This window comes from Maribacter polysiphoniae (genome assembly GCF_003148665.1).
In the GTDB taxonomy this organism is placed as follows: domain Bacteria; phylum Bacteroidota; class Bacteroidia; order Flavobacteriales; family Flavobacteriaceae; genus Maribacter_A; species Maribacter_A polysiphoniae.
Map to the genome: position 1 here is coordinate 173,015 of NZ_QGGQ01000003.1, position 115,343 is coordinate 288,357.

General features: G+C 41.6%; 126 protein-coding genes, 1 other RNA gene and 1 pseudogene (2 of these 128 running past the window's edge). 88 read left to right on the forward strand and 40 right to left on the reverse strand.

Going from position 1 to position 115,343, the window contains the following annotated elements:
- The 3 genes from LX92_RS08240 to LX92_RS08250 form a co-directional block, all read left to right on the forward strand.
- Positions 1-119 carry the final stretch of a glycoside hydrolase family 31 protein gene (locus LX92_RS08240; protein ID WP_109649827.1) on the forward strand. Its footprint begins 2,281 nt before the window's first position, so only the last 119 of its 2,400 coding nucleotides appear in the window; its start codon lies beyond the left edge, outside the window; it ends in the stop codon at positions 117-119.
- Positions 120-157: 38 nt separating this feature from the next.
- Positions 158-967 (forward strand): M48 family metallopeptidase, encoded by an 810-nt coding sequence (locus LX92_RS08245; protein WP_109649828.1) that lies wholly within the window; start codon positions 158-160, stop codon positions 965-967.
- 72 nt (positions 968-1,039) lie between these two features.
- Complete coding sequence (locus LX92_RS08250; protein WP_109649829.1) at positions 1,040-2,398, forward strand: MFS transporter; 1,359 nt, start codon at positions 1,040-1,042, stop codon at positions 2,396-2,398.
- 38 nt (positions 2,399-2,436) lie between these two features.
- Here the strand turns inward: LX92_RS08250 and LX92_RS08255 are convergent, their stop codons facing one another.
- Genes LX92_RS08255 through LX92_RS08270 form a run of 4 tightly spaced genes read right to left on the reverse strand, consistent with a single transcriptional unit; the run spans position 2,437 to position 5,374 of the window.
- On the reverse strand, positions 2,437-3,162 hold the full coding sequence (locus tag LX92_RS08255) for a head GIN domain-containing protein (RefSeq protein ID WP_109649830.1): 726 nt from the start codon (positions 3,160-3,162) through the stop codon (positions 2,437-2,439).
- Positions 3,163-3,190: 28 nt separating this feature from the next.
- On the reverse strand, positions 3,191-4,279 hold the full coding sequence (locus LX92_RS08260; RefSeq protein ID WP_109649831.1) for a hypothetical protein: 1,089 nt from the start codon (positions 4,277-4,279) through the stop codon (positions 3,191-3,193).
- On the reverse strand, positions 4,260-4,820 hold the full coding sequence (locus LX92_RS08265; RefSeq protein ID WP_109649832.1) for a hypothetical protein: 561 nt from the start codon (positions 4,818-4,820) through the stop codon (positions 4,260-4,262). The genes LX92_RS08260 and LX92_RS08265 overlap by 20 nt, the downstream gene beginning before the upstream one ends.
- A complete protein-coding gene (locus LX92_RS08270; protein ID WP_109649833.1) occupies positions 4,820-5,374 on the reverse strand; it encodes an RNA polymerase sigma factor in 555 nt (184 codons plus the stop codon). The genes LX92_RS08265 and LX92_RS08270 overlap by 1 nt, the downstream gene beginning before the upstream one ends.
- A 217-nt stretch (positions 5,375-5,591) precedes the next feature.
- On the opposite strand from LX92_RS08270, the gene lon reads away from it, so the two are divergent.
- Positions 5,592-8,042 carry an endopeptidase La gene (lon, locus tag LX92_RS08275; RefSeq protein ID WP_109649834.1) on the forward strand — a complete coding sequence of 817 codons (2,451 nt, stop codon included), beginning with the start codon at positions 5,592-5,594 and terminating at the stop codon, positions 8,040-8,042.
- A gap of 38 nt (positions 8,043-8,080) precedes the next feature.
- The gene (gene cmk / locus LX92_RS08280) at positions 8,081-8,788 is read left to right on the forward strand and encodes a (d)CMP kinase (protein ID WP_109649835.1); all 708 of its coding nucleotides are present in this window, start codon (positions 8,081-8,083) and stop codon (positions 8,786-8,788) included.
- 32 nt (positions 8,789-8,820) lie between these two features.
- On the opposite strand, the gene LX92_RS08285 is transcribed toward cmk, so the two are convergent.
- Positions 8,821-9,201: a LysM peptidoglycan-binding domain-containing protein gene (locus LX92_RS08285; RefSeq protein ID WP_109649836.1), complete on the reverse strand. Its 381-nt coding sequence runs from the start codon at positions 9,199-9,201 to the stop codon at positions 8,821-8,823.
- 263 nt (positions 9,202-9,464) lie between these two features.
- Between LX92_RS08285 and rpsA the strand changes: the two genes are divergently transcribed.
- From rpsA to LX92_RS08335, 10 genes are all read left to right on the forward strand, one after another.
- Positions 9,465-11,303 (forward strand): 30S ribosomal protein S1, encoded by a 1,839-nt coding sequence (rpsA, locus tag LX92_RS08290; protein ID WP_109649837.1) that lies wholly within the window; start codon positions 9,465-9,467, stop codon positions 11,301-11,303.
- A gap of 143 nt (positions 11,304-11,446) precedes the next feature.
- Positions 11,447-11,986: a bifunctional pyr operon transcriptional regulator/uracil phosphoribosyltransferase PyrR gene (gene pyrR, locus LX92_RS08295; RefSeq protein ID WP_109649838.1), complete on the forward strand. Its 540-nt coding sequence runs from the start codon at positions 11,447-11,449 to the stop codon at positions 11,984-11,986.
- A gap of 3 nt (positions 11,987-11,989) precedes the next feature.
- Positions 11,990-12,916 (forward strand): aspartate carbamoyltransferase catalytic subunit, encoded by a 927-nt coding sequence (locus LX92_RS08300; RefSeq protein WP_109649839.1) that lies wholly within the window; start codon positions 11,990-11,992, stop codon positions 12,914-12,916.
- A gap of 5 nt (positions 12,917-12,921) precedes the next feature.
- Entirely contained in the window at positions 12,922-13,254 is a 333-nt protein-coding gene (locus LX92_RS08305; protein WP_109649840.1) for a ribonuclease Z, read from the forward strand.
- Positions 13,255-13,328: 74 nt separating this feature from the next.
- Positions 13,329-14,234 carry a ribonuclease Z gene (locus tag LX92_RS08310; protein WP_109649841.1) on the forward strand — a complete coding sequence of 302 codons (906 nt, stop codon included), beginning with the start codon at positions 13,329-13,331 and terminating at the stop codon, positions 14,232-14,234.
- Between the two features lie 55 nt (positions 14,235-14,289).
- Positions 14,290-14,793, forward strand: a complete 504-nt coding sequence (locus LX92_RS08315; protein WP_146197816.1) for a hypothetical protein — start codon at positions 14,290-14,292, stop codon at positions 14,791-14,793.
- Positions 14,794-14,931: 138 nt separating this feature from the next.
- Positions 14,932-15,579 carry a pyridoxamine 5'-phosphate oxidase gene (gene pdxH, locus LX92_RS08320; protein WP_109649843.1) on the forward strand — a complete coding sequence of 216 codons (648 nt, stop codon included), beginning with the start codon at positions 14,932-14,934 and terminating at the stop codon, positions 15,577-15,579.
- A gap of 81 nt (positions 15,580-15,660) precedes the next feature.
- Positions 15,661-16,146, forward strand: a complete 486-nt coding sequence (locus LX92_RS08325) for a SixA phosphatase family protein (RefSeq protein WP_109649844.1) — start codon at positions 15,661-15,663, stop codon at positions 16,144-16,146.
- Positions 16,146-18,224, forward strand: coding sequence for a polyphosphate kinase 1 (gene ppk1 / locus LX92_RS08330; RefSeq protein WP_109649845.1), 2,079 nt, complete (start codon positions 16,146-16,148; stop codon positions 18,222-18,224). Before LX92_RS08325 ends, ppk1 begins: the two co-directional genes overlap by 1 nt.
- A gap of 11 nt (positions 18,225-18,235) precedes the next feature.
- On the forward strand, positions 18,236-19,126 hold the full coding sequence (locus LX92_RS08335; RefSeq protein WP_109649846.1) for a Ppx/GppA phosphatase family protein: 891 nt from the start codon (positions 18,236-18,238) through the stop codon (positions 19,124-19,126).
- Between the two features lie 23 nt (positions 19,127-19,149).
- On the opposite strand, the gene miaE is transcribed toward LX92_RS08335, so the two are convergent.
- Complete coding sequence (gene miaE / locus LX92_RS08340) at positions 19,150-19,731, reverse strand: tRNA-(ms[2]io[6]A)-hydroxylase (RefSeq protein WP_109649847.1); 582 nt, start codon at positions 19,729-19,731, stop codon at positions 19,150-19,152.
- Positions 19,732-19,762: 31 nt separating this feature from the next.
- Here miaE and LX92_RS08345 point away from each other — a divergent pair, with 31 nt between their 5' ends.
- Complete coding sequence (locus LX92_RS08345; RefSeq protein WP_170117814.1) at positions 19,763-20,161, forward strand: transmembrane 220 family protein; 399 nt, start codon at positions 19,763-19,765, stop codon at positions 20,159-20,161.
- On the opposite strand, the gene LX92_RS08350 is transcribed toward LX92_RS08345, so the two are convergent.
- Positions 20,150-21,982 (reverse strand): DNA polymerase III subunit gamma/tau, encoded by a 1,833-nt coding sequence (locus LX92_RS08350; protein ID WP_109649848.1) that lies wholly within the window; start codon positions 21,980-21,982, stop codon positions 20,150-20,152. The two genes, LX92_RS08345 and LX92_RS08350, sit on opposite strands and share 12 nt — an antisense overlap.
- 129 nt (positions 21,983-22,111) lie before the next feature.
- Between LX92_RS08350 and rnpB the strand changes: the two genes are divergently transcribed.
- Positions 22,112-22,455, forward strand: an RNA gene (rnpB, locus tag LX92_RS08355) — RNase P RNA component class A.
- 97 nt (positions 22,456-22,552) lie between these two features.
- On the opposite strand, the gene LX92_RS08360 is transcribed toward rnpB, so the two are convergent.
- From LX92_RS08360 to LX92_RS08370, 3 genes are read right to left on the reverse strand one after another with little or no spacing between them, the layout of a single operon-like run.
- Entirely contained in the window at positions 22,553-23,089 is a 537-nt protein-coding gene (locus LX92_RS08360) for an RsmD family RNA methyltransferase (protein ID WP_109649849.1), read from the reverse strand.
- On the reverse strand, positions 23,089-23,922 hold the full coding sequence (locus LX92_RS08365) for a DUF3822 family protein (RefSeq protein ID WP_109649850.1): 834 nt from the start codon (positions 23,920-23,922) through the stop codon (positions 23,089-23,091). Before LX92_RS08365 ends, LX92_RS08360 begins: the two co-directional genes overlap by 1 nt.
- On the reverse strand, positions 23,900-24,550 hold the full coding sequence (locus tag LX92_RS08370; protein ID WP_109649851.1) for a hypothetical protein: 651 nt from the start codon (positions 24,548-24,550) through the stop codon (positions 23,900-23,902). Before LX92_RS08370 ends, LX92_RS08365 begins: the two co-directional genes overlap by 23 nt.
- A 270-nt stretch (positions 24,551-24,820) precedes the next feature.
- Here LX92_RS08370 and LX92_RS08375 point away from each other — a divergent pair, with 270 nt between their 5' ends.
- From LX92_RS08375 to LX92_RS08565, 40 genes and pseudogenes are all read left to right on the forward strand, one after another.
- Entirely contained in the window at positions 24,821-26,260 is a 1,440-nt protein-coding gene (locus LX92_RS08375; RefSeq protein ID WP_109649852.1) for an ATP-dependent DNA helicase, read from the forward strand.
- A 24-nt stretch (positions 26,261-26,284) separates the two neighbouring features.
- Positions 26,285-26,854, forward strand: coding sequence for a DUF4126 domain-containing protein (locus LX92_RS08380; RefSeq protein WP_109649853.1), 570 nt, complete (start codon positions 26,285-26,287; stop codon positions 26,852-26,854).
- A 37-nt stretch (positions 26,855-26,891) separates the two neighbouring features.
- Complete coding sequence (gene kdsB, locus LX92_RS08385) at positions 26,892-27,605, forward strand: 3-deoxy-manno-octulosonate cytidylyltransferase (protein WP_190263538.1); 714 nt, start codon at positions 26,892-26,894, stop codon at positions 27,603-27,605.
- Positions 27,596-28,297 carry an HAD family hydrolase gene (locus LX92_RS08390; protein ID WP_109649855.1) on the forward strand — a complete coding sequence of 234 codons (702 nt, stop codon included), beginning with the start codon at positions 27,596-27,598 and terminating at the stop codon, positions 28,295-28,297. Before kdsB ends, LX92_RS08390 begins: the two co-directional genes overlap by 10 nt.
- Before the next feature lie 4 nt (positions 28,298-28,301).
- A complete protein-coding gene (locus tag LX92_RS08395) occupies positions 28,302-29,432 on the forward strand; it encodes an iron-containing alcohol dehydrogenase family protein (RefSeq protein ID WP_109649856.1) in 1,131 nt (376 codons plus the stop codon).
- A 9-nt stretch (positions 29,433-29,441) separates the two neighbouring features.
- Positions 29,442-29,978 (forward strand): lysophospholipid acyltransferase family protein, encoded by a 537-nt coding sequence (locus tag LX92_RS08400; protein WP_109649857.1) that lies wholly within the window; start codon positions 29,442-29,444, stop codon positions 29,976-29,978.
- 511 nt (positions 29,979-30,489) lie between these two features.
- Complete coding sequence (locus LX92_RS08405) at positions 30,490-31,368, forward strand: HEPN domain-containing protein (RefSeq protein ID WP_109649858.1); 879 nt, start codon at positions 30,490-30,492, stop codon at positions 31,366-31,368.
- A 5-nt stretch (positions 31,369-31,373) separates the two neighbouring features.
- A pseudogene (locus LX92_RS08415) lies at positions 31,374-33,050 on the forward strand (DUF6035 family protein).
- 118 nt (positions 33,051-33,168) lie between these two features.
- Positions 33,169-33,477, forward strand: a complete 309-nt coding sequence (locus tag LX92_RS08420) for a DUF6660 family protein (protein ID WP_109649861.1) — start codon at positions 33,169-33,171, stop codon at positions 33,475-33,477.
- A gap of 117 nt (positions 33,478-33,594) precedes the next feature.
- The gene (locus LX92_RS08425; protein WP_109649862.1) at positions 33,595-37,998 is read left to right on the forward strand and encodes a CusA/CzcA family heavy metal efflux RND transporter; all 4,404 of its coding nucleotides are present in this window, start codon (positions 33,595-33,597) and stop codon (positions 37,996-37,998) included.
- 16 nt (positions 37,999-38,014) lie between these two features.
- Positions 38,015-39,259, forward strand: a complete 1,245-nt coding sequence (locus LX92_RS08430; RefSeq protein ID WP_109650103.1) for an efflux RND transporter periplasmic adaptor subunit — start codon at positions 38,015-38,017, stop codon at positions 39,257-39,259.
- A gap of 115 nt (positions 39,260-39,374) precedes the next feature.
- The gene (locus tag LX92_RS08435) at positions 39,375-39,704 is read left to right on the forward strand and encodes a P-II family nitrogen regulator (protein WP_109649863.1); all 330 of its coding nucleotides are present in this window, start codon (positions 39,375-39,377) and stop codon (positions 39,702-39,704) included.
- A gap of 20 nt (positions 39,705-39,724) precedes the next feature.
- Positions 39,725-40,147, forward strand: coding sequence for a Fur family transcriptional regulator (locus LX92_RS08440; RefSeq protein WP_109649864.1), 423 nt, complete (start codon positions 39,725-39,727; stop codon positions 40,145-40,147).
- 34 nt (positions 40,148-40,181) lie between these two features.
- The gene (locus LX92_RS08445) at positions 40,182-40,535 is read left to right on the forward strand and encodes a SpoIIAA family protein (protein ID WP_109649865.1); all 354 of its coding nucleotides are present in this window, start codon (positions 40,182-40,184) and stop codon (positions 40,533-40,535) included.
- A 10-nt stretch (positions 40,536-40,545) separates the two neighbouring features.
- On the forward strand, positions 40,546-41,001 hold the full coding sequence (locus tag LX92_RS22715; RefSeq protein ID WP_223308345.1) for an AlbA family DNA-binding domain-containing protein: 456 nt from the start codon (positions 40,546-40,548) through the stop codon (positions 40,999-41,001).
- Positions 40,988-41,317: an AlbA family DNA-binding domain-containing protein gene (locus LX92_RS22720; protein WP_223308344.1), complete on the forward strand. Its 330-nt coding sequence runs from the start codon at positions 40,988-40,990 to the stop codon at positions 41,315-41,317. The genes LX92_RS22715 and LX92_RS22720 overlap by 14 nt, the downstream gene beginning before the upstream one ends.
- Before the next feature lie 90 nt (positions 41,318-41,407).
- Positions 41,408-41,764, forward strand: coding sequence for a SpoIIAA family protein (locus LX92_RS08455; RefSeq protein WP_109650104.1), 357 nt, complete (start codon positions 41,408-41,410; stop codon positions 41,762-41,764).
- A 26-nt stretch (positions 41,765-41,790) separates the two neighbouring features.
- Positions 41,791-43,779: a heavy metal translocating P-type ATPase gene (locus LX92_RS08460; RefSeq protein WP_109649866.1), complete on the forward strand. Its 1,989-nt coding sequence runs from the start codon at positions 41,791-41,793 to the stop codon at positions 43,777-43,779.
- Between the two features lie 37 nt (positions 43,780-43,816).
- The gene (locus LX92_RS08465; RefSeq protein ID WP_109649867.1) at positions 43,817-44,251 is read left to right on the forward strand and encodes a Fur family transcriptional regulator; all 435 of its coding nucleotides are present in this window, start codon (positions 43,817-43,819) and stop codon (positions 44,249-44,251) included.
- Positions 44,252-44,363: 112 nt separating this feature from the next.
- Positions 44,364-44,504: a hypothetical protein gene (locus LX92_RS22400; RefSeq protein ID WP_170117805.1), complete on the forward strand. Its 141-nt coding sequence runs from the start codon at positions 44,364-44,366 to the stop codon at positions 44,502-44,504.
- An 18-nt stretch (positions 44,505-44,522) separates the two neighbouring features.
- The gene (locus LX92_RS08470; RefSeq protein ID WP_109649868.1) at positions 44,523-44,732 is read left to right on the forward strand and encodes a hypothetical protein; all 210 of its coding nucleotides are present in this window, start codon (positions 44,523-44,525) and stop codon (positions 44,730-44,732) included.
- Positions 44,733-44,775: 43 nt separating this feature from the next.
- Positions 44,776-45,576 carry a cation transporter gene (locus tag LX92_RS08475; RefSeq protein ID WP_109649869.1) on the forward strand — a complete coding sequence of 267 codons (801 nt, stop codon included), beginning with the start codon at positions 44,776-44,778 and terminating at the stop codon, positions 45,574-45,576.
- A 36-nt stretch (positions 45,577-45,612) separates the two neighbouring features.
- A complete protein-coding gene (locus tag LX92_RS08480) occupies positions 45,613-46,524 on the forward strand; it encodes a cation diffusion facilitator family transporter (protein WP_223308343.1) in 912 nt (303 codons plus the stop codon).
- Positions 46,521-47,519 (forward strand): sodium:calcium antiporter, encoded by a 999-nt coding sequence (locus LX92_RS08485; RefSeq protein ID WP_109649871.1) that lies wholly within the window; start codon positions 46,521-46,523, stop codon positions 47,517-47,519. Before LX92_RS08480 ends, LX92_RS08485 begins: the two co-directional genes overlap by 4 nt.
- Positions 47,520-47,552: 33 nt before the next feature.
- Positions 47,553-47,696, forward strand: coding sequence for a hypothetical protein (locus LX92_RS22405; protein ID WP_170117806.1), 144 nt, complete (start codon positions 47,553-47,555; stop codon positions 47,694-47,696).
- Positions 47,697-48,162: 466 nt separating this feature from the next.
- Complete coding sequence (locus LX92_RS08495; protein WP_109649872.1) at positions 48,163-49,005, forward strand: universal stress protein; 843 nt, start codon at positions 48,163-48,165, stop codon at positions 49,003-49,005.
- A 363-nt stretch (positions 49,006-49,368) separates the two neighbouring features.
- Positions 49,369-50,568, forward strand: coding sequence for a di-heme oxidoredictase family protein (locus LX92_RS08500; RefSeq protein ID WP_109649873.1), 1,200 nt, complete (start codon positions 49,369-49,371; stop codon positions 50,566-50,568).
- Positions 50,569-51,009, forward strand: a complete 441-nt coding sequence (locus LX92_RS08505; RefSeq protein WP_109649874.1) for a QcrA and Rieske domain-containing protein — start codon at positions 50,569-50,571, stop codon at positions 51,007-51,009.
- Positions 50,999-52,213, forward strand: coding sequence for a hypothetical protein (locus LX92_RS08510; RefSeq protein ID WP_223308342.1), 1,215 nt, complete (start codon positions 50,999-51,001; stop codon positions 52,211-52,213). The genes LX92_RS08505 and LX92_RS08510 overlap by 11 nt, the downstream gene beginning before the upstream one ends.
- 146 nt (positions 52,214-52,359) lie before the next feature.
- Positions 52,360-52,731, forward strand: a complete 372-nt coding sequence (locus LX92_RS08515) for an ArsR/SmtB family transcription factor (RefSeq protein WP_109649875.1) — start codon at positions 52,360-52,362, stop codon at positions 52,729-52,731.
- A 1-nt stretch (position 52,732) separates the two neighbouring features.
- Positions 52,733-53,356: a mercuric transport protein MerTP gene (merTP, locus tag LX92_RS08520; protein ID WP_109649876.1), complete on the forward strand. Its 624-nt coding sequence runs from the start codon at positions 52,733-52,735 to the stop codon at positions 53,354-53,356.
- Positions 53,357-54,703, forward strand: a complete 1,347-nt coding sequence (locus tag LX92_RS08525) for a dihydrolipoyl dehydrogenase family protein (protein WP_109649877.1) — start codon at positions 53,357-53,359, stop codon at positions 54,701-54,703.
- Positions 54,704-54,719: 16 nt separating this feature from the next.
- The gene (locus LX92_RS08530; protein ID WP_109649878.1) at positions 54,720-55,343 is read left to right on the forward strand and encodes a class I SAM-dependent methyltransferase; all 624 of its coding nucleotides are present in this window, start codon (positions 54,720-54,722) and stop codon (positions 55,341-55,343) included.
- A 1-nt stretch (position 55,344) separates the two neighbouring features.
- Complete coding sequence (locus LX92_RS08535; protein WP_109649879.1) at positions 55,345-55,560, forward strand: GDCCVxC domain-containing (seleno)protein; 216 nt, start codon at positions 55,345-55,347, stop codon at positions 55,558-55,560.
- 65 nt (positions 55,561-55,625) lie between these two features.
- Complete coding sequence (locus LX92_RS08540) at positions 55,626-55,988, forward strand: metal-sensitive transcriptional regulator (RefSeq protein ID WP_094997463.1); 363 nt, start codon at positions 55,626-55,628, stop codon at positions 55,986-55,988.
- 155 nt (positions 55,989-56,143) lie between these two features.
- Complete coding sequence (locus LX92_RS08545) at positions 56,144-56,413, forward strand: thioredoxin family protein (RefSeq protein WP_109649880.1); 270 nt, start codon at positions 56,144-56,146, stop codon at positions 56,411-56,413.
- A 17-nt stretch (positions 56,414-56,430) separates the two neighbouring features.
- Positions 56,431-57,306 carry a hypothetical protein gene (locus LX92_RS08550; RefSeq protein WP_223308341.1) on the forward strand — a complete coding sequence of 292 codons (876 nt, stop codon included), beginning with the start codon at positions 56,431-56,433 and terminating at the stop codon, positions 57,304-57,306.
- A 25-nt stretch (positions 57,307-57,331) separates the two neighbouring features.
- A complete protein-coding gene (locus LX92_RS08555) occupies positions 57,332-57,817 on the forward strand; it encodes a heavy-metal-associated domain-containing protein (protein ID WP_109650107.1) in 486 nt (161 codons plus the stop codon).
- A gap of 5 nt (positions 57,818-57,822) precedes the next feature.
- Positions 57,823-58,164, forward strand: a complete 342-nt coding sequence (locus tag LX92_RS08560) for a hypothetical protein (RefSeq protein WP_109649881.1) — start codon at positions 57,823-57,825, stop codon at positions 58,162-58,164.
- Positions 58,154-58,972, forward strand: a complete 819-nt coding sequence (locus LX92_RS08565) for an NHL repeat-containing protein (RefSeq protein WP_109649882.1) — start codon at positions 58,154-58,156, stop codon at positions 58,970-58,972. The genes LX92_RS08560 and LX92_RS08565 overlap by 11 nt, the downstream gene beginning before the upstream one ends.
- A 214-nt stretch (positions 58,973-59,186) precedes the next feature.
- Here LX92_RS08565 and LX92_RS22410 read toward each other — a convergent pair whose 3' ends face one another.
- From LX92_RS22410 to LX92_RS08705, 29 genes are all read right to left on the reverse strand, one after another.
- Positions 59,187-59,411 (reverse strand): hypothetical protein, encoded by a 225-nt coding sequence (locus tag LX92_RS22410; RefSeq protein WP_109649883.1) that lies wholly within the window; start codon positions 59,409-59,411, stop codon positions 59,187-59,189.
- A 292-nt stretch (positions 59,412-59,703) separates the two neighbouring features.
- The gene (locus LX92_RS08575; RefSeq protein WP_109649884.1) at positions 59,704-60,156 is read right to left on the reverse strand and encodes a pyridoxamine 5'-phosphate oxidase family protein; all 453 of its coding nucleotides are present in this window, start codon (positions 60,154-60,156) and stop codon (positions 59,704-59,706) included.
- 163 nt (positions 60,157-60,319) lie between these two features.
- Complete coding sequence (locus LX92_RS08580) at positions 60,320-61,513, reverse strand: phospholipase D-like domain-containing protein (RefSeq protein ID WP_109649885.1); 1,194 nt, start codon at positions 61,511-61,513, stop codon at positions 60,320-60,322.
- 2 nt (positions 61,514-61,515) lie between these two features.
- Positions 61,516-62,775 carry an MFS transporter gene (locus LX92_RS08585; RefSeq protein WP_109649886.1) on the reverse strand — a complete coding sequence of 420 codons (1,260 nt, stop codon included), beginning with the start codon at positions 62,773-62,775 and terminating at the stop codon, positions 61,516-61,518.
- Positions 62,775-64,940 (reverse strand): copper-translocating P-type ATPase, encoded by a 2,166-nt coding sequence (locus tag LX92_RS08590; protein WP_109649887.1) that lies wholly within the window; start codon positions 64,938-64,940, stop codon positions 62,775-62,777. Before LX92_RS08590 ends, LX92_RS08585 begins: the two co-directional genes overlap by 1 nt.
- Before the next feature lie 17 nt (positions 64,941-64,957).
- On the reverse strand, positions 64,958-65,251 hold the full coding sequence (locus LX92_RS08595) for a phosphoribosylpyrophosphate synthetase (protein ID WP_094997470.1): 294 nt from the start codon (positions 65,249-65,251) through the stop codon (positions 64,958-64,960).
- 6 nt (positions 65,252-65,257) lie between these two features.
- Complete coding sequence (locus LX92_RS08600) at positions 65,258-65,872, reverse strand: hypothetical protein (RefSeq protein WP_207211106.1); 615 nt, start codon at positions 65,870-65,872, stop codon at positions 65,258-65,260.
- A gap of 32 nt (positions 65,873-65,904) precedes the next feature.
- Positions 65,905-66,714 carry a ribose-phosphate diphosphokinase gene (locus tag LX92_RS08605; protein ID WP_223308340.1) on the reverse strand — a complete coding sequence of 270 codons (810 nt, stop codon included), beginning with the start codon at positions 66,712-66,714 and terminating at the stop codon, positions 65,905-65,907.
- The gene (locus LX92_RS22725) at positions 66,657-66,797 is read right to left on the reverse strand and encodes a hypothetical protein (RefSeq protein ID WP_223308339.1); all 141 of its coding nucleotides are present in this window, start codon (positions 66,795-66,797) and stop codon (positions 66,657-66,659) included. The genes LX92_RS08605 and LX92_RS22725 overlap by 58 nt, the downstream gene beginning before the upstream one ends.
- Positions 66,798-66,809: 12 nt before the next feature.
- Positions 66,810-68,312 (reverse strand): thymidine phosphorylase family protein, encoded by a 1,503-nt coding sequence (locus LX92_RS08610; RefSeq protein ID WP_109649889.1) that lies wholly within the window; start codon positions 68,310-68,312, stop codon positions 66,810-66,812.
- A 70-nt stretch (positions 68,313-68,382) separates the two neighbouring features.
- Positions 68,383-69,774 (reverse strand): MBL fold metallo-hydrolase RNA specificity domain-containing protein, encoded by a 1,392-nt coding sequence (locus tag LX92_RS08615; protein ID WP_109649890.1) that lies wholly within the window; start codon positions 69,772-69,774, stop codon positions 68,383-68,385.
- 13 nt (positions 69,775-69,787) lie between these two features.
- On the reverse strand, positions 69,788-70,042 hold the full coding sequence (locus LX92_RS08620; RefSeq protein ID WP_109649891.1) for a hypothetical protein: 255 nt from the start codon (positions 70,040-70,042) through the stop codon (positions 69,788-69,790).
- 36 nt (positions 70,043-70,078) lie between these two features.
- Positions 70,079-70,921 (reverse strand): ATP cone domain-containing protein, encoded by an 843-nt coding sequence (locus LX92_RS08625; RefSeq protein ID WP_109649892.1) that lies wholly within the window; start codon positions 70,919-70,921, stop codon positions 70,079-70,081.
- A gap of 3 nt (positions 70,922-70,924) precedes the next feature.
- Positions 70,925-71,755 (reverse strand): universal stress protein, encoded by an 831-nt coding sequence (locus tag LX92_RS08630; protein WP_109649893.1) that lies wholly within the window; start codon positions 71,753-71,755, stop codon positions 70,925-70,927.
- A 58-nt stretch (positions 71,756-71,813) separates the two neighbouring features.
- Complete coding sequence (locus tag LX92_RS08635) at positions 71,814-72,809, reverse strand: 2-hydroxyacid dehydrogenase (RefSeq protein ID WP_109649894.1); 996 nt, start codon at positions 72,807-72,809, stop codon at positions 71,814-71,816.
- A gap of 13 nt (positions 72,810-72,822) precedes the next feature.
- Positions 72,823-73,794, reverse strand: a complete 972-nt coding sequence (locus tag LX92_RS08640; RefSeq protein WP_109649895.1) for an ATP-dependent 6-phosphofructokinase — start codon at positions 73,792-73,794, stop codon at positions 72,823-72,825.
- Positions 73,791-75,140 carry a dicarboxylate/amino acid:cation symporter gene (locus LX92_RS08645; RefSeq protein ID WP_109649896.1) on the reverse strand — a complete coding sequence of 450 codons (1,350 nt, stop codon included), beginning with the start codon at positions 75,138-75,140 and terminating at the stop codon, positions 73,791-73,793. The genes LX92_RS08640 and LX92_RS08645 overlap by 4 nt, the downstream gene beginning before the upstream one ends.
- A gap of 13 nt (positions 75,141-75,153) precedes the next feature.
- Positions 75,154-76,215, reverse strand: a complete 1,062-nt coding sequence (locus tag LX92_RS08650; RefSeq protein ID WP_109649897.1) for a class I fructose-bisphosphate aldolase — start codon at positions 76,213-76,215, stop codon at positions 75,154-75,156.
- Between the two features lie 8 nt (positions 76,216-76,223).
- On the reverse strand, positions 76,224-77,240 hold the full coding sequence (locus tag LX92_RS08655) for a type II glyceraldehyde-3-phosphate dehydrogenase (protein ID WP_109649898.1): 1,017 nt from the start codon (positions 77,238-77,240) through the stop codon (positions 76,224-76,226).
- Between the two features lie 26 nt (positions 77,241-77,266).
- On the reverse strand, positions 77,267-78,658 hold the full coding sequence (locus tag LX92_RS08660) for an NAD(P)/FAD-dependent oxidoreductase (protein WP_109649899.1): 1,392 nt from the start codon (positions 78,656-78,658) through the stop codon (positions 77,267-77,269).
- A gap of 7 nt (positions 78,659-78,665) precedes the next feature.
- Positions 78,666-79,142, reverse strand: coding sequence for a universal stress protein (locus LX92_RS08665; protein WP_109649900.1), 477 nt, complete (start codon positions 79,140-79,142; stop codon positions 78,666-78,668).
- A 54-nt stretch (positions 79,143-79,196) separates the two neighbouring features.
- The gene (locus LX92_RS08670) at positions 79,197-79,901 is read right to left on the reverse strand and encodes a lycopene cyclase domain-containing protein (RefSeq protein WP_109649901.1); all 705 of its coding nucleotides are present in this window, start codon (positions 79,899-79,901) and stop codon (positions 79,197-79,199) included.
- A complete protein-coding gene (locus tag LX92_RS08675; RefSeq protein WP_067035915.1) occupies positions 79,902-80,174 on the reverse strand; it encodes a DUF5676 family membrane protein in 273 nt (90 codons plus the stop codon).
- A 15-nt stretch (positions 80,175-80,189) separates the two neighbouring features.
- Positions 80,190-80,408 carry an SHOCT domain-containing protein gene (locus LX92_RS08680; protein WP_109649902.1) on the reverse strand — a complete coding sequence of 73 codons (219 nt, stop codon included), beginning with the start codon at positions 80,406-80,408 and terminating at the stop codon, positions 80,190-80,192.
- A 29-nt stretch (positions 80,409-80,437) separates the two neighbouring features.
- On the reverse strand, positions 80,438-80,653 hold the full coding sequence (locus tag LX92_RS08685) for a heavy-metal-associated domain-containing protein (protein WP_109649903.1): 216 nt from the start codon (positions 80,651-80,653) through the stop codon (positions 80,438-80,440).
- 13 nt (positions 80,654-80,666) lie between these two features.
- Positions 80,667-80,909 carry a hypothetical protein gene (locus LX92_RS08690; protein WP_067035924.1) on the reverse strand — a complete coding sequence of 81 codons (243 nt, stop codon included), beginning with the start codon at positions 80,907-80,909 and terminating at the stop codon, positions 80,667-80,669.
- A 24-nt stretch (positions 80,910-80,933) separates the two neighbouring features.
- Positions 80,934-81,422: a hypothetical protein gene (locus LX92_RS08695; protein ID WP_313790135.1), complete on the reverse strand. Its 489-nt coding sequence runs from the start codon at positions 81,420-81,422 to the stop codon at positions 80,934-80,936.
- Between the two features lie 179 nt (positions 81,423-81,601).
- Positions 81,602-82,183, reverse strand: coding sequence for a helix-turn-helix domain-containing protein (locus LX92_RS08700; protein ID WP_109649904.1), 582 nt, complete (start codon positions 82,181-82,183; stop codon positions 81,602-81,604).
- Positions 82,184-82,346: 163 nt separating this feature from the next.
- Positions 82,347-82,736 carry an HYC_CC_PP family protein gene (locus LX92_RS08705; protein WP_223308338.1) on the reverse strand — a complete coding sequence of 130 codons (390 nt, stop codon included), beginning with the start codon at positions 82,734-82,736 and terminating at the stop codon, positions 82,347-82,349.
- 302 nt (positions 82,737-83,038) lie between these two features.
- Between LX92_RS08705 and LX92_RS08710 the strand changes: the two genes are divergently transcribed.
- The 31 genes from LX92_RS08710 (at position 83,039) to LX92_RS08855 (ending at position 113,993) form a co-directional block, all read left to right on the forward strand.
- Positions 83,039-83,455 (forward strand): HYC_CC_PP family protein, encoded by a 417-nt coding sequence (locus LX92_RS08710; RefSeq protein WP_109649906.1) that lies wholly within the window; start codon positions 83,039-83,041, stop codon positions 83,453-83,455.
- Positions 83,456-83,559: 104 nt separating this feature from the next.
- On the forward strand, positions 83,560-87,324 hold the full coding sequence (locus LX92_RS08715) for an efflux RND transporter permease subunit (protein ID WP_109649907.1): 3,765 nt from the start codon (positions 83,560-83,562) through the stop codon (positions 87,322-87,324).
- Positions 87,321-88,538, forward strand: a complete 1,218-nt coding sequence (locus LX92_RS08720; RefSeq protein ID WP_109649908.1) for a TolC family protein — start codon at positions 87,321-87,323, stop codon at positions 88,536-88,538. The genes LX92_RS08715 and LX92_RS08720 overlap by 4 nt, the downstream gene beginning before the upstream one ends.
- Before the next feature lie 77 nt (positions 88,539-88,615).
- On the forward strand, positions 88,616-91,072 hold the full coding sequence (locus tag LX92_RS08725) for a multicopper oxidase domain-containing protein (RefSeq protein WP_165357345.1): 2,457 nt from the start codon (positions 88,616-88,618) through the stop codon (positions 91,070-91,072).
- Between the two features lie 3 nt (positions 91,073-91,075).
- A complete protein-coding gene (locus tag LX92_RS08730; RefSeq protein ID WP_109649909.1) occupies positions 91,076-92,374 on the forward strand; it encodes an APC family permease in 1,299 nt (432 codons plus the stop codon).
- An 11-nt stretch (positions 92,375-92,385) separates the two neighbouring features.
- Positions 92,386-92,577 (forward strand): SHOCT domain-containing protein, encoded by a 192-nt coding sequence (locus LX92_RS08735; RefSeq protein WP_109649910.1) that lies wholly within the window; start codon positions 92,386-92,388, stop codon positions 92,575-92,577.
- Between the two features lie 4 nt (positions 92,578-92,581).
- Positions 92,582-92,968 (forward strand): DUF302 domain-containing protein, encoded by a 387-nt coding sequence (locus tag LX92_RS08740; protein WP_109650110.1) that lies wholly within the window; start codon positions 92,582-92,584, stop codon positions 92,966-92,968.
- Positions 92,969-93,036: 68 nt separating this feature from the next.
- Positions 93,037-93,642, forward strand: a complete 606-nt coding sequence (locus LX92_RS08745; RefSeq protein ID WP_109649911.1) for a DUF3347 domain-containing protein — start codon at positions 93,037-93,039, stop codon at positions 93,640-93,642.
- Complete coding sequence (locus LX92_RS08750) at positions 93,643-94,098, forward strand: heme-binding domain-containing protein (RefSeq protein WP_109649912.1); 456 nt, start codon at positions 93,643-93,645, stop codon at positions 94,096-94,098.
- A gap of 15 nt (positions 94,099-94,113) precedes the next feature.
- Positions 94,114-94,635 carry a DUF3347 domain-containing protein gene (locus tag LX92_RS08755; protein ID WP_109649913.1) on the forward strand — a complete coding sequence of 174 codons (522 nt, stop codon included), beginning with the start codon at positions 94,114-94,116 and terminating at the stop codon, positions 94,633-94,635.
- A gap of 148 nt (positions 94,636-94,783) precedes the next feature.
- Positions 94,784-95,314 (forward strand): hypothetical protein, encoded by a 531-nt coding sequence (locus LX92_RS08760; protein ID WP_109649914.1) that lies wholly within the window; start codon positions 94,784-94,786, stop codon positions 95,312-95,314.
- 63 nt (positions 95,315-95,377) lie between these two features.
- Positions 95,378-95,635, forward strand: a complete 258-nt coding sequence (locus tag LX92_RS08765; protein ID WP_109649915.1) for a hypothetical protein — start codon at positions 95,378-95,380, stop codon at positions 95,633-95,635.
- Positions 95,636-95,647: 12 nt separating this feature from the next.
- Positions 95,648-96,322 (forward strand): DUF2231 domain-containing protein, encoded by a 675-nt coding sequence (locus LX92_RS08770; protein WP_223308336.1) that lies wholly within the window; start codon positions 95,648-95,650, stop codon positions 96,320-96,322.
- A 10-nt stretch (positions 96,323-96,332) separates the two neighbouring features.
- The gene (locus LX92_RS08775; protein WP_109649916.1) at positions 96,333-97,826 is read left to right on the forward strand and encodes an FMN-binding glutamate synthase family protein; all 1,494 of its coding nucleotides are present in this window, start codon (positions 96,333-96,335) and stop codon (positions 97,824-97,826) included.
- Positions 97,804-98,388 carry a YceI family protein gene (locus LX92_RS08780; RefSeq protein ID WP_223308335.1) on the forward strand — a complete coding sequence of 195 codons (585 nt, stop codon included), beginning with the start codon at positions 97,804-97,806 and terminating at the stop codon, positions 98,386-98,388. The genes LX92_RS08775 and LX92_RS08780 overlap by 23 nt, the downstream gene beginning before the upstream one ends.
- A gap of 77 nt (positions 98,389-98,465) precedes the next feature.
- On the forward strand, positions 98,466-99,689 hold the full coding sequence (locus LX92_RS08785; protein ID WP_109649917.1) for a permease: 1,224 nt from the start codon (positions 98,466-98,468) through the stop codon (positions 99,687-99,689).
- Positions 99,690-99,754: 65 nt separating this feature from the next.
- The gene (locus tag LX92_RS08790) at positions 99,755-100,297 is read left to right on the forward strand and encodes an ion channel (protein ID WP_109649918.1); all 543 of its coding nucleotides are present in this window, start codon (positions 99,755-99,757) and stop codon (positions 100,295-100,297) included.
- Positions 100,298-100,433: 136 nt separating this feature from the next.
- The gene (locus LX92_RS08795; RefSeq protein ID WP_109649919.1) at positions 100,434-101,156 is read left to right on the forward strand and encodes a PepSY domain-containing protein; all 723 of its coding nucleotides are present in this window, start codon (positions 100,434-100,436) and stop codon (positions 101,154-101,156) included.
- A gap of 199 nt (positions 101,157-101,355) precedes the next feature.
- Positions 101,356-103,173, forward strand: a complete 1,818-nt coding sequence (locus tag LX92_RS08800; RefSeq protein ID WP_109649920.1) for an efflux RND transporter periplasmic adaptor subunit — start codon at positions 101,356-101,358, stop codon at positions 103,171-103,173.
- A 79-nt stretch (positions 103,174-103,252) separates the two neighbouring features.
- Positions 103,253-103,429, forward strand: a complete 177-nt coding sequence (locus LX92_RS22415) for a hypothetical protein (RefSeq protein ID WP_170117815.1) — start codon at positions 103,253-103,255, stop codon at positions 103,427-103,429.
- Between the two features lie 40 nt (positions 103,430-103,469).
- Positions 103,470-104,036 carry a helix-turn-helix domain-containing protein gene (locus LX92_RS08805; RefSeq protein WP_109649921.1) on the forward strand — a complete coding sequence of 189 codons (567 nt, stop codon included), beginning with the start codon at positions 103,470-103,472 and terminating at the stop codon, positions 104,034-104,036.
- Positions 104,037-104,405: 369 nt separating this feature from the next.
- Entirely contained in the window at positions 104,406-104,621 is a 216-nt protein-coding gene (locus LX92_RS08810) for a heavy-metal-associated domain-containing protein (protein WP_109649922.1), read from the forward strand.
- A gap of 97 nt (positions 104,622-104,718) precedes the next feature.
- The gene (locus LX92_RS08815; RefSeq protein WP_109649923.1) at positions 104,719-105,279 is read left to right on the forward strand and encodes a DUF305 domain-containing protein; all 561 of its coding nucleotides are present in this window, start codon (positions 104,719-104,721) and stop codon (positions 105,277-105,279) included.
- 119 nt (positions 105,280-105,398) lie between these two features.
- Positions 105,399-106,736 (forward strand): MBL fold metallo-hydrolase, encoded by a 1,338-nt coding sequence (locus tag LX92_RS08820; RefSeq protein WP_109649924.1) that lies wholly within the window; start codon positions 105,399-105,401, stop codon positions 106,734-106,736.
- A gap of 54 nt (positions 106,737-106,790) precedes the next feature.
- Positions 106,791-108,080: a PQQ-dependent sugar dehydrogenase gene (locus LX92_RS08825; protein ID WP_394340342.1), complete on the forward strand. Its 1,290-nt coding sequence runs from the start codon at positions 106,791-106,793 to the stop codon at positions 108,078-108,080.
- Between the two features lie 44 nt (positions 108,081-108,124).
- Positions 108,125-109,285 carry a hypothetical protein gene (locus LX92_RS08830; RefSeq protein ID WP_109649926.1) on the forward strand — a complete coding sequence of 387 codons (1,161 nt, stop codon included), beginning with the start codon at positions 108,125-108,127 and terminating at the stop codon, positions 109,283-109,285.
- 109 nt (positions 109,286-109,394) lie between these two features.
- Positions 109,395-111,659 (forward strand): heavy metal translocating P-type ATPase, encoded by a 2,265-nt coding sequence (locus LX92_RS08835; RefSeq protein ID WP_109649927.1) that lies wholly within the window; start codon positions 109,395-109,397, stop codon positions 111,657-111,659.
- Positions 111,660-111,676: 17 nt separating this feature from the next.
- Positions 111,677-111,889 carry a heavy-metal-associated domain-containing protein gene (locus LX92_RS08840; protein WP_109649928.1) on the forward strand — a complete coding sequence of 71 codons (213 nt, stop codon included), beginning with the start codon at positions 111,677-111,679 and terminating at the stop codon, positions 111,887-111,889.
- A 15-nt stretch (positions 111,890-111,904) separates the two neighbouring features.
- Positions 111,905-112,687, forward strand: coding sequence for a M90 family metallopeptidase (locus LX92_RS08845; protein WP_109649929.1), 783 nt, complete (start codon positions 111,905-111,907; stop codon positions 112,685-112,687).
- A 64-nt stretch (positions 112,688-112,751) separates the two neighbouring features.
- Positions 112,752-113,228, forward strand: a complete 477-nt coding sequence (locus tag LX92_RS08850) for a phosphatase PAP2 family protein (RefSeq protein ID WP_223308334.1) — start codon at positions 112,752-112,754, stop codon at positions 113,226-113,228.
- Positions 113,229-113,507: 279 nt separating this feature from the next.
- Positions 113,508-113,993 (forward strand): hypothetical protein, encoded by a 486-nt coding sequence (locus LX92_RS08855; RefSeq protein WP_109649931.1) that lies wholly within the window; start codon positions 113,508-113,510, stop codon positions 113,991-113,993.
- Between the two features lie 44 nt (positions 113,994-114,037).
- On the opposite strand, the gene LX92_RS08860 is transcribed toward LX92_RS08855, so the two are convergent.
- Positions 114,038-115,343 carry the 3' portion of a TraQ conjugal transfer family protein gene (locus tag LX92_RS08860; protein WP_109649932.1) on the reverse strand. The gene runs 2,051 nt beyond the window's last position, so 1,306 of the gene's 3,357 nt are visible here — the last part of the coding sequence; its start codon lies beyond the right edge, outside the window; its stop codon occupies positions 114,038-114,040.

Genomic DNA, 115,343 nt, shown 5'->3' on the forward strand with positions numbered 1-115,343 from the left:
CAATCGAATCGGTAGAGGTGGATAATGAGGAGGTTTTGTTGAAGGATGTAAAACCCAATGGGGATGACGTCATTCGAATTGGTAAGGATTTCACACAAGTAATCATCAAAGGGAAATAATTTTTTTGTATTTTAACTATACTAAACACTATAATAAAATGAAAAAATTTCTATTGGTCATTGCCATATTTATGGGGGTGGCGGCTTGTAAGGTTAATCCCTTTACAGGTAAAAAGGTGCTTAATTTCTATCCCAACAGTCAAATATTTCCAACGGCTTTTGCCCAGTATGATCAGTTTTTGACTGAGAATAAGGTTATCGAGGATACACCCGATGCGCGAATGATCACCAAAGTCGGCCAGCGGATTTCCTCTGCAGCGGAAAGATGGTTGTCTGCCAATGGTTATCCGGGATATTTGAACGATTATAAGTGGGAATATAACCTGGTTGACGACAAGACGGTAAATGCTTGGTGTATGCCCGGTGGTAAGATTGTTTTTTATACGGGTATATTGCCCATTGCCCAATCAGAAAGGGGAATCGCAGTGATTATGGGACATGAGGTCGCCCATGCCTTGGCTGATCACGGTGCACAACGAATGAGTGCAGGTACCTTACAACAATTAGGTGCCGTTGCCGGAAATGTGGCCATTCAGGATGAACAGAAAAGAAATATGTTCAATCAGGCCTACGGGTTGGGTTCTTCAGTCGGATTAATGCTTCCTTTCAGTAGAAGTCATGAGACCGAAGCAGATAGAATTGGTCTTCAGATCATGGCCATTGCGGGCTATGATCCAGCGGAAGCTGCTGAATTATGGAAAAGAATGAAAGCCAATAGTGATGGTCAGGCCCCACCGGAGTTTCTAAGTACACACCCTTCGAATGATACCAGAATCGCCAATTTAACAGAATGGGCCCCTGCAGCGAAACAAGAGGCCAGGAAGTTCGGCGTTACTTCTTTTGAGTAATCCGTTCAAGGTTTTGGGTAATAATTGTATATTGAAAGCTGTTCTGTAATAGAGCAGCTTTTATTTTTACATATGACAAGAACTTTGGCCCAAAAGGGCAGTAAAAAACTATTGAATGCGTGGGCCTTTTATGATTGGGCAAATTCAGTATACACCTTAACAATAGCCTCTTCGATATTTCCGATTTATTATTCTGCATTATTTTCATCCAAAGGGCAATTGGTGTCCGCTTTTGGTTTCGAAATGAAGCAAACGGTATTGATCTCGATCATTACCGCCTTTACTTTTCTAATGGTCGCTATCTTATCGCCGATTTTGTCGGGTATAGCCGATTATGTTGGGAACAAGAAGAGTTTTATGAAGTTTTTCTGCTATGTTGGGGGAGTGGGGTGTATCGGACTCTATTGGTTTAGTCTCGAAAACATTCATATAAGCCTATTGTTTTATTTTATGGGGCTTATCGGATATTGGGGCAGTTTGGTATTCTATAATTCTTACCTGCCCGATATTGCCTATGAAGACCAACAAGATCGTATTAGTGCCAAAGGTTTTTCGTTGGGGTATATCGGTAGTGTGCTGCTTCTGTTGTTTAATTTGGCCATGGTTATGAAGCCCGAATGGTTTGGCTTTGATATTGGGACTACGGAGCAAGAACTGGGGTTGTCCAAGATCAAGGCAATGAAAGTCTCTTTTATTACTGTCGGTCTATGGTGGGTTTTATTCAGTCAATATACGTTTTATGTGCTTCCTAAAGGTATTTCCAATGGACATAAGGTTACTAGTCGGGTATTTCTCAATGGATTCCGCGAATTGAGATCGGTCTGGTGGCAGTTGAAACAGAATGTCAGGTTAAAACGATATTTAGGGGCCTTTTTTGTTTTCAGTATGGCCGTTCAGACCATTATGCTCATGGCGGTTTATTTTGGAGAGAAAGAGATTGCTTGGACTACGGATTCCGAAAAAACAACAGGACTCATCATCAGTATCCTCGTAATACAATTGGTGGCGGTGATCGGGGCTATTGTTACGTCTAGGGCTTCGGATAAATATGGGAATATCAAAACCTTGATCGTGGTGAACATGATTTGGTTGTGTCTATGCTTCTATGCCTATTTTATGATAACGCCCATGCAGTTCTATATCGCAGCGGGTTTGGTCGGTTTGGTAATGGGGGGCATACAGGCCTTGGCCCGGTCTACCTATTCGAAATTCCTTCCTGAAACAGAGGACACCACATCGTATTTTAGTTTTTATGATGTGGCTGAAAAAATAGGGATTGTAATAGGTATGGCAATTTTTGCATTGGTAGATCAGATCAGTACGATGCGGTATGCCATATTGTTCCTGTTTGTTTTCTTCTTGGTCGGTATTATTTTATTGTTTCGGGTGCCAAAAGAAAAAGCCCCTTTGTTAAAGAGGCTTTTCCCATGATTGCTATTCGCTTTTTGATGTGCCTGTATACAAACAGGTTATGCTTTTGTGATATCGCCAGACCCCGAGGTTTTGGTATTTACTTTTTCGGGATTGCCCCTGTAGTGGATATCCCCAGAACCGGAAACCCTTGCTTTTAGGCTTTTGTTTGCGGTTACCCTAATGTCCGCTGATCCCGAAACATTGGCATTGACATTTTCAGCTTCCAATCCATAGGCTTTGATATCACCGCTTCCCGAAATGGTAGCATCAAAATCGGTGGTCGTCCCACTTAACTCTATGTCCCCGGAACCTGACATGGAAGCGTCTATGGACCGGGTTTTAAGGTCAAGCGTAATATCGCCGGAACCAGACATTGAAGTTTTAAAATCATCGGCCGTAATTGTAGTCTTGCCCACAATGTCACCAGAACCGGAAAGTGAAATCGCATCGATACTTTCTACCGGTACGGTGATGAGGATTCCGTTTTTCCATGTCGAGGGTTTCAAGTTCATCCCTTTCTCAACCTTGATGACCAATTTGCCGTCCTTGACTTCGGTGATGATGTGCTCCAACAGGTTTTCTTCCCCTTTTAAAGAAATATCCCCTTCATTGCCCGCAACAAGGTCTACATCAAACCATCCTGAAACCGATATCGCATCATAATCCCTTGTTGATCGTTCTATGGTCACCACGTTGCCGTTTCCTTTGACTCTTTTGCCCCATTGTGCCGAACAGGACAGGGTGAATAATGCCACCAAACTTAATGTTGCTATTTTTTTCATCTTTTATAATTTAATCCTGGTTTTATATTTAATTTTTTGTGAAGGAGATACCTCCGTATTCACTGTTTATAGTGATGTAGTTACCACTGTTGGCGGCGCCATAGTAGCCTTTGTAATAACGGTTGTTCGATTTTTCGGTACTGACGTTTATTTCAAAATCATCCTTACCACTTACCCCGGCATATTCGGCCCGGATTTCAAAATCAAAGTAATATTGAGGGGAGTACCCTATCTTGATTCCGGTGTAGTCCGAGCTGATGTGGAGGTTGCCCGCATCTTCGGCCATTTCGTTTATCCGTAAGGAGCCATAGTCGGAATTTATATCCACATTGCCGTGAATGGTCCCTAATTTAACATTGATGTAATCCCCGTTGCCATCTACGTTATTGGCTTCCCCAACTTCTATATTCCCATAGTCACAGGAGTATTGAAGGTTTTCCATATGGTGTATGGTAGAGTTCGTGTAATCGGCATTTAAAATCAAATTTCCTGCTTTTTCAATGGTAAATCCGGAATAATCGGCCTTTATTTCACCACTGTTGATATAGCCAATACTGGATTTGGAGGTGTAATCAAAATTTAAATAGTTGTTTCTGCCATGGAGTTCACCGATCTCCAATCGTCCGTAGTCGCAGTTGATTTTGGCATGGCCATCGATCCTGTCCAGAATGATATTGCCATAATCGTTATCCAGGTGGACACTGTTTTTTACGGGCAATTTTACGGTATAGTTGATTTGCATATTCACGTTGTTGTTGCCCCAGTTCCAGCCCCAACTACTTTTGTTCTTGTTGAAGATGGTCTTGGCAGAGACCATATCCATTGAGGCTTCAAAATCAACGGTAATATCATCTAATTTCTTTTGCACCTTTTCTTCATTGTTGCCGCTGGTCTTGATATGTACCTCGATCAAGATACGGTCTTCGTCCCAAGAGGTGATATTGAGATTGCCATAGCTGTTATTCACTTTGAGTAGGGCTGTTGGATTTACACTGTATTCTTTCTTTATGGATTTTTCCTTGGAATATCGTCCCTTGATTTTGCCATCGCTGGCAGCAAGGATCATTGGGGCTATAAAGAATAGCACGGTAACATATTTATATAATAAAGTTCGCATCGTTTTGATTTTTTAAATTTTTGATTGTTTCAATTTGATTGATGACATCCTGTAAGAGGTCTATCCGTGTTTGAAAGTTCGTTATCATGGCACTTAAGATCAGTTTGTTGTTTCCTCCATTGATCAGGTCGGTTTCCAATTGCTTGTAATTGGTTTCCAGTTTTTTCAATTGATCCATGGTGTCACTGATGATCTTTTGTGTTTCGGGGGAACTTTCTTTTTCAAGCTGTTTTACCTGATCTTCGATAAGGCTGGCAAAATAGACCTGTGTATTGCTTACCTCAGGGGAAATCTGTGCGACTTGCTCGTCTAAGGAAGGCCAGGATGTATATATCCCAATGGCCAATAGACTAATAACGGCCACGGAGGCAGCGATAGAAAGGGGTCTCCACCAATTTCCCTTCTTTTTGTGTAAGGTTATTGTTTTGTTGGCTTGGTTCAGTTTTTCAAGAAACCGCTCTTGATGCCCGGCTTTGGGTTCCCCGGTGTCAAAAGTGCCTTCCAGGCCATTGAACAACTCTTTTAATTTATCTTTTTCCATTAGTAGGTGTTTATCATTTTTTTACGTAGACTTTCCTTTGCCCTAGATATCATTGTGCGGCAATTGGCATAGCTTATATTCATTATTTTACTTATTTCTTCATAATCATACCCCTCTATTAAGTATAAGGTCAAAGAAATTCTGTAATTATCTTTTAGTTGTTTCATGGTTTCCATCACTTTTTGAGCCTTCAGTTCGGTAAACACATGATCCGAAACAATTCCGTCATTATCTTCGACCTTGTACATTATATCATCCAACGCAACCTCATTTTTCTTTTGTTGCTTTCGGTAATGATAGATACTGTTGTTTATGACAATGCGTTTCAACCAGGATCCAAAGGTCACTTCTCCTTTAAAAGTATGCAGTTTCGTAAACGCGTTTAGAAACGATTCCTGCATAATATCTTCGGCTTCGGCGCTGTCCTTTACAATGCGTACCGATGTGTTGTACATGGCTTTGTAATAACGATTGTAAATTTCCATTTGCGCACTTTGGTTTCCGGCAAGACACAATGGTATCAATTCATCAGTATGTTCTTTTATGTGGCTCAAAAAGTGATTGATTTGTTTAATAGATGTCCTAAATTACCCAATGTTACAGTTTATAAAAAATAATTAGGGCTGTTGGCACAGGAATTGCCAAATATAGGTTGTTATGAAGTGTCCTGGTGCCCAGAAACAAAGGCTACAGGCCTAAATAAAACTTTTTTTTAATACTAAAAATTGCCTATTGCTGTTAGAAATATGACAGAATGGCTGAAAATATACTATGGGAGATTCTAAATTTTCAAATTTTGACAATATGTCCTTACAAGGTATTGACCAAGACGCGGAACTGATACCGCTATTGACCCCCGAGGACGAAGAGGAAATGAACAATGAGGGGCTGCCCGAAACTTTACCTATATTGCCTTTGCGCAATACCGTACTGTTTCCTGGGGTGGTTATTCCGATAACTGCAGGTAGGGATGCATCGATAAAATTGATCAAAGATGCCAATAACGGTTCAAAGGTCATCGGTGTCGTTGCCCAGAAAGATGAAAAGACCGAGAATCCAGGGATCAATGATATACATACTTTGGGTACGGCGGCCCGTATCTTAAGGGTGCTTCAAATGCCCGATGGGAATACCACAGTGATCATACAGGGAAAAAAACGGTTTGAATTGGCCGAGGTGCTTACCGAAAAGCCTTATATGACGGCAACCGTTAGGGAAACGGCTGAGGAACGCCCAGATAAGGACGGACAGGAATTCCTGGCGATTATAGAGTCTATTAAGGATTTAGCCTTGAAAATCATTAAGGATAACCCGAACATTCCGAGTGAGGCATCCTTCGCCATAAAGAATATTCAAAGTAATTCATTTCTGATAAATTTTGTTTCCTCCAACCTTAATCTTGATGTGAAAGAGAAACAGGAATTGTTGGAAATAGGGAACTTACAGGACAGGGCCTTGTCCACATTGAAATATATGAATGTGGAGCTTCAAAAATTGGAATTGAAGAATGTAATCCAATCCAAGGTCAGGAGCGATATGGATCAGCAGCAACGTGAATATTTCCTTCATCAACAAATGAAAACCATTCAAGAGGAATTGGGTGGGGTTTCCTATGATGAGGAAATTGAGGAAATGCGTCTAAAATCCGTGGATAAGAAATGGGATGCCAAGGTGGCGGAGCATTTTGAGAAGGAATTGGCGAAATTACAACGTATGAACCCACAGGTTGCGGAATATTCCATCCAACGAAATTATTTGGATCTGTTTTTGGAGTTGCCTTGGAACGAATTCTCAGAGGACAAGTTCGATTTAAAACGTGCCCAAAAAATCTTGGATCGGGACCATTATGGTTTGGAAGATGTAAAGAAACGTATTATCGAATACTTGGCGGTTTTGAAATTACGTAATGATATGAAGTCGCCCATACTTTGCCTATATGGCCCTCCAGGGGTTGGTAAGACCTCGTTGGGTAAATCGGTAGCCGAGGCTTTGGGTAGGGAATATGTGAGGATGTCCTTGGGTGGTTTACGCGATGAGGCCGAGATTAGGGGCCATCGTAAGACCTATATCGGGGCCATGCCCGGTAGAATAATCCAGAGTATCAAAAAAGCAGGGACTTCAAATCCTGTTTTTATCCTTGATGAAATCGATAAATTGGCCAGTAGCCATCAAGGGGATCCTTCCTCAGCGATGCTCGAAGTATTGGATCCGGAACAGAATAGTGCGTTCCATGACAACTTCCTTGAAATGGGGTATGACCTTTCGAAGGTCATGTTCATTGCCACAGCCAATACGTTATCGACCATTCAACCTGCGTTAAGGGACCGTATGGAAATCATCAATGTTACCGGATATACCATTGAGGAGAAGGTAGAGATAGCGAAAAGACATTTGTTGCCCAAACAATTGAAAGAACACGGACTTACCACGAAAGACCTTAAAATAGGAAAACCCCAGATGGAAAAAATCGTTGAGGGCTATACGAGGGAATCAGGGGTGCGTGCTCTGGAAAAACAAATTGCCAAAATGGTGCGTTATGCTGCAAAATCGATTGCCATTGGGGAAGAATACCACATTAAAATAAATAATGATGATGTTGAAAAAATTCTTGGTCCGGCCCGATTGGAAAGGGATAAGTATGAGAATAATGATGTGGCCGGTGTGGTAACAGGACTGGCATGGACCAGCGTAGGTGGTGATATTCTTTTTATCGAATCGATCCTTTCAAAAGGGAAGGGAATGTTGAACATTACCGGGAACTTGGGCAAAGTCATGAAAGAGTCGGCTACCATAGCCATGGAATATATAAAATCGAATGCCGAAAGTTTTGGTATCGATCCATCGGTTTTTGCCAAATACAATGTACATATCCATGTTCCTGAAGGAGCAACACCCAAAGATGGGCCAAGTGCCGGTGTAACCATGCTAACGTCCCTGGTCTCCTTGTTCACCCAGAAAAAAGTGAAGAAAAGTTTGGCGATGACAGGGGAGATTACCTTAAGGGGGAAAGTTCTTCCCGTAGGAGGAATCAAGGAAAAGATCCTGGCGGCGAAAAGAGCCCGGATCAAAGAGATCATATTATGTGAGGATAATAGAAAGGATATCATGGAAATTAAGGAGGAATACCTTAAAGGACTAACTTTCCATTATGTTACCGACATGAGTGAGGTTATCGACTTGGCGATTACAAACCAGAAAGTAAAGAACGCAAAAAAGCTTTAGTATTTTAAGACGTCCTTTTTTCTGTCTATTTTTGACCTATGGAAAAAATCACCATTGCCATTGATGGGTATTCATCAACCGGAAAAAGTACCATTGCCAAACAATTGGCAAAGGCACTTAACTATATTTATGTAGACACAGGTGCTATGTATAGGGCTGTGACGCTTTACGCCATGCGGAATGGTTTTGTAAGCGAGAATGCCTGTGATGTTGAGGCATTGATAGCCTCGCTGCAAGATATTGAACTACGATTTGTGTATAATGATGCCGCCGGTTTTGCCGAGATGTACCTGAATGATGAGAACGTAGAGCGTGAAATCAGGACGATGGAAGTCTCTAAATTGGTGAGTAAGGTGGCCACCATTGAGAATGTGCGACAGAAATTAGTGGCCATTCAGCAAAAAATGGGCTTGGAAAAAGGGATTGTCATGGACGGAAGGGACATTGGCACCGTGGTGTTTCCCAATGCGGAACTAAAGATTTTTATGACAGCGTCCCCCGAAAAAAGGGCCACAAGGCGGTACAAGGAGTTGTTGGACAAAGGGGAGGAAGTGAAATACAGTGAGGTGTTGAAGAATGTGGAACATCGCGATTATGTAGATTCGCACCGTGAAATATCACCGCTGCGGAAAGCAGGGGACGCCATTGTTTTCGATAATAGTGATATGGGACTTGAAGACCAGTTCTCAAGGATTCTGGATTTTGCGAATCGGGTCATCAACAAACAAAAAAAAGACGTTCATTAGAACGTCTTTTTCAATTTGAATAATATTATTCCTTATAGGTTAGGGATAACCAAAACCTGATCGGGATGAATCACATCCGGGTTCTTAAGGATATTGGTGTTAGCCTCGAAAATTTGTTTGTACTTCATAGGGTCACCATAGTACTTCTTGGCAATCTTGCTCAATGATTCCCCACTTTTTACAGTGTGTTTATGGAAAATGGATTCGTCGGCCACCGTAATATTGGCTTTGAGGTCAGAGGGTTGTTCCCCTCCTATTTCCTTGATTTTATCCCACAAAAGATTCTTCTCGTATTGGGTGTTGGCAGTACCTTTTATTTTTAATACGCCATTCTCTTCGGTAACATTACCGTCCTTGATTGATAATTCTTCGCCAAGGTCTAAAACTGGCTGATATTTTGCTTTTACGCTCATAGTTGTAATTTACTTATGGTTAATATTTATTGGTGTGAAGATAAGGATTTATGCGTTATTTTCAGGAAAAACGAAAAAATACTCCTTTAACTGTCAATTGTGGTGGCCTAGTTGTTTGTAAATACATAATAAAATCGTAGTTTTGCACTCCTTTTTTACAGAGAATCAAGAGGAAAGGGGAAGAAAACAAAAATTCATATAACATCTTCTGTAGTAATTGTTTAACTCTTGTGGCACTATGGAATACAAATTTAAATCAGCAAATGGCTGAAGAAAAAGAAACAAAAGCAGTAGAGGAAGCTATCGAAGCTACTCCGGAAACAAAGGTGGAAACACCTGTACAGGACCCAAAGGAATTTTTAGAAAATTTTGATTGGGAAAAGTACGAACAAGGCATTGAACGTGTTGATGACTCTAAACTTCAAGAGTTTGAAACATTGGTTGCCGAAAACTTTGTCGATACAGCGGATGAAGAGGTTGTACAAGGTACCGTAGTGTACTTGACCGATCGGGAAGCTATTATCGATATCAATGCAAAATCAGAAGGCGTTATTTCGTTGAACGAATTTCGTTATAACCCAGACCTAAAAGTAGGTGATAAGGTAGAGGTGTTGATCGATATCCGTGAGGATAAAAGTGGTCAATTGGTACTTTCACACAGAAAGGCCCGAACCATTATGGCTTGGGATAGGGTGAATGCCGCACATGATAAGGAAGAAATTGTTAGTGGTTTCGTGAAATGTAGGACTAAAGGAGGTATGATCGTCGATGTATTCGGTATTGAAGCCTTCTTGCCAGGTTCACAGATCGATGTTAAACCTATTAGGGATTACGATCAATATGTCAATAAGACTATGGAATTCAAAGTGGTTAAGATCAACCACGAATTCAAAAACGTAGTAGTTTCGCATAAAGCACTTATCGAGGCTGATATTGAAGAACAGAAAAAAGAGATCATCAGCCAGTTGGAAAAAGGACAGGTACTTGAAGGTGTTGTTAAAAACATTACTTCTTACGGAGTCTTTATCGATCTTGGTGGTGTTGATGGTTTGGTACACATTACCGATCTTTCATGGAGCAGGATCAACCACCCGAATGAGGTTGTTGAATTGGATCAGAAATTGAATGTTGTTATCTTGGACTTTGATGAGAACAAATCAAGAATCCAATTGGGTCTTAAGCAATTGGAGAAACATCCTTGGGATGCCTTGAGCGAGGACATCAAAATTGGTGACAAAGTCAAAGGAAAGGTTGTTGTTATAGCCGATTACGGTGCATTCATCGAAGTTGTAGAAGGTGTTGAAGGATTGATCCACGTTTCTGAAATGTCATGGTCAACCCATTTGCGTTCTGCACAGGACTTTGTAAAAGTCGGTGATGAAGTAGAGGCTGTAGTATTGACATTGGATAGGGAAGATCGTAAAATGTCCTTGGGCATTAAGCAATTGACTCCAGATCCATGGACCGATATTACTACCAAATACCCTGTAGGATCTAAACATAAAGGAATCGTTAGAAACTTTACCAATTTCGGTGTATTCTTGGAATTGGAAGAAGGAATCGACGGTTTGATTTATATCTCAGATCTTTCTTGGACCAAGAAAATCAAGCACCCATCAGAATTTGTAGCTGTTGGTGATACCTTGGAAGTGGAAGTATTGGAGTTGGATGTTGAAGGACGTAAATTAAGTTTAGGTCACAAACAGACTACCGAGAACCCTTGGGACAAATACGAAACTGAATTTGCTGTTGGTACCGTTCATAAAGCGGCCATTACCGATATCGTAGATAAAGGTGCAACGATTGACTTTAACGAGGATATCACTGCATTCGTTCCACAACGTCACTTGGAAAAAGAAGATGGTAAGAAAGTAGGTAAGGGCGAAGAAGCCGAATTCAAGATCATTGAGTTCAATAAAGACTTCAAACGTGTTGTAGCCAGTCATACCGCTATCTTTAGGGAAGAAGAGCAACGCAATGTAAAAGCCGCAGTTAAAAGAGCTGCAGCCAGTGCTGATGAGGCTAAACCTACTTTAGGGGATGCTAACGAGGCATTACAGGCATTGAAGGATAAAATGGAAGCTAATTCCAAAAATAAATAAGCTTTTATTTAATTGATTTTCCTATGTAAATAGGGATTCGAAAGCCCTGACGGTATCGTCAGGGCTTTTTTGTTTCCATTCTTATAAATGAATATTTGTAATAATTCCCTATTTTTGTCAAACAAAAGTGTTGCTGGCCTACTATGAGTCAAAAAGTACTACTCTCCTCAAAAGAAATTAATATCATCTTACATAGGTTGGCTTGCCAATTACTTGAAAATCATCTTGATTTTGCCGATACGGTATTGATTGGGATGCAACCCAGGGGCAAGTTCGTAGCCGAAAGACTTACCAAAATCCTTAAAGAGGAATATAAAGTAAAACATATTGAAGTCGGATTCTTGGATATCACCTTCTACAGGGACGACTTTAGAAGGGGCGATAAGCCTCTTGAAGCCAATCAGACCAATATCGACTTTTTGGTCGAGGATAAGAAAGTGGTCTTGATTGACGATGTGCTGTATACCGGAAGAAGTATCCGGGCGGCTTTAACGGCCATCCAATCTTTTGGACGACCTTCCGAAATCGAATTATTGACCTTGATAGATAGGCGATTCAGTAGGCACTTACCCATACAACCGACCTATAGGGGACGACAGGTCGACGCCATAAACAATGAAAAGGTTGTTGTACTTTGGGAAGAGAATGATGGTAAAGACCAAATCTATCTGATAAATAAATAAGCAATGAGCGAACTGAGTGTAAATCACTTACTGGGTATAAAATATATCAACGAAAAAGATATTCAGCTCATTTTTGAAACCGCCGATCAATTTAAGGAGGTGATCAATCGATCCATTAAGAAAGTACCTTCGTTACGTGATATTACCATAGCCAATATATTTTTCGAAAATAGTACAAGGACAAGACTGTCGTTCGAGTTGGCTGAAAAACGACTTTCTGCCGATGTTATTAATTTCTCTGCAGGCCAGTCTTCCGTAAAGAAGGGGGAGACCTTGATCGATACCGTGAATAATATCCTATCCATGAAAGTGGATATGGTCGTTATGCGGCACCCCAATCCTGGAGCCGGTATCTTCCTGTCAAAACATGTCAAGGCTGCCATAGTCAATGCCGGAGACGGTGCACATGAGCATCCTACACAGGCTTTGTTGGATTCCTTTTCAATACGGGAACGATTCGGGGATGTTGCAGGGAAGAAAGTCGTTATCGTCGGTGATATACTGCACTCCAGGGTGGCTCTTTCCAATATCTTTGCCCTGAAATTGCAAGGTGCCCAAGTAAAGGTTTGTGGACCAAAAACATTGATGCCCAAACATATTGGGTCATTGGGGGTTGAGGTAGAGACCGATTTGCGGAAAGCATTGAATTGGTGCGACGTAGCCAATATGCTTCGTATACAGAATGAGCGTTTGGATATTAGTTACTTTCCAACGACAAGGGAATATACACAGCAATTCGGGGTAAATAAAGCCTTACTCGATTCATTGGACAAAGAAATCGTAATCATGCACCCTGGTCCTATTAACCGTGGGGTGGAAATCACCAGTGATGTTGCGGATTCAAAACAATCGATTATATTGAACCAAGTTGAAAATGGGGTGGCCATACGTATGGCCGTGATTTATTTATTGGCCTCAAAAATAAAATAACTCCTATGATATTTGATAAAGAGGGTACCACGACAATCGTATTTCAAGAGAATATTTCGATTCAGGAATTTTTAAAGAATCTTGAATCGGGTTACAACAAGATAAAAAACGATAATATCATTATTAACCTGTTTTCATTCTCAAAGCTTTCTTCAGGTGATATTTTGGAATTTTTGCCTATTTCAAACAAGCATAGGGATACAAAAAAATCATTTGTATTGGTGACCGATAAAGTTTCTTTTGACGAAGTTCCCGAAGAATTATCTGTAGTGCCCACCATACAGGAAGCCAAGGATATTATCGAAATGGAAGAAATAGAAAGGGATCTTGATCTCTAAAAACCCATAATGAAAAATGATTCCTTCATAGGGTTGTATCAATTACAATCTTTAACTTATTAATTTCCATTTTCATGAAACTACAGATCTTGGGTTGTTATGCTGCGACCCCGCGTACGTTAACAAACCCAACTTCACAGGTATTGGAAATCAAGAACCATATGTTTTTGATCGATTGTGGGGAGGGGACACAAGTACAGCTACGTAAGCATAAGATCAAATTTTCAAGGATCAACCATATTTTTATTTCACACCTCCATGGCGATCATTTTTTTGGGTTGCCAGGATTGATTTCCACTTTTCGACTTTTGGGACGTGACAGGGAATTGCATGTCTATGGCCCCAAAGGGATCAAAGAAGCGATTACTTTATTATTGAAATTAGGTGATTCATGGACAAATTATCCTTTGCTTTTCCATGAATTGACATCAAAGGAGCCCGAACTCCTTTTTGAAGATGATAAAATAACGGTTGAAACCATTCCTTTGAACCACAGGGTCTATACCAACGGTTTTCTTTTTAAGGAAAAACTGGGGGAACGAAAGCTCAATGTTAACGCGGTTGCACAATACAAAATAGACAAGTGCTATTTTCAGAATATCAAAAACGGAAAGGATATCACCTTGAATGATGGTACACGGTTATCCAATACTTTACTGACATTCGATCCCCCAAAACCCAAAAGCTATGCGTTTTGCAGTGATACAAGTTTCTTTCCTGAAATTATCGGGCAAATACAGGAAGTTGACGTTTTGTATCACGAATCCACTTTTTTGGATTCTGAGGGACATTTGTCTGAAAGAACCAAGCATGCAACAGCCAAGGAAGCTGCAACGATTGCCCTAAAAGCCAATGTGGGTATGTTGATTTTAGGACACTATTCCACACGGTATAAGACCATTGACCTTTTTAAGGAGGAAGCAATGGAAATATTTCCTAACGTGGCTTTGGCCGATGACGGAAAGGTGTTCGAGATGTAATTGGGAAGAATTGCGCAACCATAATAAAAAAAGGTATCTATCTAGAAAACCTGTAATGCGGATTAAGCCCTTTTCGATTGTTCTCACTTTGTTTTTTCTTTTAGGCTCCTGTGAAAAGGAGAATGCCGTATCCGTGAATGGACTTGGGTCAGCAATCATAGGTGCCTGGAGTAGGACTGATGTTGTTCCAAGTGGTGTAACCTATACCGATTTACGATATTTTGATATAAAAACGACCTATACGTTCGATTCGGACAAAGCGTATTCATATCGTGTTGATTTTTATGGGTTTGAGGATGAAAATCCTGAAGCGATTATTGGTTCATCCGAGAATGTCGGTACATATGAGGTAAGGGGTGACAGCCTTTTTATAAAAGCAGTGGCCCATACCTCTTGGGAAAAAGGGTTTAAACCAGACCCGGAAACCACTAGGTTGGGCGGGAAAGCTTATGGTTATAAATTCGGGATCGTGGATGATGAACTGACACTGTATTATATTTCTTACCCAGCGGATGCTCCCGTACCTACACAAATGACCTTTGAAAGGGTGGTTCCTTAAATGAAACTGACGTTGATGCGTGGTTTTTTAGGGTGGATATTTTTTTCACTTGATAATTCGTAATAAATACATCGGAAGCCTTCCCATTTACCGATCTTTTAAGGAACTTTGTATATCTTGGTTTTAGATTACGATACAATGGAAAAAGATTTAAGTAATTATAGGAAATCCTACGAAAAAAGTGCCCTTTTGGAAGATGCAATCTCGGATAACCCCATGGAGTTGTTTCAAAAGTGGTTTTATGAGGTAGAGGCATCCAATACGGTCGATGAGGCCAATTCGATGACCGTTTCAACAATCGGACTTGATGGGTATCCCAAAAGCCGTGTTGTGCTTTTAAAACGATACACTTACGAGGGTTTCATTTTTTACACCAACTATGAGAGTGAAAAGGGCAAGGCCATTGCGGCAAACCCACATGTGTGCCTTTCGTTTTTTTGGCATTCCATGGAGCGTCAGGTGATTATCAAGGGGACTGCTGAAAAAATCTCGGAAAACCTGTCCGATGGTTATTTTGAATCACGACCCGATGGGAGTAAGTTAGGGGCTATCGTTTCCCATCAAAGTGAGGTTATAGCTTCGAGGGAGATTTTGGAGGATGGTTTAAAAGAGTTGGAAGAACAATATACAGGAAAGGATATTCCACGTCCCAAATATTGGGGTGGGTATTTGGTGCGACCGGTTTCCATGGAGTTTTGGCAAGGTCGTCCCAACCGATTGCACGATAGGATCCGATTTGTGTTGCAGGAGGATTTTGATTGGAAAATCGAACGCTTGGCTCCATAATCCAAATATTACCTTGACTTTTTACGGTATACTTTTGTTGATTGTTTAACTTTATTGGATTCAATTAAATCGAATAGGTAAATGAAACAACTTGTTTTGGTGAGGCATGGTAAATCCTCTTGGGAATATTCCGTAAATGACAAGGACCGCCCATTATTGGCAAGGGGTATAGCCGATGGTCATATGGTGGTTGAGGCTTTTGATAGGAAGGGGATTTTGCCTGATGCGATTTTTTCGAGTCCGGCCATAAGGGCCATGCACACCTGTCTTATTTTTTTAAGAAAACTTGGGTATCCTTTGGGTCAATTCGAAATTTCCAACGAGCTCTACGATTTTTCGGGGGATGAGGTCTTGCGGTTTATTAAGAAAATGGATAACTCCCTTAATACGGTCATGTTATTTGGACATAATCACGCTTTTACCCATCTTGCAAATAGCTTGGGTAGTCAATACATAGACAACGTTCCCACTAGCGGTTTGGTTCATATGACCTTTGAAATCGATAATTGGAATGACGTTGCATCGGGAATTACATCGAATATTGTTTTCCCTAAACACTTAAAATAATGATAAAGGTTAAGAATCAATATATAAACCGGGAAATTAGCTGGTTGAGTTTTAATGAAAGGGTGCTACAGGAAAGTGCGGATAAAAATGTACCACTGATTGAGCGTCTTCGATTTGTAGGTATTTTTTCCAATAATTTGGATGAGTTCTTTAAGGTGCGTTACGCCACAGTAAAACGTATTGTCCAAGCGGGCAAAACCGGAAAAAGTGAATTAGGGGGGGAAACCGCAAAGGATCTATTGGCCGAAATAACCAATGTTGTTATCAAGCAACAGGAAAAGAGTCTCAATATATTAAAACAGATACGAAAGGAACTTGAGGCCCAAAATATTTTTCAGATAGATGAGACCCATGTGAGTGAGGCGCATGAGGAATTTATAAAATCATATTTCACCCAAAAGGTGAGTCCGGTACTCATGACGATTATTTTGAATGACCTTACCGAATTCCCTACTTTGAAGGACACGGCAGCATACCTTGCGGTGAAAATGGTATTGATTCCGGAAGAGGGGGAGACAAAAGGCACTAAGAATGTCAAATATGCCCTTATTGAAATTCCGAAAGGAATAGATCGCTTCGTGGTTTTGCCAAAAATCGACAATAAGGATTATATTATTATTCTTGATGATTTGATCCGGTATTCTCTACGGAATATCTTTACCATGTTTTCTTTTGAATCGATTACGGCACATATGATTAAGATTACCCGGGACGCCGAGTTGGATATCGATAGTGATCTAAGTAAGAGTTTTATTGAGAAAATTTCATCCAGTGTCGAAGGTCGAAAAATCAGCGATCCCGTTCGTTTTGTGTATGACAATAGGATTGGCAAGGACACGTTGCAGTTCCTTAAGGAAAAAATGGATATTGAGGACATTGACAGTGTAATTCCAGGCGGGCGGTATCATAACCGTCGTGATTATATGGGATTCCCCAGTCTGGGCAGGGAGGATTTAATGTATGGGAAAATAACGCCTCTTCCAGTAAAAGGCCTTAGTATGGAAGGTAGTCTTTTTGAAAGGATAGCCAAAAAGGACTATTTGCAATATACACCCTACCATACTTTTTCATATGTCATCAAATTTTTGCGGGAAGCAGCTTTGGATCCCAAGGTCCGAAGTATAAAAATTACGGTGTATCGCCTTGCGGCCGAATCCCAAGTGGCGGCATCATTGATCAATGCTGTTAAAAATGGCAAGCAAGTAACCATGCAGATCGAATTGAGGGCTCGTTTTGATGAACAGGCCAACATAGAATATGCCGAACAATTACAGGCAGAAGGAGTGAAACTCATTTTTGGGGTTCCAGGGTTAAAGGTACACAGTAAAATATGCGTGATTGAAAGGGAAGAAGAAAAAGGGATAAAGCGATATGGTTTTATCAGTACAGGTAATTTTAACGAAGCAACAGCCCGAATATATACCGATTACACCCTTTTTACAGCCCATGCCCCTATTTTAAGGGAGTTGAACAAGGTGTTCGATTTCTTTGATACACCTTACAAGATAAACAAGTACAAGCATCTGGTGGTATCTCCGCATTATACCAAGTCCTATTTTGTTAAATTGATCGATAATGAAATTGCCAATGCCAAGGCGGGAAAAGAAGCGTATATTAAAATAAAGATGAACAGTCTAACATCCTATAAAATGGTTGATAAACTGTATGAGGCGAGTAATGCAGGGGTGAAAATACAATTGATTATAAGGGGAATCTGCTGTTTGATTCCCGGAGTCAAGGGCATGAGCGAGAATATTGAGGCCATTAGTGTGGTGGATAAATTTCTGGAGCATCCCAGGGTTTTCATTTTTGCCCATGAAGATGGTCCCAAGGTTTTTATCTCCTCGGCAGATTGGATGACCCGTAATTTAATGAATAGGGTAGAAGTAGGTTGTCCTATTTATGACGAGGATATCAAACAGGAATTGATCGATGCCTTTGAGATTTGTTGGAGCGATAATGTGAAGGCCCGTATCTTTAGTGAAAAACAGGACAATGCCTATCGAAAGAACAACAAACCCAAGGTGCGTTCCCAATTTGCCCTGTACGATTATTATGCAGAAAAGTTGAATTCTTAATTTACAAACTATTGAAAGTTCGAAAATTCGCAGCCATCGACATAGGGTCGAATGCAATAAGGTTGCTCATTAATAATGTAATAGAGGAAAAAGGTAAAAAGACCGTGTTCACCAAAAGTGAGTTGGTACGGGTGCCTGTGCGTCTCGGGGAAGATTCGTTTACCGTTGGGGAAATATCGGAAGACAATGCTGAGCGCATCATAAAATCAATGAAGGCGTTTCAATTGTTGATGGAGGTTAATCGGGTTGAAAAATATATGGCCTGTGCAACTTCTGCCATGCGAGAGGCCAATAATGGCATGGAGATCATCCAGAAAATCCATAAGGAGGCGGGTATTAAGATCGAATTGATAGATGGTAAGCGTGAGGCTGAAATTATTGCGTCCACGGATTTGAGGCAGCTCATACAGAAAGACCAAGCGTACCTCTATATCGATGTTGGTGGCGGAAGCACGGAATTTACGGTTTTTAACGAAGGCATGATAAAAACATCAAAATCCTTTAAACTGGGTACGGTGCGTTTGCTGAACAATATGGTAGGTGAGGCCACTTGGAAAAAATTACAGGATTGGATTAAGTTGAATACTTCCGATACCGAAAAAATTACGATTATTGGTTCTGGGGGCAACATCAATAAGCTTCATAAAATGTCAGGAAGAAAGGAAGGGGAGCATTTATCCTACGTCTGGCTGAACGCTCAATATAATTTTTTGAACAGCCTGAGTTATGAGGATAGGATTTCGGAATTGGGACTCAATACCGATAGGGCCGATGTGATCATACCGGCAACACGTATCTTTTTGATGGCGGCCAAATGGAGTGGGGCCAAAAAAATCCATGTACCGAAAATCGGACTTTCAGATGGTATCATAAAAAGTCTTTACTATACCGCCACACCATAAATTATACGGGAGATTAAAAATTCCTATCCATGCACGGTTTCGTTCTTGCCTAAATCTTTCATGATCGTGGCTTCGTATTCCAAAAGGTCTTGCCATTTTTGGTTCACTTCATCCAGGTTGCCATATTGACGTGCAAATTTGAGGAACATGGTATAATGGCCAGCTTCGCTGACCATAAGTTTATGGTAGAATGCCGCCAAGTCCTTATCCTGAAGTTCCTCGGATAATAATCGAAAGCGCTCACAGCTTCTTGCTTCAATTAGGGCAGCATATAATAATCGATGTATCAATTGGTTGGTGCGGCTTCCTCCCTTTGGAAAGAATTTCATCAATTCGACCACATAGAGGTCCTTTCTGTCACGTCCCAAGGTTTGTCCCCTTGCGATAATGCGATCGTGAACCATTTTGAAATGTCCCATTTCTTCCCGCGAAAGGGCAACCATTTCTTGTATAAGCTCAGTGTACTCCGGAAAAGAAACTATCAGGGAGATGGCCGTACTGGCAGCCTTCTGTTCACAATAGGCATGGTCGGTAAGGATTTCATCAATGTTCTTTTCAACAATATTGACCCATCTTGGGTCTGTGGGTAGTTTAAGTCCAAGCATATTTTTTGTTTATTTTTCAAAAATAATAGGAATGCCATCCGTTTCAAAATATGGTCGCTATATTTATCCTATGAAAATGTGCTTTAATGTTCTGGGGTGGCTATTTGTTGCTTTATTTTCAATCTCGGCCATTTTACAATACAACGACCCGGATCCTTTTCTTTGGATGGTCATTTATGGTTTGGCGATGTTGGTTACCCTTGGTTTTCTGTTTAAGAAGGTGCCGTCACTGTTGCCTTTTGTTTTGGGTATATTGGGCCTTTTTGGTTTTTTTTATGTGTTGCCCGAAAAGTTTGAAGGTTTTGTGATTGGTGGAGGTGATATAAAAAACATTGAGGAAGCTCGGGAAGCTTTTGGCCTATTGATCATTGCAGTTGTAATGTTCATCCTGGCGATACGGATCAGGTTTGAGAATAGATCAGAGGTCTAAATCGAAGGTTCTTCGAAGGATGTCTATGGCTGGATTTTTCTCCCTGAGCTTTTCATATTTCTCTTCAGGGGTAAATGCGAATTTTTTTGCAACCTCTTCATTGACCGTTATCTTTAGGTTGATAAAGTAATTGTTCAGGTTTGTTCGTAAATATTCCATAAGATCAAACTGCTCCCTTTCTATCTCTTTTTTCATGGTACCATTGGGTAGTTCTATCCAAATGGTGTGGTCATTCAAGAGTTTGGGAACATCGGTATGAAGATTGGATGCCAATATTTTTCGACCATCACTTTCCATCTTATCCACAAAATCCATCCAATGCTTTTGCATCTCCTCTTCACTAAAGGCATCCCGCGGTAGTTTGCTTTCATCAATAACATCCTCTTTTTTGTTTAATTGATGCTCTTTTTTAGCTTTTAAGCTGGATATCGAGAGTCCGGAAACACGCTTTTTATGCGCTCCGATAGTAATGTTCACAGATTTGTTCTCCTTGGTCGTCTCCACTGCTGCTGGTGCTGGGGCACTCGTATTCAATTTGGGAGCAGGGACGGTAGTTTCGGTGTCAATCTCCTTTTTAGGGACCTCCACATCCTTCACAGGAGTGTCTATCTGCTTGTCGACGGGTGGTTCGGTACTTTTTTCGATCCCTGGCTGATTGGTCTTTGCAGGTGATACGGGAAAATTGTTCCTGTAAAACGCTGAAGGGGCTATAAATTCAACGGTACTATCGGCTAAAGCGACGGATTCAGGGTTTTTTTTTTCAGCTCCAAAGTTAATGGACGCTAATTTCATAAGAGAAAGCTCAACCAAAAGTCTTTGGTTTTTACTGGTTTTGTACTTTAGGTCACAGTCATTGGCAATGTTCAACGCCTGTAATAAAAAGGTGGTTGAAGTTAGCTTGGATTGTTCCAGATAATTCTTTTTGGCAGTATCCCCGACTTCCAGTAAATCAATGGTTTCCTCGTGCCTGCAAACCATAAGGTCCCTGAAATGGGAAGCAAGGCCCGAAATAAAATGGTGCCCATCAAAACCTAAAGCCAATGTCTTATTGAATAGGAGCAGTAAACTCGGTATATCGTGTTTTAAAATACAATCGGTAGCAGTGAAATAGGTGTCGTAATCAAGGACATTCAAATTTTCGGTCACCGCTTTTCTGGTCAGGTTTTTCCCTGCGAAACTTACCACCCTATCAAAAATGGAAAGTGCATCACGCATGGCCCCGTCGGCCTTTTGGGCAATGATGTGCAGTGCATCATCATCAGCTTCGATTCCTTGGTTCTCTGCAATATATTTTAAGTACGATGCGGCATCCTTAACCGTAATACGTTTAAAGTCGAATATTTGGCATCGGGAAAGGATTGTAGGGATGATCTTATGCTTTTCCGTCGTTGCCAAAATAAAAATGGCATGTTTAGGGGGCTCCTCCAAGGTTTTTAAGAACGCATTGAAGGCCGATTGGGAAAGCATGTGTACCTCATCAATAATATACACTTTGTATTTACCCACTTGGGGAGGAATACGGACTTGATCGATAAGGTTCCTGATATCGTCTACGGAGTTGTTCGACGCGGCATCCAATTCAAAGATATTGAAAGCAAAGTCCTCATCCTCACGTTCCGTGCCATCTTGGTTGATCTGTTTGGCCAATATACGGGCACAGGTTGTCTTACCTACCCCTCGAGGTCCACAGAACAATAAGGCCTGGGCCAAATGGTTGTTCTCAATGGCATTGAGCAAGGTATTGGTTATCGCCTGTTGCCCAACGACATCCTTGAATGTCTGTGGTCTATATTTACGTGCTGATACAATAAATGGCTCCAATTCGTTTATCTTTAAAGGTATTAGGTGTTTGCCCCTGCTTATTTACAAATATAGAAATAGCGAGGATTATAGCAGTTTATTTAAGATGGATTAAACACTTTTTTATCAACAATTGAAGTAAATTTGCAGTTAGCAGGTCACCTTATCGATCTGGCGGTTACCGTCAGATAGGAAAGTCCGGACACCATAGTGCAGTATAGCGGGTAACACCCGTCTCCCGCGAAAGCGGGACGGACAAGTGCAACAGAAAGTATGTACAGGTAATGCTGTAGTGAAATCAGGTAAACTCTATACGGTGAAACGTCATGTAAATCAGTGTTCGAGGGCTGCACGCCCGAGCTGAAGGGTAGGCGGTTAGAGCCTTTGGGTAACCAAAGGTCCAGATAAATGATAAGGGCATATTGGACTTTGTCGGGAGTGATTTTGATGTAAGTTCAGTATGAACAGAATCCGGCTTATGACCTGCTTTTTTTTAATGAGACAGTATTTTCCTGTGGAAAATGCGCAGTCGAATTAACCCTGATGTTTACAGTGGGAGTTGCAAAGTACTACAATGAATGTTAGTGCGGCCTACTGTTCAAAAAAGCTAAAAGTACTTCCGCCATACCTCCGTTCGTTGGTGAATCGATCCAATTGCGAAAGATCGGTATGTTTCGAATGTTCAATGATCAGTACCCCATTTTTATTTAGGAGTTCATTTTTGAATACCAATTCGGGTATTTTGGCAAATTCCTCAACAGTGAAATCATAGGGTGGGTCGGCGAAAATGATATCGGCCTTAAAGAATGTTTTGCCCAAAAATTGGAAAACGTCACTTTTAACTGTTGAGATTCCAAAATCGAGTTCCTTTGAGATTTTCTCAATGTATTTTATGCAACCATAATCGGCGTCCACCGCAACAATATCGGTAGAACCCCTTGAGGCAAATTCGAAACTGATATTACCGGTGCCCGCAAACAGGTCCAAAAAGGTAGTATCTTCAAAATAGTAGTTATTGTTCAAAATATTGAAAAGGGCTTCCTTGGCCATATCGGTCGTAGGGCGAACCGGCAACTTTTTGGGAGCTATCAATCTTTTTCCTTTATGTGTTCCAGAGATAATCCGCATTATAAAGCGCTGATTACGGTGAAATCTATACTGTCTTGGGTTGTGTCTGCCATAGGATATGCGCTTACCGAGGGTATAAAAATAGTGATGTCCTTTACATAGTGATAACAAAGTTTGAAAATTTCATCATCTTCCTCAATAGAGCCGAAGAGCTTGAGCTTCGTTGTTTCCGTTTCCAGTCCCAATTGTTCCATTGTGAATAGTAGATAGTAGATGAAATCCTCTTTTGAGGTAAAGGTAAAGCTATTGTGGAGCAATAATTTTTTTTGGGAAATAATGGTAATACTCATTTGTTGACCGTCGACATGCGTGTAACAAACAGGTTCTTTGCTGTTTCCCGAATTATTCAATAAAGCCTCGACCAAAACAGTACCATTGTGCTTGTATTCAAATTCCCCGAACAATTCAAAAACATAATTGTTGATGTTCATAAAAGGGACATATACATTTACCATGTCGTAGTTCTCCAATATATCGTAGGCCATATGGTCGTTAGCTAGGATTTTAGCGTTCAACTTCAAATAGTTGGCCAGTTCCTTTTCATCGAAGAGGGGTTTGGGTACAAAACTGAAAAGACCATTGCTGTGTACAACGATTACTTCAGAAAAAGTTGCACGGTCGATTTCGTGCGTTTCCAAAAGGTTTTTTAGATTGTCCTGCAGCTCGTAAGGGGTTTGCGTACGTTCAAAAATTCGCCTGTCGGATTTGGTGATCGTATTGGAAATAGTGTCCAGAACACAAAAAGAAAGTCCATTCAAGCTAACTTGAATGGACAGTTTGTTAAATTTTTCCAATGCGATATCGCCAGTATTAAAGATCTTCTTTTTTGTCATAGATTGGAGGCCAGTTACCACTCGTACTCACTTGTTCCAATGATCCTACTTTTATCACATCACCATTTACTTCCTCAACACTTACTTGGGCGTTTTCACGAGTCAATAAATCTTTAGGTTGATCATGTAGTATGATACTTTTTTTGACTTTAGCTTCAAAAACCGGTGCTTTATAACCGCCTTTGTCAATAATTGCCGACTTCATCTCAAATTTCTCCGCATTCGGAGCATAAGGTACATCCATCAAGCTTTTGTAACGATCATCATTTTTGAATAAAGAATCCTTTACAGAAACAAATCCTAAAGTATCGATAATCTTGATTTCTTTTAAAAGTTCAATACCATAGGTTTTGTCCATCTCCATATAAGATGAATCCCTTTGTTGGGTAATGGTATATTTTCCTGTGTCCACAAAGCTAATAAGACTCTTGAAATCATTTGCATACGTTCCATTCGCCGTTTTGTAGGCTTCCTGCGCATTACGAATGTCTTTTAACTTGGCGACAACTTTCGCAAAACGTTCTTGCTTCACCTTTTTGAATTCGATAGGTCCTGTTACAGAGTTATAAATAAGGTATGCAAATCCGATACAGGCAATCCAAAGTACAATTTGTATTATGGTCTTCATTTCTTACGTGTTATTTTTTATTTAGTGGTTAACACAAATCTACAATTTTTTTAGAAACCGCCTAATATTTTATTGCTGTAATTATACACGAATTTTAATTTAAATGTGACGGACAGGTAGATAGGTTCGGCCTAAATAAATCGGGTACTTGGTATCGCTTTTGAAATAGTGCTACCAAGGAGGTGTTTTGGGTGTTCGTTTTTCAATTTCCAATTAGAATAATAGGGTAAAGATGTATATGACCAATAATCATGTTTATCTTTGTTTTCTATGAAAGTCCTTACAGCTTCTTCTTTTTTTACGACCCTTAAGGAAAAATTTCCGCATGAGCCTACTTTAAAACAGTCAATTGCCCTACAGCAATTGTCAAGTTATGTTCTCTCCAAGGAGAAAGAGCAATTGTTCTTGTTAAAGGGATTTGCGGGTACGGGCAAGACCACGATAGTTGGGACTTTGGTAAGTAACCTTTGGCGTACCACCATGAAGTCTGTCCTTATGGCCCCGACGGGAAGGGCGGCCAAGGTAATGTCCAATTATGCCAACACACAGTCCTATACGATTCACCGTAAAATATATTTCCCCAAAAAGCAATCGGGGGGAGGGGTGCAATTTGTATTGGCCCCCAATAAGCACAGGGATACCATTTTTATTGTCGACGAAGCCTCAATGATCCCTGATACCCCGGCAGACTCCAAGCTCTTTGAGAATGGATCCCTCTTGGATGATTTAATGATGTTCGTTTATTCGGGCCATAATTGTAAATTGATTTTGATTGGGGATACCGCACAGTTACCACCGGTTCACCTTGATCTAAGTCCAGCCTTGGATGAAGGGAAATTGGAACTGAATTATAATAAGGAAGTAACCAAGATCGAGTTGGATGAAGTGGTACGTCAATCCGAGGATTCGGGAATTTTGGTCAATGCCACCCTTTTGAGGGAGGAATTGGAAGGTAGTTTTTTTGATGGATTCAAGTTTGATGTCAATGACTATACCGATATTGTCCGTTTGGTCGATGGCTATGAGATACAGGAAGCCATTGATACTTCATATTCGGAAAATGGAAAGGAAGAAACAGCTATTATCGTACGATCCAACAAGCGGGCCAACCTATATAATGAGAACATCCGTAATCGAATTCTTTATTTGGAAAATGACCTGGCCGTTGGGGATTATATGATGGTGGTTAAGAATAATTACTTTTGGTTGAAACCTACTTCGGAAGCTGGTTTTATCGCCAATGGTGATATTATAGAGGTACTCGAGATCTTTGCGATCAAGGAGCTGTATGGCTTCAAGTTTGCAGAGGTTACGGTAAAAATGGTCGATTATCCAAAACAACAGCCTTTTGAGACTGTATTGTTGCTCGATACCATAAAAGCGGAAACCCCATCGCTATCTTATGAAGACGGGAATCGGTTGTATCAAGAAGTAATGCAGGACTATACCCATGAAAAATCAAAGTATAAGAAGTTCCTTGGTGTAAAGAACAATAAATATTTCAATGCCTTACAGGTGAAGTTTTCCTATGCGATAACGTGTCATAAGTCCCAAGGGGGGCAATGGAACACTGTTTTTGTAGAGCAACCCTATTTGCCGAATGGTGTTGATAAGGAATATCTGCGCTGGCTGTATACGGCAGTCACCAGGGCCAAGAAAAAATTGTATCTCATAGGCTTTAAGTCCGATTTTTTTGTTGATACGGAATAACCTATTTTAGTACAAAGTATAAAAATGAACTCTGAAACGATCATCAGTATTTTCTTAGGCATAGGGCTGGCCGCTTCTGTGGGTTTTCGCATTTTTCTGCCATTGTTCGCATTGAGCTTGGCCTCCTATTTTGGGGTCTGGGAATTAAATGACAATTGGCAATGGATAGGAAGCATCGCAGCGTTAATAACCTTAGGGGTAGCCACTTTGGCTGAAATATTCGGCTATTTTATTCCTTGGGTAGATAATTTATTAGACAGTATTGCCATACCTTTGGCGGCCATCGCAGGAACAGCGGTGATGGTATCGACGGTGGCCAATTTGGATCCCGTGGTTACTTGGTCCTTGGCAATAATCGCCGGGGGTGGTACCGCCACGGCAATTAAGGGAGCAGGAGCTTCTACCCGCCTGGCATCGACAGCCACAACTGGTGGAATAGCAAATCCATTGGTGTCAACTGTCGAAACAGGAACTGCGGCAGTGGTTACGGCAGCTTCGATTTTTGCCCCTATATTGGCGGCTTTTTTGGTCGTGGCAATTTTGGTATTCGTCTTTACGATATACCGCAAACTAAGGCCAAGGAAAAAATCATAAACAATCAACTAAATAGGAAAGAGTGAAAATTATCGCCATGATTCCCGCACGTTATGCGGCTTCGAGATTCCCTGCTAAGTTAATGCAGGATCTATCAGGAAAACCGGTCATACTTCGAACGTATGAGGCGGCCATTAATACGCAATTGTTTGATGAAGTTTATGTCGTTACCGATAGTGATGTCATTTACGACACGATAACGAATGCCGGAGGAAATGCAATTATGAGTATAGAGGAGCACGATTGTGGTAGTGACCGTATTGCGGAGGCCGTCGCGAATATGGATGTGGATATCATTGTCAATGTACAAGGGGATGAACCTTTTACGGATCGTGAAAGTTTGGCAAGTGTTTTGCAGGTGTTTGAGGATGATACCGATGCCGAAATCGATTTGGCCTCACTTATGGTGAAAATCAATGATTGGGATGAAATTAAGAATCCGAACACGGTAAAGGTTATTGTTGATAATCGTAATTTTGCTATCTATTTTTCGAGGTCCCCCATACCTTATCCTCGAGATACCAGTATTGCGGATATCTATTTTAAACACAAAGGGATTTATGCATTTCGGAAGAGAGCCATAATGGATTTTCACCGATTGCCGATGATGCCCTTGGAAGCCAAGGAAAAAATAGAGGCCATAAGGTATTTGGAGTATGGCAGAAAAATAAAAATGGTAGAAACCAAGGTTACAGGTATCGAAATCGATACCCCTGAAGATTTGAAAAAGGCCCAGGCTGCATGGAAGTAGATTTCAAGAACATAAAAGTGGTCGGTTTTGATGCCGATGATACGCTATGGGTGAACGAAACATACTTTCGCGATACCGAAGAACTTTTTGCTGATTTGCTAGAGGGTTTTGAGACCAAGAATAAAATTGACCAGGAACTTTTTAAAAAGGAGATGGACAACTTGGAACTCTATGGCTATGGAATTAAAGGGTTTATGCTTTCTATGATCGAATCGGCCTTGGAATTGTCAAATAATAGGGTTTCACAAGCAACGATTCATAAAATTCTGAATCTTGGAAAGGATATGATAGCCCATCCGGTAGAATTATTGGATGGTGTTAAGGATGTTCTAAAGGTATTGAGCAGTAAATATCGATTGATCGTTTTGACCAAAGGGGATTTGTTGGACCAAGAGCGAAAGCTGGAAAGGTCGGGGCTTTCCGAATATTTTCACCATGTTGAGGTATTGAGTGATAAGAAAGAAGCCAATTATAAAAATCTTTTGGAACATCTTGAAATAGAGGTTGATGAATTTTTAATGATCGGGAATTCCCTCAAATCAGATGTATTACCCATACTGAATATTGGGGCAAAAGCAGTACATGTCCCTTTTCATACCACCTGGCAACATGAACAGGTGTCGATTGAAAAGGATGATTATAAATATTTGAAAATAAATAGTTTAAGGGATATTCTAGACTATTTGAATTAGTGTTATGGAGTTAAAGAACAATAGTGTTGTAGCAGATGATACTTTACCAATGCAAAAAGAGAGGTATAGGAACTTTCCTATGGTACCTCGCGTGGTATTTGGCAAAGGTTGTTTTGATCAATTGGGGTCTATATTAATGGTCAAACGCATAAATTCAGAAGCTCCATTCATTTTTTTGGTCGACGATGTTTTTGAAGGTCAGGCATTGGTAGAGCGCATACCGGCCATATGCAATGATCAAATTATTTTTATTTCTGCTGACGAGGAGCCTAAGACCAATCAGGTAGATGCCCTTGTGGAAAAAATAAAGACTGATTTCCAGGAGGCTCCGTCCGGTATCGTCGGTATTGGAGGGGGAACGGTAATGGACCTGTCCAAGGCCGTTGCCATAATGATGAATAATGAGGGGAGTGCCGCGAAATACCAGGGGTGGGATTTGGTGAACAAACCATCGGTATATCATGTAGGTATCCCCACCATTAGTGGAACAGGGGCTGAGGTGTCACGAACCACCGTTCTCTTGGGTCCAGAAAAGAAACTGGGGATTAATTCCGATTTCACAACCTTTGATCAAGTGGTTTTGGATCCTGATTTGACCAAAGGGGTTTCAAAAGATCAATGGTTTTATACCGGTATGGATTGTTTTATCCACTGTGTGGAATCCTTGAATGGCACTTATTTGAACGCCTTCAGCCAAAGTTATGGGGAGAAGGCTTTTCAGCTTTGTAAGGAAGTGTTCCTTGACGGGTTGTCCGAAGATGATGCTAGGGATAAATTAATGATGGCCTCTTGGCATGGGGGTATGAGTATCGCCTATTCCCAAGTCGGGGTGGCACATGCCATGAGTTACGGACTTTCATACCTTTTGGGGGTAAAACACGGAATTGGTAATTGTCTTGTTTTCCAACATTTGGAAGAGTTCTATCCAGAAGATGTGATCTTGTTCAGGATCATGCAGGAAAAACATGGCATTCATTTGCCTAAGGGAGTATGTGCCAATTTAAGTGATGATGAATTCGATACCATGATCACTGTCGCTATGGGCATGGAGCCTTTATGGGAAAATGCATTGGGAAAAGAGTGGAGAAAGACCATTACTCCCGCCAAATTGAAATCGATCTACGAAAAGATCTAAGCCTAAAAAATGCATACACTCGCAAAATTTATTTACTTCAAGTTACTCGGTTGGAAAATCGTCGGGGAATTTCCCGATTTAAAGAAATGTATGTTGGTCGTTGTGCCCCATACCAGTTGGGTCGACTTTTTTTTAGGACTCCTTATTCGAAGGGTCATTAATAAGGACATGAGCTTTATTGCTAAAAAAAGTTTGTTTAAACCACCTTTTGGATGGTATTTCAGGTGGATGGGTGGAGCGCCCATAGATCGCTCAAAAAGCAGTGATACCGTATCGGCTATTGCCCAGATATTTGAAGAAAAGGAAGTTTTTAGATTGGCGCTCTCACCGGAAGGTACCCGTAAGAAAGTCGATCAATGGAAAACAGGGTTCTATTATATTGCCAAAGCCGCCAACGTGCCGATTGTTTTGGTTGCCTTTGATTATGGTCGAAAGCAAATAAAATTTTCACAGCCTTATACGCCCACGGAAAATAGTGAAGCTGATTTTAAGCTTTATCGGGAGTTCTTCAAAGGTGTTGTGGGTAAGAAACCTGAACTGTCATAAGGATTCTTATTCCTCCATGGTATGATATACGTTCTGCACGTCGTCCTATCATTATCATATGTATTATTTACAGTACTTTATGAATTATAAAATTTAATTAGTTCGTTATTAGTTCGATTTAAACAGATATATCCAAAATAAAGAACCTAGTAATTAGAAGAAAAACGAAGACTGAAAATGAATCTTCGGGTTATGAGCCCGACGAGCTACCTACTGCTCTATCCCTCGGTCTTATAACTCTTTAATTAACTGCAAGTTAATAATCGTTTGATTTTATAAAATGCATACGTTGCACGCGGTTTTATATGCCGTAAAAGTATTTTAAAAAAAGTCTTGTTTCAAAGGATTCATATAGATTTTTCATGAATAAATATAGTAAGCTTCCTTAAACAAATTCATCTATGATGAAGTAAATTTAAGAAAGTAAATTGACATATTGGCTTATAGATTATTAACTGAAAGAAATATCAATATATTTATAGATATCATTTAGGTTACACTTACACCTCTTATGCAAACAATAATCAATACATGGCTAAATATCGCTCTTAATGATTTGGAATCTGCCATCTTGCTACACCGAAACGGAAAGTATAGAAACTCATATTTTCTGTTCCAACAGGCAAGCGAGAAAGCCAATAAAGCCGCGGTTCTTTTCTCTAGCGATTTTACCGAAAAGGAAATCGAGGAGACATCCCACGATCAATTTAAAATCCCAAGAAAGATTATGGTGCAAAAAGAAGAAAAAATGAAGGCCGCAATAGAGCTTCTTGAAAGCTATCCAATGCCGAAAGATCTGGAGCCGCTTTCCCATAAGAGCTTTGCCAAACACCATAAATCAATTTCAGCGGCCATTTGCAGTATAGACAGATTGAAAAATTGCGACTTGGTTAATTTTACATTGGAAGATCTCGATGGCTTTTTAGAAATCCTAACGGGCTTAGAAACCATTGAATATGCATTTCCGGAAAATAGCAATTCAATACTTAGGTCACAAATGCAAGCCATGGCAAGATACTTTGGGGAATTAGGTACGAAGGAAGCTTTGGAAACAAAAAGGGAAATTTTGAAGATGCTTGCGGATAAAAAAAAGTCGCAAATGTATTTTCAAAATTTAATGCATCACTTGATACCAATTCAATTTGATTCTATATTTATAGACCATACATTTTACTTTTGCGCTTTACTGACCATTCAACATAGTTCACAGACAAGATATCTCAAAAACGGGGTCAATCCTGAGGATATTTATACTAAGGAACTACCAATTGTACAGAAACAATTGGATTTTATAAAATTTTTAAAGGAGGCGATTCTGCGATTGGAGAAAATGAATAGTAATAAACAAGTGCTACAAAACCTGTTTTCGAACCCTACAATTACCCAATAATAGAGATGTCGTTTCAAAGAAGTATAAAAGTAGCTTTTGACAAAACTTCTGGAGAGATTCTTGAAGCCGATGATGTCTTTGACACGGCTAAAAATTCATTTGAGCTTCGCAGGCAGTATCATAGAGATGAAGTAGAACTCTACTGTTGCGAGTGTGAACAAAAATTGAACGTTTCAGGTAGTAAGTATGATAGACTACATTTTAAGCATCAACCAAATGCGGCGTTCTGTTACTTAAAGGAGACCGACCTGACGCAGGAGGAAACGGAACAATTGGCACAGCTTTATCGTGGAAAAGAAAGTGCAAGGCATAAAGCACTTAAAAACAAAATAGCCAAGAAACTTTACAATTTAGATGGTGTTCATTCTATCTGCGTAGATGATACCTTTATTTACGATGGAAATGAAAAACGTAGGCCCGATGTGTATTGTAAATACTTGGACAAAGAACTCGTTTTCGAAATACAGCTATCCGATTTATCCTTGCGCTACATTTATGACCGACATGATTTTTACAAACGGAAAGGAGTTTTTCTGATTTGGATATTGGATGATTTTGACGTTCATGGCCAGTGACAAATGGAACGCGATATCAAATATCTTACGGATTTTCAAAACTTTTTCAAACTGGATGAATCTTCAGAACCTTTTAGATTGTTGTGTACGTACAAATATCCATTTCTAACGGAGGATAATAAGTTGCTCTGCAAATGGATAGAAAAATCCGTCAGTCTTGGACAACTCAAGTTCAATGTTGAATCCTATCAGATTTATTATTTTGACTATGGGAAAAAGCTCAAGGTTAGAGAGAACGAACATGCCAAACGTCTTCAAAAGGAAAGAGAAGAGGAAGTCAAAAATCAAGAGCGTCGAAGGAAGGTAGTGGCTGAAGAAAAAACAAACTCTATAATCGATGACCTCCGATTTTTATGGAAAAATAAAGGGTATAATTTTTCTTCCATCGAAGAACAAATGGAAAATTTGGACGAATTCGAACTATCGATATTAAATAAATCCGATGCTTTTAAACCTAAAGATGGTCAACCAAGAATTCACCATTGGTTTTCAATAGCAAAAAAGGGTCATATCGGTTTCTTGGAACACATGATTGATAGTTCATATTTGGAAATCGACTTAAACGAAAAATCCAAAGACGACAAAACGCTTCTTGCAACTATGTTTGAAAACATAGCTATTGAACATAAGATGTGGCTTTTAAAAAGACTTATCCGAAAAGGATATAACTTAAAGAAAGAGGACGAAGCAATATTGGCCCAAATCGAAACAGACCCTATTGAATACGAATCGACATTAATAGTTTTTCATTTGGCAAATGAGCTAAATGGTTGTTATTTAATCGATGAACTTTTCGAACATAAACCCCTTGTATGCATAATTGAAAGCGCAAAAAGGGATAAGATTATTGGTTATCGATATCAAAAAACTCAATGGATAGCTTTTGCAAACAATGCTATACATAGTTACGCCGACTATTGGAGTTATATCGAAAAAGCCTTTAAGAACTATGGTATTTGGGAAAAATTGATGCTTTTTAACAAAAAAAATACCTTTCAAAAAAAGCTGGCAGAGTTCCATGCTACGAATCCAAAACAGAAAGTTGATTGCCTGCCCTTACTAAATACCCTATATCCTGAATTGAGAAATGATGAATCCGTAGGGTAGTTGAATTAGCACCAAAGGATTATTTCTTGTGTTTTGATGCGTAATCATAGATTACCAATTCTTCAGTCTTTCAAGTTTTTGCATAGGTGTTGCATCAATTTTTTTATATTTTTGTACCGTGAAATTTTTAACAATCATATTGTCCTTTTACTTTTTGGCACTCAATGTAGTGCCCTGTGCCGATTCGGGAACGGCTAAAGACGATGCCCAGGTCGTTTCGGTAATGGACTATGATGGCGACCACGATCAAGATTGTGAGCTGTGTTCGCCATTCTGCCAATGTCATTGCTGTCACGTGCATACGATTGATTTTGGTGTAATCGCTTTCACACCCTTACCAAATCCTATTTCACAGGAAAACTTCTCGCACTTCGAGAGCGTTTCCGATGGAGTAGTATCTTCAGTATTACAACCACCTAGAGCTTAATTCAGTTTTTTTAAGGATAGCTATGTCCTAACGTGATGCTTTTCAAAGCAAGCATCGCATCATAAATGCATTGCATCTCTTGTATTGCGAAGTTTAAACTGAATTAAATCTCTTTCTATGATTAACAAAATCATTTCATATTCCATTAATAACAAGTTCATTATTGGGCTTTTTATAGTGGCTCTTGTGGGCACGGGCATTTGGTCTATGGCCACTATAAATTTGGGTTCCGTACCCGATATTACTAATAACCAAGTACAGGTTATCACAGTTGCACCAAATTTAGGAACTGAAGACATTGAACAATTTGTAACGTACCCTGTTGAGTTGGCAATGGCCAACCTTCCTGACGTTATCGAGCTGCGTTCAGTATCCCGTTTTGGACTGTCCGTGGTTACCATCGTCTTTGAGGACGAAGCAGGCACCTATCTTCCTCGGCAATTGGTACAAGAGAAATTAACCGAAGTCGCCGGGGAAATTCCCGAAGGTTTTGGTACGCCATTTATGGCTCCCATTACTACGGGTCTGGGCGAAATATTCCAATACACCTTAAAGGTAAAAGAAGGATACGAAGATAAATACGATGCAATGGAACTTCGTACCATTCAGGATTGGATTGTTAAACGCCAAATGGCATTAGTGCCTGGAGTTGTCGAGGTCAATGCTTTTGGTGGCTATGTTAAGCAGTACGAAGTGGCCATAAATCCTGATAAACTAAAAAGTTTTGGCATTACAATGAATCAGGTTTTTGAAGCCCTGAAAGTGAACAATGCCAATACAGGTGGTGCTTATATCGAGAAAAACCACCAAGCAAATTTTATCCGCGGCGAAGGTTTGGCTCGTAGTATAGCCGATTTAGAAAATACGGTTGTTACCTCACAGAACGGTAGCCCTGTTTTAGTTAGGGATGTAGCCGAAAAAGTGGGCTACGGGAATCAAGTGCGCTATGGTGCGTTTACCCAAGATGGACACGAAACTGTTGGCGGACAAATTTTAATGCTGAAAGGCGAAAGTCCTGGCACTGTTATAGATAATGTGCAAAAGCGTATCGATGAAATTCAAAAATCACTTCCAGAAGGCGTTTACATTGAACCATTTTTAAGCCGAAGTGAACTTATTGGAAGGACCACAAGCACCGTTGAAAAAAACCTTATTGAAGGTTCATTGATTGTGATTTTTGTGCTTGTCCTGCTTTTGGGAAGTTTCCGTGGCGGTTTGATTACCGCGTCGGTAATCCCATTGTCATTACTCTTTGCATTTATCTTGATGAAGCAATTCGGGGTGTGGGCCAACTTAATGTCCTTGGGTGCAATTGATTTTGGGATCATTGTGGATGGCGCGGTAATCATTGTGGAAGGAATGGTATTCCACATTCATCAACGGATGAAAAAAACTACAACCGCCATTGGCCAATCTGAAATGGATGAAATCGCCTATGAATCGGCTAGTACGATGATGAATTCGGCATTTTTCGGTCAGCTTATTATTCTTATCGTATTTACACCGATTCTCTTTTTGACCGGTGTGGAAGGAAAAATGTTCCGACCAATGGCATTTACTTTCGGATTCGCGGTTTTAGGAGCGATTATCCTTTGTCTTACTTACGTGCCAATGATTTCGTCAATGTTCCTTAAACCTGCTAAAAATCAGAACAGTTGGTTTGCCAAATTTGAAAACAAGATTGATAGGTTCAGTGATAAAATAATGTCCGGTTTGAACACGGCGTATGTACCGTTGCTCAATTTCGCACTTCGGTTTAGGGCTGGTGTTGTTATTGGTGCGGTCGGGTTGTTGTTGATTGCAGGATTTATTTTCAGTAATATGGGTGGCGAATTTATTCCCAAATTTGATGAGGGCGATATTGCGTTTCAGGCTTTGATAAAACCGGGGAGTAGTCTTACAGAATCCATAGAGGCCTCAAAAAAACTTCAAAATTTAATCAATGAATTTCCAGAAGTAAAAACAGTGGTTTCAAGGATTGGCGTGGCCGAAATCCCTACCGACCCAATGCCAATGGACATAGCCGATAGTTACATTATTCTTGAAAAAGATAAGAGTAAATGGACTTCAGCAGATAGCAAGGAAGAACTCATAGAAAAAATTCAGGAAAAAATTTCAGTAGTGCCCGGTGTAAACTTCGTGTTTACGCAACCTGTAGAACTTCGTTTCAATGAACTGCTTACAGGTGTTCGGGAGGACGTGGCCATAAAATTGTACGGAGAAGATTTGGGTGTGTTGGCTGACAAGGTGCAAGAAATCGCGGCCGTCATCAGAACCGTTCCCGGCGCAGCCGACCTCAATGTGGAGGCCACGAGCGGTTTGCCGCAAATGACGGTGGAATACAATCGCGCGAAAATGGCACAATACGGTGTAACGGTTAATAAGTTGAATGATTATGTGAGTGCTTCATTTGCTGGAGAGCAGGCAAGTGTGATCTTTGAAGGCGAAAAACGGTTCGATGTGGTCATTCGTTTGGCGAAGGACTTTAGACAGGATATCAACAACCTTAAAAATCTGTATATCGACCTGCCCAGCGGCAACCAAGTACCCTTAAAGGAAGTGGCGGAAATCAGTTACAAACCAGGGCCAATGCAAATTTCAAGGGACAATACCTCGCGTCGTATTTCGGTAGGGGTAAATGTTCGTGGGCGCGATGTAAAATCAATGGTCGAGGAAATACAGCAAAAACTGGAAGCACAAGTAAAATTGCCACCTGGTTATTTTGTGACCTATGGCGGTTCGTTCGAAAACCTGCAACGTGCGACCGACCGATTGATGATCGTAGTGCCCATTGCACTCTTTCTAATATTCATATTGCTCTACTTTGCGCTGAGTTCGTTCTCGCAATCACTTATGATTTATATGGCAGTACCGCTGGCAGCTATTGGTGGTGTGTTTGCCCTTTGGATAAGGGGAATGCCTTTTAGTATTTCTGCAGGTGTCGGTTTTATCGTGCTCTTTGGAGTGGCGGTATTGAACGGATTGGTACTGATAAACAAATTCAATGAATTAAAGGAAAGTGGAATGACAGACTTAAAAAAACGCATATACGAGGCAACACATGAGCGCTTGCGCCCAATTTTGTTGACGGCAACGGCAGCTATTATGGGCTTTATACCAATGGCGATTTCTACCTCGGGAGGTGCAGAAGTGCAGCGACCATTGGCAACCGTCGTTATTGGCGGATTGCTTACGGCAACGTTTTTAACGCTTGTTGTCCTTCCGATATTATATTATTGGCTGGAAGCCCGCAAAGAACGTAAGGGTAAAGGAGATGATCCAAGCTATATCAACAAAAGCACAACAGTTCTGGTGGTGTTATTAGGCTTGGGAGGATTTTTCACTTCCAATACCGTAAATGCACAGGAAAGTGGAATCGCCCAGACCATAACATTGGAGGAGGCTATTTCCCTAGCAAAACAGAATTATCCATCGCTTAAGGAAAGCCAGGCTTTTATTGAGCGCGAGCAGGCGATGAAGGCAACAAGTTTCGATCTGGGTAATACCCAAATCTTTACGGGCAAGGAAGAATATGGCAATGACCTGCCCGGGGTACAGACCACGATCGGGGTGCAGCAGCAAAATGTTGATTTGCTCTCTGGGTTTTCAAAATCCAAGTTTTATAAGGAGCGTGTTCAATTGGGCGAAAAGTTCTATGCCCTAAACGAGCAACAGTTGATACGTAACGTGATGCTGGCCTATGACCGTATCAATTATAACAAGGCACAATTGCGCTTCGCGGAACAATTGGACAGCGTCTATGCAAATTTCAGGACGGCCGCGGAACTCCGTTACGATACTGGGGAAACCGGAAAACTGGAGTTTATTGCGGCGTCCTCGGAATATCAGCAGATACAGGTGCTCAGGCAACAAGCTTATGACGATATCGAAATCGCCAAGCGTGCACTAAAGCAATATCTGGGTATAAACCAAGACATCGAAACGGTAGGCCGAGCCTATACACCGCTAAATTATCGGGCAGTTTTGGATTCCACATCAGTGGGCGACAACCCAATATTGCAATATTCAATGCAAAATGCCAAAGTGAGCAAAGCAAACGTGGGCGTGGAAAGATCACAGTTCCTGCCCCAGTTCAACCTCACGTACGGAAGACAGATAGTAGACGATGTATCAGGGTTCAACACCTATCAGGCGGGTATCAGCATTCCGCTCTGGTTCTTCCCTCAAAAATCCAGGGTCAAAGCCGCCAAAGCAGACGCAATGGTAGCCGAAAATCAGTATCTGGAACAGAAGGCCATAACCGAAAGTAGGGTTTCCCAACTTTTAAAATCTTTGGAGAAGACCCAAAAGACGCTTGATTATTATCAAGAAGGGGCTTTGCTCTTGGCGGAAGAACAGATAGCAACGGCGGAACTGGCCTCAAGGGAAGGGGAAATCGATTATGTGAACTATATCACGATCCTGAACAGTGCCATAAGAATCAAACAAAACCATCTACAATTTATAAATCAGTATAACCAGCAGGCCATTGAGCTGCAATATCAATTGGGCAATCTATAATCTTAAAAAAGGAAAAATGAAGAATATAATCTTAATAAGCACCGTATTATTTACACTTATGTTCATGAGTTGTAACGATGCCCCAAAATCTGAACTTGGGAATAATGAAGCTGAAGGTGTATCAAAAACCGAAGCAGGTGGGGAAGATGCCCACGGCGAAGAGGAAGGCGGCCACGGGGAAGAAGGAGAAGAAGGTGTTGTAGTACTTTCTACACTACAAATGGAGACCATTGACCTGGAGACCAGAACCTTGGAAAAAAGAAACCTCGGTAACAATATCAAGGTAACCGGAAGGCTTGAGCTATATCCTCAGGACAGGGCCAATATTAGTCCTTTCGTAGGCGGCAATGTACGTTCCATCAAAGTAATCGAAGGAGATGAAGTGCGAAAAGGAGAGGTGTTGGCCTATTTGGAACATCCCGATATTATCAGTATGCAGCAGGAGTACCAGGAAAAAAACGATGAACTGGTTTTCCTTAAACAGGATTTTGAGCGAAAGCAGACCTTGTACGACAAAGGCGTTTCCTCCGGGAAGGAATTTCAGATGGCACAGTCAAAGTTCCGTTCCACAACCTCAAGTGTCAATGGCCTAAAATCAAAATTGCGCTTGCTCGGTATCGATCCTTCCAAGGTGGAAGAAGGACAAATCTACTCGGCCATACCCATATCGACACCTATATCCGGCTTTGTGGATGAAGTAATGGTAAGCCTGGGGGATTATGTGGCCCCCCAATCAAAAATGTTTACGGTGAGCGATAATTCAGAACTCCATTTGGATCTCAAAGTGTATGAAAAAGATATCCCCAAGGTTCAGGTAGGTCAAAAAATCCATTTTACCGTTGCCTCAAAACCGGATGAACTGTTAACGGCAGAAGTGCATTCCATAGGCAAGACCTTTGAGGAAGATCCAAAAGCCTTGCACGTCCACGCGGATATCGATAACAAAAATGGCGACCTCTTACCAGGAATGTATGCAGAAGGAAGAATCGTGCAGGGAGAGAAATCGGGCTTTGCAGTACCCGAGGAAGCCATTGTCAAAGAAGGCGAACAGTCCTATGTTTTTATCGTGGATGAGGATGGAGCACCAGAAGAAAATAAAATGAAATATAAACGCATTCCCGTGAGTACAGGAGTCAACGACTTGGGTTTTGTAGAAGTAAACCTGCCTGCAGGAATACCCGAAAATGTCAAAATAGTAACAAACGGAGCCTACACCCTTTCTTCGGAAATGGTCAAGGGCGAACTGGAGCACGGACATTAAACAACAATATAGATAAAGGTTTTGATTCCGGGTTTGTTTATCGTCTTAATTAGTTAGTTGAAAATCAGAAAGTAGGCCCGGTTCAAAATCGATTAAAAATCTAAATAGTATAAATATGAAAGAAATAAAAGCATTTGTAAAACCAAACCGCATCCAAAAGGTCATCGAAGCCCTAAGCGACAATGGTTTTAAAAGTATGACGCTTTCACAAGCGGAGGGCACCGGGGCGTTCAAGGCAAAGGGAGCAAGACCCTCCCTTGATTTTAATATAACCGATAGTCCAGTGGTAAAAGTGGAGCTGGTATGTCAAAATGAGGAAGCACAAGCGGCAATCGATATTATTACGGAAAACGGTAAAACGCCCGACCCAGGGGACGGTATCATCTATTTATCGGATATAGAGGATGCCTTCCAGATCAAAACAGGCGAATCCTTAAAACGCTAAGACCTTTAACCCCTTTTAAAATGGAAAGAATTGTCAAAAAACTGGAGAGCAAGGGCATACGGCCCACGCCGATGCGACTGTTAACCTATAAAAAGCTGCTGGAAAGCGAGGTAGCCATCAGTTTGGGAGAGCTGGAGAATTTTTTCGAGAAATCGGAAAGGAGCACCCTTTTCCGGACGATGAAAACATTTGAGGAAAAAAATATTGTACATCAGATAGCGGACGGTACAGGGATTATGAAATATGCACTCTGTGAGGAAAACTGTGGATGTGAGGTGGGCAGCGACCTGCACCTACATTTTCACTGCACCCAGTGTAACGAGACCGTTTGTTTGACCGATCGTAAAATCCCACAGGTAAACCTGCCTCAAGGATATATGGCAGACGATATCAATCTGGTCGTAACGGGAGTATGCAATAAATGCAGTGGCAATTTGGAGTAGCCTTAAGGGCCAATAACATCAAAAGAATACGACGATGATAGCAATCTATAAAAAAGACCAAATCATATATACCATCGCAGATCAAGAAATGTATGCCGATGATGGGGCGACCTTGGTCAAAGCCCTGAATGAACATTTGAAAAGCAATGAACAAGCCGCTTGGTATATGGAAATGGAGCCTCGCAAAAAAGGAGTGAAGAAAAGCAGCGGCGAGAGGTTGGATTTTTCCTTTCCCGAAGAAACACGGCTTAGGAAAATAGCCTTGGTGGGCGAAAAAACTTGGCAAGAACGGTTTACCGAATCGCTATTGCCGTTTAGCGAAGCCCACATAAAATATTTCGGACCTGAAGACAAGGGCACTGCCAAAAACTGGCTCGAACGTAAATAACACTTTATCGATGCAAAGAAGAAAAATAGGGATAGGGCTTTTGGCAGGTTTTGCCTTTGGGGTCTTTATACTGCAACCCTTGGGCCTATCCCTTTTTCTCTTTGACCGGTTGGGCGATTCCGGTCACTGGTCAAGCTATTTTCTTGAAGCCTTCAAAACCGTATGGAACGTTGTCGATGTTGACCAAATTCTTAGAAACCTGTTGTTCGGGACAATGGGAAGCAGCCTTGCCCTGATGGTCTTTTTCAGAAAAAAGATTTTTCAACTGAACAGGCAACGGATGGACAGGCAAACCGTTCTCGAACTCATAAACAAGGGAGAGAGCAGCCGGGTGGAATTCAAGTCAAGCTTGCGATGGGATGTACGGCAGGGCAGGGTAAACAAACAACTTGAGCTTATCATTGCAAAGACCATTGCCGGGTTTATGAACACCGAGGGGGGGCAAGTTGCTCATGGGTGTCGATGACGGGGGAACCATTCTGGGCCTGCAACAGGATTTCGATACGCTTAAAAAGCCGGACAGCGATGGCTTTGAGCAGTATTTGATGCAATTGATCGCTCTAAAACTGGGAACCCATCTTTGTACGCTAGTGAACGTAGCATTTTTCGGGTTTGGTCAAAAGCAAGTTTGCTGTATCGAGATTTTACCAGCCCGAATGCCGGTATATGTAACCCTTGAGGGACGGTCACGGTTTTATATACGCACGGGCAATGCCACGCGCGAACTAGATTTGCCCGAAGCCCTGGTGTATATAGGTAAGGAAAAGGCACAGTACAACTAGAAACAGGAGGTTATTGGGCCATGCAGGAAGGGTTATTTGCACTTCCGTTGCACGTTTGTTTTAATTAGATTGATTAAAAAATATACAAAAATGGTACAGATAGTAAACTTAGAACAGGAACATCTTATTGCCGCTAAAATCAGCGGGAGACTTACGGAAAAGGATATGGAAAAGATGCATCCGCTCATCCACAACATCATAGAAAAAGGCCATAAAGTGGATTTCTATTTTGAAATGGAAGATTTTGAAGGCTATACCCTTAAAGGCTTTTGGGAAGACCTAAAAATTGATTCGGCACACTTGGGAGATTACGGCAAGATAGCCTTTGTGGGCAACAAAAAATGGCAGGAGTGGGTGGCTAAGGCAACTGATTTTTTCACTAGCTCGGAAGTTAAGTATTTTGATATATCCGAGAAATCACAAGCCCAAAAGTGGATTAAATCTTAATTAACGATAACAAAACGATTAATAATATGAATGACAAGGAAAAACATAGTAATGACGATGGCCACAATCACGACCACGGTGGCATCTTCGGCAAAAACACCGAACTCTATTTTGCTATATTAAGTGGGGTCACACTAATAACAGGTTTCCTATTGGAGAAATTTACAGGGGTTTCAGAAAACATTCCTTTTGGACTCTATATTGCGGCCTTCTTTTTTGGAGGTTATTTTACCCTGAAGGAAGCTATTAGCAAAGTGGCCAAGGGCGAATTTGAAATCGATTTCCTGATGCTGGTCGCGGCTGCGGGGGCGGCCTATCTGGGCGAATGGGCAGAAGGTGCCTTGTTGCTTTTCCTTTTTAGTCTGGGTCACGCATTGGAAAACTATGCAATGGGCAAGGCAAAAAAGTCCATTGCGGCACTGACCGACCTCGCCCCAAAAACAGCCCTTCTCAAGAAAGATGACGATACCGTTGAAGTGGGTATTGAAGAACTACAGGTGGGCGACATCATCGTGGTGCGCCCCAACAGCAAGATATCCGCCGATGGTGTAATTGTAAAAGGTAACAGTAGTGTTGACCAGGCACCCATTACCGGGGAAAGCGTTCCGGTGGACAAAACACCAATAGAAAATCCGGACAAAGAGTATACCTCAAAAAGCAATATTCCCAATGAGAACCGTGTATTTTCAGGAACCATCAATGGTAACAATACCCTTGAAATAAAGGTAATCAAAGAGGCAAAAGATTCTACCCTCAACCGCTTGGTTACAATGGTTCAGGAGGCTCAAGACCAGAAATCGCCCACCCAGTTGTTGACCGACAAGTTTGAGCGGTACTATGTGCCAGCGGTCATTATACTGGTCGTTGCACTGAATTTTGCTTTTTTGGTCATCGATGAACCATGGAGCGAAAGCCTATACCGTTCCTTGGCGGTATTGGTAGCTGCAAGTCCGTGCGCGCTCGCCATTTCTACGCCATCTGCTGTATTGAGTGGTGTGGCAAGGGCTGCGCGTGGCGGGGTCTTGATAAAAGGCGGTCGCCCATTGGAAGATTTAGGGGTGCTTACCGCATTGGCCTTTGACAAGACAGGAACGCTTACCGAAGGAAAACCAAAGCTTACCGACGTCGAAAGCTTTGGCAGCATAGATAAAAAGGAACTGTTGGAAATTGCTATTGCGGTTGAGGAACTGAGCGACCACCCCCTGGCAAAGGCAGTTGTACGGGACGGAATGGAACGGCTTGGGAAGGACACCAAAATTCCCGATGCCGATGATTTGGAAGCCGTACAAGGCAAGGGCATAAAGGCAAACTATCAAGGGAATTCCATTTACATAGGCAATCTTGAGCTTTTCGAGGATATTGATAAGGGCGTTCCCAACGACGTATCAGAAAAGGTAAGAGCACTTGAAGGGGAAGGAAAGACCACGATGCTTATCAAAAGGGGCAATGAATTTATAGGGATGCTGGGGCTGATGGACACGCCACGGGAAAAAGCCAAGGAAACCCTGGCCCAACTTAAGGAAATAGGCATCAAGAAAATGATAATGCTTACCGGCGACAACCAGAAAGTGGCCGACGCTGTAGCCGAGGAAATCGGTTTGACCGAAGCACGCGGAAGTCTGCTTCCCGAAGAAAAAGTGGAGGCCATCAAAAAACTTGCGGAACAGGAAAATAAACTGGCAATGGTGGGGGATGGTGTTAATGATGCGCCTGCAATGGCAAACAGTACCGTTGGTATTGCAATGGGTGCGGCGGGAAGCGACGTGGCTTTAGAAACCGCAGATATAGCACTAATGGCAGACAAACTGGAAACCTTGCCTTTTGCCATCGGTTTGAGCAGAAAAGCGAAGGCGATAATCAAGCAAAACTTATGGGTTAGCTTGGGGGTTGTTGCCCTTTTAATTCCTGCGACAATTATGAGCTGGGCAAGTATAGGGATAGCCGTGGCCATTCACGAGGGCTCTACGTTGGTAGTGGTGGTCAATGCATTGCGTTTGCTCGCCTATAAAAAATAAATCCAATAAAGGAGATTGCTTTTGAATCAAGCTTAAAATGACCAAAACGGAAAAAATATTGTCAAATCACGGTATTCGCCCTACTCAAATGAGGTCCAAGATATACAGGTATCTGAGAAGGAAGCAAAGTGCCGTGTCCTTTTCCGATTTAAAAAAGGTCTTTGCCGAAAAGAGCGAAACCAATAAGACCGCAAACAGAACGACCTTTTATCGCAATCTCAAGATTTTTGAGGATAAAGGACTTATTCATCAGATAAATGATGGAACCGGAGTGGCAAAATTTGCAATTTCTGATGAAAATGCAAAAGGTGATTACGGTTCAGATTTACATCTGCACTTTCATTGTACCGAATGTAAGAAAACAATCTGTTTGCCAAATAAAATACCGGAAGAAAGTATGCCAGATGATTATAAGATAAACGATGTCAACCTGGTATTAAAAGGGATATGTGTGAAATGTAAGAAAAAATAACAGGTGGGAGTTCCAAATCTTTGAACCCTTGTGCCCAAGAGTCAAGTCCAAGGTTCTTCCACCTTATTGAACCAAAAAAATACAACTATAGAATAATATGATATAACAATTATTGGTTCGTGTTTTGGCGATAATGGAATTCAGGGCAGCGGCAGAAGATATTGCACGGATGTCCCACGGACACCCCACATTTTCAGAAACCTTTAAGGAAGCCTGCTTGGCCGCTACCGAAGACAGGGCGTTGCATATATAAAATTATAAAGAAACGAAGATGAAGAAAATTCAAAAGCTAACCCAAGAAATCAACGAATTAACAGTAAGGATAGAACAAGAATATCCCGAACTCTATCGGTATTTGGATGAGAACCCCATAACTATTCCCGTAGATGATGAAGCAAAACCGACCATTAAATTGTTCACTGATTATTTGGAGAGCTTAAAATCGATTTTGGAAAAATATATGGAATCCCATAAAAAGTAAAGATTTAAAAGACCAAACGTAGAATTTAATACAGATAAATCAAATGTCCACCATAAACAAAACCACTTTTAAGGTAAGTCAAATGGATTGCCCTTCCGAAGAGCAGATGATAAGGATGAAACTGGAGTCAAATCCTCAGATCAAATATCTGGACTTTGACATTCCAAATAGAAAGTTGGATGTGTACCATCAAGGGAATGCCCAAGAAATAAATGTGGCATTGGGGGCATTAAAGTTGGGAGAAAAACTCTTGGGAACAGAAAAGGCGGAAACACCTATTGCCGAAGACGAGACAAAACAAAAGAAGATACTCTGGTGGGTCTTGTACATCAATTTTGGTTTTTTTGTTATCGAAATGACCACGGGTTGGATTTCTTCCTCGATGGGTCTAATTGCCGATTCACTGGATATGCTGGCCGATTCCATTGTATATGCATTGAGCCTTTTTGCCGTAGGCGGCGCTATTTCCAGAAAAAAGAAAGTGGCGAAATTCAGTGGCTATTTTCAGATGGCGTTGGCCCTGCTGGGATTTTCGGAAGTCGTGAGAAGGTTTTTGAGTAGTAGCGAAACCCCTTTGTTCCAATGGATGATCATCGTTTCCATTTTCGCCCTTATCGGCAACCTCGTTTCCCTATGGTTGATAAACAAGGCCAAAAGCAAGGAAGCGCATATGCAGGCAAGTGCCATCTTTACCTCAAACGACATTATTGTGAACGGCGGGGTAATACTGGCAGGGGTGCTGGTTTATTTTTTAGACAGTAAATGGCCCGATTTGGTCATAGGCGGTATTGTATTTGCCTTTGTGATGCGTGGGGCCATTAGAATTTTAAAATTGTCCAAATAACGTATTGGGAAGAAAAGAAATAGCAAAAGAAAGATTTTGGAAAGGAATCCAAATGCCATATCGAAAAAAGGATTGAAAACCACGCTTGTAGGTATAATAATTAGCGCATTTTTGGCTATAATAAAAGGGCTTGGAGGTATTTTTGGCCATTCTTATGCATTGATTGCCGATGCTATTGAATCTGCTTCAGATGTTTTAACTTCTGCAATGCTTTGGGCAGGTTTAAAATGGTCATCCAAACCACCAGACGAGAACCATCCTTACGGTCACGGAAAGATTGAGGCACTGGTAGCGATAGGTATTGCAATAGCTTTGATAATTGCAGGCGGGATTATAGTTAGAGACAGCATCATACACATTTTTGAACCACATAAAAGTCCTGCGCCCTATACATTGATTATTTTGGTAGTGGTGGTTGCTACTAAGGAACTCTTATATAGATATGTTCTTAAAACAGGAGATGAAATAAATAGTTCGGCCGTCAAGGCAGATGCCTTTCATCATAGGAGCGATGCCATTACGTCGATAGCGGCTTTTATAGGAATTTCCATTGCATTGATCGGTGGCGAAGGGTTTGAGATAGCGGATGATTTCGCGGCACTCATTGCAGCGGGCATTATTCTGTTCAATGCCTATAAAATAGCTAGGTCATCGGTAAGGGAGTTGCTGGACGAAGCTGTTGAGCCCGAATTTCGAAATGAGGTTATCCGACTGGCCGAAGCCGTTCCTGAAGTGGTAAGGGTAGAGCGCTGCCATTCCCGAAAGATGGGAACGGCCTTTCATATCGATATGCATATTTGGATCGATGGGGAATTAACTGTGACCGAGGGCCATGATATTGCACACAAAGTAAAGGAGAGATTGTTCAGGTCATATTCCGAGATACTTGACGTGCACATCCATATCGAACCTAGCAAAGAGAGAAATGTTAAAATGACAGAATTATGAACAGTTGGCTATGGGTACTCGTTTTGGGCCTAGCGGCCTGGGCAGCACACTGGGGTGCGGATCGATTGTTGACTCCTTTAAAGTTGCTCCGCAAGCAATGGGGGCTTACCGCATCCGCTGGAGCCGCTTTTCTTGCCCTTGTAACGGCCAGTCCTGAAGTTGCCATCAATATAACCAGTGCGGCACGGGACGTTTCTGATATTGGCCTGGGCAACTTATTGGGTTCCAATATTATTTCCATTCCCTTGATGGTGACCATAGCTTATTTTGCTTCCAGGAAACAATTCAAGAACAACAAGGAACATCAAGAACATCTTGATAAAAACATTCTGGCGTTGAACAAACGTTCGGTTTCCGTACTGTCACTTCCTTATCTGGGCATTATCGCCCTTGTGGCCATTTTAACTCTGCCAAAGCCCTGGCGCGGGCTACAACCAATAGACGGGTGGATTATGCTGGGTGCATATATTGCATTCCTGGCCCACGCCATAGTAAAAGGCAAGGAAAAGGGCAAAAAAGTAGAATGGAACAAAAAACAGGTCTGGTTATCGATTGCCGGGGCCTTGGCCATAGCAGTTGGTGCTTTTTTTATAGTGAAGGCGACCGAAAATATTGTTTCTGCCCTAAATATTTCTGAAATCGTGGGCGGCCTTTTTATCACGGGCTTAATGACCACCGCACCGGAAATATTCAAGACCTGGAGCGTGGTAAAAGGGGGCGAGGTGACAGCGGGTACCACCAGTGTTATTGCAGACAATGCCGTAACGATGACGGTGGCATTTTTTCCGCTGGCGCTGGTAACCACCCCCATTGAGGACTTTGAACTGTTCTGGGTCAACCTGGCCTTTGTCGGGCTTATGCCGCTGCTTTACACACTATTTGTGCATCAAAGCAAGGAACTGCACGGTTTCTCTCGTTGGCAGATTTTTGTATTTGACGCTGCGTATATCGCCTATTTACTGGTCATGGTTTTTTACGTGTTGAAACTTTTTTGATAGATGAAAAATAAACTTTTTAAAGATTGCTCGATGAGGCTCAATATGCTGGATGAAAACATCCGCAAATTGGCCGTAAAGTATGCTGAAGAATACTATACGACAAACCAATGCTCCAAGGAGGAAGCCCTTGAACGCGGCATTGTAAAAGCAGAGATGGAAGGGCGAAAGCTCTAAAAAAAGTATACAATATGGACTGGACATTTGAAGATTTCAAAACAAAACTTGATGGCCTACAGCCGTCAGTTCGGAAGTAGGCCCTCAAAATTGCACAAGAATTGGTAAAGGAGAATGGGTATTCTCGTGAGAAGGCCATTACGGAGGGAATCAAACGTGCAGAAGAATGGTTTTATGACCTTAGGGGATAGCATTGGTGCGTTGATTTAAATAAAGCACAGTATATTATGTCACGGGAAAGGAGAAAGCGGAGACTAGAGGAAAAAAAGGGGAATTCAATAAACAGGAAAGTAAGAACCAGAAAGGAGAAAGGGTATTGCCTGTTGGTTTTTGTGGCAATGTTCCTTGCGGTGCTGACAATTGCCTTTCTAGATGCAATTCTATATGGTTTTTACCTGCTTTTCAATTGAATAATTAAACCTAAAAAGAAAGATTAATGGAGTCAAATCAATAAAAACAAAATGATATGAAAGATAACGGAATTTTAATACCTGTAGATTACACACAGGTTTCAAAAAATGCGGTGAGCTACGCAATTGGGCTAGCACAAGAATTGAAATCAAAACTGGTTTTTGTCCACGCCTATTCAGTGGTATATCCATCAGGTACGCCCATCGGCATGGCAACTATGGCACACAATGTAACAGATACCACAGCATCACAAGAGAAGATCAATAAAGAAAAATTGGATAAGTTTCTAAGGGACTTTCCTGAACTGGACAAGCTGGAATTTCAAGCAATGGTCGGTTTCGGGGCAACGGTCGATGTGATTTCTGGCCTGGCTAAGGAAATGAATACCAGTCTTGTCGTTATGGGTACCAAGGGTACGGCTTCGGGATTTGATGAAATTTTTATTGGAACCGTTACCGAAAAGGTGACACAAAAGGCACCTTGTCCAGTACTGGCCGTACCTGAAGATGCCAGCTATACTGCGTATAGGCGTATCGGGGTCGCAGTGGATACGGATAGTATGGATAATAGAATAGATTTTGGAATGTTGTCCAGATTATTGGAAAACTATAATGCACAGTTGCACTTTGTACATATAGCGGACAAACAGGAAAGGGTGCTGGAGAAAGCATTTATTCGTGAAAGATTTGGCAAACTTCTTGTACTTAAGCAATGGTCTTTTACAGTTATCGAGGAAGACAAACCCGAAGAGGGTATCGATGAATTTTTGACTGAAACCCCAATAGACCTATTGGTTTTGCTTTACAGGGAACACGGATTTTTTGAGGCACTTTTTAAAAAGGGGCTAAGAAAAAAAATGCTGTATGCCTCCAAGGCCCCATTGCTGATAGTTAAGTAGCCCTTCTACTTATGTGCTCTAGTAAATATTAGTTTTCGCTTACTATGCGAAATTATCGTGCTCATTCTTGGTGCAGGTGGATTGGCTACCATGTGGGAAGCGGTTTTTGCGGATGTGGGCGTGGCGTTATTGGCGATTTTTAATGCGGTGCGGTTGCAACGGATGAAGTGGGCATAAGCCCATAGTAAATATCGAAATATAAATTTTCATTCTAGCCAACCGGCAATATCCCACAGTAGGGGAGTTGCATAATTCAATCAACAACCCTTTTAAGATGTAAACACTTTTTTATTGCAAATTACTGTAAATAAATTTAGACTAAACTAAAAATATATTTATATTTACAAAAATATAAATATAGCAATGCCTAAAATAATTCATTTTCTTATTGGCCTATCCCTAATCGCTCTACTTGGCTGTGAAAATTTGGGCCCTGAAGAACCTATGGAGTTTGAGTTGTTGGATGGGCCGTTGGACGGATTGTCCATAAGTGAACAACAGCGTTTTTTAGCCGGGGATATTGCTTTTAACGATGATGTTTTTACCGTTGAAAAAGGCCTTGGCCCCTTGTTTGTTGGCACCAGCTGTGCAAGTTGCCATTCAGGGGATGGCAAGGGCCATCCTTTCAATCAACTTACCAGGTTTGGTAACAATGACTTGAACTTACCCTCGATGTTATCCTTTGGTGATGGCAGGAACCAAATTCAAAATAAAGCCATACCCGGTTTTGAACCGGAAACCGTGCCGGAAGGCTTCCCATTTTCCATTTTGGTCGCTCCGGCGGTGACGGGATTGGGTTTGTTGGATGCTGTCCCTGACGCAGATATTTTGGCTCTCTCAGACCCTTCGGATGCAAATCAAGACGGTATTAGTGGAAGACCTCACTACAATATTCCTCCTGAATTCACCAAGATTCGGAATAATAGTGTTCCCCAGGGAAACAATTATATCTTCAGGTTTGGAAAGAAAGCGGGTAGTTATGATTTGTTGCACCAAAGCGTCAGCGCATATAACCAGGACATAGGAATTACATCCCTTTATGACCCTATAGACCCGTTCAGTGGACTTGAAGAGGATCCTGAAATAAGCACCCAGACCTTGAACGATGTCGTTTTCTACCTTAAGACCTTAAAAGCACCAATTCCCAGAAATCAAACAGACCCCGATGTCATTGCTGGAAAAGAACTCTTTGAATCGGTACAATGTGCTGTCTGTCACACACCCACGTTGACCACAGGATTTTCCCCAATTGAATCGTTATCCTTTAAGGAATTTCATCCCTACACGGATTTGTTGTTACATGACATGGGGCCTGAATTGGATGATGGATTCACTGAAGGCAATGTCGAGACTTCCGAATGGAGAACCCCACCGCTGTGGGGAATCGGTTTATCGGCCAATTCCCAAGGCGGGCAAATGTTCCTGTTACATGATGGAAGGGCTTCAAGCATTGAGGAGGCCATTGAATTGCACGGTGGCGAAGCCGATAATTCAAAAGCCCGGTATTTGTCCCTGACCCAAAAAGAAAAATCACAACTGATAAAATTCATTAATTCCCTATAGGTGCATAGAAAAGATTTTATTAAACAATTTGGATATCTGATTGCAGTCCTGCCAGCTTCTTCCGCTTTGCTCAGCAGTTGCGCAGGCCTGTATTATGCATCCTTTGTTGAAGAAGGGGGAGTGCTACGAGTTTCAAAGGGTGAGTTTCAGCAGGTGAAAGGGGGAAAGCAGATTGAACGAGATTTCGTGGTCATCCAGGGCGATTCCATGCGATACCCCATCGGAATTTTCAAAACACAAAACAATGGTTATCTGGCCAGTTTGATGCAATGTACCCATAGGGGTTGTGAACTCAACATTGGCGGCGGCATATTCAATTGTCCATGTCATGGCAGTGAGTTCGACCGTTCGGGCAGGGTTTTAGAAGGGCCGGCCGAAGAAAACCTAAAATCATTTGAAACAACCGCCGATAATGAAAATATCTATGTGCATGTCCCGTAAAATATATGCAGCCCTTGCTTTAATGAACATTTGCGTTTTAACCCTAAGCTCGCAAACTAGCGACAGGGACAGTATTCAGGAATCGATGAATATGGATGCGGTTTATGACCGTCCGTTTTTGACTTTCGATAAATTTCCAGTCAATCTTGGTGGTTATCTTGAGGCGAATTCAATCTACAGTATTGAGGACGGATTGTCGGAGGGGCTTTCTTTTCAGGCCCGAAGATTGACCCTTTTCGTTTCGGCGTCCATTTCAAAGCGTATTAAGTTCTTGACCGAACTGGAATTTGAAAATGGGACAGAGGAAATTGCCATTGAATTCGCCTCCATGGACATTGCTTTGCACCCCTTGTTGAACCTTAGGGGAGGCATCGTACTGAACCCAATAGGATCCTTTAACCAAAACCATGACGGACCAAAATGGGAGTTCGTCGAGCGGCCAGATGTCAGCACCAATTTGTTGCCCGCCACTTTCTCCAATGCCGGATTTGGTATATATGGAAAGGCATATAAGGGAGCTTGGACCTTGGGCTATGAAGCATATCTCACCAATGGCTTTGATACAAGCATTATAGATAACGAGGAAGAAAGAACATTTTTGGCCGCAGTCAAGGAAAATTCCTCGCGATTCGAGGAGAATTTTAGCGGCAATGCCCTCCTCAATGGAAAGTTGGCCATTAAGCATAGAAAATTAGGGGAATTGGGCATTTCCTATATGGGCGGGGCCTACAATAGGAAAGAAGTTGACGGGCTTCAGGTTGATACAAAATCAAGGAGGGTAGAAGTTCTTGCCCTGGATTTAAATACTGCCATTAAAAAAACGGGGACAAGGTTTATCGGTGAGATGGCCTACATATGGGTCGATGTTCCGGACACTTTTACCCAGCAATTTGGCGATCGGCAGGTTGGTTTTTTTATGGATATTGTTCAACCGGTACTAAGGACCGAAGTATTCTACTGGGAAGATGCCGTACTCAATCTATCGCTCAGAACGGATTATGTGGATTACAACATTGGCAGGTTTGCCCAAACCAATACGAATATTAGGGATGATTTATTCGCAATTACACCTGCAATAAGCTTTAGGCCTGCAGCACAGACCGTTCTAAGGATCAACTACAGATACCAGTGGCAACAGGACATTCTCAACAATCCAGCCTCAAGAACGGCCACATGGTATTTTGGATTCAGCACCTATTTTTAATAAAATATTCTACATAGCTGCTTTGATTTCATATCGGGTAGAGTGTACTTAAGTTAGGTGTGATTTTAAAAGAGCATCGATGGATAATATTATTTAAGTATTTGCTTAAATAATTATATTAATATATCTTTGTCAAAAACAGTACTATGGCACTTGAATTAAGTTGTACACGCGCCGAGGCCGACCAAAAACAGTTGATGCGCTGTCGCGAAACCTTGGGAACAAACTCAAAAACAATTACGGAAATAAGTAAGGTTCTCGCCTTGGCCGGGAACGAAACACGTTTAAAGATACTTTTCTTGTTGAACGAGGAAGGTGAGCTTTGTCCCTGTGATTTTGCTGATATACTGGAAATGAGCGTACCCGCAGTTTCACAGCACATACGTAAAATGAAGGATGTGGGATTGATTGCTTCGAGACGTGAAGGGCAGACCCTGTATTATTCACTGGTCCCGAATCATAACGAAGTAATGGACAATGTATTTACCGAAATTCAGAAAAATAAAAAGGTAGCATAAAATGGAAACAGGAAAAACCTCGAACAAGGTCGCCTACGCAGGAATATTGACGGCCATAGCGGCATCAATATGTTGTATAACCCCGGTTATGGCATTGATTGCAGGAACCAGTGGAATCGCATCCACGTTTTCTTGGGTGGAACCATTTCGGCCTTATCTTATCGGCATCACTATACTCGTTTTGGTCTTTGCCTGGTACCAGAAACTACGACCAAAAACACAGGAGGAAATTGACTGTGCCTGTGAGGATGATGCAAAACCCTCCTTTTGGCAATCCCAAAGCTTTCTTTTAATAGTTACAGTTTTCGCGGGATTGATGCTGGCATTTCCATATTACTCCAATATGTTTTATGCACAGCCCAGTAAGGACATTGTCTATGTCTCGCAATCCAATATTGTAAAGCACACTTTTAATGTTGAGGGAATGACCTGCGCAGGGTGTGAAGCCCACGTAGAGAGCGAGGTCAACAAACTGGGTGGCATATTATCGGTCAAGGCAAGTTACGAAGGTGCGAATACCGTAGTGGAATATGATAAAACCAAAACCGATTTTGTCGCAATCCGAAAGGCCATTAACAGCACAGGTTATAAAGTAATCGATGGTGAAAATAAAGAAAACGAGTAGATGAAAAAGTACGATGTCTTTGTTATCGGTTCTGGGATGGCAGGGATGACCGTTGCAAATAAATGTGCTTCCAAAGGCCTTAAGGTAGGCATTACGGATGAATTGCCATATGGTGGAACCTGTGCGCTAAGAGGTTGCGACCCCAAAAAGGTAATCATCGGTGCGACCGAAGTAAGGGATTCTGCTATGCGCCTAAAAGGAAAGGGTATCGATACGGTTCCCGTTGTCAATTGGCGGGATATAATGGCTTTCAAGCAGACCTTTGTTGACGAAATGCCGCCCAAAATAGAAAAAGGAAACAGGCATAATGATATAGACACCTATCATTCTTCGGCAAAATTTCTGTCCAAAAATACCCTACAGTTGGGAACAGATACTATCGAAGCCGACAAGATTGTGATTGCAACGGGCGCAAAACCTAAAGTTTTGGATTTCGAAGGCGGGGAACTTGCCCTGACCAGTACAGATTTTCTGAACTTAAAGAAATTGCCCGAATCTGTATTGTTTATCGGAGGCGGTTACATAGCCTTTGAATTTGCCCATATCGCTGCTCGTTCCGGTGCCAATGTTACGATAGTGCACCGGGGCGAAAGGCCCCTGGAAAATTTTGATCCCGATATAGTTTCACATCTTGTTGCGGCAACCGAGGATTTGGGAGTAAACCTGGTTCTGGAAACTGAAGTGACCAAAATTGAAAAAATCGAAAAAGGCTACTTAATAAGTGGCACTACCAACGGGAACTTGAATCAATTTGAAGTGGAAGCCGTATTCAATTCGGCCGGAAGGCCTCCCGCTATTTTCGATTTGGAATTGGAAAGAGCAAATGTCGCCTATTCCAATAAAGGGATTTCGGTCAACAAATACCTCCAGAGCACTTCAAATCCCAAAGTGTACGCCGCAGGGGATGCAGCGGAAACGGGGGGATTGGCTTTGACACCCGTGGCCGTAATGGAGGGACACGTAGTATCTTCCAATATCCTAATGGGAAATTCCAAAGAAGTGGATTATCCCCCGATGCCCACGGTGGTATTTACCTTGCCTACAATGGCATCCGTCGGAATGACAGAAACCAAGGCCAAAAACAGTGGTCTTGAATTTAGGGTAAACTATGATAAGGTTGATGATTGGTTCAACGCAAGGCGCCTGAATGTCGAAGAATATGCTTACAAGACAATCATTGATAAAAATAACGGTACGGTTCTGGGGGCACATCTTATCGGGCCACACTGTGAGGAGACCGTCAACCTGTTCGCGATGGCAATAAAGACCAAAATGACCGTAAACGATTTAAGGACGATGATTTTTTCTTATCCAACATTATCCTCGGATATTCCCTATATGCTTTAACAAAATATCAAAATTTATGAAAAGTGATGAATACACTAAAAAGCACTGGGAAGAGGTTTATACCGGAAAAAGTGATGAAGAAGTAAGTTGGTTTGAAGGGAAACCCTCGACTTCATTGGATATTATAGCTTCCCTTGACTTACCTAAAGATAGTTCAATTATTGATATTGGCGGGGGGAACTCAAATCTTATAAGTCATTTGTTGAAAAATGGCTATAACAACCTGTCCATTCTTGATATTTCAGAAAATGCACTTCAGCGTACCAAATCAAAATTAGGCAAGTCAGCCGCAAAGGTGCAGTGGATAAATTCGGACATATTGAATTTTGAACCGACCCAAGACTTTGAGTTATGGCACGACCGGGCTACTTTTCATTTCTTCACACGGGAAGAAGATATCTTAAAGTATATTGACATACTGGGTCGTTCCCTTAAGACGGGAGCGTATTTTATACTGGCAACTTTTTCGACCACCGGGCCAAAAAGATGTAGTGGATTGGAGATTACCCAATATTCTCCTGAAAAACTAAAGGAATTGTTTAAAGTAGATTTCACCCTATTGGAATCCTTTGAAAAAATTCATAAAACCCCTTTTAAAACAGAGCAAAATTTTATTTATAACCTGTTTCAGAAAAAATAATATGAACTACGAGAGAATCCTTTTAAATTCAACCATTACCTGTCCCGAATGTGGACATACGAAAGAAGAGGAAATGCCCACAAAGGCCTGTCAGTTTTTCTATGAATGCGAAAACTGCAATCAAATATTAAGACCAAAGGAAGGCGATTGCTGTGTCTTTTGCTCTTATGGGACGGTTGCCTGCCCACCAATACAAGAAGGCTCTGGTTGTTGTTGAATAATTTCAGGATAAATTTGTAGAGCACCCCAGTACAATTATATATTGCCAAAATTTTAAAATCGATGATACCACGAGATTTAAGCAAGGACATAAAAACGAGGTTGCAAAGTATCAATGGGCAAATTGGTGGCCTCATTAAAATGCTCGATGAAGATACAGACCCAGAGAAGATTTTAATACAGTTCAAGGCAGCACAGAAAGGATTGGATAAAGCCCATTTTCTGTTACTGGACGAAGTTTATCGAAAAGCTTTGGCCATAAAAATATCTGAAACTGTCGAGGCCTGCCCCGGAAATTGTGGCAATGAAGACCGTATCGAATTTATAAGAAAACAGTTTCCAGATTTGGAATTGGACAACCTAACTGAAAAGATGAAGGAAATCGATGTGCTCAAGGCCAAGCTCGAAGCATACAAAAATGGTTGAATCTTTCCAATTAGCATAGCATTTATGGCCCACGAAACGTGGGTCATTTTTTTTGAGATTTTATTTGGAGACCACCCCACCCACCATTCTACCTTTAAACTGTTGTTATGATTTACTAACAATGAAACGATTTATGAATAATTAAAATTGAAAGAATGAAACGTCAAGTAGAAGTTTTTACGGCCAATTGTCCAGTCTGTGACCCTGTGGTTAAAATGATCAGGGAACTGGCCTGTGACAGATGTGAGGTAACGACCTATGATCTGGTCAAGCAATGTGAAGACAAGATTTGTCTTGATAAGTTGGATGAATACGGCATAAAGAAAGTTCCCGCTGTGATAGTGAACGGCAAATTGCTGGACTGCTGTAAGGACTCGGCCATTACCAAGGAAAGATTGATGGAAGCAGGAATTGGACAATCATAATTAAAAAACGGTTAAGTATGATTTGCAAAATATTCCCGAAAATATCGCTGAACATTAGCTATCTACTATTGATTTTGCTATTGCTATTGGCCGTAACAGGAACGGCGATGGCCCAGGGTCACGGCCCTTTATATGGTTTGCAGACACCGACTTTGGCCAAAGGTGGTGTAGATTTGAACGTGGCAAGTATGAGTTTGAGCACGGAAGATGAAACGTCTTATATGCTCCGCTATCTGTTTTCCTATGGCATTACGGAAGACCTGCAGATCAACCTGACCACCCCCACGATGATAGAGCGGTTGCGTGATGCACCAAGGACAAGGGGCAATAGCAATATGCCCGCCAACGGAGATATAGAGGCTTCCCTTTGGTACCGGTTTTTCTCGAATGCTTTTGGTGTGGGGAAGCGTTTTGAGTCCACCGCCATCGTGGGCGTTTCTGCACCGACCGATGATGTCAGGGGACAGGTCAACGTGGGCAACTCGGTACACGCTGCCATTTCAACGGGCTATGCCTCGCGTACTTGGTATGGATGGATTGGGGGCGGTTATCAATATTATTTTGAGAAAGATGGCGAACAATTGGGCGACCTGCCCTACGCCAGTGCGGTAGTGGGGTATCGCCCCAATATATTTATGGGCGATTACCCAAAGCCCGATTGGCGCATCTTTATAGAATCGTTGGCCGAATTCCCAGGTAACAATAAATTTAACGGACAACTGGATCTTAGCGATTCGCGCAGTACAAAAGTTTTGGTCGGCCCATCATTCCTTGGTCTGTATGGTGCCTGGGGCATATCTTTTGGCGCGATGTTTCCGGTCGTACAGGACTTGACACCTGGAGCAGCGAAAGAAAGGTATCGATTGGCCATAAACTTAAGCTATTGGTTATAAAGCAAGAATTTTAAAAATGTATAAAATGAGAAATATATTTAGAATTATGATAATAGGTCTATTCGGAATTGGCACAGCATCGGGGCAAATTACCAAAGTTGACCAAGAAGTGTATGGAATGGATTGCGCCCCTTGCGCCTATGGCCTAGAGCGGGGACTGAAAAAGATGGATGGGCTTCAGGAAGTGCGTGTCAGCCTCAATGACGGAAAGGCATATATGGGATTGGCTGCCGAGAACGGACTTAAATTACGTAGCATTCAGGAAGAGGTAAAAAAGAATGGGTTTTCGGCAAAAAAAGCTGAAGTGACCCTAATGGGTAACGCGAAGAAAGAAGATGGCCAATGGTACTTTGAGACCGCTAATGAACGATTTTCCGTATCGCAGGATACGCCTACGGCGTTGTTACAAAAATTAACCGTTGGAACAGCAACCATAAGCGGAACGGTGCAGGATGAGGAAGATGATAACCTCTCTGGCCATTGGTCCATTGTACTAACCAAAATCGAATAGATTTTATGAAGACTATTTCCAAAATGGTATTGGGAAGCAGCTTGGTTGCCGCCCTTCTTCCCTTGATGTGCTGTTTTTTGCCTGCTCTGCTATCGGTCGGTGCGGGATTTGGTTTCTTGGGTTCAACTTTTGAATGGGTACATCCTGCCCAACCCTTTCTGACCACCTTTTCGGCCGGTGCCCTTGGGTTTGCCCATTTAAGGAATTTTCAAAATTCAAGAAAATGCAGTGGAGAGGAAACCTGCCAAAACGACAAAAGGAAACGCATTATCAACACTTGGTTTCTCTGGACCTTTACATTGCTGATTCTTGCTCTTATGATTTTAAACTACTGGCATGAACTTTAGAAAGCTATTCATTTTTCCGGTTTTTGCTTTGGTTCTTCTCACATCTGGTTGTGAAAGAACGAAAGAACAATGGCAGTTCGAACGGAAAATTATACTTCCCAAAGAAGCCCGCCCCTTGGCTTTGGCCAAGGACGAGGAGGCCATTTGGTTTTCAGATCCGGATTATTTCCGCTTGTATAAAATCGACCTGAATGGAAAGGTGTTGGATTCCATCACGGGGATACAACGGCCGATGAACATCCATATGGATAAGCAAACACTTTACATACCCGAATTCTTGACCGACACCATCTGGCAATATAAAAAAGGTAAAACCAGTCCGTTGAAAATCAACAAACGGCCACAGGCCCCGGCGGGTGTTTCTGTATATGGGGATACCATTCTGGTAGCCGATTTCTATAACCATCGTATCATCGTTCAGACACCAAATTATAGCTATACTATTGGAAAGCAAGGCCATAATGAGGGCCAATTGTATTATCCAATAGATGTAAAACTAAAGGATGATAAGGTATTCGTAGCCGATGCGTATAATAATAGGGTTCAGGTCTTTGATTTTGATGGAAACCACATCAAGACTATCGGATTAAATAAAAAAATGAATGTGGCCTCCGGCATTGCTTTGAGCACTAATGAATTAGCCATCACCGACCAAGAAAATAGCCGGATATTAATTTTTGATTATCAAGGAAAGTTGCTGCAAATATTAAAGGAAGGCATTTTCTATCCAACAGATATTCACTTTGACAAGGGAAGGCTTTTCATCGCCAATTTCAAGGACAATTCTATATCCCTTTATGGCAGGTAATATCAATTGGATATTTTTATAAAAGCTATCTTATGCGTTCATACTCCGTAAATTCGAACGTAGTCCCACCAGTCTCGTTTTCATCCGATTCACTTCTGACAACTAATTGTTGGGCATTTAATTGAATGACAATATGGTATTCACTTGTATTAGAATTAACATGGCTCAGTTTTCCTGATTCTTCGAGAGACCAAGTGCCAATTTCAGTGAAAGTTTATGATATCTGGCTATGACAGGCAATTGCCCCGATTCCCCAGAAATAGCGGTTATCTTCTTGCTCGTCGCCCTTAACATATCTGATAATGTCATCTTTTCGGCAATTTTCGAATTGGGCAAACAAATCTTCCAAGGGCTCCAATATGCCCAATGAATCATTGGGTTGTCCTCTAATTTCTGCAATCCTTTTCCAATCTCCTGCTAAATTATTTTCGGTAAACAAAAGGTTGACTTATTGTGAACTTTGGTCGTCTTTTTTGCAAGACCACATAACCAACAAGGAAAGTGATAATATGTAAATTGTTTGTTTTGGCATTACTTGATTGACATAAAGTTACATCTTATCCTAACATTAAGTACATCTATTTTAAAGAACTATAGTTAGATAGGTTCCAAGTTGTTTTAAATGGCCATCCGCTAAATAATTTCAAAATACAAATAAGATTCTTGCATTGGAATTTAGACCTGTTGGGTTGTTAAGGCCAAAAAGGTCTATCCGATTAGCGATGTTGCTTTTACGTTTCCCGTCGTTTTCCTGAAATCTCAAGTATTTTGACCTGATAGACAATCGGATTTCCCCTTTCGTATAATTTGCTCGAAAATTCATTGATAAACTCAACCTCTCTCCGTTCTTTTCTACGGATAATGCTCTTCACGCCTTCGGTAAAAAGGTGTAACTTTTGTTTGGCAATGTTGCCCTCAAGTTCTTCGAATGTACCGTGCACCATGGCCGATTCCCAATTGAACATCGATTGTATTTCTTCTACCTGTACGGTAACAGAGTTGTTATTTCGCATCGCATTGATTTTATGGCCATCCGAGGTATAGCTAACGATCGTATTGTCGGCAGGATCAAAATAATAGGTGATGGGAATCAAATAAGGCTTCCCTTGCCATAGATAGGCCAAGTGGCCGAGGTAATTGTTTCTGAGGACACGCTCAATCGCACTAGTTGTTAAATCTGTCATTGCTATTGTTTTTGAATATTACTGATCGCTTATATGTGTTTTTCAAAGTGTGGTTTCTGCTTGTATTCCATCATCGATTATTAAGTTGTTGTGCCTCATGATTTATCGCCTTGGCCGTATAGACAGATAAAGAGGCGAAACCATTTAACCACTTGCCAACATATTATAACCTATAATTTTTCAAAAACCTTAAATGCGGAAGAAAGGTTAGAAAAAGCATGGCTGTGCGTACCATTTGATACGAAACCCAATTGCCCAACTTATTGAAGATACCTGCTCTTTGTCTTAGACTCCCCTTTGTAATTTCGCTACACTGGCTTATAACCATTTCAAAGTCGGCCCGAAGAATTTTGGCAAAATTGACCGAGTGAACTTCTACGTTCATTTCAATACTGCCATAACAACTAAGACTGTTCAAGTTAAATGAGCCTATGGTAGACCATTTATTATCTACTACCGCAGCTTTACCGTGTACTACGGATTTGTTCCATTCAAATATTCTCATATGATGATTCAGAAAAGAAAAGCACAAATGTTCGGTAGCCCTACGTACCAAAGGCACATCGCTAATGCCCGCTAAGATCACCGTTGTTTTTATTCCTCTTTTACAGGCCTTTTTCAATGCCTTTGCTATTCTACTTCCAGGTAAAAAATACGAGCCTACGATAACTATTTCCTTTTTGGCGTGAATGAAGGCGTTGGTGTATGCATCACAGACTTCCGTTTTTCGCTGTAGCCAGTCGTTTTGTAAAACTCCTACGAGTGCGCTACCTGCCGAATGTAACACGGGTGGTATTTTTTTTGAACTTCCTTTTTTGAAAAAATAATCACTACACAATATTTGTAGATCCTTAGCTGCCGGGCAATTCAACTGAACGGCATAGTCCAACCAAGGTTCCGCAGCTCCGGTTCCATAGTATTTATCGGCAATATTGATTCCGCCTATCAATGCTATTTTTTTATCAACGACCGCAATTTTATGATGCATCCGCCTGCCGATATAAAAATTGTTCAAGGAGAATAAAGGCGAAAAAAACCGAAGTAAAATACCATGTTGCACCATATCATCTGCAAAACTATCGGGTAATGCAGCACTACCATAGGCATCCAGTAAGACGTATACTTTTACCTTTCGTTGCGCGGCTTTCTTCAAACAGGCAGCTATTCGGTTTCCTGTTTCATCGTTCTCAAATATATAGGTCTGTAAATGGATTTCCTTTTCTGCCTTATCTATTAATTTTTCAAGCCGCAAAAAATAGTCTTCTCCCGAATGGACCAACTCAACATATTTTGAATTGTCTGTGGCATTTTGAAATGCTGTTTTACTGTGTTTTCCAACTGCATATTTATGGTCCATCGCTACCCTTTTTTATGCTGGTCGGCCAATAAGATTTGATCAACCTCATTATCTTGTTTCCTCAAAAAATAAACCAATCCCAAAGATGCCAAAACGGTTGTCCCAGCAATAATGAAAGGGTAATAAAACCCTCCGGCAATCAGCCAAGTCCCCAATACCGGACCCAAAATTTGACCGATACTGTTCGTGGAACTTTGAATGGATATATTCCTTCCCGTGTTTTCCTTGGATATCAAAGAAACTGCCGAAAGCAGGTTTGGTGTCACCATGGCTCCCCCGGCTGCGAAAATTATTATAGTAACATAAATGTATAGTTCACCACTCACAAAAGGGAAGACGATTAACGAAACACCCGATATCAATAACCCCAATGTTATTTGCTGTTTAGAGGTCAATATTTTTTCGCCATAGGTTGCGAATACCGGTTGCAAAACGGCCATCACGGAACCACAAAGCATAAAACCAATACCCACCTGATTGGTTGTAAAGGCCAACTCATCCTTCCCATAAATTGAAAACACGGTCTCAAACAGGGTAACCACGAACTGCATCACAAAGGATAAGAGCAACAAAATGATAAAATAGTTACTAAGGGAAAAACTGAATTTGACTACCTCAGAAGCAATACGACTTTTTACTTCCGTATTCTTTAGCCATTTTATGATTATCAGCAATACCACAAAGCCCAAAAGAGCGGCCAAAATAAAGGGAACCGAAAAACGGTCTAGGTGGAACACTCCAAAAGAGTATGTATAGTGAAGGTTCGTTCGCGACAGAAATCCCCCCAGAACAGGGCCAAATATGACACCGGAACTGATAGCGACCCCAGACCAGGCCATTATTTTGGTCCTTCGCTTTTCTGAGGTAATATCACTTAAATAGGCATTACTGACCGGAATGACCGCTGATGTAAAGATGCCCCCTATTATACGGGCTATATATAGCATCGGCAGGGAAGTGGCAAGACCCGTTAGCAAGTTCATCACGACAAAACCTACAAGCCCCAATAGTATTATAGGTTTACGGCCATATTTATCGGAAAGCTTGCCCCAGACGATAACGAACAAGAGCTGGAACAACGGATAAATACTGGTCAACATTCCGATATGGAAGTTGATAAGGTCCGTATCCAGATTGTCCTTTAACGCCAGTCTTTCCGTGTAATAGGGGAGGGTAGGCAATAAAATACCGTACCCGAGCATTACCACAAATAAACTTAACAGCACTAAAAATATCCTGTTAAGTTTGTCCTTTCTATTCATTACTTTTTCCCAATTTTTCTTTTCAACAATTGAGCGTTAATGGCTACAATAATGGTGCTTAAACTCATAAACACGGCACCAACTGCGGGACCCAGTACAAAGCCTGATGAGTACAAAACACCTGCTGCCAATGGGATGGCGACGACGTTATAGCCGGTGGCCCATATCAAGTTCTGGATCATCTTGTTGTAGGTGGCCTTGCCGAACAAAATCAAATTGGCAATATCCTGAGGGTTACTGTTTACTAGAATAATGTCCGCAGTCTCCGCAGCGACATCAGTGCCGGAGCCCACGGCTATTCCAACATTGGCTTGTGCCAACGCAGGTGCGTCATTGACCCCATCGCCCGTCATGGCCACAAACTCTCCTTTGCTTTCCAACTCTTTTACGATTTCCACTTTTTGATGGGGTAGCACTTCGGCATAATAGCCATCCAAACCTAACTTATCGCTAACAGCCTTGGCTGTTTTTTCATTGTCACCTGTGGCCATCAAAACTTTGATATTATTCTTTTTGAATATTTTGATAGCTTCCGCAGATTCTGGTCTGATCTCATCCGCTAAGGCAATATAACCGGCCAATTTTCCATCGATTAGAACAAAAACCACCGTTTCAGCGGCATCGCTATAGGCATCTTCAGGAATTGCAATTTTTTCATCCCTTAAATAACCCGGACTAACTACTTTAACTTGCTTACCTTCCACATTGGCCTCTACACCTTTACCAGTAATCGCATTAAAGTTTTCAGGCTTAGGAATTGTAATATTATCTTCTTTGACCTTTTTTATGATTCCAACTGCAATAGGATGTTCCGAGCTCTGTTCCAGGGCACTTGAAAGCCTTAAGATTTCTTCTGTAGAATATTCTTGCTTAACCGATTCAACTCTTGTGACGCCAAAATCACCTTTGGTCAATGTTCCGGTTTTATCAAACAATAAAGCTGATATTTTTCGGGATTCTTCAAAAGCTGTTCGATTCCTTATCAATAAGCCATTTTGGGCAGATACTGCGGTAGATATAGCGACAACTAACGGAATGGCAAGTCCTAATGCGTGTGGGCAAGCAATAACCATAACCGTCACCATTCTCTCTAAGGCATATACAAAAGGGAAGCCTAAAATGAGCCAAACAGCCAATGTTCCAAAGCCAATCGCTAACGCAATGTAGGTTAACCATTTTGCGGCCCTATCAGAAAGGTTCTGCATTTTAGATTTGGTCTTTTGCGCTTCCTCGACCATTTTGATCACCTTATTGAGATAACTGTCCTTTCCGGTATGCTCTACCTTGACTTTTAGGGTACTATTACCATTTACCGACCCACCGATTACTTTGTCGTTCTCATCTTTTTTTACGGGCTTGGATTCCCCTGTAAGCATTGATTCATTTAAGTAACTCGAACCATCTACTATAATCCCATCGGCAGGAACTTTTTCACCTGGTTTTACTAAAATCACATCGTCTTTTAACAAATCTTCCAAGGGAATATCTTCTATAGTATCACCCTTTACCCTGTGGGCTTCGGCTGGCATCATACTTACTAAAAGCTGTAAGGCTTTTGATGCACCTAATACACTTTTCATTTCTATCCAATGGCCTAAAAGCATAATTGCGATCAGTGTTGAAAGTTCCCAGAAAAAATCTTCCCCCCTTAGTCCGAATACTGTGGCAGTACTATAAAAGTAGGCAACGCTTATGGCCATGGAAATTAGGGTCATCATTCCAGGTGCGCCCTTTTTGACCTCTGACCAAAAACCTTTTAAGAAAGGCCAGCCTCCAAAGAAATAGACGATGGTAGATAGTGCAAATAGGATATATGGGTTTCCTGGTAAGAGAAATTCATATCCGAAAAACTCCTGTATCATTGGCGAGAAGAACAATATGGGAATGGTTAGCACGAGCGTTACCCAAAACCGTTTTCGAAAATCGGCAATCATCATTTTGTGATGGTCGTGACCCATTTGACCGTGACCTGGATTATGACCTGAATGGTCGCCAGAACCGTGATCCATTTTACTATGATCCATCTTGCTATGGTCGTCGGATTTTGGATCTTCCATTTTCGAGTGATCCATTTTTGAATGGTCTTCTTTATCGTCATTCATTTTAGAATGGTCCATTTTGGAATGATCTATTTTTTTGTTCTTTTGCTCTTCGTGATTGTCCATAGTATTCTATTTAAGGGTTATCGTAATTTTTTTCGCATTGCTTCCGAGATATTTTCAGCATAGACCCCATAGGCATCTACCAAAAGCCCCTTTATACCATCTTTTGATGAAATGGCATAAAGAACACTGTTATCGTCCGTACTGCTCATACCTTCAAAACGATGGGTTTCATCCACATCAAAATCTTCGGGATGGATTTCCAATTCCAATGAAGCACATTTTATACAGTCGGGGGCCAAATTAAAATCATAGGTATATCCCCTGATCTGTAAATCATTAATTGCTTCTGATAGGGTGTCATAGTTTCTCATAATTTATTATTTGTATGTCATCGTAAAATAGCTGCCGTCTTTCTCGGTAAATTTCTGGAATGATAACAAGTTCTCATTTGTAAGTTTTTCACTTGCAACATAGTCCAATTGTTTAATTCGTATTCCTATGGCGTAGGCCTTAATATTGATTTTGGATTTAATTGTTTTTCCATTTCCATTGGATTCCAACACGCGGTCATAAATTTTAATCTTACTGTTGGAACCAAAGAAGTTCAACAATCCCGAATCAAAGCTCATTTCGAGTTCAACATTCTCTAAGTTCCCAAGGTCATAGAGTTCCTTGAAATTTTTGGACACCGTATTGATTTCGGTTTCCTTGGATTTTGGCTTTGAAAAAGGAAAGGCCATTACTATAATACTGGATTCATCCGGTTTACATCGGTAAGTGGTGGTATATTTATCGGTCGGAGTGCTTTTTTTATCAAAAAGCTCGGTTGTGACAACAATTTCATAATATCCATCGACTTCTTTCAACTTACCTGCTTTAAAGGTCTGCTTGTTCAGAAAGTCTCCATTTTTATCAAAATTTTCCCGTACCACCCTTCTATCGGACAATTGTCCGATTAGCATTTCATCTTGTGGGTATGCGGAAAAAATCATAAAAATGAATGTTATTAAATACAATCCTGTTTTCATATGTGGTGCATCAATTCTTTAACCTCCTTGGCAATCACATCGCTCAAATCAATTTTATTCGACTGGTGTGGAATCGTGTTGCAGGAAATGATGTCCTCCACATAAGCGTCCCACAAATCTTGATAGGCATTTCCTGAAAATACGGCATGAATGCCGATGCATATTGCAGGTTTCATTCCCGCACTTTTCAAATGCTCCGTAGTTTCTATCATGGTTCGGGCCGTAGAAATGATGTCGTCTACTAAAACTGGCGTCGCTTCCTTATATTTATCTACATCGGGCACGGAAACCTCAACATCACGGTCGCCATGACGAACCTTTTGTAACACCGTGAAGGGTACTCCTGCTTTTTTTGCCACATCGGAAACCCATTGCTCGCTTTCGGAATCGGGCCCGATAAGTACCGGATTATGTATGTTTGCCTTAATATATTTCGATATTTCGTCAGCAGCATGGATGACCCTGTTCGGAATGTCATATACCTCCCCTAATGAGCTTATCCTATGTAAATGCGGGTCAATGGTCGTGATGCTATCGGCAAAACCTGAAATCAATTTCCCGAAAAACCCAGAGGTAACCCCTTCACCTTCATTGAACACCTTGTCTTGCCTCATATAAGCTAAATAGGGGGCCACCAAGCACGTACACATCGCACCCAATGACTTGGCAGTATGACTCAAAAAATACAACGGTAATAACTTTTCGTCAGGCTCGTGCAGGGTACAGACCATGACCACACACTTGCCTTTTACATCGGAAAGGATACGCGTGTAGGATTCCCGTCTGGAAACTTGCGTATGGTGCATTCCCCGATTTCCGCTTTCATTTTCTCCGCTAACAATTCCGTGAGTTCTTGGTTTCCCGGAAGACTGAATAATATAGTTTTCATTTGTCCTTTTTTTTATTCTATTGTTATAATATCGTCATGGCTCTCATAATATTCCAAGGCATAGTTCAACTCCCCTTGCGATTCTGCAAAGAGCGTATAGAGTAACTGGCCTTTTTCTATTTCATCGTTTAAATGAACGTTCAATAAAATACCGGCAGATTTGGATTGGGGCGCACCGGAAAGTTTGGCGAGTTTTGCAATCTTTCTATTGTCGATACGTCGTAAAACACCTGTTTTTTTGGCTTTTATTTCGAATTTATAAGGTTTTAGAAGGGGTTGTTTAAAATTACCTTGGGCTTTACAGATAGCGAGAAATTTGTTGTATGCCTTACCTGATTCCAATAGCCCTCTGGCGGTTTGCTTCCCTTTTCCTAATTCGATTTCGCCAGAAAGCTCTAACAGCTCGCCCGCCAATAGAACTGCCCTTTCTCTTAGGTCTTTCGGTGCATCAACTTCATTCTTGAGTACACTAAGGAGGTCCATTGCTTCAAGCGCGGGGCCAATACCTCTGCCGACAGGCTGTGTACCATCTGTAATAACTACTCTTGTATTAAGGCCAACAGCTTTGCCCACGACTTCGAGATGTTCCTTAAGCTTCATGGCAGCGTCATTGGTACGAACCTTGGCCGTTTCACCGACGGGAATATCAATGACCACATGGGTAGAACCTGCGGCCGCTTTTTTAGAAAGCACGGATGCAATCAACTGCCCTTCGCTATCAATATCCAAGGCTTTTTCAATTTTGATGAGCATATCATCTGCCGGACTTAATTGTGCGGTACCCCCCCAAACAAAACATCCGCCTTCTTTTTCAACAACAGCTTTGATTTCTTCCAAAGAGAGGGTAACATTGGTCAATACCTCCATGGTATCGGCTGTTCCCGCCGGAGATGTAATGGCCCGGGAGGAGGTTTTGGGCATGGTAAGCCCATGTGCTGCAACAATGGACACAACAATGGGAGTGGTTCTATTACCCGGTAAACCTCCGATACAGTGTTTATCGACCACAATCTCCTTGTTCCAGTCCAATTGTTTTCCAGAAGCGATCATGGCTTTTGTGAGTTCCGAGATTTCATTGACATCCAATCTATTTCCGGCACAAGCCGTAATAAAGGCCGAAAGATGAATGTTCGAGTAATCTCCTTCAACGATGTCGGTAATGATTTCATCGAAGGCCGTATAATCCAGTTTCTGATTGTAGATTTTTGCCCGTACGTGGCTTAAGGAATCTATAGGTTCTAAATGGGACACCATTAGTGTTTCATTTCCGGACACTTTTAATTTTTTCGCCGCCGCTTCGGATAAACCTATCTCTCCGGCTAGCAGTACATCCGATGTTATTACATTAAGACTGGCAACGATGGACGTACTGAAATTGGATACACGGATTCTGGTCAATGCTTCAAAACCTTCGGAAACACAGACATGGCAATCTTCCCGCATATAGACTACATGTTCGTTCTGTGTATAAATGCCCAAGTGTTTATATTTTAAAGTACTCGATTTTTCTTCCATAACTCTTTGCGTTATTTTAGTTTAAATAGTTCTGGTGATGCCACCAATGGTATTCCTATAATCAAGTCCATTAGCTGTTTTGAAAAGTTTCTACGGATTCAATGCTATATAATTTGGGAATTTCAGAACCCCAATCATAAGTTTCCTTAATGCCTTTTTGCAATGCTTCCGCACCTTCTTTCTCTCCGTGAACAATAAATATCCTTTCCGGTTTCTCTGCGACCTTGCTTAGCCAATCCAATAGTTCGGAATGGTCGGCATGTGCCGAAAGACCTTCTATTTCTGCCACCTCCATTTGAAAGGATACTGTTTTTCCGTACACTTTTAATTCCCTGTCGCCTTCCAACAATTTTCTTCCCCGAGTACCTTCCGCTTGATAGCCCACAAAAAGCAAGGTGTTATTGGGGTTTTGTGCTTGTGTTTCGAGATAATTGAGCATTCTACCTCCTGTGAGCATTCCACTTCCGGCGATGATGATTTTAGGTGTATCGTCGCTTCTCAATTCCATAGTTTCACGATAACTGCTAACCACAGTAAAATAGGAACACATTTCGTCGCACTCATCATCCTCCAACCTGTGCCAATCCCTTGTACGATGGAACAGTTCCAATACATTGGCCCCCATCGGACTGTCCATAATCATCTGCACTTTGGGGATTTTATTTTGTTTTAACAACCTCCAAAATATCAGCATCATCAATTGGGCACGCTCTACGGAAAAACTTGGTATGAAAAGGCTTCCGCCCCTTTCAATGGTTTTGTTGACCAATTTTTCAATTTCGGGAAGTGCCTCTGCTTCTTCGGGATGAAACCTGCCGCCATAGGTCGATTCTATAAAAAGAACATCCGCCTTTTTTGGTTTTAGCGGTGGATATAGCAATAAATCGTTGGTTCTGCCGATATCCCCTGAAAAAACAAAACGTTTTCCGAGAACATCCAATTCTATGTAGGTAGCGCCAAGGATATGGCCGTTGTACTGAAATCTAGCTTTTATGTTTTTCATCAAGGGCAGCCATTGGCCGGGGGGTACTCCCTTGAAATAGGGAACGGTTTTTTCAACATCCTTTAAATCGTAAAGCGGTTCGGCGGGGCTGTGTTTGGAATAACCTTCCTTATTGGCACGTTCGGCTTCCTGTTCTTGAATCTTGGCACTATCGTTCAATATGATTTTGGCAATGTCCAGGGTGGGGTACGTTCCATAAATGGGTCCCTTAAAACCCTGTTTGACCAATCTGGGCAGATAGCCTGTATGGTCCATGTGCCCATGCGTAAGCAAGACCGCGTCAATTTCCGAGACTTCAACGGGTGGATACTCCCAGTTTTTTAGACGTAGTTCTTTTAGTCCTTGAAAAAGACCACAATCAATCAAGATTTTGCGTTCGCCAGTATCCAGGAGATATTTTGAACCGGTAACGGTTCCTGCAGCTCCTAAAAAGTGAATGTTTATTTTGTTGTTTTTCATTTATAGTACCCGTTTAGTGTCCCCCACAGCAGGAAGGTGTGTTCCCTTTATCTTGGTCCGGTTGGCATAACTCCGCTATTTCTTTGTGGAGATCATGAAAATCCTCTTTGATGAGAAGGGCTAGTTTCTTGGTGGATTTGGGTTCGGAGTTTACCATCTCCAATAGTATTTCAAAAGCTTCTTCAAGTAATTTGGAATCATCCTCCATTGCTTGGTAAAATGGCTCTAGGTCTGTACTCTTCTGTTTTTTCAATTCTTCTGTTTTCATATGTTTTCTTTTTAGGATTAATTAATGTTTGTTGGTTTAATGCGCTGTGCATAATTCTTCCGAATCTTCGAGAATTTTTTTTTGTCGTTGCTTGGCGATACCTATTTGCTCCAATAGTGATGGGTTTTCGTTAATATCCTTGCAGAGCACAATGCCTTTATCCAATAATTTGGATTTCTCGGCCTTTGTCAATGTTGTTAAAGAGGTTAAGGGATGTAGACCGGATCTGTCTATGCGTTCTTTCAGACCGTTCCCTTTCGGATAATCCCAACTTGTAAGCATCAGCCCAACACAGGTACCATATTGTATGGCATCGGTGGTAAAGCGGGTATTGGTATAAACACCCCCTTGATGAAACTTGGTTTTATGGCCTTGCTGTTTTTCCCATTGTTTTTCCACATCCAAAAATCTTGATTGGATATAGAGCGGGATTTTCACGTTGCAAAACCGGCCCTGATCACTATGGTATTTACATTCAATCATATAATGCTTGTTGTCTTTTTCAGCTATCACATCCACTTCATGCTGTACACAATTGCCTTGAACGATTACCCCGACTTTTGTATCAAAACCTTCTTGACTCAATATGGCCCCAACAAATTTTTCAAAGGGATAACCCGAAGGCCCGAGTTCCATAAGGGCTTTTTTTAGTTTATACCGCGAAGCGCTCATACGGGCCTTGCTCTTTAGCATCCTAAAGGCACTTCGGTATATTTCTTTGGTGGTCATGCCATGGGATACCCTGTCCCTAATTTCATTGGCAATTTCTTGAACAAGCGTTTCGTCAGCCTTTGAACGGCGCAATGATTTGATAAGCTTGTTGATATCGAATTCCTCAAGTTCACCGGAATATTTTCTTATCTGTACCTGCTGGGGCATTCTCTATATTTTAATGCTCATCACTGGTAGCGAAGAATGGTTGGCGACCCCTTCTGTAATGCTTTTTGAGAACAAACTCAAAAAACCTGTATTGCCGTGTGTACACATGGCAATCAGGTCCGCTTTGTTGTGTTTCAAATATGTATTGATGCCCGTTTCAACTTGGTTCTCGTTATACACGTTCATGGAGAAATTCTTGAGTTCTGGAAAACCCTCCAAAAACTTTCGTATGGGATCTAGGCCAAGGGCGATACTATTATGGTCTGAAGCCGTGTTGATGCGTAATAGATGAATTTTCGCATTACATTTTTCTGCGATGGATAGTACTTCCCTAAAAGCACTGCCCACATCTTCCATAAAATCTGAAACGAAGACGATATCCTTGAAAGGAAAACTTACATCATCTTCTTTTACCACAACGACCGGCACATCGGATTTTCTTACCAAACGTTCTACGTTACTTCCGACAAGTTCACGAACTATGCCCTTGGTGCCACTGCTTCCTGTAACGATGAAATCATGGTCATAATGACCCGAATGTTTCAGAATGTTGTCTTGATCTACATGAAATTGTAAAAAGGTTTGGCATTTTAGATGTTCTTTTTCGGCCTTTTTTTCCAGTTCACGTAACGAGGCTTTCGCTTTTCCAATTTTTTTGAGGGTTTCTGGATACCGTTTTTCCTTTTGCTTGTCCAATTTGACCCAATCGACAGGGGTTTTTAACAAATGGAAAAAATGGATTTCGGCATTATAAAGTTTGGCCATTTCAATGCCCAAATCGGCGGCTTTGTTGCAGTTTTCTGAGAAATCCGTGGGTACGAGTATATTTTTCATAGTGTTATTGTTTTAAGGTTTATTTAGATTTAAGTACTTCCTTAGGAAGCTTGTCGTTTTATTTGCTGGCTACTTCGTTTCCCGAGTCGATTTGTTTTTCAAAACAATCCAGATTATGTATGGTGGTTTCGGCAATATTCGTCAGTGCCGTATCGGTCAAGAAGGCCTGATGGCTCGTTATCAGAACATTATTGAAGGTCATCAAACGAGCGATTACATCGTCCTGTAAAATCTCGTCAGAATGGTCTTCGAAAAACAGTCCTTCCTCTTCTTCATAGACATCCATACCAAAGTACCCGACCTTTCCGGTTTTTAGTCCATCGATGACCGCTTTGGTATCTACCAGACCGCCCCTGCTCGTATTGATGAGCATAACACCTTTTTTCATGACCCCAATTTGCTCGGCATCTATTAAATGTTTCGTGTCGGTAGTCAAAGGCACGTGAAGACTGATAATATCCGATTCGGCACATAATGTTCTACAATCGGTATAGCGGGCACCAAATTTTTCTACTAGGTCTTCATCCTTGTTGACATCATAGGCTAGAATTTTACAGCCAAACCCATGAAGGATTTTGACCAAGACTGCGCCAATCTTTCCGGTGCCCAATACCCCAACCGTTTTGCCGTTCAAGTCAAAACCAGTGAGTCCGTTTAAGGAAAAGTTTTGTTCACGCACTCTATTATTGGCCCTAATTAGTTTTCTGTTCAAAGCCAATATGAGTGCGACCGTGTGTTCTGCGATGGCGTAAGGCGAATATGCGGGAACACGAGCCACCTTGATGTTCATTTCATCCGCCTTGTCCATATCCACATGATTGTAGCCTGCCGAACGAAGAGCTATGTATTTGACTCCGAACGCACCTAATTTTTCTAGTACGTTGGCGGATGCATCATCCCCTGTAAATAGACTGATGGCCTCCGAGCCTTTTGCCAAGGGAACGGTATGCTCGGATAATCGTTCCTCTAGTAGCCTCAATTCATGTTTGCCGTCATTGGCGGATGTTAAATAGGATTCTTCAAACTTATGGGTGCTGAATACCGTTGTTTTCATTTGCGTTTTAATTTTATTTACCAAAAATCTTTACGAGTTCGTACAATTCGTCTTGTACCTGGTGTTGTTTTACCACTTGGTCAAAAGGCGTGAGGCTAAGTTCGTTGTTGAGAATACCGACCATAACGCTCTTTTTTTCTTGTAAAAGGGCCTTTACCGAAGCTGTCCCAAGTCTTATCCCCAACATACGATCGGCAGCGGAAGGGTTTCCACCGCGTTGCACATGCCCCAGTTTTGTGATGCGGAGGTCTACCTTCGGATTTAATTCCTTGATCTTTGATGCCGCTATTTCGGCACCAAGTTCATCGCCTTCGGCAACTACGGCAATGAAGGCTTCTTCGCTATCATAAACACTTGCCTTTTCGAGCAAACGGACAAAATCTTGTCCGCTTTCCGGCACTAAAATGGCATCGGCACCTACGCCCAACCCAGAATGCATTGCTATATATCCGCAGTCCCTTCCCATTACCTCAATTAGAAATATTCGGTTATGTGATTCTGCTGTGTCCCTAATCTTATCAATGTTTTCGATTGCCGTATTCACTGCGGAATCAAAGCCCAAGGTGAAGTCGGTTCCGGCCATGTCATTGTCAATGGTACCCGGAATACCGATAAATGGTAGTTCGCAAATCTCCGAAAAGGCGAGCAGCCCTTTAAAAGTACCATCCCCTCCCACGGCGATAAGTGCATCGATGTTATTTTTCCGAAGGTTCTCCAGGGCCTGCTGTCTTCCCTCTTTAGTTAGGAATCTTGCGCTTCGTGCGGTCTTAAGAAAAGTACCGCCCCGATGCACTAATTTTTGAAGTTCCTGGGTATCCAATTCGACTAAATCCCCATCGATTAGGCCTTCATAACCTTTACGAAAACCACTTAATTTTATGCTGTTCACTTCGGCAGTTTTTGCAATGGCAAATAAAGCTGCGTTCATGCCTGGGGAATCCCCTCCCGAGGTAAATACCCCAATATGTTTCATATTCGTGTTCATGATTTAGTGGTTTTAAGATTAGCGGTAATCAGATCGGGTATTTTTCCGTAAAACCGATTGAAAACCATACAAGCCGTTAAGTCGCCGGTAACATTGACTGCAGTTCGGAACATGCCGAGCAAGCGCTCCACCCCGATTATTATGATAATCCCCTCAGAAGGTATTCCGGCCCCCGATAATACCGAAGCCAGTATGACAACGCCACCTCCGGGTATGGCCGGGGTTCCGATCGAGGCCGCAACGATCGTAACGACGACGACAATTATATTCAAAAGGCCCATTTCAAGGCCATAGGCCTGTGCTATGAACAAAGTCGTTATGGTCTGGTAGAGGGCCGTACCATCCATGTTTACGGTAGCCCCGATGGGAATTATGAAATTACTGATAGAGCTATCTACTTTCAGTTCTTCCTCTGCTGTTTTCAGCGATAAGGGCATGACCGCCGCAGAACTTGTAGTCGAGAATGCTAAAAGCTGGACATCCGTAATTTTCCGTAAAAATTTAAGAGGATTAGTCCGGCCAAGTGTGCTTACCAATAAGAGGTAGATAACAATCAACATAAATAGGCCCAACAGTACAACGAGCACATAAAAACCCAATCCTGAAAGGGAGCTTAACCCGACACTGGATGTAAGCTGGGCCATCAATCCGAATACTGCCACCGGCACCAACAACATGGCCCATTTTACTACGGTCATACAGATTTCCTGTACGGCACTCAAAAGTAATTTTACCGGTTTGAGCAAATCATTGGGTAACGACAGAACGGCTACCCCTATGATAATGGTAAAAATGACAATGCTCAACATTTCGCCACTTACCATGGAGGCCAATGGGTTTTCGGGCAGTAGATCCGTTATGGCATTCGGAATATCATTTATTCCAAAGGATAGTTCCGAACTTTCGGCAGTATCGGCCAATGCATTTGCATGATCCATTTCCGCCTGTTGGTGCAGATACTTTCCAGGTCTGAACAGTGTGGCTAGCACCGTTCCTATGGTTACCGATATAATTGTTGTTGATATAAAATATAAGAGTACACCACCCCCCAACCTTTTTAGATTTTCCTTGTCGTTACTGGCTATGCCCGTAATGATGGAAGCCACGATCAAGGGAATCATGATCATTTGCACCAATTTGAGGAAGAGCATTCCCGGTAGGGCCAACCAATTTCCCAACATATCGGCAGTCGCCTTACTGACCCAACCGTTTTGAGGACTTAATAATAACCCGAAACCTACACCCAAAAACAAAGCGATAATCACTTTTAGCCATAACCTGCTCTCTACCAGTCTCTGCAAGTAATGATTTAATGATTTTAAAGATTTTATTTCGGTTTCGAACATGGTATTTTATCACTTAGGCTATCGTTATTTTTTCCTCCAAATAAACACTTTGGACCGCATGCAATAATTCTACCCCTTCTTTAATGGGTCGTTGAAAAGCTTTTCTTCCAAGTATGAGACCCGAGCCTCCTGCCCGTTTGTTCACAATTGCGGTTGTGATGGCCTCGGTCATATCAGAGGCTCCTTTGGAACCCCCACCGGAACTGATCAGTCCTATTTTGCCCATATAGCAATTGGCAACCTGTAAACGACACAAATCGATGGGGTGTTCGGTGGTCAGGGTTTCATACATGGCATCGTCATATTTCCCAAATTGAAGGTCTTTAAAACCGTAATTTGTAGTGGGCAGTTTTTGTTTGATGATATCCGCCTGTATCGTTACCCCAAGGTGGTTGGCTTGTCCCGTTAAATCTGCAGCGGTGTGAAAGTCCTCTTTATCCGTTTTGAAAGCATTATTACGGGTGTAACACCACAAAATCGTGGCCATGCCAAGTCTATGGGCTTCGGCGAAAGCTTCCGCAATCTCCACTATCTGTCGATTACTTTCCTTAGATCCAAAATATATGGTCGCCCCAATAGCAACTGCGCCCATATCCCAAGCGTCCTTGACCTTTCCGAACAAGGTTTGGTCGTAGGCATTGGGGTATGACAGTAGTTCATTGTGGTTTATCTTCACGATGAACGGTATTTTATGCGCGTATTTCCGAGCGTACAGACCTAATACACCAAAAGTCGAGGCCACCCCGTTACAACCTGCGCCAATGGCCAGTTTTATAATATTCTCAGGGTCAAAATAATCGGGGTTTTTATAGAAGGAAAAAGCGGCACTATGCTCGATTCCCTGATCTACGGGAAGTATGCTTAAATACCCTGTATCCTTCAGGTTGCCATGCCCGTACATTTGGGCAAGACTTCGAAGCGTTTGTGGATTACGATTGCTGTTGACAAAAACTTTGGAGACAAAATTTTTATCGGGCAATTGCAGTTCATCCTTGGTAATCTTTTCGCTAACATGATCTAAATAGAAGGACGCTTTGTCCCCCAACTGCTCTATTAATTTTTCGTGAGTGTTCATTCTTGTTACTATTGATTAATACCTAGACTTTTATTGGTCTTAGCGATGGATTTATTACCATCCATCTCGATTCCGGTAAGTGCCCGAATGGCGTCGATCGTCTCAGGAATTACAATCGCTTGATTGTCCACCACGTAGGCATAAAAGAGTTCATCGCCCACCACTTTTAGCATATCTTCCCATAGGGCTACCTCGTACATGTCGCCCCAAGGCCTGCCCATATCCAAAAACATTTCCTTGATGGTGTTGTTGGAGACCAAGCCTTGATCATAGTGAATAAACTTGATTCTACTTGAGGTTTTGAGGGCGTTCAACACCTCTTCCTTTGATGTTTCTTTCTTTAGTTTCACGTTCCAGTAATGCATATGGCTCAAGGTTTGGGGAACTTTGACCGCTGAAGTAATGACATCCAAATCCGGATCGACACTTTGCGCATCGGGCCCTTGATGACTTGGGATTTCCTTTTCTGGCATCATGGTATTCATAATGCCTCCTAAATGGCTTTCCCAAGGATCTGTCGCTCTTCTTAATAATGTTCCCCGTGCATAATCCAATAAATCCGCTCTTTTTAAAGCAGTCAAGGTTCGAAGAATGGAAGTGGTATTACAGGAAACTACCCTTGTAGCATTTAAATTTAAAGCAGATTGGTAATTATTTTCGGCACTAAAGGAATGCCCAGTAGTTTCGTGCTTTTCCCCGCCGTGCAGAATGAATTTGATGTTATTTTTTTTATAGGTCTCCACATTTTTTGCCGCAATCTTTTTAGGGGTACAATCCACCACTAAGTCCGTCTTTTTTAATAGGCCCTGCAAGTTGCCCTTCACCGAAATGCCGGAGGCCTTCATTTCTTTTTCGGCTTCGGTAGTTGCTGCATAGATGTCATAATTCTTTCTTACGGCGTTTTGTATACGCCAATCGTTGATAACATCGCAAACCCCAACAAGGTTCATATCATCCTGTATATTAATTGCATCGGCCACTCTTTTTCCGATGACTCCGTATCCTACTACTGCTATATTTTTCATGTTATTCTTGTTTAAACTATTCGTATTTAATTAGATTTTATTTGTTCAACGGGCTGTGAGGCTTTCTTATGGACTTTCTTTTTATCCTTATCCACCTTAAAATTTCTAATAATTACTCGATTACTCTTCTCATAGGAAAAATAGCTTACGGCCCAGTTGAATCCGACCAATAATTTGTTACGAAATCCGCTGATAGACATTAGATGCACAATTGACCATAGCAACCAGGCAAAATATCCGGCAAACTTCAATTTCCCCAAATCGGCAACTGCTCTCCGTTTTCCAACAGTGGCCAAAGAGCCCTTGTCTTTGTAGATGAAAGGTTCGGAGGATTTAGATCGTATGTTGTTCAGCAACATCTTGGCCAGATGTTTTCCCTGCTGCATGGCTGCTTGTGCGACCTGTGGGTGGCCTTTTGGGGTTTCTTCAGAAATTAATGCGGCAATATCCCCAATGGCATAAATGTTTTCTTGACCATCCACTTTCAAATGTGCATCGGTTTTTAAGCGATTTCCCTTGACTACATGCCTCTCATCGATACCCTTTGGGAAGTCCCCTTTTACACCTGCTGTCCAAATCAAGTTCTTGGCTAAAATGGTCTTGCCGCTTTTGGTATTGACCACCCTGCCATCATAATTGCTAACGGACTCTTTCAGCAATACTTTCACGTTTAGATTTTCCAAATAGGTTAGGGTTTTTGAAGAAGCTTTGTCGGACATCGCCATGAGTAGTTCGTCCATAGCTTCTACCAAATAAATGTTCATTATGGAGGAAGGGTACTCGGGATAGTCCTTTGGAAGGATGTATTTGCAAAACTCCGCCAAGGCACCTGCCATTTCTACTCCGGCGGGGCCGCCGCCCACAATCACAAAATTCGTGAGGGCATCGCGTTCCTCATCATCGCATGTAATCGCGGCCTGCTCCAAGTTTTGCAGCATCATGTGGCGGATATTTAGGGAATCTCGGATATCCTTCATGCCCAAACTATTTCTTTCCACTTCTTCCATACCAAAGAAGTTGGTCTTTGTTCCCGTTGCTAAGACCAGATAGTCGTAGGTAAGTTTTCCTTTGTCCGTTATGACAGTATTGGTAGAGGCTTGAATTTCCTTTACCTCGGCCAGCCTGAAGCTCACATTCTTATACCCCTTAATTTGTTTTCTAAAAGGGAACACAATACTATCGGGTTCGAGGCCGCTAGTGGCTACCTGATAAAATAAGGGTTGGAATTGATGAAAGTTGTTGCGGTCTATCAGTACAACCTGAACATCTTTGTTTTTCAGCCCTTCCACCAATGCTAGACCCGCAAAGCCCCCTCCAACTATAACTACCCGTGGCAACCTGGAATTTGGCAAGCAGATTGCTTCCGTCACTTTGCACGTATGATCGTCGATACCGTTTAACATTTGATTCTGTTTCATTAACTTTTTACTGTTTATTTTTTTCTTTCGAGTCGCGTTTCCGGACTATCACGACGGAACAGTCGGCATGTGTTGCCAAGGACTGGGAAACCGAGCCGAGCAAAAATCTAGAGAATGCGCCATGGCCCTGCGACCCGACTATGATCAAATCGGCATCAAAGGCTTCCGCCTTTTCTAAAATTGCACTTTTGGGAAGCCCCTCTACCACGGCTGTTGTTATCGACAATACGTCATTCTTGTTCCTTAATGATTTTGAAGCTTCATTAACAAGGTCTTCTGCCGATTTTTTCGCATTGGAAACGGTTTCTTCATAATAATTACCAAGCGTGCCGCCCAAAGGAAGAGCACCAGGAGCGGCCAACATGGGATTTTCGAATACATTCAAAATACATACTTCGGTACCCGCAGGCAACGGTAGGGCCGCAAGTTCATCTATAGCGACTTTACTAAAGTCAGAACCATCTATTGCCAATACTATTTTCATCTTTCTAAATTTATTTGTTCATAATTAATTATGCTTAATTCCCATATTGCCAAATCAACTTATGACCAGGGGTTTCATCAATTTTTTCCAATACAAATGCTCGTATAGCCCCGACCAGTACATTCCGAAAGTGAAAGCGAACAAAAGCTCTTCTATTGGAATGCCGGCCACCAGAATATCACTAAGGTTTTCCAGATTCCAGAAAAGTTCTACATAATCGGGATAGAAGGGGAGAATACTTCCGAAATAAACAAAGTACAATGCCGTGAACAGAAATCCACTTGTCCAGATTTTGGTCTTTAGGTCCGGACGACAGTACAGGGTGGCCATTCCACCCAAAAACATGGCCAATATTCCACAGTAGATATGATTCAAAGGCGTGAACAGGGCCAACATCAAAAACACTACTGCCGGTACGAAAAGGATATATAGGTGCAACCGGTGCCTTTCATGTTTCCGTTCGGTATGCGGTATTTCAACATACTTTCGCTTAAAAATAAGATTGTAGATTACCGTGCCTATGCCCCCTATGGCAAAAGAGAAGATTAGGCTTTCAATATCGAACCCTGTCTTTATCGCCAAATCGAAAAGCGATGGCGGATGCCAATATTCGGGAACAAAAAGGGGTTCGGTAAGCCCAAAGGGCATAGTTATCCAACTCATCTTCAGCATTTCTCTTCGAGAATCTTTCTTCATTAGATAGACCACGCCCCAGAGGGCTAAAATAATAAGGGACCATATGAACCAGACGTACTGCATTTATCGTTTTAGCTGTGCATTGTAAAAAGCTGCGATCAGCGCTCCTGTCAGCCATCCGATAATGAATGTTTGGATCATCCCAATTATAGCTTCCCAAAAAGGAACATCCATGCGAATAATACTGGTTGTGTCAAGCCCATGGAGCAGGCTGTTGAAAAAATCTATGGTACCTTCCCTGCCGGCCGTAAACATGACGACCATACAGCCAATGTAGAGGATGGCGGCAGTGAGACCGAATGCAAATCCGAATTTTTTAATGTTTATACGGTTCATGATTTCTGTTTTTAGTTATTTGTCCGTTCCCAAGGTTTTTTTTGAATCTTCATATTCTTCCTTGGTAATTTCTCCTTTTGCAAATCGTTTTTTTAGAATTTGCATAGGATCTTCATTGCTCGATTTTTGGTAGGGTACGTCATACGGGATAAAGAAAATCCACACCAGTAGTACGAGCCAGATAATCCACCATATAATGTGCATGCCGCCCCAATGTCCTTCGAAATAGTGCATAGTTAAAAGTTTTAAATGTTAGTACTTAATTAATTCAATTCTGAAATTGTATAGCCCTCAAGTCGATTCAACTGTTTCTGCAGATCATCGACCGAAAGGTTCGATTTCATACTGATCTTGGCGACTCCTTTCGGACTTAAAAAAATCTTTGCCTCCTCAATGTCTTCATGAGACTCCAATACTTTTTTGACCTTTGTTATGCAACCGCCACAATTGATTCCGTCTATTTGATATTTTCTTTTCATTTTTTCGGGGATTTCAGTGTTGATGCTGTTTTTGGTCGTGCTTTTCCTTTTCTTCCTTTTTTCTTTTAAGGTTATCCTCCGTTAGCCCATGGGTATGGCCACCATGTCTCATGGGCATCAAGAGATGCACCGCGAACATGATTACTATGAACGTAAACAGTGTGAGGTTGCCTTTAATGCCGAATGCTGGTGCAAAAAAGATGAAAAGAAGCGGAAGTCCGCAACCGAGTATCATCCATATCCAATGATTCTTCATAATCGAAAATTTAAAAGTTAATCCTTAATTGTGTTCAGAATGGTCTTGCTCAGATGGTTCTATTTTATTTGAACCATCCTTCATGCCCATTCCTTTCATATCCATTCCCTTGTCGCCCATCATCTTCTTGCAAGACTCCATACAATCTTCGCTCATCATGCCCTTTTCGTGCATCATTTGCATCATATTGCCCATCATTTTTCCATCTTTCATCATGGATTGCATCATGTTTTTCATCATTATACTATCTTTCATCATCATCTGCATTCCCTGGCCCTGCATCATGGTACCCATCATCTTTTGATTGCCCTGCATCATCTGCATGGCATGGTCGTTGCCTTGCATGTTGTCCATGAATTCAGTCATGTAACTGTGGTTGCTGGCAATTGCATCAAAGAGTTCCGTTCTCGTTTGCGAATTTTCGAGCATTGCATTAGGACCTGTTTTCTGGTTGCAACCGGATAGACTTACTAAGCCAATTGCCAGTAAAATAATTGCTGCTGTTCTCATCATATTTGATTTTTAATTAATATTATTTCAGTTATTCGTTTTGTATTTATCTACAATTGTCTTGTTTTAGTTGCGTTTTCAATTCTTTTTTGATTCTAAACATTAGCTTGTTTTTCTGGTAATCTCCAAGGTTAAATCTAGGTATTGCCAAAAGCCTTTGTCTGCATAATTCTCTTTATTATTTATATAATTTCGTCAAAGAAATTTCGCTCCCAGGCTTGATCATTTTTATAATCGGTCATGCTCATGCCCATGATTTCCTTAAACTGCCTGGATAAGTGGTTGACACTGCTGTAATCGAGCAAATAAGCGATATCCGAAAAGGTATGTTGCCGCAACTGAATGAGCTCTTTTACCTTTTCTATCTTCAGCTTTATGAAGTATTTTTCAATAGTGATATTTTCATTTTTTGAAAAAATCTTGCTCAGTACCTTGTACTCTCGATGTACTATGTTAGCCAGATAGTCCGAGGTTTTTCCCCGATTGTTGATAGGGATATCAGCGACCAATGAGATCAAGGCGATCTTGATTTTCTCGACTATCATCTCTTCTTCGCTTTTGGCTATTTCAAAACCGTTGGAATGGAGGACGTCCACCACTTTTTGGTCTGCTTCAGCAATAGCTATTTCTGGAGCCTTTACCGTAAGTTTCCCTAGTTCTAGGGATAGTATGGTAATGCCCAAATCATGCAATTCTTGCTTTATGACCTTTAGGCAACGCCTACAAACCATATTCTTTATCCAATATTCCCTTATGGAATCCATGGTGCATGTATTATGGTTTACATTAAATCTCAGGTAAAATCCTGTTTGGCAATCAATCTGAATATTCTGTCGTGGGAATGGGGTACGACAAAAAGGGGCCACTTAAGAGGTATGGCCAATGCGAAGAGCGGACTATTGCATAAACAATCCGCTTAAATAAAAATCAAATTAAGAAAGTCTCGTGAAGAACTAGTAAATCCTTCTGAATCAACGGAGGTTTATAGTTTTTGAAGGGAACTACATTTTCCTCAAGTCCTTCAAAAAGGTTTATATAAGTGTGGACAAAGGCCTTTAAGAAGACAAAATTTTGAGAATCAATCTCAAAGGAAACCTTTTGGAGATTATCATTACCTTGCTGTATAAATGAATCATCACTACAACAGTCTCTAGCTCCAATTGAACACTTTTTTGAAGTGTTTTCCGGCTTTTGGATTTTTTGATCACAGGGCGTTGCTTTACCGAACACGGCAATATCTACCAGTTTTTCACAGCAAAAATGCATATCCGCCGTAAACGAGGTAGTCGAAAAGAGTACCGCCAACGTCAAAAACATGGATAATGTTTTGCTAAAAAACTGCTTCACAATCTAAAATTACAAAATTTTGTTTACCCCCAAAAATAATCTATTTTTTGACAATCTTACTTAATTATCTGAAAATCAAATATATATTTGGTGATCCATATAACCTTAATAACAAATGTAAACTAGAGGCTTAAACAAATAAATGATATTTATCATATCGCCGATAATTGACTTTGTTGGCATGGGACTTGAAAGAAAATCAAGGTATTAGATTTCCAAAATTTTGTTAAACAAAAAAAGAGTGTTAAAATTTTTGTAGTTTTGCAGAACGGATGAAAAGTGTTTTCCATAAAATAACATCGTTTACAATGGCACTATTAGTGCTGTTATCAACCTTCTCTTTTTCGGTTGCGCAACACTATTGTGGTGATGTTCTGGTTGATTACTCTTTCTTGGGCCATGCAGAATCTTGCGGCATGGAAGTTCAGGAGACAGCAGAGTTACCAGAGTGCAATTTGGTCAAAGCCGACTGCTGTAGCGATGAAGTCCTTACCGTTGATGGCCAGAACGACTTAAAAGTATCTTTCGAAAAATTAAGTTTTGAACAACAACAGTTTGTTGCCCTCTTCATCTACACCTATCTTAATCTTTACGAAGGACTACCTGAAAACATAGTCCCGTTTAGTGATTACCCCCCTCCACTTTTGGTCAAGGATATACAGATCCTAGATCAGATTTTCCTCATTTGATTTTTAAGTAATAGCATTTTACAGCCCGACTGATAGCAGTTTAGGGCTTATCCTGTTTTCGTTGGTTTCCGGCCAGCACTTCTAATTACTTAATCATCAATGTCATGCTGAATAAAAGCATCAAATTCCTTATCGAAAATAAATTGGTAGCCGTTTTGCTCCTAGTCCTTTTTGTAGGCTGGGGAACCGTAAACGCCCCTTTCGAGTGGAGCACTGGCTCATTACCAAGAAACCCTGTTGCCGTAGATGCCATACCTGACATCGGGGAAAACCAGCAGATTGTTTTTACCAAATGGGACGGTCGTTCCCCACAAGATATCGAGGATCAAATTACCTACCCATTGACAACCTCACTCTTGGGAATACCAGGGGTTAGGACCATCCGTAGCTCCTCCATGTTCGGATTTTCAAGTATCTATATCATATTTGAAGAGGATATCGAGTTCTATTGGAGCCGCAGTCGAATCCTTGAAAAATTGAACTCCTTACCGAGCGGTTTACTGCCCGATGGGGTCAACCCTGCATTGGGGCCGGATGCCACAGGACTTGGACAAATCTACTGGTACACTTTGGAGGGACGCGATGAGAAAGGAAATGTCACAGGCGGCTGGGATTTACAGGAGCTTAGAAGTATTCAGGATTTTTATGTTAAATATGCCCTATCGTCAGCAAGCGGTGTTTCAGAGGTGGCCTCTATAGGGGGTTATGTACTAGAATATCAGGTAGATGTGAACCCCGAACTGATGAAGCAATACGGTATTGGGCTACAGCAGGTGGTAAAAGCGGTAAAACAAAGTAATCGTGATATTGGGGCACAGACCTTGGAAATTAATCAGGCCGAATATCTTATTCGCGGGCTTGGGTATGTGAAGTCCATCGAGGATCTACAGAATGCAGTCGTTACCTCTGAGGATTACACGTCCATTCGCTTAAAGGACATTGCAAATGTTTCCTACGGACCGGCCACCCGGCGCGGTATTTTGGATAAGGAAGGCGCAGAAGTTGTCGGTGGCGTAGTGGTCGCACGGTATGGTGCCAATCCAATGGAAGTCATCAATAATGTTAAAGACCAAATCAATGATTTAAGTGCCGGACTGCCCTCAAAAGTACTTGAAGACGGCAGAACATCTCAACTTACCATTGTTCCTTTTTATGATAGGACCGAACTCATTCAAGAAACGCTGGGTACGCTCAATGAAGCCCTGACCTTGGAAATTTTCATTACCATTTTGGTCATCATTATCATGGTCTTCAATTTAAGGGCATCCATCCTGATATCGGGGCTGTTGCCGGTTGCGGTGCTTATGGTGTTTATTGCGATGAAGCTATTCAATGTGGATGCAAACATCGTGGCACTTTCGGGTATAGCCATTGCCATTGGAACCATGGTGGATGTAGGGGTCATACTCTCGGAAAACGTCATACGGCATTTGGACGAAAATGAAGAGGGCCTACCCATTAATACCGTTGTCTACAATGCCACCGCAGAGGTGTCGGGGGCCATATTGACCGCCGTAATGACCACCATCATCAGTTTTATTCCGGTATTCACGATGATCGGGGCCGAAGGAAAACTCTTCAGACCCTTGGCCTTTACAAAAACCTTTGCGCTTACCGCATCCATTATCGTAGCCTTATTTTTGATACCACCCTTTGCGGCCTTTCTATTTAGAAAAAAAAGCATAAAGAAAACCACTGGATACGCCGTTAATGGAATATTGATACTTCTAGGGATTATAGCCCTTGTTTATGGCTTTTTATTAGGATTTATATTGATTGCCTTCGGTATCGTAGGCTTGCTAAAAAATCCGGAATTGGCATCACGTATTTCCACTGGATTTTCGCTTTCCGAAGAACGAGCCAATCTTATCAATATCATTATTTCGGCCTTTGCCATTGTTTTTGTTTTGGCGGAATACTGGAGACCGCTCGGTCTCGATAAGAGTATTTTTTGGAACCTGATTTTTGTTTCGCTTATATGTTTCGGACTACTGGGCTTCTTTACCATATTCCGGAACTATTATACAAGGATACTTCGCTGGGCATTACGGAATAAACTGATATTTCTTTCCATACCCACCGCCATTGTGATATTCGGGGTAATGATTATGCGCAATACGGGCAAGGAGTTTATGCCTTCATTGAACGAAGGTTCGTTTTTATTGATGCCTACCTCCCTTCCGCACGCCGGTGTCGAAGAGAACAAACGGGTATTGCAGCAACTGGATATGGCTGTAGCCAGTATTCCTGAAATAGCAACGATAGTCGGCAAATCCGGTAGAACCGAATCCGCATTGGATCCGGCACCCTTGTCGATGTATGAGAACGTCATCCAGTACAAGCCAGAATACGTGTTGAACGAGAACAGGGAGCGCCAACGGTTCAAGGTTAATGAAGATGGCCTCTTCGAACTCAGGGACGGCACCTTTGTGACCAATCCGAACATGGTTCTAGATGATGAAGGAAATTACGATGAGTCTGCCATAGTTTCTGCATTCTCTGTTAAACAAAAGGATTTGATTCCCGACAATGATGGGGAATATTTTAGAAACTGGCGGCCTGAAATTGAATCCCCCGATGATATTTGGAACGAGATTGTACGTGTAACGAAACTTCCAGGCGTTACATCCGCGCCCAAGCTGCAGCCTATTGAAACCCGCTTGGTCATGTTGCAAACGGGAATGCGGGCACCTATGGGCATCAAGGTAAAAGGGCAAGATTTAAAGGAAATAGAAGCCTTTGGCCTCAAGCTTGAAGACATTTTAAAGGAAGCCGAGGGGGTCAAGGATGAAGCCGTATTTGCCGATCGTATTGTCGGAAAACCCTATTTGCTGATAGATATCGATAGGGAGCGCTTGGCACGATACGGCATTACCATTGAAGACGTGCAGAGCGTTTTGCAGGTGGCCGTTGGTGGCATGGTGCTTACCCAAACTGTTGAAGGCCGTGAGCGTTATGGCGTACGCGTGAGGTATCCACGGGAATTGCGAGAGAATCCAGCGGACTTGGAGAATATTTATATTCCTGTTGCAAAAGGAAGTCCGGTTCCTTTAAGCGAATTGGTTACGATCAGATACGAAAAAGGGCCACAGGTCATCAAGAGTGAGGACACTTTTTTGGTCGGTTATGTGTTGTTCGATAAGTTGGACGATTTTGCCGAAGTCGAGGTGGTCGAGAACGCTCAAGCGCTGATACAGGAAAAAATAGATAGAGGGGAACTCGTAGTACCCAAGGGTATCAACTATTTGTTTACCGGTACTTATGAAAACCAGCTGCGTGCCGAAAAAACCTTATCGGTCGTAGTACCGTTGGCATTGGCCATCATATTCTTGATTCTTTATTTTCAATTCCGTTCGGTCGGCACATCTTTAATGGTATTCACCGGGATTGCCGTTGCCTTTGCGGGAGGTTTTCTGATGATCTGGTTCTATGGACAGGATTGGTTCTTGAACTTCAACTTTTTCGGGGAAAATCTCAGAGACCTCTTTCAAATGCACACCATTAACCTGAGTGTTGCCGTATGGGTCGGGTTTATTGCGCTATTCGGTATAGCCACGGATGACGGCGTGGTAATGGCCACCTATCTTACCCAGACTTTTGATAGGAACAAACCCGATTCACTTGTTGCGGTCAGGGACTCAGTGGTCGAAGCAGGTGAGAAACGTATCCGTCCGTGTTTGATGACCACCGCTACCACTATTTTGGCGCTGCTCCCCGTATTGACATCCACAGGGCGGGGTAGCGATATTATGATACCGATGGCGATTCCTTCTTTCGGGGGAATGCTTATCGCTTTGATTACCCTATTTGTTGTTCCAGTCTTGTACAGTTGGAAGGCCGAATTTCAATTAAAAAGAGTATCCAAATGAAGAAATACCTATACATATTGATTGGAATAGTATCCGTCGCTTCCATGAACGGACAAGAGTTGGAAAGCCTTATCCAACAAGCCGAACTGAACAATCCGGAAATTCAGGCTTTTGGGCTGCGGTATAATATTGCCTCCGAAAAAGTGAACGAGGTCAACACTTTACCCAATACGGAGGTAAGTGCCGGACTTTTCGTAAGCGAGCCCGAAACACGGACCGGAGCACAGAAAGCACGGTTCGCGGCAAAACAGATGATCCCGTGGTTCGGTACCATTACCGCCCGTGAAAATTATGCAAGTTCATTGGCCGATGCCCAATACGAAGAACTAGTGATCGTAAAACGAAAACTGGCCCTATCGGTCTCGCAATCCTATTACCGACTATTTTCAATTAGGGCAAAACAAGGTGTATTGGACGAGAATATCGAATTGCTGGAAACCTATGAACGATTGGCCCTGACCTCGGTAGAAGTTGGTAATGCCTCTGCGGTTGATGTGCTACGCTTGCAGATTCGGCAGAACGAACTGCTACAGCAAAAAGAAGTTTTGGAACAGGAGTTTCTGGCCGAGCTGACCTTGTTCAATAATCTTTTGAATCGGGACGAGCAGACCCAAGTCGAAGTTTACGACGGGCTTACGGTACCGGAACAAGACCCGATAACGGAAGAAGGAAGCCTTGACCTGCACCCCGAACTTTTAAAGTATGATAAATTGTACGAGTCGGTCGAACAATCCGAAATCTTGAACCAAAAAGAAGCATTACCGGACCTTGGTTTCGGATTGGATTACATACCCGTCGCCGAAAGGCCCGATATGTCTTTTGATGATAACGGGAAGGATATTATAATGCCGATGGTATCGGTATCCATCCCGATTTTCAACAATAAATACAAATCCATATCCGAACAGAACAAGCTAAGGCAAGAGGAAATAACCGCCCAAAAGCAAGAACGAAGAAACAAACTCGAAACACTTTTGAGCGAGGCCATGAATAATAGAATAGCCTTCAGGATCCGGTTTAGAACACAATCCAAAAATATCAGGCAGGCCAAGGATGGGGAGGAAATCCTTATCAAAAGTTACGAGACCGGAACCATTGATTTTAACGATGTGCTCGATATTCAAGAGTTACAGCTTAAGTTTCAAATCAATCGAATCGAATCCATCAAGGGCTACTTTGTGCAATCGGCCATTATTAATTATCTAAGGAGCTAATATCCATATTGATAAGAGCATTATGTATCGATTGAATATGATACAGTAGGATATTATAAATATTAAAAAAGAGAATCATGATAAAAAAAATTACAGTGTTGTTGGTACTTCTCATTTCATGCGTAGGCATTGCTCAAGTAGGGACCAACGGACAAGATAGAAAAGAAGATGGGCGACCTGTTAAGGAGTATAACCTTACCATTGAAGAAAACAAAATGACGCTTGGTGGTGTTGCTGCCAATGCAATGACCATCAATGGTAGTATTCCCGGACCAGTCTTGGAATTTACCGAAGGCGACCTTGCTATAATCAACGTAACCAATAAAATGGACGAAGAAACCTCAGTGCATTGGCACGGATTGATACTTCCTAATTTTTATGATGGCGTTCCCTATTTGACTACCCCACCCATCGAACCAGGAACGACTTTCCAATACAGAATCCCGATCAATCAATCGGGTACATATTGGTACCATTCCCATACGATGCTACAAGAACAGAAAGGGGTGTATGGTTCCATTATGATTCAGCCCAAGGAAAAAACCTTGGACTATGATAAAGATTTAGTTGTAGTACTCTCTGACTGGACCAACGAAAAACCGATGAACGTACTGCGTAACCTAAAAAGGGGAAACGAATGGTATCAAGTTAAAAAAGGTACAGCGGTCCCTTTGGGCAGGGTCATCAAAGAGGGGGCTTTTGGCGCGCAGCTTAAATTCTGGAGAGACCGTATGGAAGGGGCTGATATTGCCGATATCTATTATCCGGCATTTCTGACCAACGGGAAAACATTGGCAGAATATCCCGAATTCAAGCCAGGAGAAAAGGTGCGGCTTCGCTTTATCAACGCTTCGGCCTCTACCTATTATTGGATGGATTTTGGTGGTGGTAACCCAATGGTGGTTTCCGGCGATGGTATTGATGTGCAACCCGTATCCAAAAGCCGATTTCTATTTGGTATAGCTGAAACCTACGATGTAATCGTAACCATACCTGACGGTACTTTGGAAGTTACGGCAACGGCACAAGATGGCTCTGGGCATACATCATTGCGTTTAGGACAGGGAACACTTTATCCTGCAAAAACGATTGATAGACCGGACAAAGTGGAAATGATGAAGCAAATGGCAAAAATGGATATGAAAATGGGAGCACCTGCAATGGCTGGTAATAAAAAGAAAAACACGCCTGAATTTTTAATGCAGAAGTATGGAATGAAGATGGATATGAAAGACGGTCAGATGAATATGGGGATGAACGATAAGATGTCAATGAATAAAGGCAAAATGGGCGATAAGATGAAAACGGATGACCAAAAACCTATGGATATGAATGACAATCATATGCAAATGGAGATGCACAAAAAGATGGACGGTATGAAGGGAATGAACCCGCCTGCCGGACGGGCAGGAATGGACTCGATGTCAATGGACCATAACGGAGAATCTAATAAAATGAAAGGCCATATGAATCACAATATGCCCAAGATGCAGAAGGATACTTCTTCATTTGATTACGACACTCGTAAAACATATTTCAACTACGACTTTTTAAGGGCAAAGGAGAATACCACCTACAAAGCTGATTTGCCGGTAAATGACATACTGTTGAACCTAACGGGAAATATGCAGCGCTATGTATGGAGTATGAACGGCGTACCCCTTTCAGAAACCGATAAAATAAAAATCAAGGGGGGCGAAGTAACTCGGATTACGCTCAACAACCTTACGATGATGCACCACCCAATGCACCTGCACGGGCATTATTTTAGGGTCATCAATGAAAATGGCGAACGTTCCCCATTAAAGCATACGGTAAATGTACCACCTATGCAGAAAGTGGTCATAGAGTTCTATAATGAAGAGTATGGCGATTGGTTCTTTCACTGCCACATACTGTATCATATGATGGGCGGTATGGCAAGGGTTTTCAGTTACGATACGCCAAGAGACGAAAGAATGAAGGATTATCCTGTTCAGAAACTTATTGATGAAACAGACCATTATTATTCTTGGGGAAGAGCGCGTTTAGGTTCAAATTTCAATGAGCTTAATCTTATATCGAGTAATATCCGCAATGAATTTGGCCTACGTGCCGAATTTGACTACGACCAAAATGCCGAAATAGAAGTGAATTATAATAGATACCTGAATGATTGGGTACGTGTGTATGCAGGAGTAAATACCGAAACTTCAACACCGGATTCTTATGATACATTTAATACTGTAGGATTGGTCGGTGTAAAATATTTTACACCATATAGATTTAATGTAGATGTGAGTATGGACCATCAGCTACGCCCAAGAATACGTCTGGACAGAGAATTATTGATTTTTCCTAGAGTTTTTCTGGAAGGCGAATACGAATACAGAGCTGACTTTGGATGGGTAAATGATTTGGAGAACAACAAATCCTTTGAAAGTGAAACACAATGGTTGGTAGGGGTTGCGTACATTCTTTCCCGTAATTTTTCAATCCAAGGCAATTATAACAACCGATACGGTTGGGGTGGCGGACTTTTGGTAAGATTTTAATTAATGGAAGGATATAAAAAAAATAGCTTGAGTTTGACCGGTGCCGTATCCCTGGGTACGGGGGTAATGATCGGTGCCGGTATTTTTGCCCTGTTGGGTCAGGTAGCAGAACTATCGGGTCAATGGTTTCCTATTGCGTTTTTGGTAGGGGCCATTATCTCGGGCTTTAGTGCCTACTCTTATATTAAATTGTCGAATGCTTATCCATCTGCAGGAGGGATTGCCACCTATCTGAAAAAGATTTATGGTAAAGGGGCGTTTACGGCATCCGGGGCTTTGCTAATGGCTTTTTCCATGGTTATCAACGAGAGTTTGGTTGCACGTACCTTCGGTTCGTACACCTTGCAATTGTTCGATGTTGGCGACAATAGTGTATGGGTTCCTATTTTGGGGGTCGTACTGTTGATTACGGCGTTCTTGATCAATATTTCGGGAAACAACGTTATCGGCAAATCATCGTTAGTGATGGCCATCCTGAAAATAGGAGGCATTTCCATTTTTGCGATAGGCGGACTGTGGGCCGCGGGATTCTCTTTTTCAGAAGTAGTCCCCTCTAGCAGTTTGTCCGAGTATCCAGTCTCCAGCTATTTAGGGGCCTTGGCATTATCCATCTTGGCCTACAAAGGCTTCACGACCATAACCAATAGCGGTGGGGAAATTATCAACCCTAATAAAAATGTTGGAAGGGCAATAATTATTTCACTGGCCATTTGCACTCTCATATATCTATTGGTCGCTTTTGCGGTTTCCTCTAATCTTTCGATAGAAGAAATCATACAGTCCAAGGACTATTCCCTAGCGGAAGCATCCAAGCCTGCCTTTGGCAAATATGGTCTTTGGTTTACGGTTGGTATTGCCATTGTCGCTACGATTTCAGGAGTTATTGCTAGTGTTTTTGCCGTTTCAAGAATGACGGCCATGCTCACTGACATGGATTTGATACCCCATAACCATTTTGGAATGCCAGGGGGCATACAGAAGCATATGCTGGTATATACCGTAGTCTCGGCAATCGCATTGACCGTTCTATTCGATTTGACAAGAATTGCATCTTTAGGGGCCATACTCTATTTGGTCATGGATATTGGAATCCACTGGGGCATTTTAAAAAATCTACGGAAAGAAATAAAGGCAAATGCGGCCATAATCGGTACCGCCATTATATTGGACCTTATCGTTCTTGGCGCATTTCTATGGATTAAAATATCGAGTGACGTGCTGGTCGTGATTGTAGCGGTGGTACTTACGATACTCGTTTTTGCTGGGGAAAAATGGTTTTTAAAAAGAACGAATAACACTTAAAAATTTAGATTATGATGATGTACTGGTGGGTAATTGTTTTGGTAGTTCTAGTTCTGGGCATATCGATGTATGCTGGGAAGAACGGGAATGTGTTAAGAAGAAAACAAAAACCTATGGATATTCTGGACGAACGTTTCGCGAAAGGCGAAGTATCCAAAGAAGAATATGAAGAACAAAAACGAATTATTAATTCTAAAAATTAAAATGATGAGATATTATTTCAATAAGACCCTTAACGAAGATTTCGATAAAGTTATCGAGAGGGTTACGGAAGAACTTAAAAAAGAAGGTTTTGGCATTTTAACTGAAATCGATGTCAAGGAAACCTTGAAAAAGAAATTGGATGTAGACTTCAAAAAATATCGAATTCTTGGTGCCTGCAATCCCCCCTATGCGCATCAAGCATTGGAGGCTGAAGACAAGATAGGTACCATGTTGCCTTGCAATGTAATCGTGCAGGAAGTATCAAAAGGGGTCGTAGAAGTTGCAGCGGTAAATCCGATGGCGTCAATGCAAGCGGTCGATAATGAAATACTTGCAGAAATCGCAAGCGAGATTACGGCCAAGTTGGAAAATGTCATCGAGAAACTTTAAACATCAACTCTTTCGGTTTTACGAAAAAAAGAATAATCCAAATAATTATAAATCTAAAATTAAGAGCAATGAAAAAAATAAACCTAACAAAAGGGATTTTAGCAATCACATTGGTAGCCCTAACGGTAACTTCATGTAAAGAGGTTAAAAAGGAACAACATATCGATAACGAACATCACAGCGACGGAAGTCATGATGATTCAACTATGGATTCATCAAATGATATGATGGGCAACGACCAGCATGCGTCAAAATCAACTGCACTGGTCGCCAATTATCTAGAACTAAAAAATGCACTTGTTGCCGATGACAAAGATGCTGCGGCAAAGGCGGGCGGTATGATGGTTTCAGCTTTTGACGATTTTGAAACTTCTTCATTCGGTTCAGAAGAACAGCAAGAATTGAAGGATATCATAGAGGATGCCAAAGAGCACGCCGAGCACATAGAAAAAAGCCCAATCGACCACCAAAGGGAACATTTTGATGTGTTGAGCAAAGATATGATAGACCTTATCGCCATTACAGGGACGGAAGAAAAGTTATATCAGGATTTTTGCCCCATGTACAATAACAACAAGGGGGCGCAATGGCTGAGCGCTACCAAGGAAATAAAGAATCCATATTACGGGGCTAAAATGATGAGCTGCGGGAGTGTACAAAAGGAAATCAACTAAGTGAAGAAAAGTGTAAAAATCATTGCACTAGTGTTTTTGGTCGGGTTAGTGGGAATTCAATTCTTTCCCACTTCCCGAAACCAAAGCGACACCATAGTAAAAACGGATTTTATGCTGGTAAACGATGTACCGAAACAAGTGGAGAACATCATCACGACCTCTTGCTATGATTGCCATAGCAACAACACGGATTATCCTTGGTACAACAAAGTGCAACCCGTTGCCTGGTTCTTGGAGGATCATGTTGCCCATGGCAAAGAAGAACTGAATTTTAACGAATGGGCCGATTATTCAAGCAGAAGAAAGAACAGTAAGTTAAAATCGATCATTAGCCAGATAGAAGATGGAGAAATGCCCCTTTGGTCCTACACGCTAATTCATAGGGAAGCAGAACTTTCGAAGGACGAAAAGAAAATCGTTCTTGAGTGGATTTCGAAATTAAAAGACAGTTTATAATTAAAAATTCAACAAATGAAAAATTTAAAAAATGCTGTAGCAACCCTGCTCATGTTGGGGACTACAATGGGCTACGCACAGCACAAAATAGAGTTGAACCATGATCATAGCAAAATGGAAATGAAAGTGGTCGAGTTGGAATTTAACGACGAGAACATCGCCAATGTCTACGAACATTACGAGCACATTAAAAATGACTTGGTCGGTTCAAATCCGGGCGATGCCCAAAAGGGAGCGGTAATGTTGAACGAAGCACTCGAAAAAGTCGAGGGTTCCGAAGCGGCATTATCGGCCTCGCAAAAAATCGCTGCTACCGATGATCTAGAGAGACAACGAAAGGCTTTTTCCGACTTAAGCAATGAAATGGAAACCTTGTTGAAAGGAAGGGTTACATCTGGAAAAATCTATAAGGATTTCTGCCCCATGGCCTTGAACGGAGGTGCTTATTGGTTATCCGCCATCAAGGACATCCGCAACCCGTATTATGGAGCAAAAATGCTCAGCTGTGGAAAAGTGACAGCCATCATCGAAAAGTAAAGCCTAATAGGGGAGGTTGAATATAGTTAATGGTTAGTGTTTAAGATACTTCCCCTTTTCAGGTAGTAAAAATTGATTGTCTAGGCACAGTTCTAAGAGTTTTAAAAAATAAAGTGTAGAAAAAGATTATAAAATTTGCAAAATCTAGATGGAAGCATTAACCCTTGACATTTTTGTAGTACCAACCATTGCGTTGACCGTGATCGTTCTGCTGTATATCTATTTTACCAAACAGGTACAGGACAATGAAATTTATCGAAACTATATTATTGGTGTCGGTTTGGTGTCATTTTCGTTGAATTTTATTTGGGAGCTGGCACAAGGTCCGCTCTATGAAGGTTTTGAATACGATTGGGAGCATATATCGTTTTGCGCCTTGGCATCCTTAGCCGATATGTTGATGGTGCTTATCCTGCTTTTCGGATTTGGTTTGGTATATAAAAATGTCTTTTGGATAAGGTCAATGGATATTAATAAAATACTCCCGTTGATTTTTATCGGAAGTGCTGGCGCAATTTTGGGAGAAATTTGGCATACCTCACGAGGCGATTGGAACTATGCAGAAGCTATGCCTATACTGCCATGGGTAAATTTGGGATTGTCGCCGCTATTACAATTTGCACTTTTGCCCACGATTATTTTTTTAATCGGCAAAAAGTTTATAAACGAAAAAATTTAAAAATGTAAAATCTGGGCAGGTCAAGAATGTGTTTTTTGATTGGTTAGTTATTTAGTGTATTTCATGACCGCGCAGATTGTTTTAATACAGAAAAAGTCCTGTTACGGGAAGGGAAATTTCGTTGATGTAGTGTTTAACGCCCTTCCTTTGACAGGCACCATAAACAGAATTAAGGTTGAAATGAAAGATTGCTGTAAAAGGGAACCGGAAAAGTCGGAGAAACAAGGTTGGAAGAAATGGTTTAACTATACCATTTACATCATAATTGGCGCTATTGTAATAGGTGCCCTCATTGTACAGTTAACGAATAATGCATCATAAAAACGATTGATTATGAAAAAAACAGTCTCATTTTTAGTACTGCTTTTGAGCTTGATGTCGCTACATGCAAGTGCACCTGAGTCCATTGGGAACAATTCAGGGTATTTGACGAATAGCTCAGGAACTTTTTATGCTGTTAAATTGTCCGAAAAACCAGAACAACATACCGAAAGCCACGCCGAAAAGCCCATAAACAAAGAGGAGGTGGGTTTGCATGAATTCGACAATTTACATCCATTGGTGGTGCATTTTCCTATCGTACTCTTGTTGTTTGCGGCACTGCTCCAATGTATTCAGCTCTTCGTCCTAAAAAGGAATTTGGACTGGGTTATCCTGTTTCTTATTGGTACTGGTTTCATTGGGGCCTACGTGGCGGGAACTTATGTACACCCACATACCCACGGGCTTACGGATGTAGCTCAAAAAATATTGGATAACCATGATAAATATGCAGATTGGACCATTTGGTCCAGTGCTTTGGCCGCAGTTTTAAAATGTATCAGCCTTTTTTGGATAAAACTGAAACGCGGATTCGAAATAGCCGTTCTCCTTGTTATGGCTTTCTCAGCGTTCTCCGTTTCACAAGCAGGGCATTATGGCGCTCAGCTCGTTTATATTCAGGGCGTTGGCCCACAGGGCCAGTATTTGGAAACTGAAAAGGCAGAGGAAGAAAGCCATTCACATTGAGAAACAAAGTATGAGAAGAATATTTTTAATATCGTCGATAACGCTGTTAGTGGTACTTGCAGGACTCATAATGTGGAAGCCCCATTTATGGTGGCTTGCGCTGTTGATCGCACCTTTTATGCTTCTCGGCTTTAGGGACTATTTTCAAAAAACAGATAATATTAAGAGAACCTATCCGATGTTAGGCAGGATTACCAATCTGTTGGAAAAACAACGTCACGTTTTACAAGAAACGGTATTGCTCAACCGTACTGAGGGAATGCCTTTTAATTGGATACAAAAGGAAATCGTTTACAAACGTGCTTCGGATGAAAATAAAAGCCAACCCTTTGGCACGCAATTGTCCTATGAGGATTTAGGCCGTGAGTGGTTTTTGCATTCGACGTTTCCTGCAAAAGAAGTCAATGATGATTTTAGGATAACGGTTGGAGGCCCAAATTGCAAAAAGCCTTACAGAGCAAGTATTTTGAATCTGGCGGGGATGAGTTTCGGTTCCATCAGTAAAAATGCAACCTTGGCCTTTAATGGAGGAGCAAAAATTGCCGGTTTCGCACAAAATACTGGCGAAGGCGGATTGACACCCTATCACAAGGAATTTGGTGCGGATATAATCTTCCAGTTCGGTACGGGCTATTTCGGATGCCGGAACGAAAATGGGGATTTCGATGCTGAAAAGTTTAAGGAAATTGCCACACTGGAAATCGTTAAAATGGTTGAAATAAAAATTTCACAAGGGGCGAAACCCGGTTTTGGGGCTATCCTTCCCGCAAAAAAGAATACGGAAGAAATTGCCCGATACAGGGACGTGGAGGCGCACACCGAAATTCACTCCCCGGCTCACCATAGTGCCTTTGGCAATACGGATGAAATGATTCGATTTATTGATAGGTTACGGCAATTATCCGGGGGAAAACCCGTAGGCATAAAGATGTGTCTGGGCCAAAAGGAGGAGTTCGAAGAAATGGTGAACACCTTTGCAAAGCACAATAACTTCCCTGATTTTATCTGTATCGATGGTGCGGAAGGGGGTTCCGGTGCCGCACACATGGAGTCATTGCATTGGGCGGGGACCCCGCTTTATGAAGGGCTCCATTTTATGGATAAGACCTTGAGAAAATCGGGCCATCGCGAAAGCCTAAAAATATTCGCGGCGGGAAAGATAATTTCCGCCTTCGATATTTATAAGGCCTTGGCACTGGGTGCGGATGCTTGTTACAGTGCCAGGGGTATGATGTTCGCCCTGGGGTGTGTACAATCCCTGAAGTGTAATCTGGATACCTGTCCCACTGGAATCACAACAATGAACCCAGCTCGTGTGGTATCACTGGTCGTGGAGGACAAAAAAAACAAAGTTGCCAATTATCACAGAAATACCATGGAAGGGCTAAGGGAATTGCTGGCTTCCATAGGTTTAAAGGATACAATGGGCATTGACAAAAAATATATCATCAAAAGGACCGGCGAAACGCAAACCAGATCATATGAAGAAATTTATGAAAATTAATAGCAATTTATCCATATCCAAAAACCTGATTTTTTTCCTATCGCTTTTGCTAATGCTCATGGGTAGCCATACCTCGTTTGCACAGGTATATGCCACCCAAGCTGGAAATGCGACCTTCAAAGCTAAAATGCCCCTTAATTCCTATACGGGCGAGTCCGACAAGTTACAGGGAACCATTGATTTTGAAACTGGAAAGGTAGTTTTTACCGTACCCGTAAAATCCATAAAAACAGGCAAGGATAAACGTGACGAACACATGTACGAGCTGCTTGAAGTGCAAAAATATCCCAATGTCGTCTTTGAGGGAAAACTTGCCGACGAATTTGATCTGGATAAAAAATCTGAACAAACGGTCAAGGTAAAGGGCGATTTTACCCTTGCAGGAACGACCCGACAAATAACGGTCCCCTTAAATCTGGATCCCGTGTCAAAAGGCATTCAATTGAACGCATCGTGGTCGCTTTTGATTACCGATTACGGTTTGGAGCGCCCGAGCCTGATGTTTATAAAAGTAAACGACAAACACGAGTTGGACGTAAACGCATTGCTCAAAGAGGAATGACAAAGAAGAGGAAATTATCCCATATGGTATTCATTGAACGAAGTTTAAAAGAGCAGGGACACCAAATCATATAAATTATGGACAATTTTTTAAAACAATGGGGCGAAGCGGCCTATACCACCACGGGATTTTTCTGGATGGCCCTATGGGCGTTTATCCTGGGCTATATCATCAGTAGTATGATACAGATTTTTGTGACCGAAAAACGGATGCAGAAAGCCATGGGCGAGAATGAGGATAAAAGCATGCTCTTGGGTACCTTTTTTGGATTTATAAGCAGTTCGTGCAGTTTTTCGGCTTTGGCGGGCACAAAGTCCATCTTTAAAAAAGGGGCAAGTTTTGTTTCCTCCATTGCCTTTCTACTCGCCTCGACTAACCTTGTCATCGAATTGGGCATTATCATTTCCATTTTTCTGGGATGGCAATTTGTGGTCGGCGAATACGTAGGTGGTATTCTTTTGATTCTGATTTGTTGGTTGCTCATACGCATCATCAACCCTAAAAAACTGATTGAAAATGCCCGAAAAAACTTAGAAAACGAAGATAATGATGCTATGGACGATTCCAAGAACTGGAAGAAACAGATTCAGAAAGAGGATAGTTGGGCAAGGGTCGCCAAAAAATACAAGATGGAGTGGCAAATGGTCTGGAAGGATGTTACCGTAGGCTTTACCATTGCCGGTATCGTCGCGGCCTTTGTGCCCGATTCCTTTTTTCAGACCCTTTTTATCAATAGCGGTCAGGGCAATACCGATTTTACTTTTCTTGAAATTTTAGAGCATATCATCGTAGGACCAGTCGCTGCATTTCTCACGTTTATAGGATCTATGGGAAACATTCCCCTGGCGGCCTTGCTATTCGGAAAAGGTGTAAGTTTTGCGGGCGTAATGGCATTTATTTTTAGTGATCTGGTCGTATTTCCCGTGCTACGGATCAATGCAAAGTACTATGGTTGGAAGATGTCCTTGTTCATCCTCTTCCTATTGTTTACCGCATTGATAGGCACGGCCCTGTCCCTGCACTACAGTTTTGACCTACTCGGTATGTTGCCCGACCCATCGCAGGTAAAAATTGAGGACAGTGAGTTCTTCAAGATAGATTACACCTTCTTTTTGAACATCGCTTTCCTGGCCATTTCTGGATATTTGGTCTATCTGGGCTTTTTTAAAAAGAAAGACGTCAAACACAATATGAGCGAGATGGCACCCAAAAGTCCGTTGTTGGAAAGTGTTTTAAAATATACGGCGTTTATCTGCTATGCTTGGTTGGCAGGTGGACTGATTGTCAAGTTTTTTGTTTAAGGCCGGAAGTTGGAGGATCGTAGTTAAACAGTAGATGAATTTTATCGATAACAAAGAAATTGAAAATGGACGATACAGAAAACATAGAACATAGCCCGGCCTTTTACAGGCAGCTATTTTCAAAAGCAATGCCACTTATCTTTATAGTGCTGTTCATTGCCGTATTGGATATTTGGTTTGTGGATAGAGTGATTTCGTGGGTATGGGGCGTTTTATTTTTAACCTTGTTTAAAATGTATTTTATACTCAGATTGACCTTTATCCAATTGAGCAAAATAATAGCACAAAGCCATTTACTGGCTCACGTACTGGCGCTTTTCGGTCTTCTGATTGGCCTAATTGTTCTATCGTTCGCAACGGACTATACCGCAATGTTTCTCATCGATGCACAAAGTTTCAAAACCAACCTGACGAATGGATCGCCTGGAGGTATCGTTTTTTTCGAATTTCTCTATTTCAGTTTTATATCCTTTTCCTCGGTAGGTTTTGGAGATATTGTACCTACCACATATGCTGCGAAGAGTTTGGTTGTGCTCGAAGTAATTTTAAGTTTCATAGTGCTATTCTTCGGAATTGCAAATGTCAATAACATGCACGTACAAAAGTAAAAAGTCGATAACTCTAAAATGACATTATGATAAAAATTGAAATAATCGTCCTCCATAGCTTGCCATTGACGCAATCGGAAGTGCAAAAGAAAAAACCAGTCTAAAATGCCTTTTTAGGTAATTTAATAGTAATGTAATGGTCAAAAGACAAACAGCAATTAAAATTAGGAAAGCACACCGCTATTTAGGACTTTTTTTAGGTATACAGTTCCTTATATGGACGATTAGCGGCATGTATTTCAGCTGGACGGATATCGATGAGATACACGGCGACCATTTCAAAAAGGAAATACCAGAACAGACGGCTTTTTCCGATTTGTTGGGAACGGCTCAATTGAAGATTGAACAACCCATTCAATCATTGGAATTACTGGAGATTGCGGACAATCCCTATTACTGGATTAACGGAACAGCCCTTTACAATGCCCGTACGGGAAGTAAAAAAAATGAAGTTTCAGAACAGGAAGCCCAACAAGTAGCCAACCGTTTTATGCTGCCTGAATTAAAAGTAGTAGGCATTAAACGCATCGACGAAGTGGGTAATCATCATCAATACCGCAGTGGGCCTTTGCCAGCTTATGAGATTTCCTATGAAACCCCTCAAAATCTTAAGGCCTATGTAGCCCTTGAAAATGGGACATTTCAAACAGTCAGGCACCGCCAATGGAGATGGTTCGATTTTCTTTGGATGACACATACCATGGATTATCAGGGAAGGGACGATTTTAACACCTTTGTACTTAGGGCGTTCTCCCTGCTGGGATTGATTACCGTACTAAGCGGTTTTACCCTCTGGTTTATTTCATCGCCAACAGTAAGAAAAATTAAAAAAAGAGATGAGCGAACATGCAATAAATAAAAAAAGTAATGAAAATGCACCAAAGTATATTCTTATGGAAAGCGATAGTGCTAACATTATCATTTCCATTGTGATTTTGTTTGTATTTCAAACGCTCCTCGTAGCATTAATAAGCAGCTTATATTGACATCAAGCAATACCGAGTTTTACAAGTTTCGAACATTTTGAATAAAAATAAATTTTATAAAGACTAAATATCATGAACAAAAACATCGTCTACCTCGCAATCGCTGTCATAGTAGGGCTATTGGCGGGCTACCTTATCTTTGGAAATTCTTCCACCGATGAAGCAGCAGTTAAGGATCTATCGAATATGTCCGATAGTCATGACCATTCCGATGAATCGGAAAATCAGATGTGGACCTGCTCCATGCATCCGCAGATTATGCAACCCGAACCGGGAGACTGCCCAATTTGTGGTATGGATCTCATTCCTGCTGAAACCGGAGCGACGGGGCTTAGTGCCAATGAAATAAGAATGACGGAAAACGCAATGGCCTTGGCCAATATTCGTACAACTACCGTTGGTATAGGTGGTTCGGATGGGAGTTCACTTAAACTTTCAGGAAAGATTCGCGAAAACGAAGAAGCCAATGCTACGCAAGCTACTTATTTCGCAGGGCGTATTGAACAGTTGAACGTAAATTATACCGGAGAGAACGTAGCCAAAGGAAAGCTTCTTGCAACCATCTATTCCCCTGAATTAGTAAGTGCACAGCAAGAGCTGTTGACGGCAGCATCCATGAAGGAATCGCAACCAGCCTTATACAACGCCGTTCGCAATAAATTAAAATTATGGAAACTTTCTGAAAATCAAATCGATAAGATAGAAGAAGTGGGCAAAGTGCAGGAAAACTTCCCGGTATACGCCACAGTTTCAGGAACGATTACCGATATCATGGTTGAAGAAGGAGATTATGTCAAACAAGGGCAGCCTTTGTACAAAATTGCCAACCTGAATACCGTTTGGGCGGTTTTTGATGCTTATGAAAATCAAATAGCGTCGCTGGAGGAAGGTCAGGAAGTCAAAGTAACGACCAATGCTTATCCCAATAAAGAATTTACGGCAAAAATATCCTTTGTAGACCCGTTACTTAATTCTTCTACAAGAACGGTCATGGTAAGGGCAATACTTAACAATAAGGATAATCTCTTGAAGCCGGGTATGTTCGTGGAAGGTACGATCAAAGCTGCCGAAATGCAGATGGAGAATACCGTTATCGTACCGGCCAGTGCCGTAATGTGGACGGGGGAACGATCGGTGGTTTATGTAAAGACCAATCCCAATGAGCCTGTCTTTGAAATGCGCGAAGTTGCCCTTGGAAGTACCAATGGCGATACCTATACAATAATTAGCGGGCTTGAAAAGGGGGATCAAATTGTGACCAACGGAACATTTACCGTAGATGCGGCCGCACAGTTACAGGGTAAAAAATCGATGATGAACGCAGAGGGAGGCAAAACCATGACCGGGCATGAGGGTCATTTCGGTATGCAGGAAGGAGATAAAATGGAACCCTCAACAAGTACGGGCACCGACCATTCTAATATGAAAAAAAGGATTGAAGTATCAAGTGAGTTTCAAGGTCAGTTGAAGCAGGTTTTCGAAGCCTATATAGATGTTAAGGATGCTTTGGTAAATGATGATGGCGCGGCCGCACAAAAAGAAGCAAAACAAATGGAAGAAAGTTTGGCCAAAGTCGATATGAAGTTGCTAAAAGACAAAGAGGCCCATGATCATTGGATGACCATTCAAAAAGAGCTCAAAGCATCGTCAAATGCAGTGGCCAGCACTTCTGAGATCAAGGAGCAAAGGGACCACTTTAAACATCTATCGGCCCACATGATCAGCGGTGTTCAGCTTTTTGGAGTCAATCAAAAAGTGTACAACAGCTATTGCCCGATGGCAGATAGCAATAAGGGAGCCAATTGGCTAAGCCTGGAAAAGGAGATTCGAAACCCATACTACGGAGAAGCAATGATGACTTGTGGGGAAATTAGGGGAATGATACAATAATTAATTATAAGGCCGATAAAATTATAATAGAGAAAATTGAATGGTGTGAGTAAAAGAAAAATGAAAAGATTTTGGCATCATGAGTCAAAAACGTAGGGAGAGAAGAAGCCAACAAAGAAAGGAGAGCAAGAAAACAAAAATAGAATCTAACCGAAAAACAAGATTCTATGCTGCATTGGCGATTATCATCTTGTTTATAGTCACGGTAGTCTTGGTTTTGTTGAGAGCGATTTGGGAACATCGGTCCCATCTGTGATAATGGATAATGTGAGCGCAATGTATTTTAAAACTTTATCATGAGCCATATGCTGCACATAAAAAACATGGTCTGCCCAAGATGTGTTACGGCGGTATACAATGTTCTGAAAAAGATTGGTATTGATTATTCCAATGTGCAACTGGGCCAAGTCACATTGAATGAAGAACTGACCGCAAAACAAGAAAATCAATTACAAACCGAATTGAATAAGCTGGGTTTTTCTTTGATTGGTAATCGCAAGTCTCAATTGATCGAGCGTATGAAAAATCTTGTAATAGAAAAAATTTTTCATTCAAGACAAGAATTAAACGTCAAATTGACCGATTATGTTGGTTCAGAAATAGGTCTGGATTACAAGTACTTAAGTTCCCTTTTCTCTTCCGTGGAGAGTATCACTTTTGAACAGTATGTCATTAGCCAAAAAATTGAAAGGGTTAAGGAATTGCTCATCTATGACGAGCTAAGCTTAAAGGAAATAGCCCATCAGTTAGACTACAGCAGTGTCGCGTATTTAAGCAACCAGTTCAAAAAAATCAATGGTATAGCACCTACACAATTTAAGAAAAGTGCCCTTCAAAATAGAAAATCGCTGGATAACATATAATTTATAAGCTTAACCTTCTCTTCGTGGCTTGTTATAAGAAGTCGATTCCCATGCATTGAATTTCATTATCATCTTTATGTTCAGGTTTCAATAAAGATGTTTAGAGATTTTTTGGTGCATAGTGATGGGCGAACTTAAACCTATTGCACTGAATTTTTAGTCATTAATGGCAAAAGCTCGATTACAATAAAACTTTTTAGGTAATCGCATACTTTTTTGATGTAAATAGCCCTAAATAATCGAATGGGTCAAGGTTTGTTTTTTTTCAAACAACGCCCAGATTTAGAAAATGTTATTTTTCGATAACGTATTTGAATCAACACTTCTGATTCAAAAGGTGAAATTGTTAGAATAAAAATTGATCATAATATGAAAAGAAGATACGAAATAGAAGGAATGACCTGTAACGGCTGTAGAAACCATGTAGAAGAAGCACTATTAAACGTCGCAGGGGTAGCCGATGTATCGGTCGATTTGAAAAATGCCGAAGCAACGGTAGAATCGCAATTTGAAGTGCCTTTGGAAAATTTGCAAGAGGCCTTAAAAAATGCTGGTAATCAATATAAAATACAACCTGTAAATTGAGTGGAACATGGCTAAAATAATCCCTTTATAGTTGTCCAGTAATCTTGATGATGGCCAAAAAGAATGAAATCATAATAACCGATTAAAAGTATATACAATGGAAAATAAAGAAAAGAAAGTCAACAATTACTTAAAGTTCTTCGCAATGATCGGCACCTCAATGGTCGCGATGTTCTTTTTAATGTACACACATTCCTATCAGATTATCGATCACTTCTGGTATAGTGAAACCAGGTTCTTTATGACGTTGATCATGGGTGGGTCCATGGTTATTATCATGCTCCTGTATATGCTACAGATGTACAAAGACCGCAATAAGAATATTGCCATCTTGGCTTTGGGTGTTTTGCTGATCGCGGGTGGAATATGGCTGGTCAGGAGCCAGGTTACGGTTTCCGGTGTTGACTATATGGAAGGTATGATTCCCCATCACTCCATCGCTATTTTGACCAGTGAGCGTTCTCAAATAAAGGACGTCAGGGTTCGGGAGCTTGCCGATGAAATCATCAAGGCGCAGCGTAGGGAAATCATGGAAATGCAATGGTTGATCGACGATATCAAGAAAAATGGGATAGTAGAAACAGAAGAAGAAAAGGAAAAGCGTCCGCTTCCCAAATTTGAAGGATCGCTTACCGAAGAAACAACAAACCTTGACTGATACGGAAAAGTGAATGTCAGGAGGTAATAACAGTTTTTACTTTCGAAAGGAAAAAACGAAAATACAGGAGAATAAACGAAGGCATTTCGGACGTTAAATTATAAACGCATAAAATTTTTATGAAAATACAGCAATTTGAATATAAACCACTTTCCCACTATTCATACGTACTGCTGAGCGAAGGGGAGATGGCGATAATCGATCCCGATCGCGACCCGATGCACTATTATAATCTTGCGCATAAAGTAAATGCTAAGATCAAAGTTGTGCTATTGACCCACTCCCATGCAGACTTTGTAAGCTCACATTGGCAAATTAGCAAAGAAACAGGTGCCACGATCTATAACAGCAGCAGATTGGAAGCTGAATACCCTTTCGAAAGTTTTGATGGGAACAGTGCCATATTCGTGGGCAATACCAAACTAGAAGCCATAAATACTCCTGGGCATTCATACGATAGTATTTCCATTCTTGCCACAGATGCAAATGAGGTTGCACTTTTTACGGGGGACACCTTATTGATCGGGGATGTCGGACGCCCGGACCTGCGCGGAAATGAAGATGACAAAGAGCAAAAAAAGCAAGCACTGGCCCGTGAAATGTTCAACACAATTCGAACTAAATTCAAAAAAATACCGAATGAGGCCATTATTTACCCCGCCCACGGGGCGGGATCCCTGTGCGGCAAAAGCATGTCGGCAGATAGCAGTAGCACATTAGGTAGGGAGCGAAAGGATAACTGGGCATTTGGCCATCAAAATGAAGATGAGTTTGTCAAAGAACTCCTTGAAGACCAACCGTTCATACCGGCCTATTTCAAACATGATGTAGCTATGAACAAAAAGAAAGTTGAATCGATTGATATGGCAACCGCTAAAATCCCTATTCATCTTAATGCCGAAAAACCAAAAGATAATATCCTAATTGTCGATAGTCGTGATGAAAACGAGTTTAATCAAGGTCATTGGCCACAGAGTATCAATATTATGCAGGGTGGCGAAGCATCCTCTTTTGAAACATGGTTAGGTACTATAATCCAACCAGATGAGGAATTTTATTTGGTCGCTGATTCTCCAAAAAATGTAAAGACCATCGCCCGGCGGGTGGCGAAGATCGGATATGAAAATCAGCTTAAGGCCATAATTAACCTTCCGAAAAAAAACTTGATCGAAAACGAACGATTAAAATTCAAGCATTTTTTACAAAATCTGGATAATTACACTATTGTCGATGTCAGAAATACGGATGAAGTAAGAAAAAAGAAAATTTTTGAAGATGCCCTGAACAAACCCCTTCACGAACTTAGGAATTCAATTCAGGAAATTCCCACTGACAAACCCATTGTTGTCCATTGCGGCAGTGGATATAGAAGCGCGATCGGAAGCAGCATACTTTCAAATGAATTGCAAGACGTAAAAGTATATGACCTAGGGGATGTTATTGAGAAATTCAAATAACCAAGATGCTAAGTTTTAATGGGCAGAAGATGTAAGACAAAATTTTAAATGGCCATGGGAACACGTTTTTTTACAGGTTTAATCATTTCACTCTTAGTATTGGCAACTACAAATGCGCAGACCGTCGATTCGCTACCGCCGATATCGGCCTCCAAATCCTATTCCAACTATAGCAATGTCATTGGCTGGAAAAATGGAAGGACACCAAAAGCCCCGCCAGGTTTTACCGTTACAAAATATGCTGACGGTTTCAAGAATCCAAGGTGGATGTACGTTACACCGAATGGCGATGTACTTGTGGCGCAAAGCAATTCTAATTATCCGCTTTGGAAAAAAATCGGGGCATGGTTCATCGGGGCATCAAAGTCGAAAAGCTTTAAGAACAGTTCCGACTTGATAACCTTGCTCCGCGATGTAGACAAGGATGGGTCTCCCGATGAACGCGCCGTATTTCTCGAAAAGGAACTCGATCAACCCTTCGGAATGCTTGTGTTGGATGATTGGTTCTATGTGGCCAATACCAACGGATTGCTACGTTTTCCTTACAAGCCCGGCCAATCTCAACTATCGGGAAAAGCAGAAAAAATTACGACCTTGCCCGCAGGAAAGGCCAATCGACATTGGACACGCAATATTACTGCCAACAAGGACGGCTCGAAAATATATATAGCGGTCGGTAGTGGCTCGAATGTTGGGGAGAAAGGGGCAGAGGCCGAATTCATGAAGGCGGCCATTCTTGAGATTGATCCTGATGGCTCAGGACTAAGAATTTTCGCGTCAGGACTAAGAAACCCTGTGGGTATGGATTGGAATCCCGTTACCGGAGACTTATGGACGGCGGTCAACGAACGCGACGGATTGGGCAACAACCTCGTACCTGATTATTTGACCAGTGTCCAGGAAAACGGATTTTATGGTTGGCCCTATGTGTACTATGGGCAAAATGAAGATCCAAGGGTAAAATGGGTTCCTTCGGCCCAAGTGGAGAATACACTGGTGCCCGATGTGAACGTTGGCCCCCATACCGCATCTTTGGGATTGACGTTCTACACGGGCGATTCATTTCCTGACAAATATCGGAACGGAGCCTTTGTCGTGCAGCATGGTTCTTGGAACAGACAGGTTTTATCAGGCTATAAAGTGGTTTTCGTGCCTTTCGAGAACGGAGAACAAACTGGAAAACCTGAAGACTTTTTAACGGGTTTTATTGTTGACGGCAAAAAAGATGAGGTCTATGGCCGACCCGTGGGTGCCGCCGTACTACTCGATGGGTCGATGTTGATAACCGATGATGTGACCAATACGATCTGGAGAATCAGCTGGGAAGGTAAAAATGGTATGTGAGCGATTCTCAATGGGGGTTTGCCGTTAAATAAGTATTTTTATTTATGGAAGATGCACAACCTCCAGTAAAGGATTTGAGAAATCTTTTTGAAGAAGCCAAGGCTAGAAGCGAATTCGATTTTGTACTTAACCTGATTAATTATAGGGGAATCAGTTCATCCAATTTAAACTCGAACCTTCATGAATGGTTCGATGCAATCGAGTTTTACAAAAGGTTGTACAATGAATTGGAAGGAAAAGAGAAAACCCGTATGGGTTTACAGATTTACTCCACTTTTTTTGAGAACAGCGACTTCTACAACATAATAGGTAATCTGTGCCGTATTAAATTGGGATACAAAGGTTCATCATATCTTTTTTGGAAAACAAAAAAATATGAGCGCCTTTTGGGAATCGGCGAAAAACAAGATTTCTTGATGGAGCTCTTGGCCGATTCGGAAAAGCAGCACCTAATCGATTTTTATGAGCAGAACCATTTTAAAGAAATACGCAACAGTTTCTTCCATTCCGCCTATTCTATTGACGAAGATCGGTATGTAATGCACGATTCGGACCCTATCGATTTAAACGGTGTCTTAAACCATTCCTTTGATTTAGATGAATTCTTCTACCCCAAGTTGAATAATGTTATTGACTTATTCGACATTTTCAAGAAATTGTATTTTCAGTATTTTAATTCTTACAAAAAGGATGTAGTTGTAATGGGAATGTTTCCCAATCCCTGTGAAGTTACCATTCTGGGTTCTGAGGAAGGACTCAAAGGTTTCCGCATCAAAAATGCCGTCAATTTTTTTGGTAAATGGCACGATTCGGGCATTTGGTTCGATGAAGAGAATGGTTTTTGGGCGGGCCATAATATCAATATGAACTTAGCCAGAATTGAAGATATAGAGATAGACGAGCAATTAAGACGATACGAATCAAAAGCTAACATTACCAAGAATGATATAGAGTTTTTCAACTTGGTGGATAAAGTCAAAGAACGCAATAACCCACAGGAAATACGACGAGCAACACTATTGCTGTTGAAATTTGGCGATGTCCGTAAAGATAAAATGGATGCAGAGGAAAATGAGTACAAGAAAAGGAGCTTTCCTAAAATCATTCTTCCCTATTATCGCAAAGCCATAGAGATAGGGGCACATATCTTCAAGGATTTAGAACAGTTTAAGAAAACAGTCGCTGAGCTAGAAAAGCAACTTTGACTAGTTGTTTTCCACATTTTGCGAGAATATTACAACTCTTTCAGCAAATTTCGTAACACGGTTGGTGGTAACAATTCTGAACTTTGCATAAAGCAATTCAGATAAAGCTATGGAAACCACAACTGTTTTGGAGCAAAAGGATAAAACTAAAACCAAGAAATCAGATATCAAAAAATCCTTTCCGGTCACGGGAATGACTTGTGCGGCCTGCGCATCAAGTGTTGAATCCATCCTGTCGCATACCGAAGGTGTCAACGGTGCCAGTGTTAATTTTGCCAGTAGTTCAGTACTCGTTGATTATGATGAGACCGTTACGGAGGAAAAATTGCAAAACGCTTTGCGAGAAGTAGGTTATGACATTATCATCGATGCGGAAGACCCTTCAGAAGTACAACAAGAACTCCAGCAAAAGCATTATCAAGATATAAAAAACCGTACTATCTGGTCAGCGATTCTGACCCTTCCCATATTTATTTTGGGAATGTTTTTTATGCATTGGGAACCCGGAAAATGGATTTCGTTAGTATTGACTTTTCCTGTTTTATTTTGGTTCGGTCGTAGCTTTTTCATCAATGCTTTCAAGCAAGCTAAACACGGGAAGGCGAATATGGATACCTTGGTCGCCTTGAGTACCGGAATCGCTTTTCTCTTTAGTGTATTCAATACTTTTTTTCCTGAATTTTGGTTGAGTCGCGGTATCGAGCCTCACGTTTATTATGAAGCGGCTACCGTAATTATAAGCTTTATTTCCTTGGGGAAATTATTGGAAGAGAAGGCAAAATCCAACACTTCTTCGGCCATCAAAAAATTGATGGGATTACAACCCAAAACCCTGAAGATTATTGAGAATGGGGAAGAAAAAGAAATTCCTATTTCGGCTGTGCAAGTGGGTCAAACCATTTTGGTGCGCCCAGGAGAAAAGATACCTGTAGATGGCGAAGTTTCCAAGGGAAGCTCGTATGTAGATGAAAGTATGATTACGGGAGAGCCTGTTCCCGTAGAAAAAACAAAGGATGAAAAAGTATTTGCCGGAACGGTAAATCAAAAAGGGAGCTTTCAATTTACCGCAGAAAAAGTTGGTGGTGAAACTTTGCTATCCCAAATCATAAAAATGGTTCAGGAAGCCCAGGGAAGCAAGGCACCCGTTCAAAAACTGGTCGATAAAATTGCTGGAATATTTGTTCCTATCGTTTTGGGTATATCTATCATTACGTTCATTGTTTGGATGTCGGTAGGAGACGATAATGCATTTTCGCAGGCCTTATTGACCTCTGTAGCAGTATTGGTTATCGCTTGTCCCTGTGCATTGGGATTGGCTACACCTACGGCTATAATGGTGGGGATTGGCAAAGGTGCCGAGAACAATATCCTAATAAAAGATGCCGAAAGTTTAGAACTAGGACATAAAGTGAATGCGGTCATTCTTGATAAAACGGGTACCATTACCGAAGGAAAACCATTAGTGACGGATATTCATTGGTCTGAGAATAATAAAGACACGAAGAAATACAAGCAAATTCTTTTAGCAATTGAAGCACAATCAGAACACCCTTTAGCGGAAGCGGTGGTCAACCACTTAAAAGATGAAAATATTGAAAAAGCTGAAATTGCTTCTTTTGAAAGTATTACAGGAAAAGGCGTTCAAGCTGAAATAAAGGACGGTTCACAATACTATGTTGGAAACCATAAATTAATGCTTGAGAATAATATTCAAATCGATGCTTCCTTAATGCAAACAGCAGAAAGTCTCGAAGAGCAAGCAAAGACGGTCATATTTTTTGGTAATGAAAAACAAATGCTCGCGATACTCGCCATTGCAGATAAAATTAAGGAAACTTCAAAGAAAGCCATAGCAACGCTTCAAGAAAGAGGCATCGAGGTCTATATGCTCACGGGCGATAATAACAAGACCGCATCTGCGGTGGCACTAGAAATAGGGATAACCAACTATCAAGGAGAAGTAATGCCCTCGGACAAAGCAGCTTTTGTAGAAAAACTGCAAGCTGATGGAAAGATCGTAGCTATGGTTGGCGATGGCATCAACGATTCACACGCCTTGGCGCAAGCCAATGTGAGCATTGCAATGGGTAAAGGTTCTGACATCGCTATGGACGTGGCAAAGATGACCTTGATTACCTCAGATTTGCAATCCATCCCAAAAGCGTTGGAACTATCAAAAAAAACGGTCTTGGGCATCCGTCAGAACCTTTTTTGGGCATTCATATATAATATCATTGGAATACCTATCGCGGCAGGAGTTCTGTATCCCGTAAATGGGTTCTTATTGGACCCGATGATTGCAGGAGCAGCAATGGCATTCAGTAGCGTATCTGTAGTTGCAAATAGCTTAAGACTTAAACGAGCAAAACTTTAATTATAAATTTAAATACGATGGAAATTTTGAAATTTAAAACAAATATCAATTGTGGTGGTTGCGTCTCTAAAGTAACCCCCTTTTTGAACAAACAAGAAGGCGTTGAAAATTGGGAAGTGGATACCGCTAATCCTGATAAAATATTGACCATAGAAAGCGATGGTGCTTCCGAAGAAGATGTAAAAGCTACTTTGCAAAAAGTAGGATTTAAGGCCGAGTCCGTAGAGTAATACCTTTAAATTATTATGGGTTACGTTATCCTCTTAGGTGTCATTCTTCTTTTGGTTGTTCATTTTTATAAAAAAGCAAAACGACAAAAGGTGCAGCCTTTCCCAGAGCATTGGCATGGATTGTTGTTGGATAATGTACTCTACTATCGTAACCTTTCAAAGGAAAGGCAAGCAGCATTTCAGCAACGAATGATGCAATTTTTAAGTGAAGTCTATATTGATGGGGTACAATTGGAATTGCATGAGCTCGACAAGATTTTAATTGCGGCGAGTGCTGTAATTCCTGTTTTTGGTTTTGAGGAATGGCACTATACCAATTTAAGCGGAATCCTATTGTATCCTGATAACTTCAATGAGGATATGCAATTTAGCAGCAAAGATAAGTCGCGTAATATCGGCGGAATTGTGGGGAATGGACGTTTTGAAAAGCAAATGATATTATCGAAGAAAGCCCTCTACCATGGCTTCAAGAACCAAAGCGATAAAAACAATACGGGCATACACGAATTTGTACATCTTATTGATAAATTGGATGATTTCACGGATGGAATCCCAGAAAGGTTGTTGGAGCATCAATATACCATCCCGTGGTTAAAGTTGATCCATACGGAAATGGAAGTTATCAATGCCAATAAATCAGATATCAGAAATTATGGTGGAACCAATGAAGCGGAGTTTTTTGCCGTAGCTGCCGAGTACTTTTTTGAACGTCCCGATTTATTTAAGAGAAAACATCCAGAACTCTACAAAATGCTGGTGGAATGCTTTAGGCAGGAACCAGCACTTTTAAAAAAGTAACTACAAAAAATAGTATAGTTAAGGTCCACTAAAAAATAAGGTATGGATGCTGTAAATGGCACGTATGATGTGCGTCATCACACAGACCATCAAGAGGATAACCGGAAGGCAGAGTCCAGGCCCCGCCATCGATAGTGGCAATCCCGGCGGGCATTGGACACTCTTCCCAAGCATCAAGGAATATCAAACAAGAACGTCGAACTACGATGCCATGCCCTCTGGGCATGTAGCCACTTTTATGGCCACGATTACCGTCATTGCCAGTAACTATCCAGAAATCAAATGGATCAAGCCCGTGTGCTATACTTTAATGGGTATCATGGCCTTCGAAATGATGAGCAGTAAGGTGCATTGGGCCTCGGACTATCCCTTGGGTCTTTTTATCGGTTATGTAGTGGGCAAGGCGGCGGCCAACCGACGAATCAAAAAAATCGATACGAACGATGGTTTGGGCTGGAAAAAAACCGAAAGGGTAAAAACTGAATTTACTACGGTTCAACTAGAAGGATACACAACTTTTGGGGTGCTATTTAGTTTTTGAAATTTGGCGAGCATTTTCATACTGCTCTCCCCCGTGCCTGCGGAAGTTGAAAACCCTCCACCTCCAATCCTGACCGAGCGGGCACGCTTCGCTGGCCCGCATTCGGTCGTCTTTCCGGCTACGGTTTTTAAACATCCTCGGCACCGCGCATAAAAGCATGGAGGCGCAGAAAAAGCGCTCCATGCATTTATCTTGCCTACGCACAATTAATTTTGAAAATTCTTGTTTAAAATGTGTAATCCTTATTGATATATTTGTAATAACCCAAGGCCAATTCCCATGAAACCAAATATTTTCATCATTCTTGCATTCCCGATGATGCTATTTTTTTCGTGCAATAGCGACGACGACAGTGTTACGGAATCGGATAGGAGCCAAGCTTTGTTGGGACAATGGGAATATGAGTCGATTGATTCCAATACAGCCGTGGACATCAATGGCGACGGCACGGTCAATGTAGACCTGTTCAACACAAACGAAATACGCCAATGCTTAAAGGATAATCTCACTTTCTTCAGCTCTCGGGGAGCTGAAGAAAAAGGTGCTTTTTCCATTAATGAGAACGGACTGTCCTGTGGGGAAGTACCCGCATTTCAAAATGTCGAGGACGATAGTTACGAACTAATTGACAACCGGATCATACGATTTGATAATCGTAACGATTGGATTATCGTGGAGTTTAGCCAAAACCGATTGGTAGTCGACCAAGAGGATTTTCTGGATGATCAGGATGTAGTGATTACCTATTCTTTCAAGAGAAGCTAGTTTTAGTTATGTTTAGCTTACTGCATTAAAAGTGCTCTTGAGCCTCAAACTCTGACCACTCTCCCCGTCACTTTATCACTCCATTGGCCATTGGTATCCCTTACCCTGACCTCAAAGTCCTGATCAAGATATTTCAAACGGCTTTCTCGGGGTTCCTCTTCCAACATGAAATACCTATCCACTCCACTGCCCGTGGCTTCGTTGTAATTGAACAATCGGGTATCCCATCGGTTGGTACTCCGGTTGAATATCCTGATTTCTACCTGGTCCAAGGTAGCTCCGCCATAGGCCTCCGAACACCCGATATCAAAACAGGTATAGATCCTGACTTGATAATCGCAGCCGTTCAATCCACCACAACTGACATTGTGCTTTTCCCCTTTGACCAATGCCATGGGCCTTCCTAAGGTGTCAACAAATGTGCTTCCGCTTTTGGAATGCCCCGTTGAGTTCTCCACCTCAAAATCAATGGTAAACGTATTTGAGGTTTCAGGATAGAAAGTAAGGTTGGTACTCCCATAGTTCAATGGAATTGTTTCCCCCTCATCATATCTATTTCCACCATAAAAGAAATAACCGACACGGTTTCCATTGAAAGAAAATGTCATTTGATAGGTCACGGCCGGATCATGAGTGCCAATGGCATTGGTAATGACTGTGATGTTAAAAGGTTCTTCTTCCAAGCGTTCCCCAGGGGCCTGACTAATGGTCAACTCGAACGGTTCTTCATATACTTCGTAGTTGATATTGACACTGGCCGTTTTCTCCACATCCGATGATGACCGCACCGTGAAAGTGATGTTATGGCTGCCCTCGGTCGTTCCGGCATACTTTCCCGCGAATGCCCCCACAGGTACATCAAAGCTTTCCCCAGCGGAGTAGCTAGTGCCCTCATATTCAAAAGAACCATTGTTGCCGTTTGCCGAAAAATACATCTCGTAGGTATCTCCCCCGATTCCAATTTCGGAAATATTGAAGTTAACATCCACCTGTTCCCCCGTATAGGCCTGCTGCAAGGTGCCCGATGCGGTAAAGGTGTAATCCTTGGCCGCCACGTTTACCGTAATATCCACGGTTTTCTCCAATCCGGTATCGTTTCGGACCGTGAAAGCCATTCGAACGGTACTTTCATTGGTACCTTCGAGCGTCCAGTTAAAGTTGCCCGTATTGACATTGTAACTGTTCCCGGGGCTTACCTCTATACCGTTGTTGTCCCTGATAAGCGCATTGCCGTTCATACTGAAACGCATGGTGTAATCCGAAGATCCGACACTTTCCGAAATATTAAAATTGAGGCCAGTGGTTTCCCCTACGGTTATGTCCGATTTTTGGGTGCCCCCGGTAAAGGTA

Bases quoted from the DNA above. Each gene is read 5' to 3' on its own strand.
- LX92_RS08245 (WP_109649828.1), top strand. From the start codon at position 158: ATGAAAAAATTTCTATTGGTCATTGCCATATTTATGGGGGTGGCGGCT.
- LX92_RS08250 (WP_109649829.1), top strand. From the start codon at position 1,040: ATGACAAGAACTTTGGCCCAAAAGGGCAGTAAAAAACTATTGAATGCG.
- LX92_RS08255 (WP_109649830.1), bottom strand. From the start codon at position 3,162: ATGAAAAAAATAGCAACATTAAGTTTGGTGGCATTATTCACCCTGTCC.
- LX92_RS08260 (WP_109649831.1), bottom strand. From the start codon at position 4,279: ATGCGAACTTTATTATATAAATATGTTACCGTGCTATTCTTTATAGCC.
- LX92_RS08265 (WP_109649832.1), bottom strand. From the start codon at position 4,820: ATGGAAAAAGATAAATTAAAAGAGTTGTTCAATGGCCTGGAAGGCACT.
- lon (WP_109649834.1), top strand. From the start codon at position 5,592: ATGGGAGATTCTAAATTTTCAAATTTTGACAATATGTCCTTACAAGGT.
- cmk (WP_109649835.1), top strand. From the start codon at position 8,081: ATGGAAAAAATCACCATTGCCATTGATGGGTATTCATCAACCGGAAAA.
- LX92_RS08285 (WP_109649836.1), bottom strand. From the start codon at position 9,201: ATGAGCGTAAAAGCAAAATATCAGCCAGTTTTAGACCTTGGCGAAGAA.
- rpsA (WP_109649837.1), top strand. From the start codon at position 9,465: ATGGCTGAAGAAAAAGAAACAAAAGCAGTAGAGGAAGCTATCGAAGCT.
- pyrR (WP_109649838.1), top strand. From the start codon at position 11,447: ATGAGTCAAAAAGTACTACTCTCCTCAAAAGAAATTAATATCATCTTA.
- LX92_RS08300 (WP_109649839.1), top strand. From the start codon at position 11,990: ATGAGCGAACTGAGTGTAAATCACTTACTGGGTATAAAATATATCAAC.
- LX92_RS08305 (WP_109649840.1), top strand. From the start codon at position 12,922: ATGATATTTGATAAAGAGGGTACCACGACAATCGTATTTCAAGAGAAT.
- LX92_RS08310 (WP_109649841.1), top strand. From the start codon at position 13,329: ATGAAACTACAGATCTTGGGTTGTTATGCTGCGACCCCGCGTACGTTA.
- LX92_RS08315 (WP_146197816.1), top strand. From the start codon at position 14,290: ATGCGGATTAAGCCCTTTTCGATTGTTCTCACTTTGTTTTTTCTTTTA.
- pdxH (WP_109649843.1), top strand. From the start codon at position 14,932: ATGGAAAAAGATTTAAGTAATTATAGGAAATCCTACGAAAAAAGTGCC.
- LX92_RS08325 (WP_109649844.1), top strand. From the start codon at position 15,661: ATGAAACAACTTGTTTTGGTGAGGCATGGTAAATCCTCTTGGGAATAT.
- ppk1 (WP_109649845.1), top strand. From the start codon at position 16,146: ATGATAAAGGTTAAGAATCAATATATAAACCGGGAAATTAGCTGGTTG.
- miaE (WP_109649847.1), bottom strand. From the start codon at position 19,731: ATGCTTGGACTTAAACTACCCACAGACCCAAGATGGGTCAATATTGTT.
- LX92_RS08345 (WP_170117814.1), top strand. From the start codon at position 19,763: ATGCCATCCGTTTCAAAATATGGTCGCTATATTTATCCTATGAAAATG.
- LX92_RS08360 (WP_109649849.1), bottom strand. From the start codon at position 23,089: ATGCGGATTATCTCTGGAACACATAAAGGAAAAAGATTGATAGCTCCC.
- LX92_RS08365 (WP_109649850.1), bottom strand. From the start codon at position 23,922: ATGACAAAAAAGAAGATCTTTAATACTGGCGATATCGCATTGGAAAAA.
- LX92_RS08370 (WP_109649851.1), bottom strand. From the start codon at position 24,550: ATGAAGACCATAATACAAATTGTACTTTGGATTGCCTGTATCGGATTT.
- LX92_RS08375 (WP_109649852.1), top strand. From the start codon at position 24,821: ATGAAAGTCCTTACAGCTTCTTCTTTTTTTACGACCCTTAAGGAAAAA.
- LX92_RS08380 (WP_109649853.1), top strand. From the start codon at position 26,285: ATGAACTCTGAAACGATCATCAGTATTTTCTTAGGCATAGGGCTGGCC.
- kdsB (WP_190263538.1), top strand. From the start codon at position 26,892: ATGATTCCCGCACGTTATGCGGCTTCGAGATTCCCTGCTAAGTTAATG.
- LX92_RS08390 (WP_109649855.1), top strand. From the start codon at position 27,596: ATGGAAGTAGATTTCAAGAACATAAAAGTGGTCGGTTTTGATGCCGAT.
- LX92_RS08395 (WP_109649856.1), top strand. From the start codon at position 28,302: ATGGAGTTAAAGAACAATAGTGTTGTAGCAGATGATACTTTACCAATG.
- LX92_RS08400 (WP_109649857.1), top strand. From the start codon at position 29,442: ATGCATACACTCGCAAAATTTATTTACTTCAAGTTACTCGGTTGGAAA.
- LX92_RS08405 (WP_109649858.1), top strand. From the start codon at position 30,490: ATGCAAACAATAATCAATACATGGCTAAATATCGCTCTTAATGATTTG.
- LX92_RS08425 (WP_109649862.1), top strand. From the start codon at position 33,595: ATGATTAACAAAATCATTTCATATTCCATTAATAACAAGTTCATTATT.
- LX92_RS08430 (WP_109650103.1), top strand. From the start codon at position 38,015: ATGAAGAATATAATCTTAATAAGCACCGTATTATTTACACTTATGTTC.
- LX92_RS08435 (WP_109649863.1), top strand. From the start codon at position 39,375: ATGAAAGAAATAAAAGCATTTGTAAAACCAAACCGCATCCAAAAGGTC.
- LX92_RS08440 (WP_109649864.1), top strand. From the start codon at position 39,725: ATGGAAAGAATTGTCAAAAAACTGGAGAGCAAGGGCATACGGCCCACG.
- LX92_RS08445 (WP_109649865.1), top strand. From the start codon at position 40,182: ATGATAGCAATCTATAAAAAAGACCAAATCATATATACCATCGCAGAT.
- LX92_RS22715 (WP_223308345.1), top strand. From the start codon at position 40,546: ATGCAAAGAAGAAAAATAGGGATAGGGCTTTTGGCAGGTTTTGCCTTT.
- LX92_RS22720 (WP_223308344.1), top strand. From the start codon at position 40,988: ATGGGTGTCGATGACGGGGGAACCATTCTGGGCCTGCAACAGGATTTC.
- LX92_RS08455 (WP_109650104.1), top strand. From the start codon at position 41,408: ATGGTACAGATAGTAAACTTAGAACAGGAACATCTTATTGCCGCTAAA.
- LX92_RS08460 (WP_109649866.1), top strand. From the start codon at position 41,791: ATGAATGACAAGGAAAAACATAGTAATGACGATGGCCACAATCACGAC.
- LX92_RS08465 (WP_109649867.1), top strand. From the start codon at position 43,817: ATGACCAAAACGGAAAAAATATTGTCAAATCACGGTATTCGCCCTACT.
- LX92_RS08470 (WP_109649868.1), top strand. From the start codon at position 44,523: ATGAAGAAAATTCAAAAGCTAACCCAAGAAATCAACGAATTAACAGTA.
- LX92_RS08475 (WP_109649869.1), top strand. From the start codon at position 44,776: ATGTCCACCATAAACAAAACCACTTTTAAGGTAAGTCAAATGGATTGC.
- LX92_RS08485 (WP_109649871.1), top strand. From the start codon at position 46,521: ATGAACAGTTGGCTATGGGTACTCGTTTTGGGCCTAGCGGCCTGGGCA.
- LX92_RS22405 (WP_170117806.1), top strand. From the start codon at position 47,553: ATGAGGCTCAATATGCTGGATGAAAACATCCGCAAATTGGCCGTAAAG.
- LX92_RS08495 (WP_109649872.1), top strand. From the start codon at position 48,163: ATGAAAGATAACGGAATTTTAATACCTGTAGATTACACACAGGTTTCA.
- LX92_RS08500 (WP_109649873.1), top strand. From the start codon at position 49,369: ATGCCTAAAATAATTCATTTTCTTATTGGCCTATCCCTAATCGCTCTA.
- LX92_RS08510 (WP_223308342.1), top strand. From the start codon at position 50,999: ATGTCCCGTAAAATATATGCAGCCCTTGCTTTAATGAACATTTGCGTT.
- LX92_RS08515 (WP_109649875.1), top strand. From the start codon at position 52,360: ATGGCACTTGAATTAAGTTGTACACGCGCCGAGGCCGACCAAAAACAG.
- merTP (WP_109649876.1), top strand. From the start codon at position 52,733: ATGGAAACAGGAAAAACCTCGAACAAGGTCGCCTACGCAGGAATATTG.
- LX92_RS08525 (WP_109649877.1), top strand. From the start codon at position 53,357: ATGAAAAAGTACGATGTCTTTGTTATCGGTTCTGGGATGGCAGGGATG.
- LX92_RS08530 (WP_109649878.1), top strand. From the start codon at position 54,720: ATGAAAAGTGATGAATACACTAAAAAGCACTGGGAAGAGGTTTATACC.
- LX92_RS08535 (WP_109649879.1), top strand. From the start codon at position 55,345: ATGAACTACGAGAGAATCCTTTTAAATTCAACCATTACCTGTCCCGAA.
- LX92_RS08540 (WP_094997463.1), top strand. From the start codon at position 55,626: ATGATACCACGAGATTTAAGCAAGGACATAAAAACGAGGTTGCAAAGT.
- LX92_RS08545 (WP_109649880.1), top strand. From the start codon at position 56,144: ATGAAACGTCAAGTAGAAGTTTTTACGGCCAATTGTCCAGTCTGTGAC.
- LX92_RS08550 (WP_223308341.1), top strand. From the start codon at position 56,431: ATGATTTGCAAAATATTCCCGAAAATATCGCTGAACATTAGCTATCTA.
- LX92_RS08555 (WP_109650107.1), top strand. From the start codon at position 57,332: ATGAGAAATATATTTAGAATTATGATAATAGGTCTATTCGGAATTGGC.
- LX92_RS08560 (WP_109649881.1), top strand. From the start codon at position 57,823: ATGAAGACTATTTCCAAAATGGTATTGGGAAGCAGCTTGGTTGCCGCC.
- LX92_RS08565 (WP_109649882.1), top strand. From the start codon at position 58,154: ATGAACTTTAGAAAGCTATTCATTTTTCCGGTTTTTGCTTTGGTTCTT.
- LX92_RS08575 (WP_109649884.1), bottom strand. From the start codon at position 60,156: ATGACAGATTTAACAACTAGTGCGATTGAGCGTGTCCTCAGAAACAAT.
- LX92_RS08580 (WP_109649885.1), bottom strand. From the start codon at position 61,513: ATGGACCATAAATATGCAGTTGGAAAACACAGTAAAACAGCATTTCAA.
- LX92_RS08585 (WP_109649886.1), bottom strand. From the start codon at position 62,775: ATGAATAGAAAGGACAAACTTAACAGGATATTTTTAGTGCTGTTAAGT.
- LX92_RS08590 (WP_109649887.1), bottom strand. From the start codon at position 64,940: ATGGACAATCACGAAGAGCAAAAGAACAAAAAAATAGATCATTCCAAA.
- LX92_RS08595 (WP_094997470.1), bottom strand. From the start codon at position 65,251: ATGAGAAACTATGACACCCTATCAGAAGCAATTAATGATTTACAGATC.
- LX92_RS08600 (WP_207211106.1), bottom strand. From the start codon at position 65,872: ATGATTTTTTCCGCATACCCACAAGATGAAATGCTAATCGGACAATTG.
- LX92_RS08605 (WP_223308340.1), bottom strand. From the start codon at position 66,714: ATGCACCATACGCAAGTTTCCAGACGGGAATCCTACACGCGTATCCTT.
- LX92_RS22725 (WP_223308339.1), bottom strand. From the start codon at position 66,797: ATGAAAACTATATTATTCAGTCTTCCGGGAAACCAAGAACTCACGGAA.
- LX92_RS08610 (WP_109649889.1), bottom strand. From the start codon at position 68,312: ATGGAAGAAAAATCGAGTACTTTAAAATATAAACACTTGGGCATTTAT.
- LX92_RS08615 (WP_109649890.1), bottom strand. From the start codon at position 69,774: ATGAAAAACAACAAAATAAACATTCACTTTTTAGGAGCTGCAGGAACC.
- LX92_RS08620 (WP_109649891.1), bottom strand. From the start codon at position 70,042: ATGAAAACAGAAGAATTGAAAAAACAGAAGAGTACAGACCTAGAGCCA.
- LX92_RS08625 (WP_109649892.1), bottom strand. From the start codon at position 70,921: ATGCCCCAGCAGGTACAGATAAGAAAATATTCCGGTGAACTTGAGGAA.
- LX92_RS08630 (WP_109649893.1), bottom strand. From the start codon at position 71,755: ATGAAAAATATACTCGTACCCACGGATTTCTCAGAAAACTGCAACAAA.
- LX92_RS08635 (WP_109649894.1), bottom strand. From the start codon at position 72,809: ATGAAAACAACGGTATTCAGCACCCATAAGTTTGAAGAATCCTATTTA.
- LX92_RS08640 (WP_109649895.1), bottom strand. From the start codon at position 73,794: ATGAACACGAATATGAAACATATTGGGGTATTTACCTCGGGAGGGGAT.
- LX92_RS08645 (WP_109649896.1), bottom strand. From the start codon at position 75,140: ATGTTCGAAACCGAAATAAAATCTTTAAAATCATTAAATCATTACTTG.
- LX92_RS08650 (WP_109649897.1), bottom strand. From the start codon at position 76,215: ATGAACACTCACGAAAAATTAATAGAGCAGTTGGGGGACAAAGCGTCC.
- LX92_RS08655 (WP_109649898.1), bottom strand. From the start codon at position 77,240: ATGAAAAATATAGCAGTAGTAGGATACGGAGTCATCGGAAAAAGAGTG.
- LX92_RS08660 (WP_109649899.1), bottom strand. From the start codon at position 78,658: ATGAAACAGAATCAAATGTTAAACGGTATCGACGATCATACGTGCAAA.
- LX92_RS08665 (WP_109649900.1), bottom strand. From the start codon at position 79,142: ATGAAAATAGTATTGGCAATAGATGGTTCTGACTTTAGTAAAGTCGCT.
- LX92_RS08670 (WP_109649901.1), bottom strand. From the start codon at position 79,901: ATGCAGTACGTCTGGTTCATATGGTCCCTTATTATTTTAGCCCTCTGG.
- LX92_RS08675 (WP_067035915.1), bottom strand. From the start codon at position 80,174: ATGAACCGTATAAACATTAAAAAATTCGGATTTGCATTCGGTCTCACT.
- LX92_RS08680 (WP_109649902.1), bottom strand. From the start codon at position 80,408: ATGCACTATTTCGAAGGACATTGGGGCGGCATGCACATTATATGGTGG.
- LX92_RS08685 (WP_109649903.1), bottom strand. From the start codon at position 80,653: ATGAAAAGAAAATATCAAATAGACGGAATCAATTGTGGCGGTTGCATA.
- LX92_RS08690 (WP_067035924.1), bottom strand. From the start codon at position 80,909: ATGAAGAATCATTGGATATGGATGATACTCGGTTGCGGACTTCCGCTT.
- LX92_RS08695 (WP_313790135.1), bottom strand. From the start codon at position 81,422: ATGATGAGAACAGCAGCAATTATTTTACTGGCAATTGGCTTAGTAAGT.
- LX92_RS08700 (WP_109649904.1), bottom strand. From the start codon at position 82,183: ATGGATTCCATAAGGGAATATTGGATAAAGAATATGGTTTGTAGGCGT.
- LX92_RS08705 (WP_223308338.1), bottom strand. From the start codon at position 82,736: ATGTTTTTGACGTTGGCGGTACTCTTTTCGACTACCTCGTTTACGGCG.
- LX92_RS08710 (WP_109649906.1), top strand. From the start codon at position 83,039: ATGAAAAGTGTTTTCCATAAAATAACATCGTTTACAATGGCACTATTA.
- LX92_RS08715 (WP_109649907.1), top strand. From the start codon at position 83,560: ATGCTGAATAAAAGCATCAAATTCCTTATCGAAAATAAATTGGTAGCC.
- LX92_RS08720 (WP_109649908.1), top strand. From the start codon at position 87,321: ATGAAGAAATACCTATACATATTGATTGGAATAGTATCCGTCGCTTCC.
- LX92_RS08725 (WP_165357345.1), top strand. From the start codon at position 88,616: ATGATAAAAAAAATTACAGTGTTGTTGGTACTTCTCATTTCATGCGTA.
- LX92_RS08730 (WP_109649909.1), top strand. From the start codon at position 91,076: ATGGAAGGATATAAAAAAAATAGCTTGAGTTTGACCGGTGCCGTATCC.
- LX92_RS08735 (WP_109649910.1), top strand. From the start codon at position 92,386: ATGATGATGTACTGGTGGGTAATTGTTTTGGTAGTTCTAGTTCTGGGC.
- LX92_RS08740 (WP_109650110.1), top strand. From the start codon at position 92,582: ATGAGATATTATTTCAATAAGACCCTTAACGAAGATTTCGATAAAGTT.
- LX92_RS08745 (WP_109649911.1), top strand. From the start codon at position 93,037: ATGAAAAAAATAAACCTAACAAAAGGGATTTTAGCAATCACATTGGTA.
- LX92_RS08755 (WP_109649913.1), top strand. From the start codon at position 94,114: ATGAAAAATTTAAAAAATGCTGTAGCAACCCTGCTCATGTTGGGGACT.
- LX92_RS08760 (WP_109649914.1), top strand. From the start codon at position 94,784: ATGGAAGCATTAACCCTTGACATTTTTGTAGTACCAACCATTGCGTTG.
- LX92_RS08765 (WP_109649915.1), top strand. From the start codon at position 95,378: ATGACCGCGCAGATTGTTTTAATACAGAAAAAGTCCTGTTACGGGAAG.
- LX92_RS08770 (WP_223308336.1), top strand. From the start codon at position 95,648: ATGAAAAAAACAGTCTCATTTTTAGTACTGCTTTTGAGCTTGATGTCG.
- LX92_RS08775 (WP_109649916.1), top strand. From the start codon at position 96,333: ATGAGAAGAATATTTTTAATATCGTCGATAACGCTGTTAGTGGTACTT.
- LX92_RS08780 (WP_223308335.1), top strand. From the start codon at position 97,804: ATGAAGAAATTTATGAAAATTAATAGCAATTTATCCATATCCAAAAAC.
- LX92_RS08785 (WP_109649917.1), top strand. From the start codon at position 98,466: ATGGACAATTTTTTAAAACAATGGGGCGAAGCGGCCTATACCACCACG.
- LX92_RS08790 (WP_109649918.1), top strand. From the start codon at position 99,755: ATGGACGATACAGAAAACATAGAACATAGCCCGGCCTTTTACAGGCAG.
- LX92_RS08795 (WP_109649919.1), top strand. From the start codon at position 100,434: ATGGTCAAAAGACAAACAGCAATTAAAATTAGGAAAGCACACCGCTAT.
- LX92_RS08800 (WP_109649920.1), top strand. From the start codon at position 101,356: ATGAACAAAAACATCGTCTACCTCGCAATCGCTGTCATAGTAGGGCTA.
- LX92_RS22415 (WP_170117815.1), top strand. From the start codon at position 103,253: ATGAGTCAAAAACGTAGGGAGAGAAGAAGCCAACAAAGAAAGGAGAGC.
- LX92_RS08805 (WP_109649921.1), top strand. From the start codon at position 103,470: ATGAGCCATATGCTGCACATAAAAAACATGGTCTGCCCAAGATGTGTT.
- LX92_RS08810 (WP_109649922.1), top strand. From the start codon at position 104,406: ATGAAAAGAAGATACGAAATAGAAGGAATGACCTGTAACGGCTGTAGA.
- LX92_RS08815 (WP_109649923.1), top strand. From the start codon at position 104,719: ATGGAAAATAAAGAAAAGAAAGTCAACAATTACTTAAAGTTCTTCGCA.
- LX92_RS08820 (WP_109649924.1), top strand. From the start codon at position 105,399: ATGAAAATACAGCAATTTGAATATAAACCACTTTCCCACTATTCATAC.
- LX92_RS08825 (WP_394340342.1), top strand. From the start codon at position 106,791: ATGGGAACACGTTTTTTTACAGGTTTAATCATTTCACTCTTAGTATTG.
- LX92_RS08830 (WP_109649926.1), top strand. From the start codon at position 108,125: ATGGAAGATGCACAACCTCCAGTAAAGGATTTGAGAAATCTTTTTGAA.
- LX92_RS08835 (WP_109649927.1), top strand. From the start codon at position 109,395: ATGGAAACCACAACTGTTTTGGAGCAAAAGGATAAAACTAAAACCAAG.
- LX92_RS08840 (WP_109649928.1), top strand. From the start codon at position 111,677: ATGGAAATTTTGAAATTTAAAACAAATATCAATTGTGGTGGTTGCGTC.
- LX92_RS08845 (WP_109649929.1), top strand. From the start codon at position 111,905: ATGGGTTACGTTATCCTCTTAGGTGTCATTCTTCTTTTGGTTGTTCAT.
- LX92_RS08850 (WP_223308334.1), top strand. From the start codon at position 112,752: ATGATGTGCGTCATCACACAGACCATCAAGAGGATAACCGGAAGGCAG.
- LX92_RS08855 (WP_109649931.1), top strand. From the start codon at position 113,508: ATGAAACCAAATATTTTCATCATTCTTGCATTCCCGATGATGCTATTT.